The sequence below is a fragment of the Mycobacterium gallinarum genome (assembly GCF_010726765.1).
GTDB classification, from domain to species: Bacteria; Actinomycetota; Actinomycetes; order Mycobacteriales; family Mycobacteriaceae; genus Mycobacterium; species Mycobacterium gallinarum.
This window is the reverse complement of sequence record NZ_AP022601.1, coordinates 3,365,510-3,478,542: the sequence shown is the minus strand read 5'-3', so window position 1 is coordinate 3,478,542 and position 113,033 is coordinate 3,365,510. Positions and strand designations below refer to the sequence as shown.

The 113,033-nt window shown below is 66.6% G+C and carries 114 protein-coding genes, 2 tRNA genes and 2 pseudogenes (2 of these 118 running past the window's edge); 62 read left to right on the top strand and 56 right to left on the bottom strand.

Annotated elements, in window-relative coordinates:
- A protein-coding gene (locus tag G6N42_RS16935) for an acetyl-CoA acetyltransferase (protein WP_163730630.1) crosses the window boundary here: on the top strand, positions 1-646 show its end. It extends 887 nt beyond the left edge of the window; the window shows 646 of its 1,533 coding nt (coding positions 888-1,533); the start codon falls outside the window, past its left edge; it ends in the stop codon at positions 644-646.
- A 2-nt stretch (positions 647-648) separates the two neighbouring features.
- On the opposite strand, the gene G6N42_RS16930 is transcribed toward G6N42_RS16935, so the two are convergent.
- Positions 649-1,497, bottom strand: a complete 849-nt coding sequence (locus G6N42_RS16930; protein ID WP_163730629.1) for an LLM class F420-dependent oxidoreductase — start codon at positions 1,495-1,497, stop codon at positions 649-651.
- A gap of 117 nt (positions 1,498-1,614) precedes the next feature.
- Between G6N42_RS16930 and sfnG the strand changes: the two genes are divergently transcribed.
- Genes sfnG through purH form a run of 5 tightly spaced genes read left to right on the top strand, consistent with a single transcriptional unit; the run spans position 1,615 to position 7,407 of the window.
- Positions 1,615-2,745, top strand: coding sequence for a dimethylsulfone monooxygenase SfnG (gene sfnG / locus G6N42_RS16925; protein ID WP_163730628.1), 1,131 nt, complete (start codon positions 1,615-1,617; stop codon positions 2,743-2,745).
- Between the two features lie 49 nt (positions 2,746-2,794).
- Entirely contained in the window at positions 2,795-3,637 is an 843-nt protein-coding gene (locus G6N42_RS16920) for a DUF5336 domain-containing protein (RefSeq protein ID WP_163730627.1), read from the top strand.
- A gap of 59 nt (positions 3,638-3,696) precedes the next feature.
- A complete protein-coding gene (locus G6N42_RS16915) occupies positions 3,697-5,202 on the top strand; it encodes a cell division protein PerM (RefSeq protein ID WP_163730626.1) in 1,506 nt (501 codons plus the stop codon).
- Between the two features lie 10 nt (positions 5,203-5,212).
- Positions 5,213-5,842 carry a phosphoribosylglycinamide formyltransferase gene (gene purN, locus G6N42_RS16910; protein ID WP_163730625.1) on the top strand — a complete coding sequence of 210 codons (630 nt, stop codon included), beginning with the start codon at positions 5,213-5,215 and terminating at the stop codon, positions 5,840-5,842.
- Complete coding sequence (gene purH / locus G6N42_RS16905) at positions 5,839-7,407, top strand: bifunctional phosphoribosylaminoimidazolecarboxamide formyltransferase/IMP cyclohydrolase (RefSeq protein WP_163730624.1); 1,569 nt, start codon at positions 5,839-5,841, stop codon at positions 7,405-7,407. Before purN ends, purH begins: the two co-directional genes overlap by 4 nt.
- Before the next feature lie 68 nt (positions 7,408-7,475).
- Here purH and G6N42_RS16900 read toward each other — a convergent pair whose 3' ends face one another.
- Positions 7,476-7,733 (bottom strand): DUF7218 family protein, encoded by a 258-nt coding sequence (locus G6N42_RS16900; protein WP_163730623.1) that lies wholly within the window; start codon positions 7,731-7,733, stop codon positions 7,476-7,478.
- Positions 7,734-7,880: 147 nt separating this feature from the next.
- On the opposite strand from G6N42_RS16900, the gene G6N42_RS16895 reads away from it, so the two are divergent.
- Positions 7,881-9,263: a sigma 54-interacting transcriptional regulator gene (locus G6N42_RS16895; protein ID WP_163730622.1), complete on the top strand. Its 1,383-nt coding sequence runs from the start codon at positions 7,881-7,883 to the stop codon at positions 9,261-9,263.
- Positions 9,256-11,247 (top strand): VWA domain-containing protein, encoded by a 1,992-nt coding sequence (locus tag G6N42_RS16890; RefSeq protein WP_163730621.1) that lies wholly within the window; start codon positions 9,256-9,258, stop codon positions 11,245-11,247. Before G6N42_RS16895 ends, G6N42_RS16890 begins: the two co-directional genes overlap by 8 nt.
- 9 nt (positions 11,248-11,256) lie before the next feature.
- On the opposite strand, the gene G6N42_RS16885 is transcribed toward G6N42_RS16890, so the two are convergent.
- Together G6N42_RS16885 and G6N42_RS16880 are read right to left on the bottom strand one after the other, a co-directional pair.
- Complete coding sequence (locus G6N42_RS16885) at positions 11,257-11,838, bottom strand: DUF1707 SHOCT-like domain-containing protein (protein WP_163730620.1); 582 nt, start codon at positions 11,836-11,838, stop codon at positions 11,257-11,259.
- Between the two features lie 158 nt (positions 11,839-11,996).
- Positions 11,997-12,758, bottom strand: coding sequence for an SDR family oxidoreductase (locus G6N42_RS16880; RefSeq protein ID WP_163730619.1), 762 nt, complete (start codon positions 12,756-12,758; stop codon positions 11,997-11,999).
- Positions 12,759-12,781: 23 nt separating this feature from the next.
- On the opposite strand from G6N42_RS16880, the gene G6N42_RS16875 reads away from it, so the two are divergent.
- Together G6N42_RS16875 and G6N42_RS16870 are read left to right on the top strand one after the other, a co-directional pair.
- Positions 12,782-13,366: a hypothetical protein gene (locus G6N42_RS16875; protein ID WP_163730618.1), complete on the top strand. Its 585-nt coding sequence runs from the start codon at positions 12,782-12,784 to the stop codon at positions 13,364-13,366.
- Entirely contained in the window at positions 13,363-14,265 is a 903-nt protein-coding gene (locus tag G6N42_RS16870; protein ID WP_163730617.1) for an HTTM domain-containing protein, read from the top strand. The genes G6N42_RS16875 and G6N42_RS16870 overlap by 4 nt, the downstream gene beginning before the upstream one ends.
- Here the strand turns inward: G6N42_RS16870 and G6N42_RS16865 are convergent.
- From G6N42_RS16865 to G6N42_RS16840, 6 genes are read right to left on the bottom strand one after another with little or no spacing between them, the layout of a single operon-like run.
- Positions 14,262-15,032 (bottom strand): enoyl-CoA hydratase family protein, encoded by a 771-nt coding sequence (locus tag G6N42_RS16865; RefSeq protein WP_163730616.1) that lies wholly within the window; start codon positions 15,030-15,032, stop codon positions 14,262-14,264. The genes G6N42_RS16870 and G6N42_RS16865 overlap by 4 nt on opposite strands.
- Positions 15,032-16,192, bottom strand: a complete 1,161-nt coding sequence (locus G6N42_RS16860) for an acyl-CoA dehydrogenase family protein (RefSeq protein ID WP_163730615.1) — start codon at positions 16,190-16,192, stop codon at positions 15,032-15,034. The genes G6N42_RS16865 and G6N42_RS16860 overlap by 1 nt, the downstream gene beginning before the upstream one ends.
- Positions 16,189-18,135, bottom strand: coding sequence for an acetyl/propionyl/methylcrotonyl-CoA carboxylase subunit alpha (locus G6N42_RS16855; RefSeq protein WP_163730614.1), 1,947 nt, complete (start codon positions 18,133-18,135; stop codon positions 16,189-16,191). The genes G6N42_RS16860 and G6N42_RS16855 overlap by 4 nt, the downstream gene beginning before the upstream one ends.
- Positions 18,136-18,142: 7 nt before the next feature.
- A complete protein-coding gene (locus G6N42_RS16850; protein WP_163730613.1) occupies positions 18,143-19,738 on the bottom strand; it encodes an acyl-CoA carboxylase subunit beta in 1,596 nt (531 codons plus the stop codon).
- Positions 19,735-20,889, bottom strand: coding sequence for an acyl-CoA dehydrogenase family protein (locus G6N42_RS16845; protein WP_163730612.1), 1,155 nt, complete (start codon positions 20,887-20,889; stop codon positions 19,735-19,737). The genes G6N42_RS16850 and G6N42_RS16845 overlap by 4 nt, the downstream gene beginning before the upstream one ends.
- A 49-nt stretch (positions 20,890-20,938) precedes the next feature.
- A complete protein-coding gene (locus G6N42_RS16840) occupies positions 20,939-22,783 on the bottom strand; it encodes an acyclic terpene utilization AtuA family protein (protein WP_163730611.1) in 1,845 nt (614 codons plus the stop codon).
- A 186-nt stretch (positions 22,784-22,969) separates the two neighbouring features.
- Between G6N42_RS16840 and rpmF the strand changes: the two genes are divergently transcribed.
- The 7 genes from rpmF (at position 22,970) to mspA (ending at position 28,742) form a co-directional block, all read left to right on the top strand.
- A complete protein-coding gene (gene rpmF / locus G6N42_RS16835; RefSeq protein ID WP_066978450.1) occupies positions 22,970-23,143 on the top strand; it encodes a 50S ribosomal protein L32 in 174 nt (57 codons plus the stop codon).
- A gap of 92 nt (positions 23,144-23,235) precedes the next feature.
- Positions 23,236-23,922 (top strand): response regulator transcription factor, encoded by a 687-nt coding sequence (locus G6N42_RS16830; RefSeq protein WP_163730610.1) that lies wholly within the window; start codon positions 23,236-23,238, stop codon positions 23,920-23,922.
- Entirely contained in the window at positions 23,922-25,409 is a 1,488-nt protein-coding gene (locus G6N42_RS16825; protein ID WP_163730609.1) for a HAMP domain-containing sensor histidine kinase, read from the top strand. The genes G6N42_RS16830 and G6N42_RS16825 overlap by 1 nt, the downstream gene beginning before the upstream one ends.
- A 144-nt stretch (positions 25,410-25,553) precedes the next feature.
- A complete protein-coding gene (locus tag G6N42_RS16820) occupies positions 25,554-26,924 on the top strand; it encodes a S1C family serine protease (protein WP_163730608.1) in 1,371 nt (456 codons plus the stop codon).
- A 29-nt stretch (positions 26,925-26,953) separates the two neighbouring features.
- Positions 26,954-27,499 (top strand): MogA/MoaB family molybdenum cofactor biosynthesis protein, encoded by a 546-nt coding sequence (locus G6N42_RS16815; RefSeq protein ID WP_163737698.1) that lies wholly within the window; start codon positions 26,954-26,956, stop codon positions 27,497-27,499.
- Between the two features lie 57 nt (positions 27,500-27,556).
- Positions 27,557-27,712, top strand: coding sequence for a hypothetical protein (locus G6N42_RS30965; protein ID WP_174262097.1), 156 nt, complete (start codon positions 27,557-27,559; stop codon positions 27,710-27,712).
- A 382-nt stretch (positions 27,713-28,094) separates the two neighbouring features.
- Positions 28,095-28,742, top strand: a complete 648-nt coding sequence (mspA, locus tag G6N42_RS16810; protein ID WP_163730607.1) for a porin MspA — start codon at positions 28,095-28,097, stop codon at positions 28,740-28,742.
- A gap of 65 nt (positions 28,743-28,807) precedes the next feature.
- On the opposite strand, the gene mscL is transcribed toward mspA, so the two are convergent.
- The gene (gene mscL, locus G6N42_RS16805; RefSeq protein WP_163730606.1) at positions 28,808-29,230 is read right to left on the bottom strand and encodes a large-conductance mechanosensitive channel protein MscL; all 423 of its coding nucleotides are present in this window, start codon (positions 29,228-29,230) and stop codon (positions 28,808-28,810) included.
- 142 nt (positions 29,231-29,372) lie between these two features.
- Here mscL and G6N42_RS16800 point away from each other — a divergent pair, with 142 nt between their 5' ends.
- Positions 29,373-29,582, top strand: coding sequence for a hypothetical protein (locus tag G6N42_RS16800; protein WP_163730605.1), 210 nt, complete (start codon positions 29,373-29,375; stop codon positions 29,580-29,582).
- A 5-nt stretch (positions 29,583-29,587) separates the two neighbouring features.
- On the opposite strand, the gene G6N42_RS16795 is transcribed toward G6N42_RS16800, so the two are convergent.
- From G6N42_RS16795 to G6N42_RS16785, 3 genes are all read right to left on the bottom strand, one after another.
- On the bottom strand, positions 29,588-30,247 hold the full coding sequence (locus tag G6N42_RS16795; RefSeq protein WP_163730604.1) for an SAF domain-containing protein: 660 nt from the start codon (positions 30,245-30,247) through the stop codon (positions 29,588-29,590).
- 61 nt (positions 30,248-30,308) lie between these two features.
- Positions 30,309-30,650 (bottom strand): FmdB family zinc ribbon protein, encoded by a 342-nt coding sequence (locus tag G6N42_RS16790; RefSeq protein ID WP_163730603.1) that lies wholly within the window; start codon positions 30,648-30,650, stop codon positions 30,309-30,311.
- 147 nt (positions 30,651-30,797) lie between these two features.
- Positions 30,798-31,364: a 5-formyltetrahydrofolate cyclo-ligase gene (locus G6N42_RS16785; protein ID WP_163730602.1), complete on the bottom strand. Its 567-nt coding sequence runs from the start codon at positions 31,362-31,364 to the stop codon at positions 30,798-30,800.
- A gap of 65 nt (positions 31,365-31,429) precedes the next feature.
- Between G6N42_RS16785 and G6N42_RS16780 the strand changes: the two genes are divergently transcribed.
- From G6N42_RS16780 to G6N42_RS16760, 5 genes are all read left to right on the top strand, one after another.
- A complete protein-coding gene (locus G6N42_RS16780; RefSeq protein ID WP_163730601.1) occupies positions 31,430-32,341 on the top strand; it encodes a UTP--glucose-1-phosphate uridylyltransferase in 912 nt (303 codons plus the stop codon).
- Positions 32,342-32,378: 37 nt separating this feature from the next.
- Entirely contained in the window at positions 32,379-33,662 is a 1,284-nt protein-coding gene (gene glp / locus G6N42_RS16775) for a molybdotransferase-like divisome protein Glp (RefSeq protein WP_163730600.1), read from the top strand.
- A 20-nt stretch (positions 33,663-33,682) separates the two neighbouring features.
- Complete coding sequence (locus tag G6N42_RS16770) at positions 33,683-34,336, top strand: GNAT family N-acetyltransferase (RefSeq protein ID WP_163730599.1); 654 nt, start codon at positions 33,683-33,685, stop codon at positions 34,334-34,336.
- Positions 34,337-34,507: 171 nt separating this feature from the next.
- Positions 34,508-35,539 carry a divisome protein SepX/GlpR gene (sepX, locus tag G6N42_RS16765; RefSeq protein WP_163730598.1) on the top strand — a complete coding sequence of 344 codons (1,032 nt, stop codon included), beginning with the start codon at positions 34,508-34,510 and terminating at the stop codon, positions 35,537-35,539.
- 54 nt (positions 35,540-35,593) lie between these two features.
- Positions 35,594-35,666, top strand: a tRNA-Ala gene (locus G6N42_RS16760).
- 22 nt (positions 35,667-35,688) lie between these two features.
- On the opposite strand, the gene G6N42_RS16755 is transcribed toward G6N42_RS16760, so the two are convergent.
- Positions 35,689-36,900 carry a thiolase family protein gene (locus G6N42_RS16755; protein ID WP_163730597.1) on the bottom strand — a complete coding sequence of 404 codons (1,212 nt, stop codon included), beginning with the start codon at positions 36,898-36,900 and terminating at the stop codon, positions 35,689-35,691.
- 31 nt (positions 36,901-36,931) lie between these two features.
- A complete protein-coding gene (locus tag G6N42_RS16750; protein WP_163730596.1) occupies positions 36,932-37,330 on the bottom strand; it encodes a Zn-ribbon domain-containing OB-fold protein in 399 nt (132 codons plus the stop codon).
- Positions 37,331-37,425: 95 nt separating this feature from the next.
- Between G6N42_RS16750 and G6N42_RS16745 the strand changes: the two genes are divergently transcribed.
- A complete protein-coding gene (locus tag G6N42_RS16745; RefSeq protein ID WP_163730595.1) occupies positions 37,426-37,809 on the top strand; it encodes a hypothetical protein in 384 nt (127 codons plus the stop codon).
- Positions 37,810-37,875: 66 nt separating this feature from the next.
- The gene (locus G6N42_RS16740) at positions 37,876-38,310 is read left to right on the top strand and encodes a YkvA family protein (RefSeq protein WP_163730594.1); all 435 of its coding nucleotides are present in this window, start codon (positions 37,876-37,878) and stop codon (positions 38,308-38,310) included.
- On the opposite strand, the gene G6N42_RS31595 is transcribed toward G6N42_RS16740, so the two are convergent.
- Complete coding sequence (locus G6N42_RS31595) at positions 38,296-38,751, bottom strand: DUF742 domain-containing protein (RefSeq protein ID WP_232076603.1); 456 nt, start codon at positions 38,749-38,751, stop codon at positions 38,296-38,298. The genes G6N42_RS16740 and G6N42_RS31595 overlap by 15 nt on opposite strands.
- Positions 38,746-39,270, bottom strand: a pseudogene (locus G6N42_RS31590) (peroxiredoxin); the annotation flags it as partial. The gene G6N42_RS31595 and the pseudogene G6N42_RS31590, both read right to left, overlap by 6 nt.
- A gap of 108 nt (positions 39,271-39,378) precedes the next feature.
- Between G6N42_RS31590 and G6N42_RS16730 the strand changes: the two are divergent.
- Positions 39,379-40,185 carry a crotonase/enoyl-CoA hydratase family protein gene (locus G6N42_RS16730; protein ID WP_163730592.1) on the top strand — a complete coding sequence of 269 codons (807 nt, stop codon included), beginning with the start codon at positions 39,379-39,381 and terminating at the stop codon, positions 40,183-40,185.
- Between the two features lie 52 nt (positions 40,186-40,237).
- Here G6N42_RS16730 and trhA read toward each other — a convergent pair whose 3' ends face one another.
- The 4 genes from trhA to G6N42_RS16710 all read right to left on the bottom strand — a co-directional run bounded on the left by trhA (position 40,238) and on the right by G6N42_RS16710 (position 43,940).
- On the bottom strand, positions 40,238-41,014 hold the full coding sequence (trhA, locus tag G6N42_RS16725; RefSeq protein WP_410506640.1) for a PAQR family membrane homeostasis protein TrhA: 777 nt from the start codon (positions 41,012-41,014) through the stop codon (positions 40,238-40,240).
- A gap of 88 nt (positions 41,015-41,102) precedes the next feature.
- Positions 41,103-42,170 carry a phosphotransferase gene (locus G6N42_RS16720; protein WP_163730591.1) on the bottom strand — a complete coding sequence of 356 codons (1,068 nt, stop codon included), beginning with the start codon at positions 42,168-42,170 and terminating at the stop codon, positions 41,103-41,105.
- Complete coding sequence (locus G6N42_RS16715) at positions 42,167-43,138, bottom strand: DNA polymerase domain-containing protein (RefSeq protein WP_163730590.1); 972 nt, start codon at positions 43,136-43,138, stop codon at positions 42,167-42,169. The genes G6N42_RS16720 and G6N42_RS16715 overlap by 4 nt, the downstream gene beginning before the upstream one ends.
- 1 nt (position 43,139) lies before the next feature.
- Positions 43,140-43,940, bottom strand: a complete 801-nt coding sequence (locus tag G6N42_RS16710) for an SDR family oxidoreductase (protein WP_163730589.1) — start codon at positions 43,938-43,940, stop codon at positions 43,140-43,142.
- A gap of 115 nt (positions 43,941-44,055) precedes the next feature.
- Here G6N42_RS16710 and pat point away from each other — a divergent pair, with 115 nt between their 5' ends.
- Together pat and G6N42_RS16700 are read left to right on the top strand one after the other, a co-directional pair.
- Complete coding sequence (pat, locus tag G6N42_RS16705; RefSeq protein WP_163730588.1) at positions 44,056-45,054, top strand: acetyltransferase Pat; 999 nt, start codon at positions 44,056-44,058, stop codon at positions 45,052-45,054.
- A 1-nt stretch (position 45,055) separates the two neighbouring features.
- Positions 45,056-45,873, top strand: a pseudogene (locus G6N42_RS16700) (shikimate 5-dehydrogenase).
- Between the two features lie 3 nt (positions 45,874-45,876).
- Here the strand turns inward: G6N42_RS16700 and G6N42_RS16695 are convergent.
- Together G6N42_RS16695 and lpqN are read right to left on the bottom strand one after the other, a co-directional pair.
- Complete coding sequence (locus G6N42_RS16695) at positions 45,877-46,209, bottom strand: hypothetical protein (protein ID WP_163730587.1); 333 nt, start codon at positions 46,207-46,209, stop codon at positions 45,877-45,879.
- A 10-nt stretch (positions 46,210-46,219) separates the two neighbouring features.
- Positions 46,220-46,924 (bottom strand): envelope biogenesis lipoprotein LpqN, encoded by a 705-nt coding sequence (gene lpqN, locus G6N42_RS16690; protein ID WP_163730586.1) that lies wholly within the window; start codon positions 46,922-46,924, stop codon positions 46,220-46,222.
- 171 nt (positions 46,925-47,095) lie between these two features.
- Between lpqN and G6N42_RS16685 the strand changes: the two genes are divergently transcribed.
- Positions 47,096-48,667, top strand: a complete 1,572-nt coding sequence (locus G6N42_RS16685; protein WP_163730585.1) for a PE-PPE domain-containing protein — start codon at positions 47,096-47,098, stop codon at positions 48,665-48,667.
- 8 nt (positions 48,668-48,675) lie between these two features.
- Here G6N42_RS16685 and G6N42_RS16680 read toward each other — a convergent pair whose 3' ends face one another.
- On the bottom strand, positions 48,676-48,984 hold the full coding sequence (locus G6N42_RS16680) for a hypothetical protein (protein WP_163730584.1): 309 nt from the start codon (positions 48,982-48,984) through the stop codon (positions 48,676-48,678).
- Between the two features lie 119 nt (positions 48,985-49,103).
- Here G6N42_RS16680 and G6N42_RS16675 point away from each other — a divergent pair, with 119 nt between their 5' ends.
- Entirely contained in the window at positions 49,104-49,733 is a 630-nt protein-coding gene (locus G6N42_RS16675) for a DUF5642 family protein (protein WP_232076175.1), read from the top strand.
- A 41-nt stretch (positions 49,734-49,774) separates the two neighbouring features.
- Positions 49,775-50,446 (top strand): DUF5642 family protein, encoded by a 672-nt coding sequence (locus tag G6N42_RS16670; RefSeq protein ID WP_163730583.1) that lies wholly within the window; start codon positions 49,775-49,777, stop codon positions 50,444-50,446.
- On the opposite strand, the gene G6N42_RS16665 is transcribed toward G6N42_RS16670, so the two are convergent.
- Both G6N42_RS16665 and soxR read right to left on the bottom strand, forming a co-directional pair.
- Positions 50,443-51,048 carry an alpha-ketoglutarate-dependent dioxygenase AlkB gene (locus tag G6N42_RS16665; protein ID WP_163730582.1) on the bottom strand — a complete coding sequence of 202 codons (606 nt, stop codon included), beginning with the start codon at positions 51,046-51,048 and terminating at the stop codon, positions 50,443-50,445. The genes G6N42_RS16670 and G6N42_RS16665 overlap by 4 nt on opposite strands.
- Before the next feature lie 33 nt (positions 51,049-51,081).
- Positions 51,082-51,516, bottom strand: coding sequence for a redox-sensitive transcriptional activator SoxR (gene soxR / locus G6N42_RS16660; RefSeq protein WP_163730581.1), 435 nt, complete (start codon positions 51,514-51,516; stop codon positions 51,082-51,084).
- Positions 51,517-51,550: 34 nt separating this feature from the next.
- Here soxR and arcA point away from each other — a divergent pair, with 34 nt between their 5' ends.
- Positions 51,551-52,777 (top strand): arginine deiminase, encoded by a 1,227-nt coding sequence (gene arcA / locus G6N42_RS16655; protein WP_163737689.1) that lies wholly within the window; start codon positions 51,551-51,553, stop codon positions 52,775-52,777.
- A gap of 77 nt (positions 52,778-52,854) precedes the next feature.
- On the opposite strand, the gene G6N42_RS16650 is transcribed toward arcA, so the two are convergent.
- Entirely contained in the window at positions 52,855-54,396 is a 1,542-nt protein-coding gene (locus G6N42_RS16650; RefSeq protein ID WP_163730580.1) for a dolichyl-phosphate-mannose--protein mannosyltransferase, read from the bottom strand.
- A gap of 61 nt (positions 54,397-54,457) precedes the next feature.
- On the opposite strand from G6N42_RS16650, the gene rsmI reads away from it, so the two are divergent.
- The 3 genes from rsmI to G6N42_RS16635 all read left to right on the top strand — a co-directional run bounded on the left by rsmI (position 54,458) and on the right by G6N42_RS16635 (position 56,868).
- Positions 54,458-55,294 (top strand): 16S rRNA (cytidine(1402)-2'-O)-methyltransferase, encoded by an 837-nt coding sequence (gene rsmI, locus G6N42_RS16645; protein ID WP_163730579.1) that lies wholly within the window; start codon positions 54,458-54,460, stop codon positions 55,292-55,294.
- Positions 55,295-55,306: 12 nt separating this feature from the next.
- The gene (locus G6N42_RS16640) at positions 55,307-55,765 is read left to right on the top strand and encodes a hypothetical protein (RefSeq protein ID WP_163730578.1); all 459 of its coding nucleotides are present in this window, start codon (positions 55,307-55,309) and stop codon (positions 55,763-55,765) included.
- 125 nt (positions 55,766-55,890) lie between these two features.
- Positions 55,891-56,868, top strand: a complete 978-nt coding sequence (locus G6N42_RS16635) for an amidohydrolase family protein (protein WP_163730577.1) — start codon at positions 55,891-55,893, stop codon at positions 56,866-56,868.
- On the opposite strand, the gene G6N42_RS16630 is transcribed toward G6N42_RS16635, so the two are convergent.
- From G6N42_RS16630 to metG, 6 genes are all read right to left on the bottom strand, one after another.
- Complete coding sequence (locus G6N42_RS16630; protein ID WP_163730576.1) at positions 56,841-58,100, bottom strand: aminodeoxychorismate synthase component I; 1,260 nt, start codon at positions 58,098-58,100, stop codon at positions 56,841-56,843. The genes G6N42_RS16635 and G6N42_RS16630 overlap by 28 nt on opposite strands.
- Positions 58,101-58,119: 19 nt before the next feature.
- On the bottom strand, positions 58,120-59,016 hold the full coding sequence (locus G6N42_RS16625) for an RNA polymerase sigma-70 factor (protein WP_163730575.1): 897 nt from the start codon (positions 59,014-59,016) through the stop codon (positions 58,120-58,122).
- Positions 59,013-60,194 (bottom strand): NAD(P)/FAD-dependent oxidoreductase, encoded by a 1,182-nt coding sequence (locus G6N42_RS16620; RefSeq protein WP_163730574.1) that lies wholly within the window; start codon positions 60,192-60,194, stop codon positions 59,013-59,015. The genes G6N42_RS16625 and G6N42_RS16620 overlap by 4 nt, the downstream gene beginning before the upstream one ends.
- Positions 60,195-60,324: 130 nt before the next feature.
- The gene (sigJ, locus tag G6N42_RS16615; protein ID WP_163730573.1) at positions 60,325-61,251 is read right to left on the bottom strand and encodes an RNA polymerase sigma factor SigJ; all 927 of its coding nucleotides are present in this window, start codon (positions 61,249-61,251) and stop codon (positions 60,325-60,327) included.
- Positions 61,248-62,468, bottom strand: a complete 1,221-nt coding sequence (locus tag G6N42_RS16610; RefSeq protein ID WP_163730572.1) for an NAD(P)/FAD-dependent oxidoreductase — start codon at positions 62,466-62,468, stop codon at positions 61,248-61,250. The genes sigJ and G6N42_RS16610 overlap by 4 nt, the downstream gene beginning before the upstream one ends.
- Positions 62,469-62,602: 134 nt before the next feature.
- Complete coding sequence (gene metG, locus G6N42_RS16605) at positions 62,603-64,177, bottom strand: methionine--tRNA ligase (protein WP_163730571.1); 1,575 nt, start codon at positions 64,175-64,177, stop codon at positions 62,603-62,605.
- Positions 64,178-64,202: 25 nt separating this feature from the next.
- Here metG and G6N42_RS16600 point away from each other — a divergent pair, with 25 nt between their 5' ends.
- The 3 genes from G6N42_RS16600 to rsmA all read left to right on the top strand — a co-directional run bounded on the left by G6N42_RS16600 (position 64,203) and on the right by rsmA (position 67,200).
- Positions 64,203-65,057, top strand: a complete 855-nt coding sequence (locus G6N42_RS16600; protein ID WP_197905539.1) for a TatD family hydrolase — start codon at positions 64,203-64,205, stop codon at positions 65,055-65,057.
- An 83-nt stretch (positions 65,058-65,140) separates the two neighbouring features.
- Complete coding sequence (locus G6N42_RS16595) at positions 65,141-66,268, top strand: resuscitation-promoting factor (RefSeq protein WP_163730570.1); 1,128 nt, start codon at positions 65,141-65,143, stop codon at positions 66,266-66,268.
- Positions 66,265-67,200, top strand: a complete 936-nt coding sequence (rsmA, locus tag G6N42_RS16590; RefSeq protein WP_163737682.1) for a 16S rRNA (adenine(1518)-N(6)/adenine(1519)-N(6))-dimethyltransferase RsmA — start codon at positions 66,265-66,267, stop codon at positions 67,198-67,200. The genes G6N42_RS16595 and rsmA overlap by 4 nt, the downstream gene beginning before the upstream one ends.
- 9 nt (positions 67,201-67,209) lie before the next feature.
- Here the strand turns inward: rsmA and G6N42_RS16585 are convergent, their stop codons facing one another.
- Positions 67,210-67,992, bottom strand: coding sequence for a serine/threonine-protein kinase (locus G6N42_RS16585; RefSeq protein WP_163730569.1), 783 nt, complete (start codon positions 67,990-67,992; stop codon positions 67,210-67,212).
- 82 nt (positions 67,993-68,074) lie between these two features.
- On the opposite strand from G6N42_RS16585, the gene G6N42_RS16580 reads away from it, so the two are divergent.
- From G6N42_RS16580 to G6N42_RS16565, 4 genes are all read left to right on the top strand, one after another.
- The gene (locus G6N42_RS16580) at positions 68,075-69,034 is read left to right on the top strand and encodes a 4-(cytidine 5'-diphospho)-2-C-methyl-D-erythritol kinase (protein WP_163730568.1); all 960 of its coding nucleotides are present in this window, start codon (positions 68,075-68,077) and stop codon (positions 69,032-69,034) included.
- Between the two features lie 302 nt (positions 69,035-69,336).
- Positions 69,337-70,971, top strand: a complete 1,635-nt coding sequence (locus G6N42_RS16575; protein WP_163730567.1) for a fatty acyl-AMP ligase — start codon at positions 69,337-69,339, stop codon at positions 70,969-70,971.
- A gap of 134 nt (positions 70,972-71,105) precedes the next feature.
- A complete protein-coding gene (locus tag G6N42_RS16570) occupies positions 71,106-72,083 on the top strand; it encodes an ATP-binding cassette domain-containing protein (protein WP_163730566.1) in 978 nt (325 codons plus the stop codon).
- Entirely contained in the window at positions 72,080-72,928 is an 849-nt protein-coding gene (locus tag G6N42_RS16565) for an ABC transporter permease (RefSeq protein WP_163730565.1), read from the top strand. Before G6N42_RS16570 ends, G6N42_RS16565 begins: the two co-directional genes overlap by 4 nt.
- On the opposite strand, the gene G6N42_RS16560 is transcribed toward G6N42_RS16565, so the two are convergent.
- Both G6N42_RS16560 and G6N42_RS16555 read right to left on the bottom strand, forming a co-directional pair.
- On the bottom strand, positions 72,925-73,974 hold the full coding sequence (locus G6N42_RS16560; protein WP_163730564.1) for a phosphotransferase family protein: 1,050 nt from the start codon (positions 73,972-73,974) through the stop codon (positions 72,925-72,927). The genes G6N42_RS16565 and G6N42_RS16560 overlap by 4 nt on opposite strands.
- 109 nt (positions 73,975-74,083) lie before the next feature.
- The gene (locus G6N42_RS16555; protein ID WP_163730563.1) at positions 74,084-74,647 is read right to left on the bottom strand and encodes a TetR/AcrR family transcriptional regulator; all 564 of its coding nucleotides are present in this window, start codon (positions 74,645-74,647) and stop codon (positions 74,084-74,086) included.
- Between the two features lie 181 nt (positions 74,648-74,828).
- Between G6N42_RS16555 and G6N42_RS16550 the strand changes: the two genes are divergently transcribed.
- Complete coding sequence (locus tag G6N42_RS16550) at positions 74,829-75,992, top strand: Rv3169 family protein (protein WP_163730562.1); 1,164 nt, start codon at positions 74,829-74,831, stop codon at positions 75,990-75,992.
- 129 nt (positions 75,993-76,121) lie between these two features.
- Here G6N42_RS16550 and G6N42_RS16545 read toward each other — a convergent pair whose 3' ends face one another.
- Entirely contained in the window at positions 76,122-76,769 is a 648-nt protein-coding gene (locus tag G6N42_RS16545) for a DUF6611 family protein (RefSeq protein WP_232076174.1), read from the bottom strand.
- A gap of 25 nt (positions 76,770-76,794) precedes the next feature.
- On the opposite strand from G6N42_RS16545, the gene G6N42_RS16540 reads away from it, so the two are divergent.
- Both G6N42_RS16540 and G6N42_RS16535 read left to right on the top strand, forming a co-directional pair.
- Positions 76,795-77,826, top strand: a complete 1,032-nt coding sequence (locus G6N42_RS16540; protein WP_163730561.1) for an epoxyqueuosine reductase — start codon at positions 76,795-76,797, stop codon at positions 77,824-77,826.
- Between the two features lie 44 nt (positions 77,827-77,870).
- Positions 77,871-78,602 carry a cutinase family protein gene (locus tag G6N42_RS16535; protein ID WP_163730560.1) on the top strand — a complete coding sequence of 244 codons (732 nt, stop codon included), beginning with the start codon at positions 77,871-77,873 and terminating at the stop codon, positions 78,600-78,602.
- 2 nt (positions 78,603-78,604) lie between these two features.
- Here the strand turns inward: G6N42_RS16535 and G6N42_RS16530 are convergent, their stop codons facing one another.
- From G6N42_RS16530 to G6N42_RS16520, 3 genes are all read right to left on the bottom strand, one after another.
- A complete protein-coding gene (locus G6N42_RS16530; RefSeq protein ID WP_163730559.1) occupies positions 78,605-79,711 on the bottom strand; it encodes an NDMA-dependent alcohol dehydrogenase in 1,107 nt (368 codons plus the stop codon).
- 14 nt (positions 79,712-79,725) lie between these two features.
- Positions 79,726-80,997, bottom strand: a complete 1,272-nt coding sequence (locus G6N42_RS16525) for a cytochrome P450 (protein ID WP_163730558.1) — start codon at positions 80,995-80,997, stop codon at positions 79,726-79,728.
- A 93-nt stretch (positions 80,998-81,090) separates the two neighbouring features.
- Positions 81,091-82,380, bottom strand: coding sequence for a sensor histidine kinase (locus G6N42_RS16520; RefSeq protein WP_232076173.1), 1,290 nt, complete (start codon positions 82,378-82,380; stop codon positions 81,091-81,093).
- 47 nt (positions 82,381-82,427) lie between these two features.
- Between G6N42_RS16520 and G6N42_RS16515 the strand changes: the two genes are divergently transcribed.
- On the top strand, positions 82,428-83,099 hold the full coding sequence (locus G6N42_RS16515) for a response regulator transcription factor (protein WP_174262095.1): 672 nt from the start codon (positions 82,428-82,430) through the stop codon (positions 83,097-83,099).
- Positions 83,100-83,103: 4 nt separating this feature from the next.
- Here the strand turns inward: G6N42_RS16515 and G6N42_RS16510 are convergent, their stop codons facing one another.
- From G6N42_RS16510 to G6N42_RS16495, 4 genes are all read right to left on the bottom strand, one after another.
- Entirely contained in the window at positions 83,104-83,298 is a 195-nt protein-coding gene (locus G6N42_RS16510) for a ferredoxin (protein ID WP_163730556.1), read from the bottom strand.
- Between the two features lie 105 nt (positions 83,299-83,403).
- Positions 83,404-83,982, bottom strand: coding sequence for an aminoacyl-tRNA hydrolase (gene pth, locus G6N42_RS16505; RefSeq protein WP_163730555.1), 579 nt, complete (start codon positions 83,980-83,982; stop codon positions 83,404-83,406).
- A gap of 6 nt (positions 83,983-83,988) precedes the next feature.
- Complete coding sequence (locus G6N42_RS16500; protein ID WP_163730554.1) at positions 83,989-84,672, bottom strand: 50S ribosomal protein L25/general stress protein Ctc; 684 nt, start codon at positions 84,670-84,672, stop codon at positions 83,989-83,991.
- Positions 84,673-84,801: 129 nt separating this feature from the next.
- Positions 84,802-85,671, bottom strand: a complete 870-nt coding sequence (locus tag G6N42_RS16495) for an oxidoreductase (protein WP_163730553.1) — start codon at positions 85,669-85,671, stop codon at positions 84,802-84,804.
- 119 nt (positions 85,672-85,790) lie between these two features.
- Between G6N42_RS16495 and G6N42_RS16490 the strand changes: the two genes are divergently transcribed.
- Complete coding sequence (locus tag G6N42_RS16490; protein WP_163730552.1) at positions 85,791-86,636, top strand: hypothetical protein; 846 nt, start codon at positions 85,791-85,793, stop codon at positions 86,634-86,636.
- A gap of 69 nt (positions 86,637-86,705) precedes the next feature.
- Here the strand turns inward: G6N42_RS16490 and G6N42_RS16485 are convergent, their stop codons facing one another.
- The 5 genes from G6N42_RS16485 to G6N42_RS16465 all read right to left on the bottom strand — a co-directional run bounded on the left by G6N42_RS16485 (position 86,706) and on the right by G6N42_RS16465 (position 90,436).
- A complete protein-coding gene (locus G6N42_RS16485) occupies positions 86,706-87,377 on the bottom strand; it encodes an LpqN/LpqT family lipoprotein (protein ID WP_163730551.1) in 672 nt (223 codons plus the stop codon).
- A complete protein-coding gene (arsC, locus tag G6N42_RS16480; RefSeq protein ID WP_163730550.1) occupies positions 87,374-87,718 on the bottom strand; it encodes an arsenate reductase (glutaredoxin) in 345 nt (114 codons plus the stop codon). Before arsC ends, G6N42_RS16485 begins: the two co-directional genes overlap by 4 nt.
- Entirely contained in the window at positions 87,718-88,698 is a 981-nt protein-coding gene (locus G6N42_RS16475; protein WP_163730549.1) for a ribose-phosphate diphosphokinase, read from the bottom strand. Before G6N42_RS16475 ends, arsC begins: the two co-directional genes overlap by 1 nt.
- 74 nt (positions 88,699-88,772) lie before the next feature.
- Entirely contained in the window at positions 88,773-90,278 is a 1,506-nt protein-coding gene (gene glmU / locus G6N42_RS16470) for a bifunctional UDP-N-acetylglucosamine diphosphorylase/glucosamine-1-phosphate N-acetyltransferase GlmU (protein ID WP_163730548.1), read from the bottom strand.
- 86 nt (positions 90,279-90,364) lie between these two features.
- Positions 90,365-90,436, bottom strand: a tRNA-Gln gene (locus G6N42_RS16465).
- Positions 90,437-90,540: 104 nt separating this feature from the next.
- Between G6N42_RS16465 and G6N42_RS16460 the strand changes: the two genes are divergently transcribed.
- From G6N42_RS16460 to G6N42_RS16420, 9 genes are all read left to right on the top strand, one after another.
- On the top strand, positions 90,541-91,146 hold the full coding sequence (locus G6N42_RS16460) for a TetR/AcrR family transcriptional regulator (RefSeq protein WP_163737674.1): 606 nt from the start codon (positions 90,541-90,543) through the stop codon (positions 91,144-91,146).
- A 75-nt stretch (positions 91,147-91,221) separates the two neighbouring features.
- Positions 91,222-94,857, top strand: a complete 3,636-nt coding sequence (gene mfd / locus G6N42_RS16455; protein ID WP_163730547.1) for a transcription-repair coupling factor — start codon at positions 91,222-91,224, stop codon at positions 94,855-94,857.
- Positions 94,858-95,099: 242 nt separating this feature from the next.
- Positions 95,100-95,552, top strand: a complete 453-nt coding sequence (locus G6N42_RS16450) for a hypothetical protein (protein ID WP_163730546.1) — start codon at positions 95,100-95,102, stop codon at positions 95,550-95,552.
- A 172-nt stretch (positions 95,553-95,724) separates the two neighbouring features.
- Positions 95,725-96,798, top strand: coding sequence for a nucleoside triphosphate pyrophosphohydrolase (locus tag G6N42_RS16445; protein ID WP_163730545.1), 1,074 nt, complete (start codon positions 95,725-95,727; stop codon positions 96,796-96,798).
- Between the two features lie 105 nt (positions 96,799-96,903).
- Entirely contained in the window at positions 96,904-97,647 is a 744-nt protein-coding gene (locus tag G6N42_RS16440; RefSeq protein WP_163730544.1) for a lytic transglycosylase domain-containing protein, read from the top strand.
- Positions 97,648-97,720: 73 nt separating this feature from the next.
- Positions 97,721-99,043, top strand: coding sequence for a phosphopyruvate hydratase (gene eno / locus G6N42_RS16435; protein ID WP_163730543.1), 1,323 nt, complete (start codon positions 97,721-97,723; stop codon positions 99,041-99,043).
- A gap of 3 nt (positions 99,044-99,046) precedes the next feature.
- Positions 99,047-99,730 carry an FtsB family cell division protein gene (locus G6N42_RS16430; protein ID WP_163730542.1) on the top strand — a complete coding sequence of 228 codons (684 nt, stop codon included), beginning with the start codon at positions 99,047-99,049 and terminating at the stop codon, positions 99,728-99,730.
- Positions 99,723-100,217 carry a DUF501 domain-containing protein gene (locus G6N42_RS16425; RefSeq protein ID WP_163687236.1) on the top strand — a complete coding sequence of 165 codons (495 nt, stop codon included), beginning with the start codon at positions 99,723-99,725 and terminating at the stop codon, positions 100,215-100,217. Before G6N42_RS16430 ends, G6N42_RS16425 begins: the two co-directional genes overlap by 8 nt.
- On the top strand, positions 100,214-101,164 hold the full coding sequence (locus G6N42_RS16420) for a Ppx/GppA phosphatase family protein (protein ID WP_163730540.1): 951 nt from the start codon (positions 100,214-100,216) through the stop codon (positions 101,162-101,164). The genes G6N42_RS16425 and G6N42_RS16420 overlap by 4 nt, the downstream gene beginning before the upstream one ends.
- Here the strand turns inward: G6N42_RS16420 and G6N42_RS16415 are convergent.
- The 3 genes from G6N42_RS16415 to G6N42_RS16405 all read right to left on the bottom strand — a co-directional run bounded on the left by G6N42_RS16415 (position 101,159) and on the right by G6N42_RS16405 (position 103,466).
- Positions 101,159-101,443, bottom strand: coding sequence for a hypothetical protein (locus tag G6N42_RS16415; RefSeq protein ID WP_163730539.1), 285 nt, complete (start codon positions 101,441-101,443; stop codon positions 101,159-101,161). The genes G6N42_RS16420 and G6N42_RS16415 overlap by 6 nt on opposite strands.
- 71 nt (positions 101,444-101,514) lie before the next feature.
- Entirely contained in the window at positions 101,515-102,306 is a 792-nt protein-coding gene (locus G6N42_RS16410; protein ID WP_163730538.1) for an enoyl-CoA hydratase-related protein, read from the bottom strand.
- Positions 102,303-103,466 (bottom strand): aromatic ring-hydroxylating oxygenase subunit alpha, encoded by a 1,164-nt coding sequence (locus tag G6N42_RS16405; protein WP_163730537.1) that lies wholly within the window; start codon positions 103,464-103,466, stop codon positions 102,303-102,305. Before G6N42_RS16405 ends, G6N42_RS16410 begins: the two co-directional genes overlap by 4 nt.
- A 109-nt stretch (positions 103,467-103,575) precedes the next feature.
- Here G6N42_RS16405 and gnd point away from each other — a divergent pair, with 109 nt between their 5' ends.
- From gnd to G6N42_RS16390, 3 genes are read left to right on the top strand one after another with little or no spacing between them, the layout of a single operon-like run.
- Complete coding sequence (gene gnd, locus G6N42_RS16400) at positions 103,576-104,589, top strand: phosphogluconate dehydrogenase (NAD(+)-dependent, decarboxylating) (protein WP_197905582.1); 1,014 nt, start codon at positions 103,576-103,578, stop codon at positions 104,587-104,589.
- A 5-nt stretch (positions 104,590-104,594) separates the two neighbouring features.
- Positions 104,595-105,986: a glucose-6-phosphate dehydrogenase gene (gene zwf, locus G6N42_RS16395; RefSeq protein ID WP_163730535.1), complete on the top strand. Its 1,392-nt coding sequence runs from the start codon at positions 104,595-104,597 to the stop codon at positions 105,984-105,986.
- Entirely contained in the window at positions 105,987-106,781 is a 795-nt protein-coding gene (locus G6N42_RS16390) for a PaaX family transcriptional regulator C-terminal domain-containing protein (protein ID WP_163730534.1), read from the top strand.
- Positions 106,782-106,824: 43 nt separating this feature from the next.
- Here G6N42_RS16390 and G6N42_RS16385 read toward each other — a convergent pair whose 3' ends face one another.
- A complete protein-coding gene (locus tag G6N42_RS16385) occupies positions 106,825-108,738 on the bottom strand; it encodes a propionyl-CoA synthetase (RefSeq protein ID WP_163730533.1) in 1,914 nt (637 codons plus the stop codon).
- On the opposite strand from G6N42_RS16385, the gene G6N42_RS16380 reads away from it, so the two are divergent.
- From G6N42_RS16380 to G6N42_RS16370, 3 genes are read left to right on the top strand one after another with little or no spacing between them, the layout of a single operon-like run.
- Positions 108,737-109,603, top strand: a complete 867-nt coding sequence (locus G6N42_RS16380; protein WP_163730532.1) for an alpha/beta fold hydrolase — start codon at positions 108,737-108,739, stop codon at positions 109,601-109,603. The genes G6N42_RS16385 and G6N42_RS16380 overlap by 2 nt on opposite strands.
- Positions 109,604-109,632: 29 nt before the next feature.
- Positions 109,633-110,103 carry an SRPBCC family protein gene (locus tag G6N42_RS16375; protein ID WP_174262094.1) on the top strand — a complete coding sequence of 157 codons (471 nt, stop codon included), beginning with the start codon at positions 109,633-109,635 and terminating at the stop codon, positions 110,101-110,103.
- Between the two features lie 22 nt (positions 110,104-110,125).
- Positions 110,126-110,602 carry a DUF309 domain-containing protein gene (locus G6N42_RS16370; protein ID WP_163737673.1) on the top strand — a complete coding sequence of 159 codons (477 nt, stop codon included), beginning with the start codon at positions 110,126-110,128 and terminating at the stop codon, positions 110,600-110,602.
- Here the strand turns inward: G6N42_RS16370 and G6N42_RS16365 are convergent, their stop codons facing one another.
- Positions 110,603-111,292 (bottom strand): response regulator, encoded by a 690-nt coding sequence (locus G6N42_RS16365; protein WP_163730530.1) that lies wholly within the window; start codon positions 111,290-111,292, stop codon positions 110,603-110,605. It lies immediately after the preceding gene.
- Positions 111,289-113,033: the 3' portion of a DUF4118 domain-containing protein gene (locus G6N42_RS16360; protein ID WP_434059588.1), read on the bottom strand. 778 nt of this gene lie beyond the right edge of the window; 1,745 of the gene's 2,523 nt are visible here — the last part of the coding sequence; the start codon falls outside the window, past its right edge; it ends in the stop codon at positions 111,289-111,291. The genes G6N42_RS16365 and G6N42_RS16360 overlap by 4 nt, the downstream gene beginning before the upstream one ends.

Sequence of the window (113,033 nt, the reverse complement as noted above, 5' to 3'; positions counted from 1 at the left end):
GCTGGACCGCGTCGATGTCAGCATCAGCGTATCGGCCAGACAGTCTGTCGCAGAAGCACTTCGGGTCGCTGGAATCGGCATCGACGACGTGGCGACATTCGACCTCTACAGCTGCTTCCCGTTCCCGGTCTTCACCGTGTGCGACGAGTTCGGGCTGGCGGCCGACGATCCGCGGGGCCTCACGCTCACCGGCGGTCTGCCGTACTTCGGCGGCCCGGGTAACAGCTACTCACTGCACGGCATCGCCGAGACGGTGAGCCAAATGCGAGACCATCCAGGCACATTCGGTCTCGTCGGCGCGAACGGCGGCGTCATGAGCAAGTACTCGGTGGGCGTCTACTCGACGGAGCCCGCCGACTGGGTAGCCGACCGCAGCAAGGCGCTGCAGGCGGATATCGCCGCGCTGCCCAAGGTGGCGGTCACCCGTAACGCCGAGGGTCGGGGCAGGATCGAGACCTATTCGGTGCGCTACGACTGGCCCGTCACCACGGGTGTCATCATCGGTCGACTCGACGCCGACGACAGCCGGTTCATGGCACTCACCGAGGACGAAGACCTCGTGAAGCTGATGACCACGGGTGACCCGCTGGGCGCGGCGATCTCGGTGACCTCGGACGGCAAGAAGAACACCGCCACGCCGGCCTAGTTCTAGACGAGCGCAGCGAGCTTGCCCGCCAGCCGTTCGACATAGGCCGCCACCTCGGCCTCGGACTTGTCGGGCAGGCCGAAAAGGACCTCGGTGACCCCGAGGTCGGCCCACTTCGCGAGCTTGTCGGGGTCGGGCTTGAAGTCCAGGGCGACGATCTGCGGCGCTCCGTCACGACCGGCCGCGGCCCAGGTGTCCTGCAGCAGCTTGACCGGCGCGTCGATGTCGAAATCACGCGGCGTCGTGATCCAGCCGTCGGCCGAACGCGCGATCCACTTGAAGTTCTTCTCGGTGCCCGCCGCGCCGACCAGCACGGGGATGTGCGCCTGAACCGGCTTTGGCCAGGCCCAGCTTGGACCGAAGTTGACGAACTCGCCCTCGTAGGACGCTTCCTCCTCGGTCCACAGGCTGCGCATGGCCTCCAGGTATTCGCGCAGCATCGTGCGGCGCCGCCCGGGCGGCACGTTGTGGTCGGCCAATTCGTCTGTGTTCCAGCCGAATCCGACGCCAAGCGAGACGCGGCCGCCGGAGAGATGATCCAGTGTGGCGATGGACTTCGCCAGGGTGATCGGGTCGTGCTCGACCGGCAGTGCGACGGCCGTGGACAGCCGCACCCGCGAGGTGACCGCGCAGGCGGCGCCGAGCGACACCCAGGGGTCGAGGGTGCGCATGTAGCGGTCGTCGGGCAGTGACTCGTCGCCGGTGGTGGGGTGAGCGGCTTCACGCTTGATCGGGATGTGCGTGTGCTCGGGCACGTAGAAGGTGGTGAAACCGTGATCGTCGGCGAGTTTGGCTGCCGATGCGGGGTCGATGCCCCGGTCGCTGGTGAAAAGTACGAGCCCGTAGTCCATACCAGGATTAGAACGTGTTCTAGTCCGAAGGGCAACGTCGGGGCCCCAAAACGGCGTTTCGTTCACCGCGATCCATACCGATGACCTCGCGGCGCCCCGGCGATGGGATGGGTCAGCATGACGACAGAACGCATCGCCGATCACATCAAGTTCGCCTACTGGGTGCCCAACGTCAGCGGTGGCCTGGTCACCAGCGACATCGAGCAGCGCACCGACTGGAACTACGAGTACAACGCCAAGCTGGCCCGCACCGCCGAGAACAACGGCTTCGAGTATGCGCTGTCCCAGGTCCGCTACGAAGCCAGTTACGGCGCGGAGTTTCAGCACGAATCGACGAGCTTCTCGCTCGCGCTGCTGCTGGCCACGCAGCGTCTCAAGGTCATCGCCGCGGTTCATCCGGGCCTGTGGCAGCCGGGTGTGCTGGCCAAACTCGGCGCGACCGCCGACCAGCTGTCGGGCGGTCGATTCGCCGTCAACGTCGTGTCGGGCTGGTTCAAGGACGAATTCACCCATCTGGGCGAGCCCTGGCTCGAGCACGACGAGCGGTACCGACGCAGTGCGGAGTTCCTGCAAGTGCTGCGCAAGATCTGGACCGAGGGCGACGTGGATTTCCGCGGAGACTTCTACCGCATCCACGACTTCACGCTGAAACCCAAGCCCGTCAACACGTCCGAGCGTCCGAATCCCGAAATCTTCCAGGGCGGCAACTCGATGGCCGCACGGCGTAATGGCGGCCGCTATGCCGACTGGTACTTCTCCAACGGCAAGGACTTCGACGGTTTGACCGAGCAGGTCGTCGACGTACGCAATCACGCTCGTGACGTGGGCCGCGAGGTCCGTGTCGGGCTCAACGGATTCATCATCGCGAGGGACACCGAAAGGGAAGCCAAGGAAGTCCTGCGAGAGATCATCGCAAAGGCGAATCGGCCCGCCGTTGAGGGATTTCACGCCGCCGTGCAGCAGGCAGGCAACTCGACATCCGACCGCCGTGGTATGTGGGCGGACTCCACATTCGAGGATCTGGTTCAGTACAACGACGGCTTCCGCACGCAATTGATCGGCACGCCCGAACAGATCGCGGAACGCATTGCGGCATACCGCAAACGCGGCGTCGATCTGATTCTCGGCGGCTTCCTGCATTTCCAGGAGGAGATCGAATACTTCGGTTCGCGCGTGCTGCCGCTGGTTCGCGAAATCGAGGAATCCGAGCAACATTCCGCAGCGGAACCCTTGCTGGCGTCGCGGTAACCGGGAGTGCGCTAGCGTGGGTTCGAAGCCGTCCAGCACAGGAGAGGTCATGTCGTACCCCCAAGGTCCGCCCGGCAATCCCGGATACCCGCCCGCCCAGCAGCCGACCACGCAGTTCGCCGCGCCGACCCAACAGTTCGGTAGGGCGCCCGAGCCCGGTCCAGCCGCGGGTCCGAGCCAACTGCCGAAGTACCTGACCATCGCCGTCGCGGTCCTCGGCCTGGGCGTGTACCTGTCCAGCTTCGGGCCGCTGTTCACCGCAGGCGCGGACTACTTCACTCCTACGCTGCTGGATCTCGGCGTCGTCGCGGCGCTGGCGGCCGGGCTGATCGCCGGCGTATCGCTGCTGCCGAAGCAGAAGCCATTTCCTGCGGCTGTCGCGGTGCTGTCGGTGCTGGCGTTCCTCCTGGTGATCGCCATCGTGCTGACAGCGCCAGAGGGCGTGTCCATCGACTGGGGCCTCTACCTGATCATCGCGTTCACCATGTTCCAGGCGATCGTCGCCGTGGCGGTGCTGCTGTTCGATGCGGGCGTCATCACCCCGCCCGCGCCGCAGCAGCCCCGGTATGACCAGCAGTACGGCCAGTACGGCGGGCCGAGCGCGCCGTACTACGGTCAGCAGTCTCAGCACGGCGGCCCGCCGCAGCACCAGCAGGGGTTGTCGCAACGTCCCGGTTATCCGTCGCAGTACGGCGGTTACCAGGGTGGCGGCCCATCGACCGGCGGATTTTCCGCCGGCCAACCCAGCGGTCAGCAGAGCGGGCCCCCGACCCCTCCGACCGGTTTCCCGACCTTCGGGCAGCCGCCGTCGAGCTCCACCCCGACGACCCAGGCGCAGATGCCGTCGCAATCGGGAGCGTCATCCACGCAGTCGGGCCCCCCACCGTCGTAGTCTGAGCCGCGCGTGCGTCAACTTCGCGCGCGTGTGAGCTTGTGCGAGGAGCGGCCTTAGTGGAAAACCGGCCAGTCGGCACACGCCAGGCGCGTGAGCTGCTTCGGGTCGCGTTCGGGCCGTCCATCGTGGCGCTGGGCGTCATCGCGGCCGTGGTGTTGCTGCAGCTGTTGATCGCCAACAGCGACATGACCGGCGCGCTGGGCGCGATCACCAGCATGTGGCTCGGCGTACACATGGTGCCGATCTCGATCGGCGGTAGTGAGCTGGGCGTGATGCCGTTGCTGCCCATGCTCGCCATGGTGTGGGGAACCGCACGCGCGACCGCCCGTGCGACATCGCCGCAGGGTTCCTGGTTTGTCACGCGGTGGGTCGTCGCATCGGCCGTCGGCGGCCCGCTGCTGATCGCGGCGATCTCCCTGGCCATCGTCCACGACGCGGCGTCGGTGTTCACCCAGCTTCAGACGCCGGACGCCCTGCGCGCGTTCGGCAGCGTCCTGGCGGTGCACGCGGCCGGCGCGGTGATCGGGGTCGGGTCGCGCATCGGCAGGCGCGTCTTGTCGGAATCGCCGCTTCCCGGGTGGCTGCCCGACGCGATTAGGGCTGCCAGTGCAGGCGTTCTGGCGCTGCTGGGACTGTCCGGCGTCGTGATGACCGGTTCGATGATCGTGCACTGGGCGACGATGCATGATCTCTACGGGATCACCGATTCGGTGTTCGGTCAGTTCAGCCTGACGCTGTTGGCGATTCTGTACATCCCCAACGTGCTCGTCGGGACGGCTGCGGTCGCCGTCGGGTCCAGTGCGCACATCGGGTTGGCGACGTTCAGCTCGTTCACCGTCTTCGGTGGTGACATCCCCGCGCTGCCGGTGCTGGCCGCCGTGCCGACTCCACCGCTGGGCCCGGTCTGGGTGGCGCTGTTGATCGTCGGCGCGGTGTCGGGTGTCGCGTTGGGCCAGCAGGCGGCGCGACGACCGCTGCCCCTGCTGCCCGCGATCGGCAAGCTCATCGTCGCGGCCGCGCTCGCGACGCTGATCATGGCCGTTCTCGGCTACGCCGGCGGCGGGCGGCTGGGCAATTTCGGCGATGTCGGCGTCGACCAGGCCACGTTCGGGCCCGCGCTCTTCCTGTGGTTCGCCGGTATCGGGGCGCTGACCGTGGCGATGACGGGTGGCATCGCGAGGCGCGTCAGGGTTCCCAAGCCCAAAACCGAACCCGAGCCCGAAGCTGAAGCCGCGCTCGAATCCGAGACCGAGCTCGAATCCGAGACTGAGTTTGAGGCCGAGCTCGAGGCCGAGTCGGACTTCGAGCCCGCGTTCGACGACGAGTCAGCGGCCGACTTCGAGCCTGCGTTCGAGCCCGAGGCGGACGCAGCCATCGACGACCTCGAAGCGCAGGCCGTCGACGAACCGTTCGACGAGCCCCCGGCCGCTCCTCCGCGGCCTCGGAACGAACACCGGGACGCGTTCGGAGATCCCGAGGACCACTTCGTCGTCGACGACGTCCCCGACGATCAAGCCACGCCGGGCGCGACCACGGACCGGGCGCCCGATCGCGACGATTAGGCTGCCAGGCGTGCAGCAACCGCTTCGAGTGCCCCCGAAGGTGCCCGCACGCGTTGTGGTGCTCGCATCCGGTACCGGTTCGCTGCTGCGATCGCTCCTCGACGCCACCGGCGGCGATTACCCGGCCGACATCATCGCCGTCGGGGTGGATCGCGACTGCCCGGCCGTCGACATCGCCGCGTCGGCATCGGTACCCAGCTATACCGTGCGGCTGCGCGATCACCCTGACCGCGAGGCCTGGGATGCTGCGATCACCGACGCGACCGCAGCGCAGAAACCTGATTTGATCGTGGCTGCCGGATTCATGAAAATCCTTGGGCCCCATTTTCTTTCCCGCTTCATGGGCCGGATCATCAACACCCACCCGGCGCTGCTGCCCTCGTTTCCCGGGGCACACGCGGTACCCGACGCGCTGGAATACGGAGTCAAGGTGACGGGGTGCAGCGTGCACCTCGTCGATGCCGGCACCGACACCGGACCGTTGCTGGCCCAAGAAGCCGTGCCGGTGCTCGACGACGACGACGAAGCTTCCCTGCACGAGCGGATCAAAGTCGTCGAACGACGACTGCTGGTGGACGTGCTGGCCGCGGTGGCTACCCGCGGCGTGACCTGGACCGGACGAAAGGCGACATTGGGATGACTGACCGCAGGGCTATCCGGCGCGCGTTGATAAGCGTGTACGACAAGACCGGTCTCACCGACCTCGCGCGTGGCCTGCACGAGGCGGGCGTCGAACTCGTCTCCACCGGGTCGACCGCGAAAACCATTGCCGACGCTGGCATTCCGGTCACTTCCGTCGAGCAGGTCACCGGGTTCCCCGAGGTGCTCGACGGCAGGGTCAAAACCCTGCACCCGCATGTCCACGCGGGACTGCTCGCCGATCAGCGCAAGCCCGAACATGTTTCGGCACTCGCCGAACTCGGCGTCGCGCCGTTCGAGCTGGTGGTCGTCAACCTCTACCCGTTCACCCAGACCGTCGACTCCGGCGCGGGCGAAGACGAATGCGTCGAGCAGATCGACATCGGTGGCCCGTCGATGGTGCGCGCCGCCGCCAAGAACCATCCGAGCGTCGCGGTGGTGGTCGATCCGCTGGGCTACGACGGTGTGCTCGCCGCGGTACGCTCCGGTGGCTTCACGCTGGAGGAGCGGAAGAAGCTGGCCTCCTTGGCATTCCGGCACACCGCCGAATACGACGTCGCGGTCGCGGCGTGGATGTCGTCGGTGCTGGCGTCCGAAGGCGATGCCGCACCGCCGTCGCTGCCGCTGTGGACGGGCGCGACGTACCGGCGCGAAGCGGTGCTGCGGTACGGCGAGAACCCGCATCAGCAGGCGGCGCTGTATCGCTACGACTCGGGGTGGCCGGGCCTGGCCCAGGCGCAGCAGTTGCACGGAAAAGAGATGTCCTACAACAACTACACCGATGCCGACGCCGCCTGGCGCGCGGCGTTCGACCACGAAGAGATCTGTGTGGCGATCATCAAGCACGCCAACCCGTGCGGGATCGCGATCTCGTCGGTGTCGGTGGCCGATGCGCATCGCAAGGCACACGAATGCGATCCGCTGTCGGCGTTCGGTGGGGTGATCGCGGCCAACACCGAGGTGACCGTCGAGATGGCGGAAACGGTCGCCGACATCTTCACCGAGGTGATCATCGCGCCCGCCTACGAGGCGGGTGCCGTGGACGTGCTGGCGCGCAAGAAGAACATCCGCGTGCTGTTGGCGTCCGAACCGCAGCAGGGCGGGACCGAGTTTCGTCAAATCAGCGGCGGCCTGCTGATCCAGCAGCGCGACGAGTTCACCGCACCCGGCGACGATTCCGCGAACTGGGAATTGGCGACGGGATCACCCGCCGACCCGGCGACGCTGGCCGACCTGAAGTTCGCGTGGTTGGCGTGCCGCGCGGTGAAGTCGAACGCGATCGTGGTCGCCGCCGACGGCGCGACCGTCGGGGTCGGCATGGGGCAGGTCAATCGGGTCGACGCGGCCAAGCTGGCCGTGCAGCGGGCGGGTGATCGTGTGCAGGGTGCCGTCGCGGCGTCCGACGCGTTCTTCCCGTTCCCCGACGGACTCGAGGTGCTCACGAACGCGGGCGTGAAAGCGATCGTGCACCCCGGTGGTTCCGTGCGCGACGACGAGGTCACCGCGGCGGCCGCCGAGGCGGGCATCACGCTGTACCTCACCGGGGCGCGCCACTTCGCGCACTGACGTCCCGCCGAACGTGGGTTACCCGCACGCTCTCGGTCCGGACAGCGTGCAGGTAACCCACGTTCGCGCTACGAGTTGCGGATCTTGTCGATCAGCTTCGACTTGGTCAGCGACGAGTAGCCGGAGAGACCGATCTCCTTGGCGCGCTTCTTCAGGTCCGAGACCGTCCAATCGTCGTACGACCCGGATTTCCCGCCCTTGCGCCCAACGGCCGACTTGCCGCGCGCCGCGGCGGCGTTGGCGATCCTGGCGGACTTCTGCTTCGAGTTGCCCTGTTCGCGCAGGTCCTCGTACAGCTTCTCGTTCTTGATGGACGGGTTCGGCATGGTTGTCACTCCTTGATCGACTACTGATCGGAGGGTGCCCACTGACGAGGCATTTATTCACCGGCCGAGCGTGCGCAGAATGTGACGGATTGGCGGCGTGTCCACCGGGGACACGCACGTTCGGGACACAAGTCGTAGCGTGGAGTTGTGACATCACCTAACGATTTGCCCCGGACCGTTGCCGAGCTGAGGGCCTCCGGTCACGTCGAGCGCGGCGTCAAGGCCGAAATCCGCGACAACCTGCTGGCCGCGCTTGCCGAGGGTCGCGACGCGTGGCCGGGCATCCTGGGCTTCGAGGACACCGTGATCCCGCAGCTGGAACGGGCCCTGATCGCCGAGCACGACGTCGTGCTGCTGGGCGAACGCGGGCAGGGTAAGACGCGTCTGCTGCGCGCACTGACGGGCCTGCTCGACGAGTGGACCCCCGTCATCGCCGGCTCGGAACTGAACGAGCACCCGTACTCGCCGATCACCCCCGAATCCATCCGTCGGGCCGCCGACTCGGGCGACGACCTGCCCGTCGAATGGCGACATCGCAGCGAGCGCTACACCGAGAAGCTGGCGACTCCGGATACCAGCGTGGCCGACTTGGTCGGCGACATCGATCCGATCAAGGTGGCCGAGGGCCGCAGCCTCGGTGACCCCGAGACCATCGCCTACGGCCTCATCCCGCGGGCGCACCGAGGCATCGTCGCGATCAACGAGTTGCCCGACCTCGCGGAGCGCATCCAGGTGTCGATGCTCAACGTGATGGAGGAACGCGACATCCAGGTGCGCGGCTACACCCTTCGACTGCCGCTCGACGTCCTCGTCGTCGCCAGCGCCAACCCCGAGGACTACACCAACCGCGGCCGCATCATCACGCCACTGAAGGATCGCTTCGGCGCCGAGATCCGCACCCACTACCCGTACGAACTCGAGGCCGAGGTCGGCGTCATCAACCAGGAGGCCAACCTCGCGTCCGAGGTGCCCGAGTACCTGGTGCACGTCCTCGCCCGGTTCGCGCGCTACCTGCGCGAGTCGCGGTCCATCGACCAGCGCTCCGGTGTGTCGGCGCGCTTCGCGATCGCGGCCGCGGAGACGGTCGCCGCCTCGGCCCGACATCGTTCGGCCATCCTCGGCGAACAGGATCCGGTGGCGCGCGTCGTCGACCTCTCGACGGTGATCGATGTGCTGCGCGGCAAGCTGGAGTTCGAATCCGGTGAGGAAGGCCGGGAACAGGCCGTGCTCGAACACCTGCTGCGCCGTGCCACCGCGGACACCGCGCAGCGGCTGCTCGGCGGCATCGATGTCGGGCCGCTGGTGATGGCGATCGAGAACGGTTCCGCGGTGACCACCGGAGAGCGCGTGTCCTCCCGTGACGTGCTGGCAGCGGTCCCCGAGGTTCCGGCGATCGCCGAGATCCAGCAGCGGCTCGAGGCGACGACGGACGGACAGCGCGCGGCGGCCGTCGAAATGGCGCTCGAGGCGCTCTATCTGGCCAAGCGGATCGACAAGGTGTCCTCAGAAGGCGAAACCGTCTATGGCTGATCCCGGGGCCAGGCGCCTCACACGGTATTCGCGATACACCGGCGGGCCTGATCCGCTGGCGCCGCCCATCGACCTGCGCGAGGCGCTCGAGCAGATCGGCCAGGACGTCATGGAGGGCAGCTCACCTCGGCGCGCGCTGTCGGAGCTCATGCGGCGCGGCACGCAGAACATGCGCGGTGCCGACAAGCTCGCCGCCGAGGCCAACCGCCGGCGCCGGGAACTGTTGCAGCGCAACAACCTCGACGGCACCCTGCAGGAGATCAAGAAGCTGCTGGACGAGGCGGTGCTCGCCGAGCGCAAGGAGCTGGCGCGCGCGCTGGACGACGACGCACGGTTCAACGAGATGCGCATCGAGTCGTTGCCGCCCTCGCCGGCAAAGGCCGTGCAGGAGCTCTCCGACTACGATTGGCGCAGTGCAGAGGCGCGCGAAAAGTACGACCAGATCAAGGATCTCCTCGGTCGCGAAATGCTCGACCAGCGCTTCGCGGGCATGAAGCAGGCGATGGAGAACGCCACCGACGAAGACCGCCAACGTGTCAACGAGATGCTCGACGATCTCAACGATCTGCTGGACAAGCATGCGCAGGACAACGACACGCAAGAAGATTTTCAAAACTTCATGGACAAGCACGGCGAGTTCTTCCCAGAGAACCCGCGCAACGTCGAGGAGCTGCTGGACTCTTTGGCCAAGCGTGCCGCGGCCGCACAGCGCTTCCGTAACAGCCTGTCGGCTGATCAACGCGCCGAGCTTGATGCGTTGGCGCAGCAGGCATTTGGATCACCCTCGCTGATGAATGCGCTCAACCGGCTCGACGGCCACCTACAAGCGGCACGGCCGGGCGAGGACTGGGATGGTTCGTCGCGGTTCTCCGGTGAAAACCCGATGGGCATGGGAGAAGGCACCCAGGCGATGGCCGACATCGCCGAACTGGAGGAGCTCGCTGAGGCGCTCTCGCAGAGTTACGCGGGCGCCACGATGGAGGACGTCGATCTCGACATGCTCGCTCGCCAACTGGGCGACGAGGCCGCGGTCGACGCCAAGACGTTGGCCGAACTCGAGCGGGCCCTGATGGACCAGGGGTTCCTGGACCGAGGCTCGGACGGGCAGTGGCGGCTGTCTCCCAAAGCGATGCGACAGCTCGGACAGGCCGCGCTCCGCGATGTGGCACAGCAACTTTCAGGGCGACATGGCGAGCGCGAAACCCGTCGCGCGGGTGCGGCCGGAGAGCTCACCGGCGCGACGCGACCGTGGGCATTCGGTGACACCGAACCCTGGAACGTCACCCGCACGTTGACAAACACGGTGCTGCGCCAGGCCGGTACCAGCGGCGTCGACATGCCGTTGAAGTTCGCCGTCGAGGACGTGGAGATCTCCGAGACCGAGACCCGCACCCAGGCGGCAGTAGCACTGCTGGTCGACACGTCATTCTCGATGGTGATGGAGAACCGGTGGCTGCCGATGAAGCGCACAGCGCTGGCGCTGAGCCACCTCGTCAGCACGCGGTTTCGCTCGGATGCGTTGCAGATCATCGCTTTCGGCCGATATGCGCGCACCGTGTCCACGGCGGAACTGACCGGGCTGGAAGGCGTGTACGAGCAGGGCACCAACCTGCACCATGCGCTCGCACTGGCGGGTAGGCACCTGCGCCGCCATCCCAACGCGCAGCCGGTGCTGCTCGTCGTGACCGACGGTGAACCCACCGCACACCTGGAGAATTACTCGGGTGGCGCGGAGAGCGGGCCTCAAGTGTTCTTCGACTACCCGCCACATCCCCGCACCATTGCCCATACGGTCAAGGGCTTCGACGATATGGCGGGGCTGGGTGCGCAGGTGACGATCTTCCGGTTGGGCAGTGATCCGGGGCTGGCCAAGTTCATCGATCAGGTGGCGCGTCGTGTCGAGGGACGCGTCGTGGTGCCCGATCTCGACGGGCTGGGTGCCGCCGTCGTCGGCGACTACCTGCGGTCGCGGCGTCGGCGTTGAGCCGTGCCGCTAGACCGGCTTGCGCTTCCTGCGCTTGACGCCGACGCTGCCCCACAGCGAGAAGCCGCGGATGCGCACGCAGGGTGCTCCCGGCGAACCTTCCCCGCTCACACTTTGGTCGAAGGACCCCATCACCCCGACCCCACGCAGGTCCACGTTCACCTCGGGCGGCACCAAGATGGTCTGGCCGCCGAAGATCGAGTACGAGTGGATCTCGACTTCCGGCGAGGTGAAGTCGGCGTACCGCAAATCCACCACGCCGCCGCCGAAGAGAGCAAACGTGGTCATCCGCTTCGGCACGTTCCAGCGGCCGCGACGCTCGAACCCGCTCATGATTGCCAGCAGCATCGTCGAGGGTGCGGGCCGCACCGGCCCGCCGCTGGGGCCGCGCGAGACGGAACCGGGCAGGTCCGCGGAGAGCCGATCGAGTTCGTCGTATGTCTGCGCGGCGTAAGCCCTGGTCAGGCGTTCTTCGTATTCGTTCAGCGGCAGTCGGCCCTGGGCGGCGGCATCGGTGAGCAGCTGCGCCATGTGAATACGATCGGTGTCTGCAGCGCGCCTTGAGCCGTTCCGCGACGCGGGAGTACTCATCCCGGCCACCTGTTCATTGCGCAGGCGCTCATTACGACCATCTGTTCTTCGCGGAACCGCTCATCACCGACGAGCCTACGACGAACGCTGGCACATGCAAGGCCGATGTCCAAACTGTGCACTCATCGGTACCGGCGAATCAGATAGACAAGCAAACGTTATTCCGTGCCTGCCAAGTAGTCGGCAAACTCGATGGCGCCGATGGGGTTCTCGGGTGCGAGGTGCGCGCCCGATCGGTACGCGGCTGCGATGCGTCCCGGGATGGGGACGGCCACCACTTTGCGGCGGCCGCCACGCGCGGTCAGGTACATCCGCCCCAACTCGGCATGCGTGTGCACCGTCGGTCCGCCGATGTCGGGCACCCGGCCCGACGGCTCGGAATCGATCAGCTCGACGAGCCGGCGCGCGACGTCGCGGGTGTCAATCGGCTGGAAGCTGACGCCGCGAAGGGCCCACAGCGCGGGGGAGTACCGCTGGATCGCGAAGCTGGTGGCGATCAGGTCGTGGAACTGGGTGGCGCGCAGCACTGTATGGGCGACGCCGGACGTGTCGAGTGCTTGCTCGGCGCGGATCTTGGTCCGGTAGTAGGGCAACGGGATTCGGTCGATACCGACGATCGATACGTGCACGAGGTGGCCGACGCCGGCGCGTCGCACCGCCGACGTCAGGTGCTGCATCGCGTTGACATCCTTGTCGCCGGTCGGCTGCGTGGCGCAGTTGACGATCACGTCCATCCCGTCGACCGCCGCGTCGATCCCGGCGCCATCGAGCAGATCGCCACGATGCCATCGCACCGCCGGGTTGTCGCGACGTTCGCGTCGGCTCAGCGCGTGCACCTGGTGTCCGGCCGCCACCGCGGTGGTCAGCACCTGTCTGCCGAGTGTGCCCGTTGCTCCAATGACAAGAATTTCGCGGGCCATGCCTAGACCCTAAGATGCGGGCTGTGACTGATGGCGACGACGACCTACGAGGCCTGCGCTCGAGGCTCGGCGAGCTGTCCACTGTGCAGCAGCGTTTCGAGGAGTCCCGGGTCGGCAAGATGGTGATCAGTGGCCTGCTGGTGGTCGCGTTCCTTGTGTGTGTCGCGTGGAACCTGCCGGATTCACCGATCAAGCGGGTCGTGCAACCCGCTCTCGCTCCGGTCGCGGTGCCGACGGGATTGGACCAGGGCTGGGCAATGTACGCGCCAGATCCGAGCAAGCGGGCGGACATGATCGAGGTCCAGGTCAAGATGGCGGACGGCGAGACCAAGACGTGGACGACGCAGCCCGGCCAGCCCGGCATCGGCTGGTGGGACAGATGGTTGAAGGTGCGGTATTACGCCGTGCTCGACGCCAACTTGCGACCGCAGTTGGCGCGCTGGGTTGTCAGACAAGTGACGGGGCCCGACGAGCAGGCCGTCGCCGTCGAGATAATCCTTCGCACAGAGACACTGCAGGCACCCGCCGACCGGGAGGGCGAAAGCGGGACACGTCGACCCACCGCAACGAAGATCATCTACCGAGAGCAGTTGGCGGGGACCCGATGAAGGACCGGTGGAACGCCTTCTGGTTCACGTCCGAGCCGGTCTACACTCTCGGCCTCGTCCGGATTGTGTTCGGCGTGGTGACCGTCGGGTGGACGCTGGCGCTCCTGCCCGATCTGTACGGAGTGTTCGGCGAGCAGGGTGTGGCGCCGCAGCCCGCGCGGCTCGACTATCAGTGGAGCGTCCTGGAGATCTGGCCAGGGGACCGGGCCCTGCTGATCTGCTGGGTGCTGCTGCTGGCATCGGGGCTCGCGCTGACCGTCGGTTGGCACAGCAGGATTGCCGCAGTTGCCGTGTTTGTGTTGCTTCAATCGTTCGTGCGACGCGGTATGTACATCGTCAACGGCGGTGATGCGATCCTTAGCATCATCGCGCTCATCATGGCGCTCTGTTCATGCGGCGCGGCGCTGTCCATGGATCAGCGGCGTCGGACCGGTTTGTTCTGGTCGGCACAGAAGCGGTCGGTGTGGCCTGTCCGATTGCTGCAGGTTCAGCTATCGGTGATCTATCTCGTCTCGGTACAGGCGAAGCTCACCGGTAAGACGTGGACCGAGGGCTCCGCGGTCTTCTACGCCTGGCGCAGCGATGGCCGGTGGGCGATGCTGCCCACGCCGGAGTGGTTGGCCGACAGCGCGATTCTGGTCAACGCGCTGTCGTGGGGCACCCTCGCGATCGAGTTGGCGATCGCGGTCCTGGTGTGGAATCGGCACCTGCGGTGGTGGGTGCTCGGCGCAGGGGTCGTGATGCACCTCGCGATAATGGTCAACCTCAACGTCGCGTTCTTCAGCATCGCGATCTTCGTTCTCTACGTCGCGTTCGTTCCTGCGGACACGGTTCGCGACATCCCGTCGCGAATTGCCGGCCGATGGCGTCGGCCTGCCGAAAAAGAACCCGCTACTTAGGAACTCACCCAGTTCGGCGGGCGCTTCTGCAGAAAGGCCATCATGCCTTCTCTGGCCTCTTCGGAGACGAACAATTCGGCGGACTGCCGCGTCAACGCCTCGGCATCCCGGTCGAACGCCGCCAGCAGCGGCGCGGTGGTCAGGGCCTTGGAGGCGGCCAAGCCCTGCGGCGAGGCCTTGCCGATCTCTGCGGCCAGGGCCGCCACCGTTGCCTCGACGTCGTCGGTGGCGACGGTGATCAGGCCGATGTCGGCGGCCTCGGCGGCGCCGAACTTCTCGCCGGTCACGAAGTAGCGCCCCGCGGCGCGGGTCGTCATCTTCGGCAGCAGGGTGAGCGAAATGATCGACGGCGCGACACCAATGCGCGCTTCGGTCAACGCGAATGTGCTCGCCTGGCCCGCCACCGCGATGTCGCATGCGCCCACGAGTCCCAGCCCACCGGCGCGGACGTGTCCGTCGATCGCGCCGATCACCGGGATCGGCAGTTCGAGGATCCGGCGCAGCAGCCGGGTCAGTTCGCGTGCCCGTTCGACGGCGATATCAGCGGGGTCACCACCCGAGGCCTGTGCGAGATCGGCTCCTGCGCAGAAGGTTCCGCCGGTGTGGCCGAGCACCACCGCACGGACTCCGCCGTCCGTGGTGGCGTCGGTCAGGCCCTGATGCAGCTGGTCCACCAGTGCGGTCGACAGCGCATTGCGGTTCTCCGGCGAGTCCAGCGTCAGGCGCGCAACGCTGCCCTCGACGGAATAGCGGACGAGCGCGCTCATCAGTACGACCTGGGCAGACCCAGTGACGTCTGCGCGACGAAGTTGAGGATCATCTCTCGGCTCACGGGTGCGATGCGGGCCAACCGCGACGCCACCAGCACCGAGGCGATGCCATACTCCTTCGTCAGGCCGTTGCCGCCGAGGCACTGCACCGCCTGATCGACCGCGCGCACCGACGCCTCACCCGCCGCATACTTGGCCATGTTGGCGGCCTCGGCCGCGCCGACGTCGTCGCCGAGGTCGTACAGCGATGCGGCCTTCTGCATCATCAGCTTCGCCAGCTCGATCTCGATGTGGTTCTGCGCCAACGGGTGTGACAGTCCTTGGTGCGCGCCGATCGGCGTCTTCCACACCTGGCGCGTCTTGACATACTCGGTGGCCTTGTTGATCGCGAACCGGCCCATCCCGACCGCGCTGGCGGCGCCCATGATGCGCTCCGGGTTGAGTCCGGCGAACAGTTGCGCGATGGCCGCGTCTTCGGACCCGACGAGCGCGTCGGCGGGAAGTCGCACCTCGTCCAAGAACAGCTGGAACTGGTTCTCGGGGCTGACGATCTCCATGTCGATCTTGGTCCACGTCATGCCCGGTGTATCGGTGGGCACCACGAACAGTGCGGGCTTGAGATTGCCCGTCTTGTGGTCCTCAGTGCGTCCGACGACCAGCACCGCCTGCGCCTGGTCGACGCCCGAGATGTACACCTTCTGACCCGACAGAATCCAGTCGCTGCCGTCACGGCGGGCGGTGGTGGTGATCTTGTGACTGTTCGACCCGGCGTCGGGTTCGGTGATCGCGAACGCCATGGTGATCGAACCGTCGGCGATTCCCGGGATCCAGCGCTTCTTCTGCTCCTCGGTGCCGAACTTGGCGATGATGGTGCCGTTGATGGCGGGGGACACCACCATCAGCAGCAGCGCCGAGCCGGCGGCAGCCATCTCCTCCATGACCAGCGACAACTCGTACATGCCTGCCCCGCCGCCGCCGTACTCTTCGGGCAGGTTGACCCCGATGAAGCCGAGTTTGCCTGCCTCGCTCCATAATTCGGTGGTGTGCTCACCTTTGCGGGACTTCTCCAGATAGTACTTCTCGCCATAGTTGGCGGCCATCGCGGCGACTGCCTTGCGCAGGGCCTGCTGTTCTTCGGTCTCGACGAAGCTACTCATGTGATTCCTTCAGGGTTGTCCACTCGGGCGAGTACGGCCCCGACGTCGACCTGCTGGCCGACCTCGACGTTGAGTTCGGCGAGCACTCCGTCGCCGGGCGAGGTCACGGTGTGCTCCATCTTCATCGCCTCCAGCCACACCAGTGGCTGGCCGGCAATCACCGGGTCGCCCACCGCGGCGCCGATGCGCAACACCGATCCGGGCATGGGCGCCAACAGCGACCCCTGGGCAACAGCGGCATCGAGGTCGCCGAAGCGAGGTAGCGCCACGAGATGCACGGGCCCCAGGGATGAGTCGACGTACACGTCGGCGCCGTATCGCGCGACATCGAAGGCACGCTCCACACCGGCAATGGACAGCACGACGCGATCGGCGGCGGAGGACAACGGACCGACGCCGTCGTGGTCGGGAAGGTGCACGCCGTTGCGGGTACAGCGGTAGCGCACGATGTGTTCGCCGCCGGCAGCGTCGCTGTAGGACTTGGTCTGGAATCCGGACGCCAGGCTGCGCCAGCCGCTCGGTGCGGCGGCGAACACCGTTGCGTTGTCCCGGTTCTGCGCGGCATCGGCGAGTGCCGCGGCGACCGCCGAGAGTGCGGCGGCCCGGTCGTCGCCCAGTGGGGCGGATAACCGGTCGAGGCCGTGGGTGTCGAAAAACGCCGTGTCGGTGGCGCCGTCGAGGAACGCCGGGTGCCGCAGCACGTTGACCAACAAATCGCGGTTGGTCCTGATGCCGTGCAGCCGGGTGCGGGTCAGCGCATCGGCAAGGACGGCCGCGGCCTGGCGTCGCGTGGGTGCGTAGGAGATGACCTTGGCGAGCATCGGGTCGTAGAAGGTCGACACCTCCGAGCCGTCCTTGATGCCGGTGTCGACACGCACCGTCTGCGGTACCGCGAACCGGTGCACGGTGCCCGCCTGCGGCTGCCAGTTCTTCGCCGGGTCTTCGGCGTACAGCCGTGCCTCGATTGACGATCCACGCGACGGTGGCGGTTCGGGATCGAGCCGTCCGCCATCGGCGACGTGCAGCTGCAACTCGACGAGGTCCAGCCCGGTGGTGGCCTCGGTGACGGGATGTTCGACCTGCAGTCGGGTGTTCATCTCGAGGAAATAGAAGGACCCCGCCCCTGGACCATCTGGGTCCGCCATGAACTCGACGGTGCCCGCACCGGCGTATCCGATGGCCTCGGCGGCCAACCGCGCGGCGTCGAACAGCTTGGCGCGCATGCCTTCCGTCCGCTCGACGAGTGGCGAGGGCGCCTCTTCGATGATCTTCTGATGGCGGCGCTGGATCGAGCATTCGCGTTCGCCGACCGCCCACACGGTGCCGTGCTGGTCGGCCATCACCTGGACCTCGACGTGATGACCGGAGGCGAGGTAGCGCTCGCAGAACACGGTCGGATCGCCGAAGGCCGACTGCGCTTCGCGGCGTGCGGCCTCCACGTGCCCGGGCAACGACGACAATTCGTCGACCACCCGCATACCACGGCCGCCGCCACCGGCAGAGGCCTTGATCAGCACCGGCAACTGGTCGGCGGAGACGGTATCGGGATCAAGTTCCTCGAGCACCGGGACGCCCGCGGCCGCCATCATTTTCTTCGCCTCGATCTTGGAGCCCATTGCGGCGACCGCGGCCACCGGTGGACCGATCCACGTAAGCCCGGCATCGGTTACCGCGGCGGCGAACTCAGCGTTCTCCGACAAGAATCCGTATCCGGGGTGGATCGCGTCGGCCCCGGCCGCCTGTGCGGCGGCGATCAGCTGCGCCGCGTCGAGGTAGCCCCTGGTGCCTTCGAGCCGCACCCGGGCGTCGGCCTCGGCGACGTGCGGAGACGCCGCGTCGGGATCGGTGTAAACGGCGACCGTGCCGATGCCGAGCTTGCGGCACGTGTCGAAGACGCGGCGAGCGATCTCGCCACGATTGGCAACCAGCACTCGAGTGATCATGCGTGCCTCACATCCGGAAGACGCCGAAGTTCGACGTCCCCGTGATCGGGCCATTGGCAATGGCGGACAGGCACATTCCCAGCACGGTGCGGGTGTCTCGCGGGTCGATCACCCCGTCGTCGTAGAGTCGGCCGGACAGGAACATCGGCAGCGACTCCGCCTCGATCTGCGCCTCCACCGCGGCCCGCAGCGCGGCGTCGGCGTCCTCGTCGACCTGCTGGCCGCGAGCCTCGGCGGCGGCACGGCTGACAATCGACAGCACGCCCGCCAGCTGCGTGCCCCCCATGACCGCGGACTTGGAGCTGGGCCACGCGAAAAGAAACCGGGGATCGTAGGCGCGGCCGCACATCCCGTAGTGGCCCGCACCGTAGGAGGCGCCGATCAGCAGGGAGATGTGCGGCACGGTCGAATTCGAGACGGCGTTGATCATCATCGAGCCGTGCTTGATCATCCCGCCCTCCTCGTATTTGCGGCCGACCATGTAGCCGGTCGTGTTGTGCAGGAACAACAGTGGCGTGTCGGCGCGGTTGGCCAGCTGGATGAACTGGGTGGCCTTCTGCGACTCCTCGGAGAACAACACCCCGCGGTGGTTGGCCAGGACGCCGATCGGATAGCCGTAGAGGGTGGCCCAGCCGGTCACCAGGGAGCCACCGTATAGGGGTTTGAACTCGTCGAAGTCGGAGCCGTCGACGATGCGGGCGATGACGTCACGCGGATCGAACGGGATACGCAGATCGGCGGGGACGATGCCGACCAGCTCCTCCGGGTCGAACAGCGGCTCGGTGACCGGGCCCGGCGGTGGGCCCTGCTTGCGCCAGTTCAACCTGGCCACGATGCGACGGCCGATGCGGATCGCGTCGAGCTCGTCGACCGCGAAGTAGTCACCGAGTCCCGAAGTGCGGGCGTGCATCTCGGCGCCGCCCAGCGATTCGTCGTCGGATTCCTCGCCGGTCGCCATCTTCACCAGCGGCGGCCCGGCCAGGAAGACCTTGGAACGCTCCTTGATCATCACCACGTGGTCGGACATTCCGGGGATGTAGGCACCGCCGGCCGTCGAGTTGCCGAACACCAGCGCGATGGTCGGGATGCCCGCCGCCGAGAGCCGGGTGAGGTCGCGGAACATCTGACCGCCGGGTATGAATATCTCTTTCTGCGTCGGCAGATCGGCGCCGCCGGATTCCACCAGTGACACCACCGGCAGCCGGTTCTGCAGCGCGATCTGATTGGCGCGCAGGATCTTTTTCAGAGTCCACGGATTGCTGGTGCCGCCCTTGACCGTTGGGTCGTTGGACACGATTAGGCACTCCACGCCCTCGATCGCGCCGATGCCCGTCACGACGCTGGCCCCGACGGCGAAGTCGCTACCCCATGCGGCCAGCGGGCTGAGTTCCAGGAACGGCGAGTCGGGGTCGAGCAGCATCTCGATGCGTTCGCGCGCGGTCATCTTTCCGCGGTCGTGATGACGTTGGACGTACTTTTCACCGCCACCGGCCAACGCCTTGGCGTGTTCGGTCTCGAGTTCGGCGAGTTTGGCGGTCATCACGTCCGCGGCCTCGGAGAACGCCGAGGACCTCTTGTCGATCGTCGACTTCAGCGCGGTCATGGTTGGAAACCAAGGGTTTTCGCCGCGAGGCTGGTGAGGATCTCCGTCGTCCCACCGCCGATGCCCAGGATGCGCATGTCGCGGTACTGCCGCTCCACCTCGGATTCGCTCATGTATCCCATTCCGCCGAACAGCTGCACTGCCTGATTGGCCACCCACTCGCCGGCCTCCACGGCGGTGTTCTTGGCGAAGCACACCTCGGTGATCAGGTTGGTCTCACCCGCGAGCTGGCGCTCCACCACGCTGTGGGTGTACACGCGGGCCACATCGATGCGTCGCGCCATCTCGGCGAGGGTGTTCTGCACGGATTGACGTGTGATCAACGGCCTGCCGAACGTCTCGCGGTTGCGGCACCATTCGACGGTCAGGTCGAGGCACCGTTGCGCGCTCGCGTATGCCTGCGCGGCCAGCCCGACCCGTTCGGAGACGAATGCGCCTGCGATCTGGATGAATCCGGTGTTCTCTCCACCGATGAGGTTGGCGGCCGGCACCCGCACATCTGTGTAGGAGAGCTCTGCGGTGTCACTGGACCGCCAGCCCATTTTGTCCAGTTTGCGGCTGACTTCGAATCCGGGTGTGTTCTTGTGGACGACGATCAGCGAAACACCCGCAGCGCCGGCGCCTCCCGTGCGCGCTGCGGTCACCACATAGTCCGCCCGCACACCGGACGTGATGTAGGTCTTCGCGCCGTTGATGACGTAATCGTCGCCATCGCGGACGGCGCGCGTGGTCAGGTGCCCGACGTCCGAGCCGCCCCCCGGTTCGGTGATGGCGAGGCTGCCGATCAGGTCGCCGCGCAGTGTCGGCCGCACATAGGTGTCGATCAACCGCTCGTCCCCGGAGGCGATCATGTGCGGCACCGAGATCCCGCAGGTGAACAGCGAGGCGAACACGCCGCCGGGTGCGCCGGAGTAGTGCATCTCCTCGCAGATGACCACCGCGTCCGCACCGTCGCCGCCGCCCCCTCCGACGGCTTCGGGCATGCCTGCCCCCAGCAAGCCCGCATCGCCAGCCTTGCGGTGCAGCTCGCGGGGCAGGTCGCCGCTGCGCTCCCACTCGTCGACGTTGGGCAAGATCTCGCGTTCTGCGAACGCCCGCACCGTCTTTCGAAGTTGTTCCCGTTCCGGGGTGTGCCAGATGGCTGTGCTCATTCCTCGACTCCCACTCGCTCCGGTCCTCGCTCGTGCCTCGCTGCGATCCTCACTCGCGCTCGCCTTCGGGTGACAAGCACTCCTCAGGGATGTCGACATGGCGGCTGCGTAGCCATTCACCAAGACCCTTGGCCTGTGGATCGAAGCGGGCCTGATAGGCCACCCCTTGACCTAGGATGCCCTCGATCACGAAGTTGACCGCGCGCAGCCGAGGCAGCAGGTGGCGGATGACTTCCAAATCCGCTGTCTCAGGCAGTAACTCGCGAAGCTTGTCGACGGTGATGGTGTGCGCCAGCCATCGCCAGTGGTCGTCGCGCCGTACCCACAACCCGACATTGGCGCTGCCGCCCTTGTCGCCGCTGCGCGCACCGGCAATCCGTCCCAGCGGCACGCGTCGGGTTTCGCCGAACGACTGCGCCGAGGGCAGCTCGGGCGGTGCCACCGGCGCCAGGTCCAGTGTCTCGGCGGCCGGGGCGATGTCGGTGCGGCCGCCGTCGGCGTGGACGGCGACATGGGCGACCTCGGTGGCGGGCACGAACGCGGGGTGGAAAACGCCATAGATCTGACCGTCACCCGGGGGGGCGGTGCTGGTGAAACCAGGATAGCTGGCCAACGCGAGTTCGACAGCCGCCGAAGAGAATTGACGTCCGACGTTGGCCGGATCGGGGTCGCGCACCACGCAACGCAGCAGTGCGCTCGCGGCTTCCTCGGTGTCGGCGTCGGCGTGGTCGGTGCGCGCCAGCGTCCATTGCATCTCGGCGGGCTTGACCGCCAGGGCGCTCTCGAGCTGTCTGCGCACCAGCGCGGCCTTGGCCTCGATGTCCAATCCGGTGAGCACCAAGGTCATCTCGTTGCGGAATCCACCGATGCTGTTGAGCGAGACCTTCAACGTCGGAGGCGGCGCTTCGCCCGTCACCCCGCTGATGCGAACGCGGTCCGGTCCGTCGTCGCTGAGTTCGATGGTGTCGACGCGCAGCGTCGCATCGGGATTGGCGTATCGCGCACCGGTGATCTCGTAGAGCAGTTGTGCGGTGACGGTGTCGATGGTGACCGCTCCGCCCGTACCCGGGTGTTTGGTGATGACCGACGATCCGTCGGAGTGGATTTCGGCGAGTGGAAAGCCCGGATGCGTGAGGTCGGCTATCTCGGTGAAGAACGAGTAGTTGCCGCCGGTGGCCTGTGCGCCGCACTCGATGACGTGGCCTGCGGCGATCGCGCCCGCGAGCCGGTCGTAGTCGGTGCGACCCCATCCGTGGTGCGCGGCAGCCGGCCCGACTATGACCGACGCGTCCGTGACGCGACCGGTGACGACCACGTCCGCGCCGGAGTTCAGGCAGTCGACGATGCCCCACGCCCCGAGGTACGCGTTGGCCGCCAGCGGTGTGCCCGCGGCCGGCGTCTCCGCGGTAGCGGCGCCGAAGCCCGATGTCGCCGCCGTAGCGGCTCCGAAGCCCGATGTCGCCGCCGTAGCGGCTCCGAAGCCCGATGTCGCCGCCGTAGCGGCTCCGAAGCCCAACTCCTCGGCGCGTGGCAGCAGATCGTCGCCCTCGACGTGGGCCACCCGCACGCTCAGCCCGAGGCGGTCCGCCAGATCGCGCACCGCCTGTGCCAACCCGGCGGGGTTGAGGCCGCCGGCGTTCGCGACGATCCGCACGCCGCGATCCAGCGCGGTGCCGAGGCACTCCTCGAGCTGGATCAGAAAGGTCTTCGCGTAGCCGCGGTCGGGCGACTTGACGCGGTCGCGGGCCAGGATCAGCATCGTGAGTTCGGCGAGGTAGTCACCGGTGAGATAGTCCAGCTCACCGCCGGTGAGCATCTCTCGCATGGCCGCGAGACGGTCACCGTAAAAGCCCGAGCAGTTGCCGATGCGGACCGCTGCAGAACTAGTAGCCACGCGCCTCCTTGCGACGTATCAACCAACCGGTAGGTTAGCGGGTACCGGTGGTATCGCGCCAAGCCACTCCGCTGTTTTGGAGGCTACGCAGGTCACCGGCTATCCTGAAGAGCAATTGCCGATGCCTGAGTCGTTGCGCGGCACATACTTCATCAGAGATAGACCCTCGACAGGAGATTTTCGATCATGGCTGTTCCCAAGCGGAGGATGTCGCGCGCGAATACCCGTAGCCGGCGTTCGCAGTGGAAGGCCAAGCGCACCGAGCTCGTCGGCGTGACGGTGGCCGGTCAGCAGCACAAGGTGCCGCGCCGTCTGCTCAAGGCTGCGCGCCTCGGCCTGATCGATCTCGACCGCCGCTGATTTCGTCCCCGCTCGTTGGGTGGGGTGTTCTCTTCGGACAAGATCGGCGCGCCTCTCAGGCCGCTCTCAGATAGCGGGTTGACACTGTGGCTGTGCGAATACTTGTCGTCGACGATGACCGCGCTGTGCGCGAATCGCTGCGTCGATCGCTCTCCTTCAATGGTTACTCCGTCGACCTGGCGCAGGACGGACTCGAAGCTCTCGAGCTGATCGCCAGCGATCGGCCGGATGCCGTCGTGCTGGACGTGATGATGCCGCGGCTCGACGGCCTCGAGGTGTGCCGTCAGCTCCGCAGCACCGGCGACGACCTGCCGATACTTGTGCTGACCGCGCGAGACTCGGTCTCCGAGCGGGTCGCCGGCCTGGACGCAGGTGCCGACGACTATCTCCCGAAGCCGTTCGCGCTCGAGGAACTGCTCGCCCGCATGCGCGCCTTGCTGAGGCGCACCTCGCCTGATGAGGGCACGGATACACCGGCGATGACGTTCTCCGACCTGTCGCTGGATCCGGTCACTCGCGAGGTCACCCGTGGTCAACGTTCGATCAGCCTGACGCGCACCGAGTTCGCGCTGCTCGAGATGCTCATCGCGAACCCGCGGCGGGTGCTCACCCGCAGCCGCATCCTCGAAGAGGTGTGGGGTTTCGACTTCCCGACCTCGGGCAACGCCCTCGAGGTGTACGTCGGCTACCTCCGCCGTAAGACCGAGGCCGAAGGAGAGCCGCGACTGATCCACACCGTGCGCGGGGTGGGTTATGTGCTGCGCGAGACACCTCCCTGATGTCTGGTCGGAAATCCTCGCCTCGGCCCGGGCCATATCCACAGACGGTGCAGTCGACGGCCAGTTCGTTGTCGCTGCGCTGGCGGGTGATGCTGCTCGCGATGTCGATGGTGGCGATGGTGGTGGTCTTGATGGCCGTCGCCGTGTACGCCGTCGTCTCGCGCGCGCTCTACGACGATATGGACAACCAGCTGCACAGCCGTGCCAGCCTGCTGATCGAAAGCGGCTCGCTGACCACCGATCCCGGTAAGGCGATCGAGGGCACCGCGTACTCCGACGTGAACGCGATGCTGGTCAATCCCGGGCGCTCGATCTTCACCGCGAACCAGCAGGGGCAGACGCTGCCACTGGGTGATCCCGAGAAAGCCGTCATCCGTGGCGACCTGTGGATGTCGAAGCGATCGGTCGACCAACAGCGGGTGCTGGCCCTGCATCTGTCCAACGGCAGTTCGCTGCTGATCTCCAAGAGCCTGGTGCCGACCGACAAGCTGCTCAAGCGGTTGGGCACCGTGCTGCTCATCGTCGGTGGGGTCGGCGTGGTGGTGGCCGCGATGGCAGGTGGTGCCGTCGCCCGCGCGGGCCTGCGGCCGGTGGCGCGGCTCACATCGGCGGCGGAGCGCGTTGCGCGCACCGACGATCTGAGGCCGATTCCGGTATACGGCAGCGACGAACTCGCCCGTCTCACCGAGGCTTTCAACATGATGCTGCGTGCCTTGGCCGAATCGCGCGAGCGGCAAGCACGGCTGGTCACCGACGCCGGCCACGAACTGCGCACGCCGCTGACGTCGTTGCGCACCAACGTCGAACTGCTGATGGCATCGATGGCCCCGGGTGCACCGCGGCTGCCTGAGGAGGAGATGGCGGGCCTGCGCGAAGACGTCATCGCTCAGATCGAAGAGCTGTCCACCCTCGTCGGGGATCTAGTCGACCTGACTCGCGACGAAGCCGGCGTCGTCATTCACGAGCCCGTCGACATGACCGAGGTCGTGGACCGCTCATTGGAGCGAGTTCGCCGTCGCCGCAACGACATTGAGTTCGATGTGAACCTGGTGCCATGGCAGGTCTACGGTGATGGCGTCGGCCTGGGCCGCGCGGTACTCAATGTGCTCGACAACGCCGCCAAATGGAGCCCACCCGGCGGACGGGTCGGTGTGAGGTTGTCACAGGTCGACTCGATGCATGCCGAGTTGGTGATCACCGATCACGGCCCCGGTATCCCGCCTCAGGAACGGCGGTTCGTGTTCGAGCGCTTCTTCCGCTCTGCCTCCGCACGTGCGATGCCGGGATCGGGCCTTGGGCTGGCGATCGTGAAACAGGTTGTGCTCAAACACGGCGGCGCGCTGCGCGTAGAGTACGCCGTGCCGGGCGGGCAGCCGCCGGGCACCGCGATACACATCGTTCTGCCGGGCAGACCGATACCCGGTGAATCCGCGCGACACGCGGTCACAGACGTGGACTTGCCCGTGGTCAGCGTCGACAATGATTAGCCTAGGCGCGCTCTGGGGAAGCAACTCTGTGCATGTCCCGAACGTTCTCTAAGTGGATTCTCAGCCCGCTTAGGCAACTTTGAGAGTGCGAACGCCGTTGTTCTGGATGTCTGACCCACAACAGGAAAAGAGCACCGCAGCGACATGACCAACCATCCGAGGTATTCGCCGCCACCGCCACCGGGTCGCCCCGAGCCCGCGGCCGCCGGATACCCCGCTGCGCAGCGGCCCGATCCATATCAGCGACAGCCGTATGACTGGCGTTACCAGACGCAACAGCAACAGCAGGCTTTTCGCGCCCCCTACGATCCGTATAGTGGTGCGCCGCAGCCGGCGACGGCGCGATTTCCCCAAGCGCCCCTTCCGGTGCAGCAGGTCCAGAAGCGTTCTCGCGCAGGCTCTTTGATCGCCGGCGCCATCGCAGTCGCGGTCGTGTCCGCCGGTGTGGGCGGGGGAGTGGCGCTGCTGGTGCAGCCCGAGCGGCCCGCGGCGACGTCGACCATCAACGGCGCCGCTCCCGGCCAGCCCGTCGCCAGCCTGCCCGCCGGCTCGGTCGAACAGGTCGCGGCCAAGGTGGTGCCCAGCGTGGTGAAGCTCGAGGTGGACCTCGGCAGGCAATCCGAGGAGGGCTCCGGAATCATCCTGTCGCAGGACGGCCTCATCTTGACCAACAACCACGTCGTCACCGCGGCGGCCCCAGGCGGGCCCGGCGGCCCGGGCCGTCCGGCCGCACCCACTGGCGACGGCGCCGCGCAGACCAAGGTGACGTTCGCCGACGGCCGCAGCGCGCCGTTCACGGTGGTCGGCACCGACCCCAGCAGCGACATCGCCGTGGTGCGCGCCCAGGGAGTGACGGGTCTGACGCCGATCACCGTCGGCTCGTCCGCCAACCTGCGCGTTGGCCAGGACGTCGTGGCGATCGGTTCGCCGCTCGGGCTCGAGGGCACGGTCACCACCGGCATCATCAGCGCGCTGAACCGACCGGTCGCCGCCGGCGGTGACATCCGCAACCAGAACACGGTGCTGGATGCGGTGCAGACCGACGCCGCTATCAACCCCGGTAACTCCGGGGGTGCGCTGGTCAACATGAACGGCGAGTTGGTCGGCGTCAACTCGGCCATCGCCACATTGGGCGGCGACGCCGATGGTGCGGCGCAGGGCGGATCCATCGGGCTCGGCTTCGCCATCCCGGTCGACCAGGCCAAGCGCATCGCCGACGAGCTGATCGAGAACGGCACCGCCTCGCACGCCTCACTGGGTGTCCAGGTCGGCAACGACGCGACGGTCGACGGTGCCCGCATCGTCGAGGTGACCGGCGGCGGTGCCGCCGCGGCCGCGGGCCTACCCAGTGGCGTCGTGGTGACCAAGGTCGACGATCGGGTGATCAACAGCGCCGATGCGCTGGTCGCGGCGGTGCGATCCAGGGCGCCCGGCGACAAGCTGACGCTCACGTACCTCGATACCGCCGGCAAGCCGCAGACCGTGGAAGTCACACTCGGCAAGGCCCAGCAGTGAGGCCCACTGTGATCTCCGGACCGACGACCCTGAGAGTGGCTGCGCCGCTGTCGCTGCCCGGATATACGGTTGGCGTCATGGAACAGCCAGGGGAATTGGTGGGCCGAGCATTGGTCGTCGTGGTGGACGACCGCACCGCGCACGGTGACGAGGAGGACCACAGCGGTCCGCTGGTCACTGAATTGTTGGGTGAGGCGGGCTTCGTGGTGGACGGCGTGGTCGTGGTGGCCGCCGATGAGGTCGAGATCCGTAACGCGCTGAACACCGCGGTCATCGGAGGAGTGGACCTGGTGGTGTCGGTCGGCGGGACCGGTGTCACGCCGCGTGACGTCACGCCCGAGGCGACGGTCGATCTGCTCGACCGTGAGCTGCTGGGTATCGCGGAGGCACTGCGGGCGTCCGGGTTGTCTGCCGGTGTCGCCGATGCCGGACTGTCGCGCGGCCTGGCAGGAATCTCCGGGAGCACGCTGGTCGTGAATCTGGCCGGATCTCGTGCCGCGGTGCGCGATGGTATGGCGACCCTTACTCCGCTGGCCGTGCAGATCATTGGACAGCTGTCGAGCCTCGAAATTTAAGAGAGATCTGTGAGCGGTCGCGCAAAAGTGTGATCTTTGTCACAGCGGAGGAGGGTCATGGCTGACCGGCCGGAGCGCCCGCGCGACGCGGTCGACGAGATTTTCGGCGAAGCACTGCGTCCGAAGTTTATTGACGATCGCGAAAATTCATTTGCCGACGAAACCGATCATGATAAATGGTTGCGGGAGAACACGCCTCCGCACCATCAGTGACCTGCGGATATTCGTACGCATAGGGATGCCGCGAACGCTGCCTTGATCTTGACCTCCGCGCTTGGCACCAGGGGCGAATTGCTGACCTCGACGATCCGCGCCGCGGTCGCCGGGGCTTAGCTTTCAGCGTTACTGAAGTGAGCAAAGTGGCAGGCCTGGTAACGCTGTCTCGGGTATTTGCGATCTCACGTTGCCGGGCTGGTGCCCGACCGTTATGTTCCTCGTGTCAACGATGAGTAGGACGTAAGAGCAGTATGTGGCGTTTCTCATTTGCGTCACATGAGACTCCTGCGTTGTGTGTGGTGTACGCAGCAGTGCCAGGCACGAACAACAGAAACAGAGTGAGTCCCCTCGGCTCACTGTCGACATAGCTAGGGAGAACATGAAGGTATTCAGTCGGGTGCTGATGGCGCTGGTTTTGGCAATAGCCGGAGCCATCGCGTCGCTGTTTGTGAGCACTGGCACCTCTCACGCCGGGCTGGACAACGAGCTGAGCCTTGTTGACGGCCAAGACCGGACATTGACGATCCAGCAGTGGGACACGTTCCTCAATGGTGTGTTTCCGTTGGACCGCAACCGGCTGACCCGCGAGTGGTTCCACAGCGGTCGCGCCAAGTACATCGTGGCCGGCGCGGGCGCCGAGGAGTTCGAGGGCACCTTGGAGCTGGGCTACCAGATCGGCTTCCCTTGGTCGCTGGGTGTGGGCATCAACTTCAGCTACACCACCCCCAACATCCTGTTCGACCAGTTCGACCCTTACACCTTGGGAGCCAGCAGTGGCTTCGTCACCACGCCGAACCTGTTCCCCGGTGTGTCGATCAGCGCCGACCTCGGTAACGGCCCCGGTATTCAGGAAGTCGCCACCTTCTCGGTGGATGTCGCCGGTGCGTCCGGCGGTGTGGCGGTGTCCAACGCTCACGGCACGGTGACCGGTGCTGCCGGTGGTGTGCTGCTGCGTCCGTTCGCTCGGCTCATCTCGTCGGCTGGTGACAGCGTCACCACCTACGGCGAGCCCTGGAACATGAACTAACACCTCTCCCAGGCAATACGGCAACAGCCTCCCGGATCATCCGGGGGGCTGTTTCCGTATGTCGCTCAAGTCTTGTCGTTGCTCGTGGTCTCCGCGGTGTCGGTGCCGCGCCCGGGGGTGTCGGCCAAGAGGTTGCGGATCTCGGTGAGCAGCGACAGCTCGGTGTCCTGAGCCTGCTCGACCTCGCCCTTCTTTCGCAACCTGTTGTAGGGCAAGACGACCAAGAAGTAGACGACGGCTGCGACGAGGATGAAGTTGATGGCAGCCGACAACAGAACGTTCAGGTCGATCGTCTGGCCGCCGCCGATGCCGATTTGCAGGATGCCGTAGTCGGAGTCTCCGCCCGCGCCGATCCGGTTGATGAGCGGCTGGATGATGCTGTCGGTGAACTTGGTGACCAGCGCCGTGAACGCGGTGCCGATGACCACTGCGACCGATAGGTCGACGATGTTGCCTCGCGCGAGAAACTCCTTGAAGCCCTTGAACATGCGCGCGCTTCCTTTCTATGAGCCGGCTGTCTGACAGACATCGACGTTAGTCCCGATGGTCCTGCGGCACGCGGGGTCCGATGCTAACTTGCGTGGTGATGCCAGTTCGGCTGTTTACCAGACAAATTTGGAAAGGCGTGCCATGCGGTGGCTGTTCGCGGTGGTTGCAGGAATGCTGATCGTGATCTCGGCGATCGCACCGAGTCCCGCCAACGCGCAACCGGTTCCGCCCCCGCCGCCGCCCACCCAACCCGGCTCGTCGAGCACCGATGAGTTGGCCGACATGGTCCTGGATGCGATCGAGCACGATTCCGTCGCGGCCCCGACCACCACGCCGGTCCCGCAACCCTGACGCGGTCAGTGGAAGGTGAGCGTGACGGTCTGCACCAGCGCCGCACCCGCCGCCTTGTTCGCGTCGTGAGCCGGTAGGGCGACAAGCACCACACGATCACCGCCGCCCGCCCCGGTCGATTTCGGGGATACCAGGACGACCACCGCGTCGGTCGCCACGACCGCAGGCTCGGCGTCGCCGCCAACGCCCGCATCGGCTCCGGCGCCGAGTACATCAACGATGTCGCCGGGCCGGATCAGGTCGAGCAGGGCGGTGTCGTCAAGGTGGAGTGGAACGATGCGCGCATTGGGACCTGCCGCCGATTCAGCCAGCCGCGGTCCCAGCAACCGCACATCGGTCAGCGCCTCGCCGCGGCGCGCCGGGCCAGCCAACGTCGCGCCGACGACGACCGTGGGATCTGCCTGCGATCCATCGGGAACCGTTGTTGCCAAACGGGTTTCGAGCCGGACATCGTCCGCCGTGAGTTCGATGCCCGGCGCCAGGTCCCGGGCGGCAACGACGATGTCGGTGCGCTCGTGCGCCGGGTCGGGCCGAAGTGCCGCGACGGCAGCCAGGATCACGAGAGCGCCGGCGGCGACGCGCCGGGCCGCCGCGGTGCGTGACCAATCGGGGCGCAGACGATCGACGAGTCGGCTCAGCGCCGTCGGATTGAGCGATTCCCCCATACCGCCAAACTAGGCAGCCGAGGAGGGTGATGGCGCGGTCTGACGTCGCGCCTGTGGATAACTAGCTCGATGCCGCCGCGGCGGGCGCCGAACTCGACGAGCTGGAGCTCGAGTCGCTGGACGACTTCGAGGTGGACTTGTCCGCTGACGTGGACTCAGAGTCGCCGGACGAACCGTTCGAGGACGCCGATGACGACGAGGATGCCGACGAGGAGCTCTTGGACGCCTCGCGGCTGTCGTTGCGGTAGAAGCCGCTGCCCTTGAACACCACTCCCACATTGCCGAACAGCTTGCGCAGGCGACCGCTGCACTGGGGGCAGGTGGTCAGGGCATCGTCGCTGAAGGCCTGCACCTCATCGAAGCGATGGTCGCATTCGGTGCACGCATAGGAATACGTGGGCACGAAAACCTCCGAGGTAGTCAAACTTCTTAGCACTCTACCGGCTCAAGTGCTAGAACCGCTACGTGGCCGTCGCCATTCCCGTCCGGCTCGATGCGAATTCGGCGCGCTGATCAACCGCCGCGGTGGGTTTGCGCGCCCGATTCGGCATCAGTCGAGCGTCACTGACCCGCGGGCCGGGGTCAGGGCATGGGTCATGCGCACATCGTGCGGTTCGGCGGGCAGGGCATCGACCAGTTCGTCGTCGCGCACGACGGCGATTCGGTGCGCTGCGGGATCTGCCAGCGGCAGGGCGCGGTCGTAGAACCCCGCGCCGCGACCCAGCCGGACGCCGTTGCGATCGACCGCCAGCGCGGGCACCAGGATCACCGATGCCTGAGCGATCGCGTCGGCCCCCTGCCACGGTGCGGCGGGTTCGCGCAGTCCGAACGGTGCCTCGACGAGCTCTCCGGGGCGGTATTCGCCCCACTGCAGCCCCGCGACATCGCGGCGGGCGACCGGCAGAAGCACCCGCACGCCGCGGCCGTGCAGTGTGTCGACCAGGTCCATGGATCCCGGCTCGGAGCCGACCGGTACGTATGCGCACACGGTTGCGACATCGGTGATGAGTGCAGCCAGATGGCGAGCGAGGGACTGCGCCTCGACGGCGTGCTCGCGCGGCGACACTGCGCGGCGAGCCATCAAGATCGCCGTGCGCAGTTCAGCTTTCGTTCGCACGCACCGCCTCCAAAACCTCGGGACTCGGGAGGTTCAACTGCCGTTAGGACACTAGTGTGTGAACGATGACACGGCCCGAGGTACCGATTCCGCGCACCGCGGTCGTCCCGGCTGCAGGCTTGGGGACACGATTCCTGCCGGCGACGAAGACGGTGCCGAAAGAGTTGTTGCCCGTCGTGGACACGCCGGGCATCGAACTGGTCGCCGCGGAAGCCGCCGAGGCCGGTGCCGAACGGCTCGTCATCGTGACCTCCGAAGGCAAGGACGGGGTGGTGGCCCACTTCGTGCAGGACCTCGTGCTCGAGGGCACGCTGGAGGCGCGCGGTAAGCATTCGATGCTGGCGAAGGTGCGGCGTGCGCCCGGACTCCTCAAGGTGGAGTCCGTGGTTCAGTCCGAACCGCTGGGTCTCGGCCACGCCGTCGGCTGCGTGGAGAGTGTCCTGACGGACGACGACGACGCGATCGCGGTGTTGCTGCCCGACGATCTGGTGCTGCCCACCGGCGTGCTCGAAACGATGTCGAAAGTCCGTGCGAAGCGCGGCGGTTCGGTGCTGTGCGCGTTTGAGGTGCCGCGCGACGAGATCAGCGCCTACGGCGTCTTCGACGTCGAACCCGTCGCCGACACCAACAATCCGAACGTGATGCGCGTGAAGGGCATGTTCGAGAAGCCGAAGGCCGAGGATGCGCCGTCGCCGTATGCCGCCGCCGGCCGTTACGTGCTGGACCGTGCGATCTTCGGTGCGCTCAAGCGGGTTCCCCGTGGCGCCGGCGGCGAGATCCAGCTGACCGATGCGATCGCCCTGCTGATCAACGAGGGACATCCGGTGCACGTCGTCGTGCATCGCGGTTCTCGACACGACCTCGGAAATCCCGGCGGCTACCTCAAGGCTGCGGTTGACTTTGCGTTGGAGCGCGACGACTACGGGCCCGAGCTGCGGCGGTGGTTGGTGGAGCGCTTGGGGCTGATCGATTGCTGACCCGCGGCGATCGCCCTGACACCTAGAAAGGCGTGTTGTGCGGTCGGTTGAGGAGCAGCAGGCCCGAGTAGCCGCGGCCGCGGTGGCCCCGAGACCGGTCAGGGTGGCGATCGCCGAGGCACAGGGTCTGATGTGTGCCGAAGAGGTGGTCACCGAGCGTCCGCTGCCGGGCTTCGATCAAGCCGCCATCGACGGCTACGCGGTCCGAAGCGTCGACGTGCTCGGCGTGGGAACCGGTGACAGCGACGACACCGAAGACGGCGATGACGCCCGGACTGGCTCCGACGGCGAGGTGAGCCTGCCGGTCATCGGTTCGATCGAGGCCGGGGCGCGCACCCCCAGCCGCCTGCAGCCGCGCCAGGCCGCCCGGGTCCAAACGGGTGCGCCGATGCCGACACTCGCCGACGCGGTACTCCCGCTGCGGTGGACCGACGGCGGCGACTCCCGGGTGACCGTGTTGCGGGGTGTCCGCTCCGGCGCCTACGTCCGCAGGACCGGAGACGACGTTCAGCCGGGTGACGTGGCGGTGCGCGCCGGAGCGATCATCGGACCGGCGCAGGTGGGGCTGTTGGCCGCGGTCGGGCGGGACCGCGTTCTCGTGCACCCGAAGCCGCGGCTGTCGGTGCTGTGTGTGGGAGGCGAACTCGTTGACATCTCCCGCACGCCGGGCAATGGGCAGGTCTACGACGTCAACTCCTACGCGCTGGCCGCCGCGGGACGCGACGCGGGCGCAGAGGTGAACCGCGTCGGCATCGTCGACACGGACCCCAAGGCGCTGCGCGATGTCATCGAGGGTCAGATCAACCGGGCCGAGGTGGTGGTGATCGCCGGAGCGGTCGGCGGGGCCGCCGCCGAAGGTGTGCGGGCGGTCCTCGCGGAACTCGGCGAGATGGAAGTCGCGCGTATCGCCATGCATCCGGGCTCGGTGCAGGGCTTCGGTCAGCTCGGACGCGACGGCGTGCCGGTGTTCCTGTTGCCCGCCAACCCCGTCAGTGCGCTTGTCGTTTTCGAGGTCATGGTGCGTCCGCTGATCCGGCTGTCGCTGGGTAAGCGCCAGGCGCATCGGCGGATCGTGCAGGCGCGCACCCTGTCGCCGATCGCCTCGGTGGCCGGTCGCAAGGGTTATCTACGGGGACAGTTGATGCGCGATCAGGACACCGGCGAGTACCTGGTGCAGGCGCTCGGCGGCGTGCCCGGCGCACCGTCGCATCTGCTCGCGACGCTCGCCGAGGCAAACTGTCTGGTCGTCGTTCCCAGTGAGGCCGAACAGATCCGCACGGGCGAGATCGTCGACGTCGCGTTCTTGGCCCAGCGCGGCTGATCGACGCCGGGCAACCCGTCATGAATCTGTGGCGTTCCAGTTCCATACATCCGGGGTGGCCGCAGCCGGCCGGCCCGTTGCGGGTGCCCGCCGGCGTGGTGAGGCTGCGTCCGGTACGGCTACGCGATGGTCCGCAGTGGAGCCGTATCCGGTTGGCCGACCGGGCTCATCTCGAGCCGTGGGAGCCGACCACCGGCCAGGATTGGGAAGTGCGGCACGCCATTACGGCTTGGCCTTCGGTGTGCTCGGGGCTGCGGTCAGAGGCGCGCAAGGGCCGGATGTTGGCGTTTGTGATCGAACTGGACGGGGACTTCGCCGGCCAATTGACCATCGGAAACGTGACGCATGGGGCGCTGCGTTCGGCGTGGATCGGGTACTGGGTGGCCAGCTCGTCGACGGGCGGTGGTGTCGCGACGGCCGCGCTGGCGTTGGGGCTGGACCATTGTTTCAGCGCGGTGCGGTTGCACCGTGTGGAGGCGACGGTGCGCCCCGAGAACGCCGCGAGTCGCGCTGTGCTGGCAAAGGTCGGCTTTCGCGAGGAGGGCCTGCTGCGCCGTTACCTCGAGGTGGACGGCGCATGGCGCGATCATCTGTTGGTGGCGATCACCATCGAGGAGCTCAACGGCTCGGCGGCGTCGACTCTGGTGCGCCAGGGCCACGCGAGCTGGACGTGATGCCTGCGTCGATCTTGCGATGCCGAACCCAGGCCAATCTGTTGCAAAAGTGACACATGTGACTGTTGGTGCTTGTCAGCAGCGAATTACAGGTGTGTAATTGTCTCGGCGCGCCATCCACGGATGCGCAGGTCAGAAGACCTAGCCTTAACGGGGAAAGGAGCCGGCGACATGCCAAGCATCCCCCAATCCCTCCTGTGGATCTCTCTCGTCGTCCTCTGGCTGTTCGTGCTCGTCCCGATGCTGATCAGCAAGCGAGACGCAGTGCGCCGCACCAGCGACGTCGCGCTGGCGACGCGGGTTCTCAACGACAGCCGAGCTCGGCTCCTACGGCGCAAGTCGCCCGCGGCCGGCCATGCCAGCGATCCGGACTGGCGGCCGTCCGAGGAAGACCTCGATGACGACCTCGACGAAGATCGCGACGACGAGGCACAAGAGGCCCCGGCCCGCCGGACGGTCGTGCGGGTTGCCGCCGTCGATGAGAAGGACGAGGATCCCGGCTACCTCGATGTCGACGTGATCGACGAGGACGCCACCGCGCTACCGGTCGGTGAGTCCGCGCGGGCTGAAACCGACGAGCTGACACTGGATTTCGATGGCGTCGCCGAAGAGGAACCCGTTGCCGAAGAGGCCGGCGAACCGCAGGCCGAGCGCGAACCCGAAGCCGGACCCGCATTGGAGGGTACCGACGACGAGTATGAGTACGTCGCCGATTCCGCCGGTCTGGAGTCGCCGTCGGACAACGACCTCGAGCTGGCCGACTCGCTGAGTGCCGCCCGCAAGCGCCGCTACGAATCGAAGACCGGTGCTGCGGTGAGCGCGCGCAAGTACAAGTTCCGCAAGCGGATGCTGACCGTCATGGCGGTGCTGGTGATCGCGGCGGTCGTGACGGCGTACACCGTCTCGCCGATCATGTGGTGGGTCAGCGCCGTCGTCAGCGCGGTGACACTGTTCTACCTGGGCTACCTGCGACGCCAGACGCGGATCGAGGAGAAGTTGCGGCGCCGTCGCGCGCAGCGCATGGCCCGGTCGCGGCTCGGGGTGGAGAACACCGACGACAGAGAGTTCGACGTGGTGCCGTCACGACTGCGGCGGCCGGGTTCGGTGGTGCTGGAGATCGACGACGAGGACCCGATCTTCGAGCACCTCGACTACGCCCCGTTCGCACGTCACTACGACCTTCCGCGCGCCGCAGGCCAGTAGCCCTGCGGTTTTCGACCCGCGGGCTGCGACTGGTAGCGTGTGCTACCGGTATCAGGGGCTATGGCGCAGTTGGTAGCGCGTCTCGTTCGCATCGAGAAGGTCAGGGGTTCGAATCCCCTTAGCTCCACAACGATTGATCAGCAGCTGCCTCACGCAGCCGATTTCTCCAAGATGTGGACGCCGCAGGCCGAACCCAGTCCGATCACGTGGGCCAGGCCGACCTTCGCATTCGCGATCTGCCGGTCGCCGGCCTCGCCACGCAGATGGTGGCAGATCTCCCAGACGTTGGCGATGCCCGTCGCGGCAATGGGATGGCCCTTCGACTCCAGCCCGCCCGACACATTCACCGGGGTCGAGCCGTCGCGCCAGGTGGCGCCGGAATTGAAGAAGTCAGCGGCCCCGCCCTCTTCGCACAGCATCAGGTTGTCGTAGTGCACCAGCTCCGCGGTGGCGAAGCAGTCGTGTAGCTCGACCAGATCGAGATCCTTCGGCCCGACGCCGGCCTGCTCGTAGGCGATGGCAGCGGCCTTGCGCGTCAACGTGTTGACGTTGGGCAGCACCTGGCAGCCCTCCTCATAGGGGTCGGTGGTCAGCACCGAGGCCGACACCTTCACCGCTCGGCGCCGCTGTTCGAGCGACAGCGAAGCCAGCGTCTCGCCGTTGCACACGACCGCGGCAGCGGCGCCGTCACAGTTGGCCGAGCACATCGGACGGGTGTTGGGGTACGCGATCATGACGTCGTTCATGATCTGTTCCAGCGTGAACCTCTTCTGGTAGGACGCAAGCGGATTCAGCGTCGAGTGCGCGTGATTCTTCTCGCTGATCTTGGCAAACAACTCGAAGCTGGTGCCGCCGTACTTGTGGCCGTACTCCATGCCGATCTGCGCGAACACGCCAGGCATGGTCTCGGTGCCGATCCGGCCGTCGATCGGCGCGACCGCGCCGTACCGGCCGGCCGGAGTCCAGGTGTCGGCGTCCTTTTTCTTCGAGCCGCCACCGCCGAGCAGTCCTGCGCCGGAGAGCTTTTCGACGCCGACGGCCAGACCGTAATCGACTTCGCCGGCCTTCACCGCCATGATGGCGGTCCGCAACGCCGTCGCACCGGTCGCGCATGCGTTGGCGACGTTGTAGACGGGGATGCCGGTCTGACCGATCTGCTTCTGAAGTTGTTGTCCGATACCGGCACTGGCGTTCATCAGGTTGCCGGCCGCGATCACCCCGATATCCGCCATCGTGACCCCTGCGTCGGCGAGCGCTCCCGTCGCCGCCTCCGCCGCCAGGTCGACGGTGTCCAGGTCGGGGTGCTTGCCGAACTTGGTCATCTGAATGCCGACGATCCACACCTCGTCGCTTGCGCTCATGGTTGAAACTCCTTCGCCAGATGGGGTCGGGTCAGTCGACGGGCTCGAAGCCGAAGCCGATGGCCTCGGTGCCCTGGGAATCGGTGCCGATCGAATGGGTGGCCAGGCGCACCTTCATGCCGTCGCGGACGTGCTCGGCGTCGGGCTCGACGTTGATGAGGTTGGCGCGAACCTGCGTCCCCCCGCAATCGACGACCGCAGCGACGAAGGGCACGGGAATGCCCGGTGCGGCAAAAGCGACGATCGTGAATGCCCGCACCACGCCCTCGGTCGGGATCGGCACCGTCGTGAAGTCGGTGGCGAAACAGCCGGCGCACGCGTTGCGCCGGTCGAAGAACCGGGCCCCGCAGTTCGCGCATTGCTGCGCGACCAGATGCGCTTCGTCGCCGTCCAGCACCAGGTAGTCGACCAAAGGAATTTGTCCGGCCACGCGCACCTCCATCGTCGGTGGCATCGACGTTAGTACTCATGCGCCGGACGCAGATATTGGGATCGGTAGGCAACGTGGCGCGGTTTACTGGCCACATGCACAAAGCCCTTATCGCAGTGTGTGCGACGGCCACGTTTGCCTCCGTCGGCATGAACGTCGCAGCCGTGCTGGCGCCTGCGGCGAACGCAATACCGTTCTGTTCACCGTCGAATGCGAATACTCCGCCGTGTGCGCCGCCCGAGGGGCCGCCGGGCACCTGCGACGCGAACGGCGTCTGCGGTCAGCTGTGGTGTCCGGGCTCGGGTATGGAGCCGATACCGAACTGGGATATGAACGTCTGTCACACCTTCTACTTCGACCCCGCGGCGCCGCTGACCGAGCCGGTGATCATCCAGGGGCAACCGCCCGGCCCGCCGGCGCCACCGCCTCCGCCGTGCATACCGTTCATCAACTGCTTGCCCGGCCTGACATATCCTTAGCGGCTGCCGAGGGCACTCGCACCCGCTAGTAGGTTCGTTCATGGTGAACGATCTGCGGGGGTGTGTGTGACGGGAACCTTCTTGTGGGACCTGATCATCGGCGTTGCCGTCGCACTTGTGCTGTCCTGGCTTGCTCTGGTGATCGCACTGATCGTGGTGCGGCCCCGCGCAGGGCTGCTGCGCGAGGCGATTCGCATCCTGCCCGACGTGCTTCGCCTCATCCGCCGGCTCGCCGCGGACAGGTCGCTACCCCGTGGCGTCAGGATCCGACTCGCATTGCTGTTGGCCTACTTGGCGATGCCGTTCGACTTGATTCCCGACTTCGTCCCCGTGCTCGGCTACGCGGACGACGCCATCATCGTCACAGCGGTCCTGCGCAGTGTCGTGCGTCGAGCCGGAATGGATGCGGTCCGGGCCCACTGGCCTGGCAGCGACGACGGCTTCGCCGCGCTCAGTCGTCTCACCGGTTTGAGCGGATCGACCCGCTCAGAGTGCGCGTAGGCCGCGCAGCGTCCTCGTCAACAGTTCGCGGCGTTCCTCGATCGTCATCGAGTCGGCGGGGGTGGCGTTCACCCGCAGATGGCCCTGTGTCACCAGATCGCCGACCAGGAACCGCGTCGCACCGAGCGGTAACGAGAGCGCAGCGGCGATCTCGGCGATGGAGCGGCTGTGCGCGCAGTACGTCAGGATCTGGCCTCGCACATCGTTTTTCGGCCAGCGCGGCGGCGTGGCCGTGACGGCCGCTTGGACCGGAGCCTCCAGGGGCAGCTCGACATCGGCATCGGTGCGGCCGGCCGTCAGCGCGTACGGCCGGACCAGACTCGGCTCGCGCGCGGCGGCCTCCGGTTCGATGAAGAGATCGCCGAGCGGTCTGGCTTCCGGCGGCGGCTGTTGTGGTGCGGTGTGCGTGCCTCTGGTATGCGGCAGGTGGAGGTTCTGCAAGAACCACAAGGCCTGGTCGGCGTGCACCGATGCGCGCAGCTCGGTGGAGACGACCTTGAGCACGGTGCGGTCGGTGCCGATGACGAACGTCGTCCGCCTGACCGGCAGCAGCCGGGCCATCAGGCCCCGGCGCCGAGTGTGCCTGCCGCGTCGGGGAGACGCCTCGCGTGTCGCCAGGGACTTCTGCAACTTGACGAGCCTGCCCCGGCGCACCCCGAACATTTCGGACACCACGCCGTCCACGTCGGACAGCAGCGGATAGTCGAACGAGCGCTGCTGGGCGAAGTGGGCCTGCTTGTCGACGGTGTCGGTGCTGATACCCACTCGACGGGCACCCACCGCGGCGAACTCGTTGCTCAGGTCGCGAAAATGACACGCCTGGGCCGTACACATCGGCGAGGACGCCAAGGGATAGAAGAACAGCACGACCGGCCCTTCGGAAAGGAGCCCGGACAGCGTCCGTGGTCGGCCAGTGTGATCCAGCAGCGTGAAGTCAGGCGCGCTGTCACCTGCGATCATCGGCAAAGACTAGCGCGGTGACACACCGTGCAATGCACGTCTGAAGCATTTCGGTGGTCGCGGCAGCTGGCAGATTCGCCAACCCCGACCGGTCGGTAGATTGCACGCATGGGCGAAGACAGAGTGCTGGTGCGGACGGCGGCCGAGGGTGTGGCCACGGTGACGATGGTGCGCGCGGACAAGCACAATGCGCTCGACCAAGCCATGTTCAATGCCTTGATCCGGGCGGCCGAGCAGGTGGCGGCCGACCCGTCCATTCGTGCGGTGGTCCTGCACGGCGACGGCAAGAGCTTCTGCTCGGGCCTGGACGTCGCCAGCTTCATGTCGGGGGGCGGCAACGGCACGGGCGGTCTACTGGCGCGCGATGCCGATCGGGTGGCCAACGTCGCCCAGCGCGTCACCTACGACTGGTCGCTGGTCCCGGCGCCGGTCATTGCCGCGATCCACGGCAACTGCTTCGGCGGTGGCCTACAGATCGCGCTCGGCGCCGACATCCGGATCGCCGCGCCGGACGCAAAGCTGTCGATCATGGAGATCAAGTGGGGCCTGGTGCCCGACATGGGGATCACGCAGACGCTGCCGAGGCTGCTGCCCATCGATGTCGCCAAGGAACTGACCTTCACCGGCCGCGTCCTGGTTGGTTCCGATGCCGCCGCACTCGGATTGGTCACCAGGACCGCCGACGATCCGCTGGCCGCCGCGCTGGCGCTCGCCGACGAGATTGCGCAGAAGTCTCCCGATGCGGTGCGCGCGGCGAAGAGGCTTTACAACGAGACGTGGGTCAGCAACGACGCGGCAACGGCACTGGGGCGCGAATCCGAGCTGCAGTCCGACCTCATCGGCAAGCCCAATCAGATCGCCGCGGTGATGGCGGGCATGTCAGGGGAGCGGCCGGTTTTCGCCGACCCCGCCTAGCGCGAGTGACACGAACGCCGTACATGAATGCCCGACCGCGGTCATGGCGCGACTAGAGGACGACGAACCAGACTGCGGCATAATGGCTTACGGCTGCGGCCGCAGTGAACGCGTGAAAGAACTCGTGATAGCCGAACGTGTGGGGCCACGGGTTCGGCCAACGAATGGCGTAGAGGATGGCTCCCACGTTGTAGAGGACTCCACCGAGGACGAGCAGGCCGACGACGATCGGACCACCACCGTCGAGCAGGCTGCCTGCGAACCAGATTGCGACCCAGCCGAGCAGAAGGTAAAGCGGCACTCCCACCCACCGCGGTGCCGATGGCCACCACATCTTGAGTGCCACGCCGCCGGCGGCGCCGGTCCACACGATGGTCAGCACGAGGTTGCCGGTGCTCGGCGGCATCGCCAAGAGCGCGAACGGCGTATAGCTACCGGCGATGAAGATGAAGATCGCCGAATGGTCGAGCCGCTTCATCCATTTGAGAGCTGCCGGGTTGTGCCAGTGATTGCGGTGATAAACGGCGCTGATGCTGAACATCGCGACGACGGTGACGGTGTAGATCAGCGTCGCGAGAATCGCTCTCGGCGATGACTCGATGACCGCTGCGGACACCAGCGCCAAGCCGCCCGCAGTGGCGGTGATCGCGGAGCACAGATGGATCCAGCCGCGGGCGCGTGGCCGTCCGATGAGGTCTGCGACCGTGTCGGCCAGGCCCTGGGGAAGGTCGTCAACGACCGGAGCGCGCGGCCCGCTGATCTCGGCAGATGCCAACGAATCTCTTCGGCCGCGCGTCAGGTGGTGTTCATCGTCGATTAGGGCGTCCAACGCCTCTCCCAGGGTTGCCGAGCCGGATGGCTGGCCATCGCGGAGTGCGACGACGCGGGTCGAGCCTACCCATGACGATTTCCCGCCGTCAGCGCGTCCCACCGAGTGCAGCGCGTAGGAGGTCCAGCGATGCGAAGTCCCGGACCGCTTCCACCGCCCGGCCGAGTCCTGCCCGCGTCGTCGCTTCGCCCTGTAGGCGCCGGCCGAACGCCGCCGTGACGCCAGCCGCGATGTACCCGGTGAAGGCGAACAGTCGATACGAGTCCCATGCGTCCTCGAAACTGAGCCGCATGGTGCCGTCGGCGTTCAGCGTGTCGACGTAGGTGCGCACGAGTTCGGTGTCGATGGCGCGCCGGATGTCGGAGTCGACGGACGTGGCGGCGAAATACGCCAGGTCTTTGATCGCCGGTCCGCACGAGCTGACCTGCCAGTCGAACAGGACGGGCCGGTCGCCGACGAAGCAGATGTTGCCCAGATGGGTGTCACCGTGCAGGAGCGAGTTCGGGTAGGTGCGCATCAGGGCCGCGATTTCCCAACGGCGCTTGATGAGCATCCTCGCCTCGTCGCGGAACTGCGGCGGCACGATGTCGTCGAAGTCCTTGGGGATCGTGTGCAGCAGATGCCACGAGTGCGGACCGAGCCGGGTGTTGCGCGATCGGGTCGGACCGAGAAACGCGAGGTCACCATCGAAACGTGATGACTGCCAGAACTTTTGATGCACGATCGCGAGCGCGCCGGCAACGGCGAGCGCCTGCTGGGCGCTGGCCCCGGTCGCCAGCGGCGTGAAAACCGCGCCGCGCACAGCGAGATCCTCCAGGATCACCACGGCGCGGCCCCGGCCGTTGGATGCCGCGCCGTACAGGGCGGGGATCACCTCGGACAGGTCGGCGTGCAGTCGTCGGTATACCTCGGCTTCGTTGTGCGCCAGCGCCATGAACCGGTTGAAGAGGCGCTCGGCGGGCCGGGTGGGGGCCAGTTTGACGAACGCCGTGCTCGGCAGTTGCGCATCGCCGGTGATATCCAGTCGCGCCCGCGTGGCCGTCCCATGGTCGACATCGTGGACGCGCACGGCGGTCACATCGTCGCGCGCCGTCAGCGCCCGGAACATCGTCACATCGATGTCGGCGGGCCGGCGCGGAATCATGTTCTGCTTCACCGTAAGTCGGTGTCCTCGCCGAGTTCTCGGCGCGCTTTCGCCCGGCGCTTGCCTTCGTGCATCGCCGCCACTCTGGCGACGGGAATGGTGCGGCCCTGCTCGATCAGGTCGGCGGGCAGCCGCTGCGGTGCCGGCATCGACTCCTGCCACGATGGCCGGCCGTCGAGCGCGTCGATCGCGGTATGGACGGTGAAGTCGGCGGGGGAGACCGAGTCGAGTTCGGACCACTGGAGCGGAAACGACACCGGCGTGCCGGGGCGCAGCCGCGGGCTGTACGCCGCCGCGACGGTGGCTCCGCCCGCGCGGGTGGCGTCGACGAACACCTTGCCGCCGCGGTCCTCGACGATGAACGCCGTCGTCGCGATGCCCGGATCGAGAGCTTCCGCACGGGCCGCGAGCGCGCGGGTCGCCGCGGCGACGTCGTCGACCGGTGCCGAGTCGTCGATCGGGACGAAGACGTGCACCCCCTTGGCCCCGCTGGTCTTGACCGCGCCGTCGAGACCGGTGTCGGCCAGCGCCTGATGCACCAAATGCGCGACGGCCACCACCTTCGTGAAGTCGTCGTCGGGCGGGTCGAGGTCGAGCACGAGATGTGTTGGGCGATAGATGTTGTCCGCCAGCCCGAGCGTCGGGTGGTACTCCACTGCCCGCTGGTTGGCCAGCCATAGCAGGGTGCGCCAGTCGTTGCAGAGCGCGTAGCGCACCTCGCGGTGTGAGGCCTCCGCCCACATCGGCACCGTCCGCACCCAGTCGGGGGTGTACTTGGGCACGTTCTTCTGCATGAACGGTTCGCGCCCGCGTAGGACCCGCAAAACGGTCAGCGGTCGATCGACGAGTCCCGGCAGCATCCGACCGGCGACCGCCGCCAGATAGTCGACGAGGTCGCGTTTGGTGGCCCCGGCATCGGGGGTCAGCGGTTCGTCGAGATTGGAAAGGTCGACGCCGTCGCGATGCTCCTTCGCGGCCACGTCACCCGGCGGCGGTCGTCGAGAGTCCGCCGTCGACCGGGATCACCGCTCCGGTGAGGTAGGCCCCGGCACGGCTGGCGAGAAACACCGCGATGCCCGCCATGTCGTCGTCGCGTCCGATCCGGCGCAGCGGCGCCGACGCCGCGATCGAGTCGCCGAACGACTCGAGCGTCGCGGCCATCATCTTGGACGGGAAGGGCCCGGGAGCGACGGCATTGACGGTGATGTGCTGCGGTCCCAGTTCATACGCCAGCATGCGCGTCAGATTGTGTAGCGCCGCCTTGCTGCTGACATACGAATACACCGGGAGCCGGCTCGGGCGAATGCCGTCGATGCTGCCGACGTTGATGATCCGAGCGGGATCTTCTGCCGTCCCGGCTTCGCGAAGCGCTGGGGCCAGCGCCTGCACCATCCAGAACGGCGACTTGACGTTGAGATCGAGAACTTTGTCCCACGCCGAATCGGGGAAGCTCTCCAACGGCTCACCCCACGTCGCGCCCGCGTTGTTGACCAGGATGTCCAGCTGCTCGCCGCCCGCGGTGACCTGTTCGGCCAGCCGCAGGCATTCCTCGTGCCGGGACAGGTCGGCCGGGATCGCCTGGACGTCGCCGAGGCCCGACAGCTGTTCGCGGGCCGCTTCGCAGGCGTCGGCCTTGCGCGAGCTGATCACCACGCGGGCGCCGGCCTGCACGAGGCCGCGGGCCATCATCAGGCCGATGCCTCGCGATCCGCCCGTGACCAGGGCGCGCTTTCCGCTCAGATCGAAGAGCTGGGTATGAGTGCTGAACTGATCATTGCTCATCTTCGAATAGTGCCCTATCGGCTTCGGCATCCGACACAGCGTCACCGCGGCGTTGTCGCGCAAGCGTTGTCGGCGCTCCTTGCTCGTCGAGTCGAGCACCCCGTAGCCTCGTGAGGTGGCCGGCCCGACCGTCGTCCGAGCCGACGAACTCGTCGAACTAGAAGTTTTCGCCGGCTGTTCGACCGCAGCTCTGGCGCCGCTCGCGGCGCAGTTGCAGCCGCTGAATGCGACGCCCGGACAAGTGCTCATGCAACAGGGCGAGCTCGCGGTGTCGTTTTTGCTGATCGGATCCGGCCGCGCCGAGGTCACCCATGCCGGCGAGGACGGGCACGACACCGTGGCCGAACTTCAGCCCGGCCTCATCGTCGGCGAGATCGCGTTGCTGCGCGACACGCCGCGCAGTGCCACCGTGGTGGCGCTCGATCAACTTTCGGGATGGGTCGGTGATCGAGAAGCGTTCGCGACCATGCTCGAGATCCCGGGCATGGTCGAGAAGCTGGTACGTACGGCGCGGCAGCGGCTCGCCGCGTTCATCACCCCGATCCCGGTGAAACTGCGCGACGGGTCCGTCTTCTACCTGCGCCCGGTCCTGCCGGGAGACAGCGAACGCACGACGAACGGTCCGGTCGAGTTCTCGAGCGAGACGCTGTACCGGCGGTTCCAGTCGCCGCGCACCCCTACGAAGTCCTTGATGACATACCTGTTCGAGGTCGACTATGTGCACCACTTCGTCTGGGTGATGACCGAGGGCGCCGAGGGGCCCGTGGTGGCCGACGCGCGATTCGTGCGTGACGAGGACGACCTGGCGGTCGCGGAGGTGGCGTTCATCGTCGGCGACGACTACCAGGGCCGCGGCATCGGTACGTTCCTGATGGACGCGCTCGTCGTCACCGCGGATTACGTTGGTGTCGAACGCTTTACCGCACGGGTGCTCAGCGACAACCACGCCATGCGGGCGATCCTGGACCGCTACGGCGCCAGCTGGCAGCGCGACGACCTCGGGGTCGTCATCACCGTCGTCGACGTCCCGAACCCAGGCTCGCTACGGCTGCCTGCGTCGCTCGTCAAGAAAATCCGGGGCGTGACGTCGCAGGTGATCAAGGCGGTCGGGTGAGGTGAAACCCGCGCTCAATAAGGACACCCGTCTGTGTATCTCGCTGGCGGCGCGCCCGAGCAACATCGGGACCAGATTCCACAACTACCTGTACGACCTGCTCGGCCTCGACTTCATCTACAAGGCGTTCACGACGACGGACATCGCTGCGGCGATTGGCGGTGTTCGCGCGCTGGGGATCCGCGGGTGCTCGGTATCGATGCCGTTCAAACAGGACGTCATCGAACTCGTCGACGCCGTCGAGCAGTCCGCGGCGTCCATCAACGCTGTGAACACGATCGTCAACGATGACGGGTATCTGACCGCGTCGAACACCGACTACTTGGCTGTGGCGCGGCTCATCGCCGAACACGGCCTGCAGCCGTCGCAGTCGGTGCTGTTCCGGGGCAGCGGCGGAATGGCGAGTGCCGTCTCGGCGGCCTTCCGGGACAACGGCTTTCACCGGGGCACGCTCGTGGCCCGCAACCCCGACACCGGGCGGGCACTGGCTGAGCGGCTCGACTACGAGTACGTGGCCGAAGTGGGCGACCGCACCGCCGACGTCCTCGTCAACATCACGCCGGTGGGATGGCGGGCGCCCCCGAGGTGCACGACCTCGCCTTCGACGCGAAGACCATCGACGCCGCGCACACGGTGTTCGATGTGGTGGCGCTGCCATCCGAGACCCCGTTGATCACCGCGGCGCGCGCCGCGGGCATCGCCGTCATCACCGGAGCCGAAGTGATCGCGCTGCAGGCCGCGGAACAGTTCGAGCGGTACACCGGCGTGCGGCCGACCGCCGAACAAATCGCGGCGGCCTCCGCGGTGTCACGTGCCTAGCGGCTACTTTTGCCGCTGCGACTCGGCGTATTCCTCGGGGTGATGCTTTTTCTGGTACGCGCGCAGCGGCCAGAAGAGCACCCACAGCACCGGGTAAACGGTGACGTAGAAGAGCAGATGCATTGCGGCACCGAGTAATACGGCGAACACCCACGCGGGATAGATGATGATCAGGCAGAACTGGATGAACTGCTTGAGCACCACCGGATAGCCGTCGGCCATGGACCACAACGTCCGTGGGCTCATCGCACCGAGATACTTCTTCGCCGCCGACGGTTTGGTCTCCGTCTCGATGGGCGGCGCTTCGCCCGAGGGGAGCGGCTGTGGTGTGGTCATGTGCCCGGTCTCAGGGAGTGATCTTGGTCTGCTCGTCGATGGTGACGGTGGCGGCCCCCAGGACGCCGATCTGATCCTCGCGACCATCGGCGTTGAGTTGCAGGACGTAGAGACCGTCCTGGCCCGGGATGACGACGGTCTTCTGCGCGATGGCGCGGGTGACGCCGTTTTTCTCGTAGGTGCCGCCAACCTGCATGGCGTCGAAACCGCTGAGCTCGCCGGGGGTTCCGGTGTTCGAGCCCTCGAACCCGGGCAGGTTGTTTATCTCGCCGGGCGCGAACTCGAGGATCTTCGCCGGGTCGACGTTTCCGGTCAGCTTGGAGACCAGCGCCATGATGGACGGCGGATCGCTGGTGAAGGCCGGATCAGTGGAAAGGATTGCGCCGTAAGCCCATTCGGGGGTGCGGGGGCCGGCATCCTCCCAGCCCTCCGGCATGGGCAGGTCAATGGTGGGCGCACCGGGATCCCCGCGCTTGACCGGAGTTTCGGTGATGCCGTTCTCACGGATGTAGTCGACGATCGTCTTGTTTGGTCCCGCGGCCTGGCCCTCGCTGGTGGGCGCGGCCGCTGCGCTGGTCGTCGTGGCCGCTTCGCTGGTAGACGCACTTTCCGTCGCGGACTCGTCGGTCTTGGTGTCCGAGCCACAACCGGCCAGGCTCAATCCGAGTGCGACGGTCGCGATGGCGATGACGCCGGCCCTCACTGTCTTGCTCATTCGCTCTCCTTTCAAAGTCTCGCCGTAGCCTACGGTCGGCCTACCACTAGCGCTATGCCCTGGGCTTGCTCTAGACTCTTGAAAAGTTTGCTGGCCCGCTGTGAATTCCTCAGGCCGGATCCAGATGTGTTCTTTGATCGGCAGCTGTGTTCTGCCGAGGAGGGTTTGGGCATGCGGGGGTTGATTCGTTCGCTGGGCGTGGTGGGTCTGGCGTTGCTGAGCGTTGTCGGGCTGGTAGTGGCATGGACCGCGACGACAGTCGTCCAGCTGACGGCGACCGCGCTCATAATGGGCGGTACCGGTCATCCGCTGAGCTCTCCGCCGGACGATCCGGTGGGTTACGTCAACCCGTATATGAACAATGCGATCGACGGGTTCATCAACCCCGCCTTCGAGTCGACCGGCCCGGTGGGGCCCGGTGATGACCGCTACGCCATTGTCACCCCCGAGCAGTTCTTCCCGGTGTCCGGATCGATGACGTTCGATGCATCCGTGACCGCCGGCCTCGCGAACGTGAGCAGGTGTATCCGTGGGTCGACCGACTGCTCCTACAACCCCGCCGTCCCGGGCGCACCGGCCGGCGCACCCGACGCCACGGACGAATTCGCCGTCTTCGGCTACTCGCAGAGCGCGGTGGTCGCCTCACTGCTCAAGAAGGACATCATCGAGAATCCGGACGGCTATCCCGATCTCGAGCCGGGCGACGTGTCCTTCTTTCTGTTGTCCAATCCGATGCGTCCCAACGGCGGTGTTCTGGCGAGGGGACCCGAGGGCCTGACGATCCCGATCATCGGAATCACCTTCCACGGAGCCACCCCGACCGACAGTTGTGATGCGTCTGGTGAGTGCTACGACACCGCCGATGTGGCAGCGCAATACGACATTCTCGGCGGCGACGCACCGGCGAGCCTGACCAACCTATTGGCCATCGCGAACGCCGTGGCCGGGTACTACTACTTTCACGGTGAGATGCAGAACGCGAGCCTCGAGGACGCCGAATACCAAGGCTCCCACGGTGACACGGATTACTACCTCGTTCGCGCGCAGCGCCTGCCCATCCTGATGCCATTCGAGGCCTTCGTGCCGTCGCCGATCCTCACGCTGCTCGAGGCTCCGTTGAAAGCGGCGATCGAGGCCGGCTATGCGCGCGACGTCAATCCGGGCGTGGCCACCAAGGTGGGGCTGCTTCCGTTCCGGGATCCGGTGCAGGCCATCGTGAACATCGTCAACGCGATCCCGGTGGGTATCGACGACGCGATCGCCGAAGCATCCGGAGACGAAAACAATCGGCCCCTCGGAACCGATCCGGTGACGGGCCCGTTCGGGGTGGGCGGTCCCGAGCTGCCCGATCCGTCATCGGCCGACGGCGAGCAGAACTCGATGGTGTCCTCACGACTGGGTGACGACTCCGGACAGGGCACCGGCGAGGGGAACCTCGGGGAGAACGCTGAGGAGCAGGTCGTCGAGGGAGAGGTCATCGAGGAAGGGGCGCCGGAGGGCCAGGCCGCCGACAACCTCGAGGCGACCACGCCCCGCGTCGGCCCCAAGCCGGTGACCCGAGTCGGCGAGCACATTCGCAGCACTCTGGATTCCATCCGCTTGCCGAAGATCAGAGGCCCGATCAGGTTCGACTCGCAGCGCGACGCCACACCTTCGTCACCCACCACGGCCGGCGACAACGACACCGCCCCCGGCGCGCCGGGTTCCACCCCAGCCGACGCGGCAAGCCCGGCAGCCGCCTGACGGCCGAATCAGACGTCGCAGTTGAGCGAAACGGTGATCGACCGACTGACGACGACGGTGATGAACTCGCGGTCCTTACCCTCGCCGACGGAATACGTCCGGGTGACCTCTTGCGGGTTGCGCACGTTGGTGACGAAGCACTCGCCCAACGGCGCGCTACCCACCCGATCGATCACGACGTTGTATCCGACGGACTCCAACTCGCCGATCGTCTGGTACGCGTTGCCGCCCCTGTTGGGCTCCGCCGCCGCCACGCCCGTGGGGGCGAGGACGACTCCTATCGACGCTATCGTTGCTACTAGACCCCATTTGCGCATGAGGGCCTCCGTTCTTTTGCCTGGTACTTATGCATCGGCGAACGGACACATTTCGTTGCATGGATAGCTGTAAGGGTTCTCTGAGGTATTGGCGCCCGGTGTGGGTCGTGGGTGCGGCGGTGGCTCTCCTCGCGGCGGCCTGTGGCTCGGGCGAGGATCAGCCACCGGACGTGACCATGTCACCCGTCGCAACGCCGCGGATCGACCCGGCCAGGGTCGATCGGGTTCGTCATGATCTGCCCGACGGATATGAGGTCGCCAACCTGACGGGCCAGGTGCGACCGCCGGCGTTGTGGGGGTTCGGCACGCAATGGTCGGCGGAACCGCCGCAGTGCGGTGTGCTCGCGGATCCCGCTGTCGATCCCGCCTCGACGAAAGGGTGGTCAGGGTCGGGAACGGGAGGCATCGTCTACGTCGTCGTGGCGGAGTCGACGGCGGGTCTGGACCCAGGGGCTGCAGCGTCATGCGGGCAGTGGACGCTCTCGGCCGGGCAGGCGAACGGCACAGTCACCATGACCGCCGCGCCGCCGATCGAGAACGCCGAGACCGTCGCGATGGCGACCGTGACAACGACCGTCGTCGAGGGCGGCACCGAAACCCACTCGCACGCCGATACCGTCACCGCCTACCTGGACGGTCACGTGGCGTTCGTCTCCGTGGTGACCGATCCCGGATCGCCGCATCCGCAACTCGACGCGGCTTTCACGAATGAACTGATGGTGAAAACGGCGGCGGCATTGCGGGGTTGACGCTTGTGGCGACGCGGTACCGACGGGGTACCCTGTCGGCGATGTTCAAGAGCGCAAGGCTCGGCAGCCAGTTGGCCCTGGTTTGCGCGGGGCTACTGGCTGCATGTGGATCGTCGGAGTCGGCGGATCTGTCCAGCGCCGACATCGCCCGCGTCAAGGACGTGCGCTCGAGTTTCGGTCCGCAGTTCAAGGTGACCGAGGTCGCGCCGACGGGGATCGACCCGCGACTGCTCGGACGGCCGACGCTGCCCGAGGGGATGAAGTTCGATCCGGCCGACTGTGGGTCCTTCGCCACCGCACAGGTGCTGCCCGATGGGGTGAAGGGCAATATGGCCGCCACCACCGCCGAGGGCGACGGTAACCGGTTCATCGTCATCGCGGTGGAAACCTCCGAGCCCGTTCCGGTCAACCGTCCCGCCGACAACTGCGAGCGGGTGGGTTTCGCCGGTGGCGGCATGCGAGGCCTGGTGGAGGTCGTGGAGTCGCCGCAGATCGAGGGCGCCGAGACGATGGGGTCCCATCGCCTGCTGCAGACGATCGTCAACGGCAAGCCGGGCGCCGGGGAGATCTACAACTACATCGCGAGCTTCGGAACATTTCTTGTCATCGTCACCGCGAACCCGTTGGTGCTGCCGGACAAGCCCGTCGCGCCCGTCGACACCCAGCGCGCCCGCGACCTCCTCGTGTCGGCCGTGGGGGCGGTCAAGGGTTAGCGGACGTCGTGCGGGCGGAACTGGATGCTGATCCGTGGGCCGGTCGGTCGGGACGTCTTCGGGATCGCGTGTTCCCAGGTGCGCTGGCACGAGCCACCCATCACCAACAGGTCACCGTGGCAGTGTTTGAGGCGTAGCGACTTGCCGCCCCCACGCGGTCGCAGCGCGAAAACCCTTGTGGCGCCGAGGCCGACGATGGCGACCATGGTGTCCTCGGTGCTGCTGCGGCCGATCGTGTCGCCGTGCCAGGCCACGCTGTCGTCGCCGTCGCGGTAGAGGCACAACCCGGCGGTGGTGAAAGGTTCGCCGAGTTCACCCGCGTACGCATCGTTGAGACGGCGCCGGATTTGTTTCAGCCGCGGGTGCGGAACCGGCGCGGCGTCCTGTTCGGCAAAATCCCAGAAGCTGACCAGCCGGGGCACATCGAGCACGCGGTCGTACATCTGCCGTCGCTCGGCGCGCCACGGGATGACGTCGTGCAGCTCGGTGAACAGCGAGTCGGCGTCCTCCAGCCACCCGGACCGATAGTCGATCCAGGCGCCGTCGCCGAGATGCCGTCGTTCAGCGTGCTCGAACAGCGAGCTCTGTAGAGCCAGCTCCATGCCCGCGAGTTTATCGCACAAGCGTTCGAATTCTCAGAGGCGCACAGCTCCTGGTCCCTCGCCGGCCAGGACATCGCCCGGATTGGAGAGCGCGCAGGTCTTCAGGCTCAGGCATCCGCAGCCGATGCAGCCGGTGAGATTGTCGCGTAGCCGCTGCAGATGCAGGATCCGGTCGTCGAGGTCTTGGCGCCAGCCGGCGGACAGTTTGGCCCAGTCCTTGCTCGTCGGGACGCGGTCGGTGGGCAGGGTGGCCAGTGCGTCCCGGATGCGGGCGAGTGGAATGCCGAGGCGTTGGCTCATTCGGATGAACGCGACACGACGCAGCGTTTCACGGGCATAGCGCCGTTGATTGCCGCCGGTGCGCTTGCTGGTGATGAGCCCTTCGCGTTCGTAGAAGTGCAGCGCCGAGATGGCGACGCCACTTCGAACGGACATGTCCGAGGGCGTGAGTTCGTGTAGCAACTCCATGACCTCAACCCTAGTTGAGGTAGCCGTGCGCGCCATGCGCGATACGGTGCTAGATGTGACGACGCTGGGCTGTGACTCCGAGGTCGGCAGGCTGCGGGCGGTAATCCTGCACCGGCCCGGTGCCGAATTGCAGCGGCTGACTCCGCGCAACAACGACAAGCTGCTTTTCGACGGGCTGCCATGGGTGGCCAAGGCACAGCGCGAACACGATGCGTTCGCCGCCCTGCTTGCTGCGCGTGGTGTCGAGGTGCTGTTGCTTGCCGATCTGCTGACCGAGGCGCTGGCCAAGAGTGGTGCGGCACGGATGCATGGCATCGCGGCTGCTGTCGATCCGCGACGGCTGGGACTGCCGCTGGCGCAGGAGCTTTCGGCCTACCTGCGCACGCTGGATGCTGCGCCGCTGGCGTCGGTGCTGATGGCCGGAATGACGTTCAACGAGTTGCCGTTCAGCGGCGGTGAACTGTCGTTGGTGCGGCGCATGCATCACGGTGGGGATTTCGTCATCGATCCGCTGCCGAATCTGCTGTTCACGAGGGACTCGTCATTCTGGATCGGTCCGCGGGTGGCGATAACGTCGTTGGCCCTGCCCGCGCGTGTTCGCGAGACGTCGCTGACCGATGTGATCTACGCGCACCACCCGCGATTCCTGGGTGTCCGGCGGGCGTACGAGTCGCGGTCCGCGCCGGTCGAGGGCGGCGACGTGCTGCTGCTGGCGCCGAAAGTGGTCGCGGTGGGGGTGGGGGAGCGGACCACGCCCGCGGGGGCAGAGGCGCTGGCGCGCAGCCTGTTCGACGATGACCTGGCGCATACCGTCCTCGCTGTGCCGATAGCCCAGGAGCGGGCGCAGATGCACCTCGACACGGTGTGCACGATGGTCGACGTCGACGCGGTGGTGATGTATCCGAACATCGTGGAGTCGCTGTCGGCGTTCACGATTCATCGCGACGGTGCCGGTGGTGTGCGGATCGACGACGCACGGCCGTTTCTGGTCGCCGCGGCCGAGGCGATGGGCATCGAGAAGCTGCGGGTGATCGCGACGGGGTTGGATCCCGTGACCGCGGAGCGGGAGCAGTGGGACGACGGCAACAACACGCTGGCGGTGGCGCCGGGCGTGGTGATCGCATACGAACGCAACGCCGAAACCAATGCGCGGCTGGCAGATTCGGGCATCGAGGTGTTGCCGATCGAGGCTTCGGAGCTAGGCACCGGGCGCGGCGGCCCGCGCTGTATGTCGTGTCCCGCGGCACGAGACCCGCTCTAGATTCGGCTGCGTCATCGCTATCGACGAAATGCAGAGAAAGTGTGAGTAGCGGCCTGCATTTCGTTGATACCGATGCACTAGCTCCAGGACGGCAGCCAGATCTGCATGTTCCAGGTGGCCTGCGAAATGGGAATGCCCGTCAGGATCGGGTACATCCACGCGAAGTTCGTCAGCACGAGCGCGACGTAACAGCTCACCGCTATCAGCCCGAGCGTTCTTCGCTCGGAGTTCTGATTCGGTTTGTACAGAATGTCGCCGAGAATCAACGCGATCATCAGCACGAGGAACGGCGCCATCGTCGCCGCGTAGAAGAAGTACATCTGCCGATCGATGTCGGCGAACCACGGCAAGAACCCGGCGCTGTAGCCCACCAGGACCGCCGCGAAGCGCCAGTCGCGCTTGACGAAGGTCCGCCACACCGCCCACGCCAGCACCGGCACCGCGATGAACCACATCGCGGGCGTGCCCACCAGCATCACGGCCTTCACGCACGACTGATCCCCGCAGCCCGGCACGTTCTGGTTGTCGATCGCATAGAGCACCGGTCGCAGCGACATCGGCCACGTCCACGGCTTGGATTCCCACGGGTGGTGATTACCGTCGGCGTTGGTCAGACCGGAATGGAACTTGTACGCCCCGTACGTGTAATGCCACAGCGAGCGAACCGCGTCGGGCAGCGGCAGGATGCTGTCCTCGCCGATGTCTCTGCCGACCGCATGCCGGTCCACGCCGGTCTCCGAGGCGAACCACGGCGTGTAGGACGCCAGGTAGACCCCGAACGGAATCAGTACCAGCGCATAGAGCGACGGGCCCAGATCGCGCCGGAACGCACCGAGCCACGGCCGCGGGACGCGATACTGCTTGCGCGCGGCGATGTCGAACGCCAGCGTCATCACCCCGAAGAACGCGACAAAGTACAGCCCGGACCACTTTGTCGCGCAAGCCAACCCGAGCAGCACCCCGGCGCCGAACCGCCACCACCGCACGCCAAGTCGCGGCCCCCACTGCGTTTCGCCGATGCGGCCCTCGAGCAGCGCCACATGCATGCGCTCACGGACCTGGTCGCGGTCGACTATCAAACAACCGAACGCTGCCACCACGAAGAAGACCAGGAACCCGTCGAGCAGCGCGGTGCGCGCGGCGACGAAGCTGACCCCGTCCGCGACGAGCAGCAGCCCCGCGATTCCGCCGACGACGGTGGACCGGCTGATCCGCCGCGCGATCCGCACGACGAGCAGCACAGTGATGACCCCGCAGACGGCTCCGGCGAAGCGCCAGCCCAGGCCGTTGTAACCGAACAACCACTCGCCGAGCGCGATCAGCTGCTTGCCCACCGGCGGGTGCACCACCAAGCCGTAGCCGGGGTTGTCCTCGAGGCCGTTGTTGTTCAGCACCTGCCACGCCTGCGGCGCGTAGTGCTTCTCGTCGAAGATCGGCGTTCCCGCATCGGTGGGCGAGCCGAGGTTCAGGAAGCGCGTCACCGCCACCAGCGCGGTGACGACGGCGGTCATCGCCCAGCCCTGGAGACGGTCCAGCGGGCCGAAGTCGGCGACCGGGACCAGCGGCGCGGGGCTGATGACGGGGACCGCGCGCGAGGCTTCGGTTGCGGGGGCGGTCACGCAAGCGATCGTAGGCTGTGCTGATGAGGATCCCTCGGTCACTCCGCTCCTGCCCGCCGGAATGACCCCCGGAAGACTGCTTATCGGCGCCACGCCGCTGGGTCAGCCCTCGGATGCGTCTGCGCGGCTGGTCAGCGCCCTGGCCAGGGCTGACCTGGTCGCCGCCGAGGACACCCGACGGATCCGGACCCTGGCCCAGGCGCTCGAGGTCAAACCCGCGGGCAAGATTGTCAGCCTGTACGACCAGAACGAGGCGGCGCGGGTTCCGGCGCTGGTCGCCGAGATCGCCGCCGGCGCGACAGTTCTGCTGGTCAGTGACGCCGGCATGCCCCTGATCAGCGATCCGGGATACCGGTTGGTGTCCGCCTGTATCGACAGCGGGTTGCCGATCTCGTGCCTGCCGGGCCCTTCCGCGGTGACGACGGCGCTGGCGGTGGCGGGTCTGCCGTCGGAGCGGTTCTGCTTCGAGGGTTTCGCGCCACGCCGGCACTCGGCGCGGATGACGTGGCTCGCCACACTGGCCGTCGAACCGCGCACGTGTGTCTTCTTCGAGTCGCCCCGGCGGCTGGCCGAGACGCTCGAGGACGCCGTCGAGGCGCTGGGCCCCGACCGCGAGGTCGTGGTCTGCCGCGAGCTGACGAAGACGCATGAGGAGATCGTCCGCGGCTCGCTGGCCGAGCTCTCCGACTGGGCGAGGGAGGGGGTGCTCGGCGAGATCACGGTCGTGCTGGCGGGTGCGACGCCGAAGGCGGATGTGGAGTCGCTGGTGTCGCAGGTGCAGGACCTCGTCGAGCAGGGCATGCGGGTCAAGGATGCATGCGCGCAGGTGATCGCAGCGAATCCGGGCTCACCGTCGCGACGCGAACTCTACGATGCGGTTCTGCGCTCTCGTGAGTGAAGGAGTCGATAGGTGAATACAGCGCTGTTCGTGGTCCTCTTGGTCGTCGGCATTCTGGCCCTGTTGGTGCTGATCTGGATTCCGATCCTGGTGTGGTTGCGACGTCGCAGCAGCGCTACTGCCGAGCAACTGAGCGCAGAGATCGAAGGCGAATCGGTCCTCCGCGCGCCGGAGAAAGGTTCCTACCGCGGGTCGACAGCGCCGGGATTCCCCGCGGTCAAGAACACCGGGCTGATTGCGCTCACCCAGCGGCGGCTGGTCTTTCGAACTCTCACCGGTCATTTGATCGACGTTCCGGTCGAGTCGATCACCGGTGTACGGCAAGCCGCGGTCTTCAAGGGTTCGGTCGTCGGCGGACAGACACATCTGATCGTCCAGACCGCGGCGGGTGAGATCGGTTTCTACGTTTTCTCGGGCATCTCCGAATGGATCGCCGCGCTCGAGACGTTGGTACCCGGCCAGCGGATGTAGCCGTCGGCGGAACGACGCCCCTCACGGTCAGCGAGGCTGCGTTCCAAGTGTTAAACGCGCCACTGCGCGAGCATGGCCATCCGAATCGGCGTATCACGGAGTGAGGCGCGTACCGAGGAGGATCTGTGAAAGTCATTGGCTTGGAGGAACATTACGTCACTGCCGAGGTCGTCGAAGCTTGGGCCAACCTTGATCCGCGCTGGCAAGATCCTGTGGTGGCGGGCTCGGCTGGGCTGAGACAACGCCTTCTCGAGATCGGCGACCAGCGCCTGGACGCGATGGACGAGGCAGGCATCGACGTTCAGGTGGCCTCGCTGACGTCGCCGGGACTCTGGAACCTCGCTCCGGCCGTCGCGAGGGCACTGCAGTCTGACTGCAACGATCAACTGGCCGACGCGGTGCGCGCGCATCCCGATCGACTGCAGGGATTCGCCACCCTAGCCGCTCCTGATCCCGACGCCGCGGCCGACGAACTCAGCAGGGCGGTAATGACTTTGGGGTTCAACGGCGCGCTGGTGATCAGCCGGGTGCGCGGAATGCCCATCGACAATTGGGATTTCTGGCCGGTATTCGAGGCCGCCGAGCACCTGCGCGCGCCGCTCTACCTTCACCCGCAGTCGCCTCCGCCGGCGGTCCGCGACGCGTACTACTCGGGCTTCGACGACATCGTGAGCGCCGCCTTTGCCACCCACGGCGTCGGCTGGCACTACGACACCGGTGTGCAACTCCTGCGACTCATCCTGGCCGGTGTTTTCGACAGGTTCCCCGATCTTCAGGTGATCTTGGGCCACTGGGGCGAAATGGTGCTGTTCTTCCTGGACCGCATCGACAGGATGGCAGAGACCAGCCACCTCGAGCGACCCGTGTCGGAATACCTGCGATCGAACGTATTCATCACCCCCGGAGGGATTTTCAGCACCCGCTACCTGCGCTGGGCACTGGAGGTCGTCGGCGCCGATCGCATCATGTTCGCCGCAGACTATCCGTTCGCACCCACCGACGACGGCGCTGCGCTGCGCTTCCTCGGCGAGCTGGCTGACGCCGATCGGAACAAGATCGCTTCGGGCAACTGGGATCAGCTGTGCGCGGGCATCCGCCGCTGAGCTCCGATGTCGATGAACGGCGCGGCCTTGTGCAGACACTCATCCCACTCCCGGTCGGGATCTGAATCCGCGGTGATACCGCCGCCGACACCGAGTACCGCGTTACCGTGAGCGTCGAACTCGACGGTGCGAATCGCTACGTTCAGCTCGCACCCGGCGATCGGAGAGGCTAAGCCGACTGTGCCGCAGTAGATTCCGCGGCGTTTCTGCTCCCAGCCAGTGAGCAGCTGGCGGGCGCGCAGCTTGGGCGTACCCGTGACCGAAGCGGGCGGGAAGGTGGCGTCGAGCACCGCCTCCATCGGCATGTCGACGTCGACCCGCGCCGTTACCGTCGATACCAGGTGCCACACCCCCGGCGCCGGACGTACGGCCAGCAGCTCGGGAACGGACACACTGCCGGTTACCGCGACCCGGCCCAGATCGTTGCGGACCAGGTCGACGATCATGATGTTCTCCGCGACGTCCTTGACGGACGCGCGCAGTTCCGCCGGATCAGCGTGCCGCGGCAGCGTGCCCTTGATCGGACTCGACGCCACCGCATCGCCGCGCCTGCGCAGAAACAGTTCAGGCGACAGCGAGGCAACCGCGCCCCAGTCGCCCGCCAGAAACGCGGCGCGCGCCGGCGAGGTTCGGGCCACGGCGTCGGCGAAGAAATCGATGGCGGCGGTGCCCGATGTCGCCGGGGCGGCGATTCGGCCTGCGAACTGTGTGCACACACACGCCTGGTAAACCTCGCCCGCCGCGATCGCCTCGAGGCACGACGACACGCCGCGCCGGTGCGCCTCACGATCCGCCGCGCCCCAGGTGATCGTGCTCGAGGCCGGCGCCACGGGTTCGCGCAGCGCTTCGGACACCCAGCCGGGAAGCACTGCACCGGAGAGGCTTTCGTGCCACCACTGCCCATCGTCGTCCTGGCGCAGCACGCAATCAGACCAGCCGCCCGCGGCCTCGGGTATGCGTGGGCCGCGCCCATCGGCGCCGGCGTCGGGGTATGAGAGGTAGCCGAACCATCCACCGCCGACGGCATCACCGGACATACCGGGGGATACCTCGAACACCTCGGATGGCCCGACGGGCGTCACGTCCACCGACGGCGCGATGACCGCGCCAGAACCGAACCACTCGCCGATCAGGGCGGCCGGCGGCGGCAGACCGCGCCGTCGAGTCCCGCCGGCCAGCGCGCGCAGCACCGCAGAGGCGCTGCCCAGCTCGCCGAGTCGATCGATCCGCACACCTCAAGCGTGTCAGAAGCTACCGGCTGATCTCCCGCGGGATATCGACGCCGGTCAGTTTGTCCGGGTTGCGCATCGCATAGAAGTGGCTGATCCGGCCCTCGGTGATCTCGACGGTGATGATGCCTTCGAAGCTGTCACCCAGGTAGAGCTTGAGTGCGGGGGCGTTGTTGTACATCGCGGGCTCCACCCGGCCGGACTCCCCGGCCAGGCGCACGAGACCGATGACCAGCTTGGCCACCCGTTCAGCGCCCGTGACGGGTCGGCGCGCCGCGCTGACCTTGCCGTCGCTGTCGGCGGTCCACACCACGTCGCTCGAGAGCATCTCGATGAGCCCGTCGACGTCACCGGTCGAGGCCGCGGCGAAGAAGCGCGCGGTGATCTCCATGGAGAGTTTGGGGTCGACGGGCTCGAAACGCTTGCGCCGCGACTGAACATGCTCGCGGGCGCGGTGGGCCATTTGGCGAACCGCGGCCGCGGATTTGCCGATCGTGTCGGCGATCTCGTCGTGGCTGAAGCCGAAGACCTCGCGCAGCACGAACACGGCGCGCTCGTCCGGGCTCAGGGTCTCCAAGACGACGAGCATCGCCATCGAAACCGATTCGGCCAGGATCACGTCGGACGACGCGTCTGTGTTGTCGCCGGTCTCCAGCAGCAGCGGCTCCGGTAACCATGGACCGACGTAGTCCTCCCGCCTGCGAGACTGCGCCCGCAGGGCGTTGAGGGACTGCCGGGTGACCAACTGGGCGAGGTAGGCCTTGGTGTCCCGCACCGTCGAGAGGTCTACCTCGGCCCAGCGCAGGTAGCTCTCCTGCAGCACGTCGTCGGATTCAGTTGCCCTGCCGAGAATCTCGTAGGCGATGGTGAACAGCAGCGGCCGCAGTTGCGTGAATCGTTCGGCGTGTTCCTCGGTCACGGTCGTACCGGCTGACCTGCTGACTCCAACTGCTGCTGCCGCTTACCGCCCTTGAGCCAGAAGTAGCTTCCCGGCTTGCGCGCCTCACGCTGAAGGAAGCTGACGGTTCCCTTGCACACGGCCTCCTTGATCGTGGCTGCGGTGCGCCCGCCGATATGCAGCGGCATCACGGTGTCGTCCAAGTGCGCGAGCTGGACCAGACCGCCTTTGCGCCCGAGGCTGATGCACTGGCCGGTGAACGCCTGGTTCAACCGTTTGGGCTCGGTTCCCGCGATGCGGCTGAGCACCGTATTCGCGGCTTGTGCGCCCAACGGGATCGCGGCCTGGCAGCTCATCCGCAACGGTAGGTTCGACGGCGCGGCCGCGTCGCCGGCGGCGATGATGCGGGGATCGTCAACGCTGGTGAGGGTCTCGTCGGTGAGAAGGCGACCGGCCGCATCGGTGCTCAGGCCGCTGCTCGTGGCCAGATCGGGCACGCCGAAACCGGCGGTCCAGATCGTGACCGCGCTGGCGATCGTGCGTCCGTCGGCCAAGATCACCGAGGCGGGCAGCACCTCGGTCGCGGTGGATCCGGGTCCGTCGACAATGGTGACGCCGAGCCGGGTCAGCCTCTTGGCGGCCGCCCGGCGACCACGAGCGTGCAGGTACGGGCCGAGGACTCCGCCGCACACCAGAGTGACGCGACGCCCCTCCTCGGCGAACTCAGCGGCCACTTCCAGCCCGGTGGGACCCGCGCCGATAACCGTGATGGGCGCATCGTCGCCCGCAGCGTGATATGCCGCCTTCAACTGCCTGGCGTGCTCGAGTTCCGAGATGGGATAGGCGTATTCAGCGGCTCCGGGGACAACCGGGACCGCCCCGTGGCTGCCGATGGCGTAGATCAGATAGTCATAGCCCAACGCGCCACCGCCTGAGAGCTCGATCCGCCGCTGCGGTGCGTCGATGCGTGTCACGGAGTCGACGACCAGCTCAATTCCCTTGCCGAGGATCTCCGAATAGTCGACCACCGCATCATCGGTGCCGGTCACCAACTGATGCAGCCGGATCCGCTCGACGAACTTCGGCCGCGGGTTGACCAGCGTGATGTCGACGTTCTCATTGAGCCGCAGGTGGTTGGCCGCGAGCACACCGGCGTATCCGCCGCCGATCACGATGACGCGGGTCTTCTGTTCGGTCATGTCAATCTCCTCGGGTCATCCTCGCTCTCCGCCGGCCCCGAATGTGGCCGTTCAGCTTTGAGCTGGTCTGTCCTCTAGACACCGTGGCAATTCAGAGTGTGACAGTCCGGGCCCGATGTGGCCGACGTCACTATCGACTGATCTCCCGCGGGGTCGTGACCCCGGTCAGCTTGTCGGGATTACGCATTGCGTAGAGATTCGTGATCCTGTCGTCGACGATTTCGAACACGAAGATGCCCTCTAGGTGGTCGCCGTCGTAAATCACCGTCGCCGGCGCGCCGTTGTACACCGCCGACTGGAACCGAAGGTCCGGCATGGTCTTGGCCACGCGGAACAGTTCGGCCATGAGCGCGGCCACCCTTCGCGCGCCCGAAACCGGCCGGCGAATCCCGGTCACCTTGCCGCCGTGGTCTGCGGTCCAGGTCGCCCCCGGCGCCAGCAGCTTCAGCAACCCCTCCATGTCGCCGGTGGCCGCCGCGGTCAGGAACTGCTCGGTGATCTGTGTGGTCCGCTTGGCGTCGACGGGTCCGAACCTCTTGCGTCGGGCATGCACGTGTTCGCGGGCGCGGTGCGCCATTTGGCGCACCGTCCCCGCGGATTTGTCGACGGCCCCTGCGATTTCGTCGTACTCGAAGCCGAACACCTCGCGCAGCACGAACACCGCGCGCTCATCGGGCGTGAGCGTTTCGAGCAGCACCAGCATCGCCATCGAAACCGATTCGGCGAGAACGACATCGGAGGAGGCATCGCCCGTGTCCACCAGCAGCGGTTCGGGAAGCCACGGCCCGACGTAATCCTCCCTGCGGCGCGCGCCGTCCCGTAACGCGTTGAGCGCCTGTCGGGTCACGAGTTGTGCCAGATACGACTTGGTGTCCCGCACCGTCGCAAGGTCCACCTCCGCCCACCGCAAATAGCTGTCCTGCAGCACATCGTCGGCTTCGGTTGCCGAGCCGAGGATTTCGTAGGCGATGGTGAACAGCAGCGGACGCAGGAGGGTGAACCGCTCGGCATGTTCGGCGCCGGCCGAGCCGGCAGTTTGACCTGCGGAGGTGGTCACGCTTCCTTGACCACCTCTGGAGCGAACGCCGGCCGCTCAGGCCGGGCGCCGCCCTTGAACCAGAAGGTGGAACCGGGCTTGCGGCCCTCGCGACGCATGCCCCACAGCGTGCCCTTGCAGATCGTCTCCTTGAGTCGAGCGCCCACGCGCCCGCCGATGAAGAGATTCACCGGGGTATCGTCCTGGCGGCCCAACTGAAGGATTCCGGCGCGCCTACCCAGGCTGGTGCACGACCCCGGGATCCCGTAGGCGAGCGGTGTCGGGGAGATGCCGGCGATGCGGTTCAGCACGGTATTGGCCGCCTGGGGGCCCAACTGCGAGGCAGATGCGCAGCACATCCGCAGCGGCACCCCCGACGGGGAGGCGCAGTCACCGGCGGCCACGATGCGATCGTCGTCGATGCTGGTCAGGGTCTCATCGGTGAGCAGCCGGCCCAGCTCATCGGTGTGGAGGCCGCTCACCGCGGCCAGTTCCGGCACACCGAAGCCCGCCGTCCAGATCGTCAACGCGCTCGGGCGCACGGCCCCGTCGGCGAAGACGACCGCGTCGGACCGGACCTGCGTCACGATGTCGGACTCGAGCACCGTCACACCCAGCTTGCGCAGCACCTTGGCGGCTGACCTCCGCCCCGGCTCCGACAGCGACGGCGCCAGCCGGCCACCGCAGACCAGCGTGACCCTGCGGCCCTGCTCGGCCAGCTCGGCGGCGGTCTCGACGCCGGTCAACCCGGCGCCGACGACGGTGACCGGCGCATCCGGATACACGGTGGCGATGGCGGTGCGCAGACGCTGTGCCTGCTCGAATTCCGCTATCGGATAGGCGAATTCAGTGGCGCCGGGTACCGATGCGGGCACTGCGCCGGTGCTGCCGACCGCGTAGATGAGGTAGTCGTAGCGCAGTGCACGGCCTGAGGCCAGCTCAACGGTGCGGTTGGCGGCGTCGATGCGCGTCGCAGTGTCGACGACGAGACCTATGCCTTGGCCGAGCAGTGTGCCGTAGTCGACTGCCGCGTCGTAGTCGCCCGCCGCGTGCTGGTGCAGCCGGATCCGCTCGACGAACTTGGGGCGGGGGTTGACCAGCGTGATGTCGGGCATCTGCCAGGTGCCGCGCATCCGCAGATGGTTGGCTGCCAGTGTTCCCGAGTAGCCGCCGCCGATGACGACGACCTTGGCCGCGGCGGGCCGCGAATTAGTTGTTGTGGTGGTGTGTCGGGTCATGTCCTCAAGACACCTCCCGCCCGCCGAGCGTGACAAAAAGTGACGTGCGTCACTCCAGTATCAACGCGAACGTGGGTTACCCGCACACCTTCCGGCGATGCAGCGTGCGGGTAACCCACGTTCGTCGAAAGATCTCACTCCGCCTGATGACGCGGGAACACGCCGACTGGGGCGGGCAGTTGAGTCCCGGGTGCGATCCGCGTGCCGACCGATGCGAACGTCCGCTGATCGTCGGCCTGGCCCAGCAGGTCGAGCATTGTGGCCATCGACTCGGGCATCACCGGCTGACTCAGCAGCGCCGCGATCCGCACCGTCTCCAGCGTCGTGTAGAGCACGGTGCGGAATCTCACCTCGTCGGACTTGCGCAGCACCCACGGCTCCTGTGCGGAGAAGTACTTGTTCGCCGCTCCGAGCACCGACCAGATGGCCTCCAGCGCCAGATGCATTGCGGTGGCGTCGAAATGCGCGCGCACCCGCTCGAGCAACCCGTCGGCGGCATCCAGAAGCTGTAGGTCCTCCACGGTGAATTCGCCTGGCTCAGGCACGATTGCGTCCAGGTTCTTGGCCACCATCGACAGCGAACGCTGCGCCAGGTTGCCCAGCTCGTTGGCGAGGTCGGCGTTGATGCGGCCGATGATCGCCTCCTCGCTGTAGCTGCCGTCCTGGCCGAACGGCACCTCCCGCAGGAAGAAGTAACGCACCTGGTCCACACCGAAGGCGTCCACCAACGCGTTCGGATCGACGACGTTACCGACCGACTTGCTCATCTTCTCGCCGCGGTTGAGAACGAAACCGTGCACAAACACCTTGCGCGGCAACTCGATTCCCGCCGACATCAGGAAGGCGGGCCAGTAGACGGTGTGGAACCGGATGATGTCCTTGCCGATCATGTGCAGATCGGCCGGCCAGAACCGCTGGAACATCTCCGACGAGGTGTCGGGGAATCCGACGCCCGTCAGATAGTTCGTCAGCGCGTCGACCCATACGTACATCACATGGTCGGGGTGGTCGGGCACCGGTACGCCCCAGTCGAACGTCGTGCGGGATATCGAAAGATCGCGCAGCCCGCCCGAGACGAAGCTGACCACCTCGTTGCGCCGCACGCCTGGCTCGATGAACTCCGGGTGCGCGTCGTAGTGCGCCAGCAGCTTCTCGGCATAGGCCGACAGGCGGAAGAAGTACGTCTGCTCTTCGGTCCACGTCACCGGGGCGCCGGTCTCGGTGGCGATCCGCACACCGTCGGCGTTGACGCTCGTTTCACCCTCGGTGACAAAGCCTTCGTCACGCACCGAGTACCACCCCGAGTACGTGTCGAGGTAAATGTCGCCGGCCTCGTTCATCCGCTTCCAGATCTCGATCGACGCCGCATAGTGGTCGGCGTCCGACGTCCGGATGAACCGGTCGAACGAGATGTTGAGCTTCTGCTGCATCCGCTCGAAGACATCTGAGTTGCGCCGCGCCAGCTCCGCGGTCGGAATGCCAAGGGCGGCCGCCGTCTCCGCCATCTTCTGGCCGTGGACGTCGGTGCCGGTCAGGTAGCGCACGTCGTAGCCGTCCAGACGCTTGAACCGCGCTATCGAATCCGTCGCGATGTACTCGTAGGCATGCCCGATGTGCGGGTCGCCGTTGGGATAGGCGATGGCCGTAGTGATGTAGTAAGGGTCCCCGGGGGTGCGCGCCCTCGCGCCGGGGGAAGACAGGGTGCTCATTTGTGGGTCAGCTTATTGTGTGGCGGTGAGTGACAAGCGTTCAGCCAGACGGGAGAAGCCCCCGGCCCCGGAACGACTGGCACCCCTGATCGACGCGCACACCCACCTCGATGCCTGCGGTGCGACCGATGCCGAGAGCATCCGCACGATCGTCGACCGGGCCGAAGCCGTCGGCGTGCAGGCCGTCGTGACGATCGCCGACGATCTCGACTCCGCGCGCTGGGTCACCGACGCCGTCGACGCCGACCCGCGCGTCTATGGTGCGGTGGCGCTGCACCCCACCCGCGCCAAAGCGCTCACCGACGAGGCCAAGGCCGTCATCGAGGGGCTGGCCGGGCATCCGCGGGTCGTCGCCGTCGGCGAGACCGGCATGGACACGTACTGGCCGGGCAAGCTCGAGGGGTGCGCCGACCCCGCGACCCAGCGTGACGCGTTCGCCTGGCACATCGACCTCGCCAAGCGCGTCGGCAAGCCGCTGATGATCCACAACCGTGACGCCGACGCCGAGGTCCTGGACGTTCTGGCCGCCGAGGGTGCTCCCGAGACCGTGATCTTCCATTGTTTCTCGTCGGATGCCGCGATGGCCAGGACGTGTGTGGCCAGCGGCTGGCTGCTCAGCCTGTCCGGAACCGTGAGCTTCCGCAATGCCACTGGCCTGCGTGAAGCGGCGTCGCTGATCCCCTCCGAGCAACTCCTGGTCGAGACCGACGCGCCGTTCCTGACTCCGCACCCGTACCGCGGTGCGCCGAATGAGCCCTATTGCCTGCCCTACACTGTTCGTGCGCTCGCCGAACTCCTCAACAGAGCCGCTGAGGACGTTGCGCAAGAAACCACTTCGACGGCTGCCCGTGCCTACGGGCTCGCGAGTTGCTGCGCGTGAGCGTTTTCGTTACCGTCTTGTGATCAAACTCGGTGGGCTTCTGCAGGTAGGCCCATCGACCGATAGTCGGGATAGACGACGTTTTGAACATCTTGAATAAGATCCACCAGGAGCGGTCGCCGTTATTGCGCCTCGTGGTCGGGGTGACGTTGCTTGCGCTGACGTTCGCGGGTGGATTTGCAGTTGCTACGCACAAATCAGTAACCCTGGCCGTCGACGGAACTTCCATCACCGTGGACACCATGAAGTCGCGCGTTATCGACGTCGTCACGGAGAACGGTTTCGACGTTGGCGAACGCGACGACCTTTACCCGGCGGCCGATCAGACGGTGCATCAGTCCGACACGATCGTGCTGCGCCGTAGCCGTCCGCTGCAGATCTCCACGGACGGCCGGGACAGTCGTGAGGTGTGGACGACCGCGTCGACAGTCGATGAGGCGCTGAGTCAGCTGCAGATGACGGACAAGGCGCCCGCTGCGGCGTCGCGCGGCAGCCGAGTGCCGCTAGCAGGCATGTCGCTGCCGGTGGTGAGCCCCAAGACCGTTCAACTGTCCGACGCCGGTGTGGTCCGCACGGTGCACCTGGCCGCGCCGAACGTCGCCGCCCTGCTCGAGGCGGCGGGCGTGCCGCTGCTGCAAAGCGACGAGGTGGTGCCTGCCGCGTCCTCGCCGGTCGTCGACGGAATGCAGATCGAGGTGAAGCGGATTCGGATCGAAAAGGTCACCGAACGCGCGCCGTTGCCACCGGCGAATCACCGCATCGAAGATCCTGAACTCAACATGAGCCGTCAGATCGTGGAGGATCCCGGTACGCCGGGAACGCAGGACGTGACGTTTGCCATCGCAAAGGTTAATGGCGTCGAAACAGGCAGGATGCCAGTAGCCAATGTCGTAGTTGTTCCGGCCCGCGACGGCGTCCTTCGAGTCGGCGCCAAGCCCGGTACCGAGGTCCCGGAAGTCAACAACGGATCTACCTGGGACGCGCTTGCTCGGTGCGAAGCAGGAGGTAATTGGGCCATCAACACCGGCAACGGATATTACGGTGGCGTTCAATTCGACCAGAACACCTGGGAGCGCAACGGTGGTCTGAGGTATGCTGACAGGGCTGATTTGGCAACCAGGGAAGAGCAGATCGCGATTGCTGAGGTCACTCGGGCACGACAAGGGTGGGGTGCGTGGCCGACGTGTAGCGGGAGGATTGGTGCGCGCTGACCATTCGATTACTCGGGCGGACCGAGATACGACACCTGGCGAGAGAGATTGATTTCCGGCCACGCAAATCGTTTGGCCAGAACTTCGTCCATGACGCCAATACCGTTCGTCGAATCGTTTCGGCGTCCAGCGTCAATCGGCACGATCACGTTCTCGAGGTCGGCCCGGGCCTGGGCTCACTGACGCTTGCCCTGCTGGACCGGGGCGCACGCGTGACGGCGGTGGAGATCGATCCGGTGCTGGCCCGACAGCTGCCCATCACTGTCGCCGATCATTCGCACAGCGAGATCAACCGGCTGACGGTGCTCAACCGCGACATCCTGAACCTGCGTCGCGACGAAATCGCCGACGAGCCCACGGCTTTGGTCGCCAACCTTCCGTACAACGTCGCAGTGCCCGCGCTGCTGCACCTGCTGGCCGAGTTCCCCTCGATCCGCACCGTGATGGTGATGGTTCAGGCCGAGGTCGCCGAGCGTCTCGCGGCCGAACCCGGTGGCAAAGACTACGGCGTGCCGAGCGTGAAGGTCCGGTACTTCGGCAACGTCCGGCGCTACGGCATGGTCTCGCCGACGGTGTTCTGGCCGATTCCGCGGGTCTATTCCGGCCTGGTGCGCATCGACCGGTACGAGAAGTCGCCGTGGCCGACCGACGAAGGCTTCCGCGAACGCGTGTTCAACCTCATCGACATCGCGTTCGGGCAGCGACGTAAGACCTCGCGCAACGCCTTCGCCGAATGGGCGGGCTCGGGCAACGAATCGGCCAGCCGGTTGCTGGCGGCGAGCATCGATCCGTCCCGCCGCGGCGAGACGCTCTCGATAGCGGACTTCGTCCGACTGCTGCAACGGTCGGAGGAAAGTCAGGAGTCGATTCCGGCCGAGCCGAAGCCGGTCGTTCACCATCGGCATCCGCGCGACGGTTCCTTGCACGTCTGATCCGGGCGCCTACTGCAGCGCCCGGGTGATCAGCGAGACGAATTCACGGCAGGACGCGTAGCGGTCCTCCGGCGCCTTCGCGAGGGCTTTCGTCACGATTGCGTCGAATACTCTTGGCAGCCAGGTAATTTCACGTGACCAACGTGGTGGCGGCGTGTGCAGGTGTGCGTCGATGAGGCCAAGTCCCGACGAGGCTGTGAACGGTGGCGATCCGGTGATCAGTTCGACGGCGGTGCATGCCAGCGCGTATTCGTCGGTGGCTCCCGTCGGCGCGTGTCCGGTGATCAACTCCGGCGCCGCATAGGGGAGCGACGCTTCGATCTGCGTGGATCGGTGGGTGATATCGTCGGTGACCGCATGGGCGACGCCGAAGTCGATCAGGACAGCACTGGAAAGATCTTGGCGGACAAGGATGTTCGCGGGTTTCACGTCGCAGTGCACGATCGCGCGGTTGTGGGTGTAGTCGAGCGCGTCGGCGATCTGTTCGAGTGCGGCGAGACGCTTGGTCATGGTGCCCACGGCGACGATCCCGCCGCCGGTGACAAGTTCCATCGACAGCCACCCGGTGCCGCGTTCGTACACCGTCACGATGTGGGGATGGGCTAGGCGACGGGCGAATTCGAACTCGCGGCGCAGTCGCGCAATGTGGGTGAGATCGCGGTGGCCCTGGTCGAGGACTTTCAGCGCCACGTCCCGATCCCGGGCGCGCGCCCGGTACACCGTCGCATGGCCGCCGCGGCCCAGCGCCTCGTAGACGATGTGACCTTCAAACTCTTCGCCAACGGAGAGCACGCCCTCAGACTATGGGTTTGATCGGCGAGGTTGACCTGCTCAGACGGCTCCTGGGTGCGGTCTCCTCCGATAGTGTCGTCTGGTGTCCAACGGCAACACCGCATCCGAATGGGTTCCGACCGGATCGGTGACTGTGCGGGTGCCGGGCAAGGTCAATCTGTACCTCGAGGTCGGAGATCGCCGCGACGACGGCTATCACGAGCTGACCACTGTGTTTCACGCGGTTTCGCTGCTCGACGAGATCACCGTGCGCAACGCCGACGTGCTGTCGCTGGAGTTGGCGGGAGAAGGCGCAGACACGCTGCCGGCCGACGAACGCAACCTCGCGTGGCGCGCCGCCGAACTGCTCGCCGAACATGTCGGGCGCGCACCCGACGTGGCGATCACGGTCGAGAAGTCGATCCCCGTCGCCGGTGGCATGGCAGGTGGCAGTGCCAATGCCGCGGCTGTGCTCGTCGCGATGAACACGCTGTGGGAGCTGGGGGTGCCGCGGCGCGACCTCCACGTGCTCGCCGCGCAGCTGGGCAGCGACGTCCCCTTCGCGCTGCACGGCGGCACCGCACTGGGTACGGGTCGCGGCGAGGAACTGGCGACGGTACTGGCCCGCAACACTTTTCACTGGGTGCTGGCCTTCGCCAAGGGCGGGCTGTCGACGCCGTCGGTGTTCGCCGAGATCGACCGCCTGCGTGAGACGGAGCGCGACGCGCCGCCGCGCCTCGACGATCCAGAGCCGCTGCTGGCCGCCCTGGCGTCCGGCGATCCCGCGGAGCTGGCGCCGCTGCTCGGCAACGACCTGCAGGCAGCTGCGCTGTCTTTGGATCCCGAGCTGCGTCGCACCCTGCGCGCGGGCACCGAGGCCGGGGCGCTGGCCGGCATCGTCTCGGGCTCGGGACCGACGTGTGCCTTCCTCTGCTCGTCGGCGTCCTCGGCCGTCGACGTCGCCACCGAGATGGCCGGTGCCGGTGTCTGCCGGACCGTGCGCGTCGCCAGTGGGCCCGTGCAGGGGGCACGGGTGGTGCCCGCGCCGTCGGCCTCCGTGTGACGCGCCACGCGCTTCGCAAATGACGGTGTGACTCAGGCCTCAATGCCCGCCAGATTTTGGCAGGTCCTTAAGAAATGTTTAAGATGATCGACGGTGAAAACTAGCGGTCATCCTTTGGACGCGGCATTCGCGCCCGCCGGCAACATCGGCGGGCGACTTGTCATAGCCGACCGCTCACCAGAGGCATCACCAATTCGAGACGCAACCGCTCCCCAATTGTGTGCGCGCCTCCTGGAAAGCGCCTTTGATCAGGCGGAGCATTACATCCGGGCATGTCCTGTTCGGAAACCGAGGAGGTTGTCGTGAGCCGTTTCACCGAGAAGATGTACCGAAACGCCCGCACCGTGACAACGGGCATGGTCACCGGTGAACCGCACGAGCCAGTTCGACACACCTGGGGTGAGGTTCACGAGCGGGCCCGCGCCGTCGCCGGTGGTCTGGCGGAGGCCGGAATCGGACTCGGCGATTCGGTCGGCGTGCTCGCAGGCTTCCCGGTCGAGATTGCGCCGGTAGCGCAGGGCCTGTGGATGCGCGGCGCCTGCCTGACCATGTTGCACCAGCCCACGCCCCGGACCGACCTCGTGATCTGGGCCGAGGACACCATGAACGTCATCGGCATGATCGAGGCCAAGGCCGTCATCGTCTCCGAACCGTTCCTCGTCGCGATCCCGGTCCTCGAGGAAAAGGGCATCACGGTTCTGACCGTCGCCGACCTGCTGGCGTCGGACCCGATCGACCCCATCGAGGTCGGCGAGGACGACCTGGCGCTGATGCAGCTGACGTCCGGATCCACTGGGTCTCCCAAGGCGGTGCAGATCACCCACCGCAACATCCACTCCAACGCCGAGGCCATGTTCATCGGCGCCGAGTACGACGTCGACAAGGACGTCATGGTCAGCTGGCTGCCCTGCTTCCACGACATGGGCATGGTCGGCTTCCTCACCATCCCGATGTACTTCGGCGCGGAGCTCGTCAAGGTCACGCCGATGGACTTCCTGCGCGACACCCTGCTGTGGGCCAAGCTCATCGACAAGTACAAGGGCACAATGACCGCGGCCCCGAACTTCGCCTACGCGTTGTTCGCCAAGCGGCTGCGGCGCCAGGCCAAGCCGGGCGAGTTCGACCTGTCGACGCTGCGGTTCGCGCTCTCGGGCGCCGAACCCGTCGAGCCCGCCGACGTCGAGGATCTCTTGGACGCGGGTAAGCCGTTCGGTCTGAAGCCCGACGCGATCCTGCCCGCCTACGGCATGGCCGAGACCACCCTGGCGGTGTCGTTCTCACCGTGCGGCGCCGGCCTGGTGGTCGACGAGGTCGACGCCGACCTGCTCGCGGCGCTGCGCCGCGCCGTGCCCGCCACCAAGGGCAACACCCGGCGGCTGGCCTCCCTCGGTCCGTTGCTGACGGACCTCGAGGCCCGCGTCATCGACGAGCACGGCAACGTCATGCCCGCCCGCGGTGTCGGCGTCATCGAACTTCGCGGCGAGTGCCTGACACCCGGCTACATCACCATGGGCGGCTTCATCCCCGCCCAGGACGAGCACGGCTGGTACGACACCGGTGACCTCGGCTACATCACCGAAGAAGGCAACATCATCGTGTGCGGCCGCGTGAAGGACGTCATCATCATGGCGGGCCGCAACATCTACCCGACCGACATCGAGCGTGCCGCCGGCCGCGTCGAGGGCGTCCGGCCGGGCTGCGCCGTCGCGGTGCGACTCGATGCCGGTCATTCGCGGGAAACCTTCGCCGTCGCCGTGGAGTCCAACGCCTGGCAGGACCCGGTCGAGGTGCGTCGCATCGAGCATCAGGTCGCCCATGAGGTGGTGGCCGAGGTCGACGTGCGGCCGCGCAACGTCGTCGTGCTGGGGCCGGGAAGCATCCCGAAGACCCCGTCGGGCAAGCTGCGCCGCTCCAACTCGGTCTCGCTGGTCACCTAGAACCTGCGCGACCTTTTCCCTGCTCGCGACCGACCGTGTCTGTACGTGACACGCCGCGCAGATATGGCATTTTGCGGTCGCTCGCCGAGGAAATCCATTGGCTGCGCGTCGGAGCTCGTCGCTACGGTTGGCCCATGACCTCTCCGGCCATCGAGGCGATCGACCTCGTGAAGAAATTCGGTGACAACGCCTCCGAACGACCAGCTGTCGACGGCGTCAGCTTCGTGGTGCCGCCCGGCACGGTGCTGGGCCTGCTCGGTCCCAACGGTGCGGGTAAGACCACCACGGTCCGGATGATGACGACGCTGACGGTCCCCACCAGCGGAACCGCGCGGGTGGCGGGATACGACATCCGCGAGCAACCGGACATGGTGCGCCGCAACATGGGCCTCACCGGACAGGTCGCCACCGTCGACGAGCTGCTGACCGGCCGCGAGAACATCCGGATGATCGGCGGTCTCTACGGCATCGGTCGTCGCGACCTCGAACGCCTGGGAAATCAACTGTTGGAACAGTTTTCGATCGCCGATGCCGCCGACCGGCCGGTCCGCGGGTACTCCGGCGGCATGCGGCGACGGCTCGACCTCGCGGTCAGCTTGATCGCGTCACCGCCGGTGCTGTTCCTCGACGAGCCGACCACGGGTCTGGATCCGCGTAGTCGCAGCGAGCTGTGGGAGATGCTGCGCGGCCTCGTCGCCGAGGGCACGACACTGCTGCTCACCACGCAGTACCTCGAGGAGGCCGACCAACTCGCCGACGACATCGTCGTCGTCAATCACGGCCGGATCATCGCGCAGGGCACGCCGCTGCAACTCAAAGAGCAGGCCGGCAATGCCAGCCTGGTCGTCACCGTCTCGCACGCCACCGACCTGCCCGCGGCGCGGGAGCTCATCGCGCGTACCGGCGCCGAGGTCCACGTCGACGTTGGTGCACGGCAACTCACCGCGGCGGCCAACGGCATCGCCGACCTGACCCGGGTCGCGGGCTGGCTGCAGGAGCGCGCGATCGAGGTCGACGACATCGGCCTGTCCCGGCCCAGCCTGGACGACGTGTTCCTGTCCCTGACCGGCCATCGCGTCGAGGGCGACGAGACCGAGGAGGTCAGCGCATGACCACCACCGAGAGCGAGAAGCGCGACACCCTGGAACGGCCCCGGATCCGCCAGACGAACATCGTCGAGCAGTCGTGGATCATGGTCAAGCGCAACATGATCCACACCAAGCGGATGCCTGAGATGTTGAGCGACGTCACGGTGCAGCCCATCATGTTCGTGCTGCTGTTCGCGTTCGTGTTCGGCGCGTCGATCGCCACCGCCGGCAGCGCGTCCTACCGCGAGTTCCTGCTTCCCGGCATCCAGGCGCAGACCATCGTGTTCACCGCGTTCGTGGTGTCCACCGGAATCACCGCCGATGTCGAGAAGGGCATCATCGACCGGTTCCGATCGCTGCCGATTCGACGGTCGGCGGTGTTGATCGGACGGAGCATCGCCAGCCTGCTGCACTCGTCGATCGGTGTCGTGGTGATGGCGGTGACGGGGCTGTGCATCGGATGGCGGATCCGCGGCGGCCTCGTCGACGCGGTGCTCGCCTTCGCGCTGATCCTCGTATTCGGCTTCGGGATGATCTGGTTCGGCATCCTGATCGGCTCGCTGATGCGCTCGGTCGAAGCGGTCAACGGCGTGATGTTCACCGTTCTTTTTCCAATCACGTTCCTGGCCAACACCTTCGCGCCGACTGAGCCCATGCCGCGCTGGCTCCGTGTCATCGCCGAGTGGAATCCGGTGTCGTCGCTGACCCAGGCGGTGCGGGAGCTGTGGGGCAACGGTCCGCCCGCCCCGCCGGAGGCACAACTACCGCTGCATCACCCGATACTCGCGACGATCCTGTGGTCGCTGGCGATCACCGCGGTGATCGCCCCGTTCGCGTTGCGGGCGTACGCGCGCCGCACGGGCGACTAGGAGCGGATCGCGTCGACCGTCCACGCGGGCAGGATCGGCGCGCGAGTGAGGAAATGGTCGGCCTGTCCGTTGCGGCGCAGCAGCGACTGCATGCGCACGATGCAGCAGCCCATGCGCACCATCGCGAAGACCTCGTGCCAGCCCAGGTGCTCGAGTTTCCGCCCGATCATCTCCTCGAACCTGCCCACGACCGCGGCGCGGCTGTCGAAGCCCGGCAGTTCCGGGTCGGCATCGATCCCGTTGACCTCCAGCATCTGCTTGCGCGAGGCCAACCACCACCCGAAGTCCGTCTCGACCGGACACAGGCAGGCCTGCTCCCAGTCCAGTGCACCGACGATCTGGCCCATATCGTCGAAGATGCCGTTCGACGGCCGCGCGTCACCCCAGCAGACGCTCAGTGCGCCACCATCCTCGGGCTGTCCGCGGCGCAGCCAGGTGAACGCCTCGGTCATCAGGTCGGGGACCTGATTGTCGGTGCCCCACCGCACATACTCCAGCCACCAACCGATTTCGGCGGAGATGCCGACACCTGCGGGCCGCGACAGCCACGACGCCTCGCTCACCGGCACCGCCGTCAGCCGCACCAACGTCTCGAGAAACGAATCGTGCACGCGGCGCTGGACGTCGGGCCCGGCATCCCGCAGCCACCCCTTGACGGCATAGGTGAAATCCGATGGCGTGTGTCCGACGATGCGGGGCATCACCATGAACTTCGAGCCGATCCAGGTCCGGTCGGGCTCGTAGTAGATCGGCGAAGGCGTCGGGACGCCGTATTCGTGGAGCAGTTCCTGCGTCAGGGTTTGGGCGCCCAGGTCGTATTCGCGGAAGATGCCACCGCCCGCGGGCGGAATCCTGATGATGTAGTCATGTGTCTCGCCGTCGACCGTCGCGGAGAACATCAGGCTCTCGCTGGAGAATCCGCCGGCCCGGTTCGCTGCAACCAGTTCCGACACGACCGCAACATCTCCGAACTTGTGCTCGCACCACTTCTGCAGTTGCGCACGGGCGGCGGCGAGGTCGCGTTGGACGAGCGTGATCCCAGCCATGGGAACAGGGTTACATAGCAGGCTTTGGTTGTAAAGATTGCAAGCTTTACGTTTGGAACTACATGTGTAATACGACGTGACGGTTCCCGATGTCAGTCGCTGAGCGCGGCTAGCCGTTGACCACCCGCGACAGCCGCCGCCGCGACGGGCCGATCCCCGCTGCGTGGCGCAGTTCGGCGAGGAACTGGTCGGGGGTGCCGCCCCCGATCACGTAGTGACAGACCGCTATTCGCACGACGGCGGCCGCGGCGACGTCGCTGTCGTCGCCGGGGATGATGCGAGCGATGCGCTCGTGGATGACCGGCAGCACCCGCTTCATCTGGTGCAGCACATGCTCTGGTTCGATGTCGGCAAGTGACCCCAGCGAGTACGTGCTCTGAAATTCGACGATGAATTGCAATGCGGCGTCGAGACGGTCCGAGCCGTCGAGACCCGCGACCGCGGCGGCGATACCGGCGTCGAAGTTGTCCTGCTCGTACCGGCCGAACGCCTCGAGCAGTCCGTCCTTGGAGCCGAAATGGCGGTAGAGCGTCGGACGCGACACCTTGGCTTCGGCGGCTACGTCCGAGAGCTGCAACTTGCGTCTGCCATCCCTGGCGAGGACGACGAAGGTGGCGGCGAGGATCCGTCGCCGCGTCGACGGATCCGCTTCGACGGTGGGGCGAGCAGCCACGATCGTGTCCTTTACATCTATAGGTCCAAATGTCACACTAGCGCTGTCTCGGGCCGCGGTGTCGACTCCAAGTAAACGAGACACCGTCGGTGCCAATGTTAAGTCCCGGACGGGGCGGAACCGATATGACGCAGTGCATCGGTTTCCCTGTTCGGATGAGAACCTCTGAAAGGCAGTCATCGTGCTGACGACGAACTACGGCGCCTTGGTACCCGAAGACGAACTGCTCACCCATCAGATCGTCGATACCTTCGCCACGGTCAGCCAGTCGGATCCCTCATGGACCGAGAAGATCTGGACGATCGCCCACGCCCGCGACAACTCACTGCAGGTCGTGCTCGGTGTCGGCAAGTACACCAACCGCGGCGTCTTCGACGGGGCGGCCGGCGTGTGCCGCGGCACCGAGCAGTGGACGGTGCGGGCCGGGCGCCGGTTGTCGTCAGATCCGGCGGGCACTCAGGTGGGCCCGATCGCCTACAGGGTGGTGGAGCCGTTGCGCGCCGTCCGGGTGAGTCTGGAGCGAACAGAGCACGCCCCCATCGCATTCGACGTCGAGCTGCGCGGAACTTTCGATACCGCGTTGGAGGATCCGTGGCCTGACCGCAGCCCGGACGGCTACCGCGTCACGCACAACGTGTTGCGCTACCACCAGGTCGGAGTCGCGTCCGGATGGGTGGAGCTGGACGGTGAGCGCACCGAAATCGAAGCGGACAAGTGGATTTCGATCCGCGACCACTCATGGGGACTGCGGCCGGGTGTGGGCAAGCCGATTCCGGGGCTGCCCCGCGGAGGCCGCAAGATCAAGCAGATGTTCATGACGTGGCTGCCGATGACCATGACCCGCCAGGACGGGTCGACGTACTCGCTGTTCGTCATGTATCAGGAGGAGCGCGGCGACGGTTTTCTCGAGATCCGTTGTCAGGCAGAGCAACAGAACGACGACGGCACGTCGCACCGGTTCGTGTCCGTCGAACAGGACATGCACTTTCAGGACGACAACCGCCGCTTCACCCACGGCACCGTCACCCTCATCGATGCCGACGGGTCCAAGCGGCCGCTGACCATCACCGCGGCCGGGCCGGGCGGCTTTCACCTTGGAACCGCGGGCTATTACGGCTGGAACGACTGGGTGTACGGCCAATGGGTGGGCGATCTCAGGGTCGAGGGCAACCACGTCACCGACTGTGACAAACCCGAGAAGGCGCGCGAACTCCATCAGCTGCGCGATCTGCTGGTGCGCGTCGAGGACCCCGTCGGGGGTGGAGTCGGGCTGGGCAACGCCGAGACTTTCGCGCTGGGCGCTTTCCCCGAACGCGGACTCAGCGCGGAGAACTCGTTTCTGTGATCCGCGTCCGACGCTGGCATCGACCAGTTTCTTCCGCGATTCGATTCTGACGGCCGATGATCGTCCTGATCGTGAGGAAATACGCGACGGGGACCAACATCAGGGTGAGCACCTGAAGCAGTTCGATCATCACGCGCTCCGCCCAGGTTCGCGCAGCGTCGAATCAGCCAGTGCCGGCGCCATCTCGTCGTAGACGGCCCACCAGATCGACTCGTGTTCGGCCGCGCTCAACGCCGCGTCGGCGAGGCCCTCGTCGGCTCTGATCAACCGCGCGCCCAAGCGCTGAATCATGTCCCGCTCCGCGGTCGATCCCAGATCCGGTCGGCCGACCAAAACCGCGGCGGTCATGGTGCGGACCTGGGTGCGCAATGGTCCCGCCAGCGCCGAAGCGATGAGACCCAGCCCGAGCGTGACACCGATCGAAAGCGCGAGCGCTATCCACGGATCGAGGGCACCGACCAGATAGATCTCGGCGATGATCCAGGCCGCCACACCCCACAGGGGCCAGCCCCGGGCGACGCGGAGGCGGCGTCGCTCGGTTCGGCTGATGCCCGGCGGATACACGACCAGTCGATAGCGCGTCACGCCGAACCGGTCGGGGCGCACGTCGATTGATCCCCACCGTCGATCACCGTCGAGAAGCTGATGCCAGGCACACCTCAGTACGCCGTTGTGGCTGTTGGACATGCTTCCGGTGTACGCCCGTTCGCGATGCGAAAGCGTCGTCTGAACGGTTTCTTTACGCGTCGGTTCAGCCTTCTTACGGCTACCGAACATCTGAGTATTGTGTACTATACCTAGCATGACCGACAGAGTCTCCGCTCGGCTCGCCGACCACCCGACAGTGCGCAAGGTGCGGGCACGCAAAACCGAGAAGCCAGGCGTCATCGACGCCGACTGGCTACGTCAGGTCTGTCTCGATGCGGGCGTCGACGACGTCGCGTTCGCCAGCGTCGACAACCCCGACCTCGCCTCCGAACGTGAACATGTCGACGAGGCCTTGCCCGGCGTCGCAAGCTACATCTCCCTGGTCGTCAAGATGAACCGCGACAACGTCCGCTCCACCGCGCGCAGCGTCGCCAATCAGGAGTTCCACCGCAGCGGCGAGATCATGAACGAGGCCGCGCACCGCATCACCCGCGCGCTGCAAGATGCCGGCTACCGCGCCATCAATCCGTCGATGTCGTTTCCCATAGAGATGGACCGGTTCCCCGGTCGCATCTGGGTGGTGGCGCACAAACCTGTCGCGGTAGCCTCCGGCCTCGGCGTGATGGGCATCCACCGCAACGTGATTCACCCGAAGTTCGGCAACTTCATCCTTCTCGGCACGGTGCTTGTGGCCGCGCCGGTCAGCAGTTACGGTGAGCCGCTTGACTATTCGCCGTGCCTGGAATGCAAGCTCTGTGTCGCGGCCTGCCCGGTCGGTGCCATCAAGAAGGACGGGGAGTTCGACTTCTTCGCGTGCTCCACCCACAACTACCGCGAGTTCATGGGCGGATTCACCGACTGGGTGCAGACCATCGCCGACAGTGAAGACGCGGCCGATTTCCGTTCGCGAGTCAGCGATTCCGAGAACGCCTCGATGTGGCAGAGCCTGTCCTTCAAGGCCAACTACAAGGCGGCCTATTGCCTGGCGGTGTGTCCGGCCGGAGAGGACGTCATCGAGCCGTACCTCGACGACCGCAAGGGCTTCATGGATCTGGTCCTCAAGCCGCTGCAGGAAAAGATGGAGACGCTCTACGTGCTGCCGAACTCGGTGGCAAAGGAGTACGCCGAGCGACGGTTCCCGCACAAGCAGATCAAAGTGGTCGACAGCGGCATCAGCGGACTCTGATTGCAGACGGAATAGATTCACCGCTCGACGGCGTTTGGCCCGGTATGAAGATCAGCCGAGGGGTCACGCGCGGTTTGCTGTTGGGTGTTGCGGCACTGCTGGTTTCGGGTGTGACGGTCGTCGCACCGGCATTGCTTCCGGCGGGCCCGACGGGTGTCGCCTCGGCGCAGCCCGCCGAGTGCGCCGACGTTCAGGTCGTCTTCGCGCGCGGCACCGGTGAGCCGGCGGGCATAGGGCGGGTCGGCGACGCGTTCGTCGATGCGCTGCGACCGTTGGTGCCGGGGCAGTCGGTGGACGTGTACGCAGTCAACTACCCGGCCTCGTACGACTTCCTCCGCGCTGCCGACGGCGCCAACGACGCCAGCGCATTCGTCCAGAACACCGTCGCGACCTGCCCCGACACCAAGATCGTGCTCGGCGGCTTCTCGCAGGGCGCCGCGGTGATCGATGCGCTTGCGATCGCCAACCAGCCGACGCTCGGCTTCACCAACCTGTTGCCGCCGGCCGCCGCCGATCACGTCGCCGCGGTCGCCGTGTTCGGCAACCCGTCCATCCGGTTGCTCGGCGGCCCGCTGACGTCGCTGAGCCCCCAGTACGGATACAAGACCATCGACCTGTGCAACGGGGCCGATCCGGTGTGCTCCGGTGGCGACGACAGGTCCGCGCACAGCCTGTACGTGCAGGCCGGGTTGACGACGCAGGCAGCACAATTCGTGGCCAACCGACTCACCTCCGAGGCGCCGATCACGACGCTGGCGGGTCAGACGCACGGCTGACGCTAGTAGCGGATCAGACCGCGCAGGTTCACCCCGGCATGCATATCGGCGTACCCCTGGTTGATCTCCTCGAGGGTGTACTCACGGGTGATCAGCTCGTTGAGTTTCAGCTTGCCCGCCTGGTACAGCTCGAGCATCCGCGGAATGTCGTGGCGCGGATTCGACGAGCCGAACAGCGAACCGCGGACCTGCTTTTCATAGAGCGTCAGGTCGAACAGCGACAGATCGACCGAGGTGTCGGTCGGGTGGGGGATCGCCGTCATCACCACGCGTCCCCGCTTGCCGACCAGGCTCAGTGCCTGGGCGACGTACTCGCCTTCGGCTGAATCCGTGCTGACGACGCACACGTCGGCCATCGCCCCGTGCGTCAGATCGGTCACCAGTGCCTGCGCCTCCTCGACCGTGGCCGCGGTGTGCGTGGCGCCGAACTCCAGCGACCGGGTGCGTTTGTACTCGATCGGGTCGAGTGCGACGACGGCCCGCGCACCGGCGATCCGGGCACCCTGCACGGCATTGATGCCGATGCCGCCGACACCCATCACGACGGCGGTGTCACCGTCGCGGACCTCGCCGGTGCGTACAGCGCTGCCGTACCCGGTGGTGACGCCACAGCCGACGAGAGCAGCTGTGTCCAGGGCGGTGCGCGAATCCACCTTGATCACCGACGCGACCGGAACGACCGTGTACTCGGAGAACGTGCCGAGCACGCACATCTGGCCCAGCCCTTGCCCGTTCGCATGAAACCGGAAGGTGCCGTCGAGTTGCGGGCCCGCGATGATCGCCGCACCAAGCACACACAGGTTGCTCATCCCGCGCGAGCAGGGATCGCAGCGACCGCACGCCGGGATGAAGCTCAACACGACGGAATCGCCCGCGGCGACGTCGGTGACCCCCGGTCCGACATCGACGACGACGCCCGCGCCTTCATGTCCGCCGACCACCGGCAACTGCATCGGCATGTCGCCGGTGACCAGGTGGTCGTCAGAATGACACAGCCCACTGGCCGTCAGCTTGACGAGGACTTCGGCTTCCTTCGGGTCGTCGAGATCGACCTCGTCGACCTCCCACTTCTGGTGCAGGCCCCATAGCACCGCGGCTTTGGTTTTCATCTGGGACTCGTCTCTCAGCGCTTCTCGGGTGTCCAGGTGGCGGGCAGGCGGTTGATGCCGTTGATGAAGTTGGCCAGCGCGAAGTCGGGCTCGGGAGCCGAGATGTCGGGGATCCGCGTGTACACCTCGGTGAGCAACGACTTGAGCATGGTGCGCGCGAGCGCAGCGCCGAGGCAGAAGTGTGGGCCGCCACCACCGAAGGCAATGTGCGGGTTGGGATTTCGCAAAATGTTGAAGGTGTGTGGGTCCTCGAAGACGTCCTCGTCGCGGTTGCCCGAGTAGTACCACAGCACCACCTTGTCGCCCGCCTTGATCTCCGATCCTCGGACGGTGATGTCTTGCATGGCGGTGCGTCGCATGTGCAGCAGCGGCGAGGACCAGCGCAGCACCTCCTCGACGGCGGTGCCGGCCCGACCCTCGACATCCTCGACGAGCAACGCACGCTGGTCGGGGAACTTCGACAACGTGTAGATGGCGTGCGCCGAGGCGTGCCGGGTGGTGTCGTTGGCGGCGACGCCCAGCAGGACGAAGAACGCCTTCAGTTCGTCGTCGGTCATCTTCTTGCCGTCGAACTCGGCCTGCACCATCCACGTCAGCAGGTCGTCGCCGGGGTTGGTCCGCCGCTGTGGGATCAACACTGAAGCGACCTCATGGAGGTCCATCACGGCCGCCATGAACAGCTCGAGTTCGCTCTGCTCGCCGCGGATGTTCGGGTCGGTCCAGCCCACCAGGCGCTGCGCCGCGCGGACCGCCTTGTCACGCAGGTCGCCTTCCGGCAACCCGAAGAAGCTGCCGAAGATGCGTCCGGGCAGTTTCACCGACACCAGCTCGACGAAGTCACCCTCGCCGAGGTGGGCCATTTCGGTGACCAGATCGCGGGCGTGCCCGCGGATCCAGTCTTCGAGCCGTCGGACGTTTTTCGGCTTGAAGGCGTCGGTCGTGATGCCCCGCAGCTGGGTGTGCCGGGGTGCATCCATCGCGATGAAGGACTGGGCGATCTCGACCGCCTCAGGTGCGAAGTCCTCCATCGTGATGCCCTGGGCGGAGGAGAAGATCTCCGGATGGCGGCTGGCCATCCGGATGTCCTCCTGTTTGGTCAGGGACCAGAAGCCCCTGGTGTTGAGCTCGGGCGGTAGCAGGTCCGATTCGGCCGGCCGGCTCCACGGCACTGGGTTCTCTCTGCGCAGCACCTCGAACGCCCGATCACGTTCTTCGGGGGGTTTGGCCCAGAACGCGCGGGCGCTCAGGTCGATGTCTTTGTGCGTCGTCGTCGCCGCAGTGGTCATGTGGTCATGCTGAACTCCGAGAGCGCCGAGCAGACTCGGCGGCCGTGCCATTCGCGGCCCCCGCGTGCCCAATGCGTGGACCGTGCGGGCCGTTCAGCTCAGCGGCAGCGTGAAGGTTGCGACCAGTCCGCCCCCCGTTCGGGCCGAGAATCGCAGTGACCCGCCGAGCGCCTCGACGATCTGCTGCACGATCCACAGTCCGAGGCCGGCCGTCCCGCGCTGGCCGCCGAGGCTGACGAATTTTGCGGTCAGGTCGCCCAGGCTCTCCGCAGGCACGCCGGGGCCGCGGTCGGCCACCGAGATGGTGAGATTCGTGTCGGTGCGCGCGCACGTGACGTCGATCGGCAGGCCACGGCCATGTCGCGCGGCGTTCTCCAGCAGGTTGGTCAGCACTCGGCGCAGTCCTTGCGCGTCAATGTCGACCGCCGACACATCCCCGGTGACTGCGACCTCGAGGCGCGCGCTCGTCAGCCCGGCCGCGTCGGCCGCCTCGCCGATCAGAGCCGCGACGTCGACGCGTCGTAGCCGGCCGGGTGAGAACGTCGGACGTCTGCTCAGTGCTACGTCGGCGAGCGCGTCGAGCATGTCGTTGAGGTGGCGGGCATGCCGGCCGGCCAGAGCGATCGCCGCGTCACGGTCGGCTGGCTCCATCGGTGAGGCGCCGTCGGTCAGTGCACCGGCCAGGGCCTCCAACGAGGCCACCGGTGTACGGAACTCGTGCAGTAACACCTGCAGTCCCTCTTGCTGCGATTCATAGGACCGCAGCAGCCGGGCGCGCAGATCGCGTTCCTCCTCGGCCGCGGCGTGCTCGGCCTCGGCTTCCACGACCAGGCGCGTCAGTGACCGCTGCTCACGCTCGACGAGCAAGGACAGACCACCGCCCAGAAGCGCGACGAACACCAGCATCAACGCCCACCACACGCCCAAAACGCGAGGTGCTGCGGGTAGCGACGTGTCGGCGCTGATCCACGCAGTCACACCGATATAGCCGAGACCTACCAGCACGGCCACCAGCACGGTCTGGGGGAACGACAACCGCGCCGCCGATGCGACGACGACCATCACCAGTGCCGCTACCACCGGGCTCGCTACACCGCCCGTCAGCGCGATCACCGCCAAACTGAGGACCGCGTCCGCGGCAGTCACGAGCCACGAATAGCGAGTGCGGCGAACCTCGAACTGTGGCCTGGTCATCATGAGCGCCGCATAGCCCAACGCCACGCCCAGCACGACGGCCACGCCGGCGAGCTGGGCCCGCAGCCAGTGCGGCCCGACCGCCACCAGGACGATGATCGACACCACTACCGCGATGCGCACCGCGACCACCAGATGCGCCAGGCCGTAGCCGTCCTCGCTGGAGCTGATCGAGGGGAACCGGTTCACGCGCCGACCATAGACGCGGATTCGACGCAGCATCTAGCATCCGGCCCATGAGCCAGCGGCCTTACGTGGTGGTGATCGTCGACGACCACGAACTGTTCGCCGAGGGGCTCGAGCTGTTACTGACACGCGACTGGGGCGATCAGTTCGTCATCGGCGGGCGGACGACCTTCGTCGAGGAGGCCGCCGACCTGGTCGCATCGTGCGATGCAGACGTCGCGATCGTCGACCTGACGATGCCACCCCTTGGGGGCGTCGCCGCCATCCGGCACATCAAGAAACGTCATCCGCGGACCCGCGTCCTGGCCTTGTCGGGCACCGACGACCCGCAGCTGGCCGAGGAGGCGCTGCGGTCGGGGGCCGACGGATTCCTCTCCAAGGCGGTTCGGCCAGAAGCGCTGGCCGGACCGCTGTACACGATCGCGGCGGGCATGCGCGTCGTCGACACCAAGGTGCTCGAAGGCCTGCTGAGCAATATCCGCAAGCCGCCAGAGGCTCTGCTCGCCGCGTTGAGCCCGGCCGACCTCAAGTTGTGGGTGCTGTTGTCGACCGGCATGGAGACCGTCGACATCGCCAACCGGATGCTGGTGTCGGAGCGCACCGCCAAGCGCATGGTGGCCTCCTTGCTGCACAAGCTCGGAGTGACCAACCGGATCGCTGCGGCGGGGCTGGCCGGGCGGTGCGGACTGCTCGACGACACGGCCGACGGCCAGCCGCCCTGAGGCGTCAGTCCTCGATGCGAAGCGCCTGGGCGGGGCACATTGCCGCGGCCTGAATGACGGCGGCATATGCGACCGGCGGTGGATCTGGGTCGAGGAGCACCACCTGCTCGCTGTCGTCGGGCAGGTCGAAAACCTCGGGCGCGGCCAGGATGCATTGACCGTGGCCTTCGCACAGCTCGTAATCGACAGTGATGTGCATCGCTCCTCCGCACGTCGGTTGTGCGCCAGTGTCGTCGACGATTCGGAGCCGAGACCCGGGCCGCGCGCGCCAAACCTGGCCTGCCGGTGCCACGTTCGCGCAGTACTAGCCCCAGGCGTGCACGGTGTTCTGCGCCGGCTCCAACCCCTGGGAGATCAGCAGTTCGGTGGCGTCGGCGGCCTGCTCGCAGATCGTCGGCACCTCTTTCCACTCCGCCGAGGTGAACGTGCCGAGCACGAACGCTGCGCCCTCCATCCGGCCGGGCGGGCGACCGATTCCGATGCGGACACGCTGAAAGTCGTTGGAGCCCAGGGACGAGCCCACCGATCGCAGGCCGTTGTGCCCGGCGACCCCGCCACCGAACTTCAGCCGGATGCGGCCGAAGTCGATGTCGAGCTCGTCGTGGATGACGATGATGTCGGCGGGCGCCACCGAATAGAACTTGGCCAGCGGCGCGACCTGACGCCCGGACTCGTTCATGTAGCAGCGCGGCTTGGCGAGCACCACCGGACGGCCGGCGAGCTGACCGGTGACCACCTCGGCCCCCGACTTCTTGTGCACCTTGAAACCCGAGCCGATGCGATCGGCGAGGATGTCGGCGACGAGGAAGCCGAGGTTATGCCGCGTGGTGGCGTACTGCGGACCGGGGTTGCCGAGGCCGACCACAAGTTGGGGTTCGGCCATCGCGTGCTACTCGGATTCCGCGGCGGGTGCCTCGCCGGCTTCGCCCTCGCCCTCGGCCGCTTCGCCCTCGGCGGCTTCGCCTTCGGCCGCTTCACCCTCGGCGGCTTCGCCAGCGCCCTCGGCCTCGAGGTCTTCCTCGGTCGGGGCGGCGACGACGTTGACGACGAGCAATTCGGGATCGGAGACCAGCGAAACACCGTCGGGCAGCGGGATCGCGCTCGCGGCGAACTGGGTGCCGATCTCGGCGCCCTCGACCGAGACGGTGAGGTTTTCCGGGATCGACTGCACGTCGGCCTCGATCTCGATGCTGTTGCTGTCCTGGGTGACCAGCGTGCCCGGCGCCGCTTCGCCCTCGACAATGACGTTGACCTCGACGGTGACCTTCTCGCCGCGGCGCACGACCAGCAGGTCGGCGTGCGTGATGTTGCGGCGGATCGGGTGCAGGGTCAGCGCCTTGGTCAGCGCGAGCTGCTCCTTGCCCTCGATGTCGAGGGTGAGCACCGCGTTGGTGCCGGCGTGGCGCAGCACCGCGGCGAAGTCGTGGGCATTGAGCTCGAGGTGCTGCGGTTCGCTGCCGTGGCCGTAGAGGACGGTGGGTACCTTGCCGTTGCGGCGCGCGCGGCGCGACGCACCCTTGCCGGTTTCCGTGCGGATTGCTGCGGCGATGTTGTTCGGCGCGTTCTTGGCCATTGGGTTCAACTCCTGTGTCGTGTCGAGCACGGCCAGGGAACCTCTAGATGGTTCGCGTCGATAACGGTGGCTGCCCACCCTCGCCGTGATTAGCAGCCAGGGTAGCCGCAGCCGCAGCTCAACCCCAAATCAGAGCCCGAACTTGGTGTCCGTGAGCTGCTCGGACAGCTCCCACAGCCCAGCGGCCTTCTCGGCGTCGCGAGCCAGCGGGCTGCGCAGCGGGGTGGGCCCGGTCGGACCCCACATCGCGAACTGCGGCCCGACGAATGTATTGCCCGGCAGGTCTTCGGCCACCGCGTACAGCGTCTGACGGGCGCCGAAGTCGGCGTCGGTCGCCAGCTTGTTGCCGAACGTCATCAACGCGTCGCCCAGCTTGCGTCCGGTGTTGCCCTGCAGGTTTGTCGCCGAATAACCGGGGTGGGCGGCGTGCGCCTTCAGCGGTGACCCCGCCCCGTCGAGTCGCTTCTGCAACTCGCTGGTGAACAGGAGATTGGCGAGCTTGGACTGGCCGTAGGCCCGCCACGGCGAGTAGGGCCGCGCCTTCCAGTTCAGGTCCTTGAGGTTGATCTGGCCGATCAGATGCATGCCGGAGGACACGGTCACCACGCGGTCGGTGATCTTGGGCAGCAGCAGGTTCGTCAGGGCGAAATGGCCGAGGTGGTTGGTACCGATCTGGCTCTCGAACCCGTCGACGGTCAGCGCGAAGGGGACCGCCATGATGCCCGCGTTGTTCACGAGCACGTCGACGTTGTCGACCCCGTCGGCGAACGCGCGCACCGATGCGAGGTCCTGCAGGTCGAGCTTGCGCACCTCGACATCGCCGGTGATGGATCGCGCGGCCTCGTCGCCCTTGGCCGTGTTGCGCACGGCGAGAATCGTCTTGGCCCCGACGCCGGCCAGTTCACGGGCGGTGATCAGGCCCAGGCCGCTGTTGGCTCCGGTGACGATGACGGTCCGTCCGGCGAAGGACGGCAGGTCGGCGGCGGTCCATTGACTCATGGCGCCCACCCTACGGACTCCGTTCGCCGAAACTGTATTCCAGCAGGCGAAGTTCGAGTGATGGTCTGCTGGAATACAGTTTCGCAGGCGATGTCGGTACGGGTCTGCAGTATCTCGCCATGGGGGAGGTATTCATCGGCACCGAAGCCGTCGCGCGCGGCACGGTGACCCGGCACGAGCTCGCGCGGTGGTATCGGCCGATCTATCCGAACGTGTACGCGCCTAGATGGCACGACCTGTCGCTCGCCGATCGCGCGACAGGGGCGTGGTTGTGGTCGAAGCGAGCAGGCATCATCACCGGTGTCGCGGCGTCAGCGTTGCACGGCGCGGACTGGGTCGATGCCGACCTAGACATTGAGCTGCTATACAACAACACGCGACCGCCGGCCGGCATGGTGGCCCGCAACGAGCGGATCGCAGACGACGAGTTCACCTCGTCGGCCATCCCTATTGCGACGCCCGCCCGTACCGCCTTCGATCTTGGCCGCTTCCTGGAGCGCGGCCAAGCCGTCGCGCGACTGGACGCGCTGATGCGTGCGCGGCCTTTCTCTGCGGAGGATGTGCTGCTGATGGCCAAGCGATATCGCGGCGCGCGCGGCGTCAAACTCCTCAAGGACGCACTCCCACTTGTCGACGGTGGCGCCGCCTCGCCGCGAGAAACATGGCTGCGACTCCTCTATATCGATGCGGGCCTTCCGAGGCCGGCCACCCAGATACCAATCTTCGATCAGAACGGGAAGGTACTTCGCACCGTCGATATGGGTTGGGAAGAGTTCATGGTCGTCGCCGAGTACGACGGCGAGCAGCATCAGACGTCTCGCGCGCAGTATGTGAAGGACCGGCGCGTCATACCGATCATCGAGAGCCTCGGCTGGATTGTCCTTCGCGTCATCAAAGAGGACCACCCCAAAGACATTGTCCGACGGGCCTGGAACGCGATGGTCGCCCGCGGATGGCGGCCGTGAGTTCGCGAAACTGTATTCCAGCAGGCCGGCACTCGTACTTTCGCTGCTGGAATACCGTTTCGCGGAAAATCAGCGCTTCGGGGGTGCCTTCGGCACTGCGACGTTGAAGCCCCGGATGATCGCCTCGATATCGGGCGCCTCTTCGACGGCCTTGTCTGCGTAGCCCGTCACCGTGAACTGGATGAGGTACCGATTGTTGGCCGGCGGTGCACCGGTCGCAATGACGATCCGGTTGTAGGTGTGCATCCGCGCACCGTTGAGGTCGTAGCTGCCCTCGATCATGGCCGACGGGAAACCCTTGAAGTCGTCCATCGACGCGTTGAGGCGCTTGAAGTTCTCCGACATCTCGGCGTCGACGTAGCCGTGCCCGATGGCTTCCTTGACATCGAAGTCGCCGTTGAGCTTGAAGACGATCACCATCGCCATCGGATAGGTCGTGCCCTTGGCGATCACCCGCGTGCCCGGCGACAGATTCGAGTTGAAGAACGGCTTCCAGCCCGGTGGTGTCGGATACGTCACCGTGAGGTCGGTCAGCTTGTCCGCCGGAATGGGCTCACCGACGACGCCCTTCTGTTCCAAGTAGGTCGCGATGGGCACCTGCGCCTCGTCACCCGACGAAGTTGTCGTGGTCGTCGTCGGCGTCGTCGACAAAAGCGACTGGTAGTCAGGCGGTTTCGGTGCGCAACCCGACGCGGCGAGAACCGCCAGCGCGGCGGCTACCACGCGGTGGCGAACCCTCACAGAATCTCGCGCACCGCGTCGATAGGCCGGGCCAGTCGGGTGCCCTTCGTGGTGACGACGAACGGCCGCTCGATCAGGATCGGGTTCTCGGTCATCGCGTCGAGCAGTTCGTCGTCGGTGGCGTCGGCGAGATTCAGTTCTCCGTAAAGAGATTCACGCTTACGCACCGCGGTGCGCACGTCGATGCCGGCATCCTTGATCATCTTCGCGAGCTCGGCGCGCGTCGGTGGGGTCTTGAGGTACTGCACCACCGTCGGCTCGATGCCGTTGTCCCGCAACAACTCCAGCGTCTTACGGGAGGTGGTGCACTTCGGGTTGTGATAGATGATTCCCTCTGGCACTACGCCGACCCGTCGAAAAGGCTGGTGACGGAACCGTTGTCGAACACCGCGCGAATGGTGTTGGCCAGCAGCGGTGCGATCGATAGCACGGTCAGCTGCGGGAAGCGCTTTTCCTCATCGATCGGCAGCGTGTTGGTGACGATGACCTCGCGTGCACCGCAGTCCGCGAGCCGTTGCGCGGCGGGATCGCTCAGCACGCCGTGCGTCGCGGCGATGATGACGTCGCTGGCACCGTCGGCGCGCAGCAGGTTCACCGCGCCGGCGATGGTGCCGCCGGTGTCGATCATGTCGTCGGTGAGGATGCAGGTCTTGCCCTTCACGTCGCCGACGACGCGGTTGGACTTCACCTGGTTGGGCACCAGCGGGTCGCGGGTCTTGTGAATGAAGGCGAGGGGAACGCCGCCCAGTGAGTCGGCCCACTTCTCGGCGACACGCACGCGGCCCGAGTCGGGGGAGACCACGACCATGTCGTGGTCGGAGTAGTTCTCGGCGATGTAGCCGGTCAGCAGCTTCTGCGCCCGCATGTGGTCGACGGGGCCGTCGAAGAAGCCCTGGATCTGATCGGTGTGCAGGTCGACCGTCAGGATCCGGTTCGCACCCGCGGTCTTGAGCAGGTCGGCGACCAACCGCGCGGAGATCGGCTCGCGGCCGCGATGCTTCTTGTCCTGGCGGGCGTAGGGGTAGAACGGCAGGATCGCCGTGATGCGCTTGGCGCTGCCACGCTTGAGCGCGTCGATCATCAGCAGCTGTTCCATCAGCCACTGGTTCAACGGCGCGGGGTGCGACTGCAGTACGAAGGCGTCGCAACCGCGAACCGACTCGTCGAAGCGGACGAAGATCTCGCCGTTCGCGAAATCGCGGGCGGTCTGCGCCGTGACGTGGACGTCGAGCTCTTTGGCGACCTGTTCAGCCAGTTCGGGGTGCGCGCGACCCGAGAACAGCATCAGATTTTTGCGGTTGTCGGTCCACTCGGTGCCCACAGTGCCCTCATTGCTCGGGGACGATATCGGCTCAATCGTACGGGTTGCCGAATCCCGAACACCTGGCAACCGGCTCACGGCTTTGTGGCGTCGTCCTGGCTGGGCTGTTCGCCAGATGGACTGGACGCGCCCTCGGCTGAGCCCAATGCCGCCGCCGCTGCGGCGGCCGAAGCCGATCCGGGTCGCTTACGCGCCACCCAGCCCTCGACGTTTCGCTGTGGCCCCGCCGACACCGCCAGTGCGCCCGGCGGCACGTCCTCGCGCACCACGGTGCCCGCGCCGGTGTAGGCGCCGTCGCCGATGGTGACCGGCGCGACGAACATCGTGTCGGATCCGGTACGTACGTGGGAGCCGATCGTCGTGCGGCTCTTGTTCTCGCCGTCGTAGTTGACGAAGACGCTGGATGCGCCGATGTTGCTGTGCTCGCCGATATCGGCGTCGCCGACGTAGGTCAGGTGCGGCACCTTCGTACCCGCCCCGATGGTCGAGTTCTTCGTCTCGACGAACGCGCCGAGCTTGCCGTCGGCGCCCAACACGGTGCCGGGTCGCAGGTACGCGAACGGGCCGACGGCTGCCCCACCACCGATCGCCGATTGACTGCCGTGGGTGCGCACCACCATTGCCTCGTCGCCGACTGTGACGTCCGTCAGCGTGGTGTCCGGGCCGATCTGGCAGTTCGCGCCGATGTGGGTCGACCCGAGCAGTTGACTGCCGGGGTAGACGACGGTGTCGGGTCCGATGGTCACGTCGACGTCGATCCAGGTGGAGGCCGGATCGGTGATCGTCACCCCGGCGCGCTGGTGCGCGGTCACGATGCGCCGGTTCATTTCGGCGCCCAGCGTGGCCAGCTGCACCCGGTCGTTGACGCCGGCGACCAGCATTGAGTCGTCGACGTGCTTGGCCCGCACCACGTGGCCGTCGGACCGCAGGATCGAGATGACGTCGGTCAGGTACTGCTCATGCTGCGCGTTGTCCGACCGCAGACGGCCGAGTGCCGACCGCAGCGCGGTGGTGTCGAAGGCGTAGACGCCGGCGTTGACCTCGGTGATGGCCAGCTGCGAAGGGGTGGCGTCGGCCTGTTCGACGATGCCGATGACCTCGCCGTCCTGGGTGCGCAGGATGCGGCCGTAACCCTTCGGGTCGGGCAGCGTCGTCGTCACCACCGTCGCGGCGGCGGATTCGGCACTGTGCACGGCGATCAGGTCGGCGAGTGTGCCGGCGTCCAGCAGCGGTACGTCGCTCAAGGTGACGACGACAGTGCCGGTGAAGCCGACGGGCAGCGCGGTCAGGCCGCACGCGACGGCGTGCCCGGTGCCCAGCTGCTCTTCCTGCACCGCGATGTCGATGCCGCGGCCGAGGTCGGCTGCCAGCTTGTCGACTGCGGGCACCACCAGGTCACGGTCCTTGCCGACGACGACGATGAGGTGCTGCGGGGTCGCGTCGGCGACGGCGTGCAGCGCGTGCGACAGCATGCTGCGGCCGGCGATCTCATGCAGCATTTTCGGCGTTGCGGAGCGCATCCGGGTGCCTGCGCCTGCCGCCAAGACGACGACGGCCGAATCAGTGGGCCCCTGGGTCATAGGGTTTCCCTTCCCCGCGAACGTGCGTGTCTGCGGGCGACACGCCGTCTTCCTTGGCCAGTTTGCGCACTTTCGCCGCGCAAGTGCTCCGTCGCCAGGACTCGAACCTGAACTATCTGAACCAAAATCAGAGGTGCTGCCGATTACACCACGACGGATCGATCAACCCGTGATGTTAGTCGAAGGGCATACCCTGAAAGCCGTGGCAGTGCCCGCTAAGCCCGACGGCCCCGATAGCAACATGCGCACGCCCCGCGCCAGGATGACCGGTGCGGAGCGGCGGCATCAGCTCATCGACATCGCGAGGTCATTGTTCGCCGAGCGCGGGTACGAGGGCGCCTCGATCGAAGAGATCGCGCAGCGCGCCAACGTCTCCAAACCGGTCGTCTACGAGCACTTCGGCGGCAAGGAGGGGCTGTACGCGGTGGTGGTCGACCGCGAGATGTCCGCGCTGCTGGACCGCATCACGTCATCTCTGACGAAGATGACCAACAACCGGTCCCGGCTGCGCATCGAGCGGGTGGCGCTGGCACTGCTGACCTACGTGGACGAGCGCACCGACGGGTTCCGCATCCTCATACGCGACTCCCCGGCCTCGATCTCGTCGGGCAGCACCTACTCGACGCTGCTCAACGAGGCCGTCAACCAGGTGTCCTCGATCCTGGCGGGCGACTTCTCCCGCCGCGGGCTGGACGCCGAGATGGCGCCGCTGTACGCGCAGGCCCTGGTCGGCTCCGTCTCGATGACGGCGCAGTGGTGGCTGGATGTGCGCGAGCCCAAGAAAGAGGTCGTGGCCGCGCACCTGGTCAACCTCTGCTGGAACGGGTTGATGCATCTCGAGAACGACCCGCCACTGCTCGACGAATAGGGCGGTTTCGGTGTACTGAGTCGCGGTGAGCGCGACCAGCGACACCGAAATCGCTGTGCCTACGATGGAGGCATCATGACCGCATCGGGGATCAACCATGTCCAGACCCCGATCGCCGGAGTTGTCGACCTGGCGCTACGGGATCCTTCGCTTCAGAAGATCGCCGACCGCGCCGCCGACAAACCCGCCGATCTCGCCATGGTCGGACCCGCCAGCGCGCGGGTGTATGTCGCGAGCGCACTCGCCTCGGCGGGCCCGCTGCTCGTCGTCACCGCGACCGGGCGCGAAGCCGACGACCTGACCGCCGAACTGCGCGGCGTATTCGGCGACGCCGTCGCCCTGTTCCCGTCCTGGGAAACGCTGCCGCACGAGCGGCTGTCTCCGGGCGTCGACACCGTCGGTGCACGCCTGATGCTGCTGCGCCGGCTTTCGCACCCGGACGACGAACGCCTCGGTCCGCCGCTGCGCGTCGTCGTCACGACCACCCGGTCGCTGTTGCAGCCGATGGCCCCCGACGTGGCCGAGATCGAGCCGGTGACACTGACCGTCGGCCAGGAGGCGACATTCGATCAAGTGATCGCCCGGCTGGTTGATCTGGCCTACACCCGCGTCGACATGGTCGGCAAGCGAGGTGAGTTCGCGGTGCGCGGCGGCATCCTCGACGTGTTCCCGCCGACCGCCGAGCACCCGGTGCGCATCGAGTTCTGGGGTGACGAGGTCTCCGAGATGCGGATGTTCTCCGTCGCCGATCAGCGCTCCATCCCCGAGATCGACGTCGACGTGCTCATCGCCGTGCCCTGCCGCGAGGTGCTGCTGACCGACGACGTCCGCATCCGGGCCTTCGAGTTGGCCGCCGAGCACCCGGTGATCGACAACACCGTGACCGGCAGCGTTCCCGACATGCTCGCCAAGCTGTCCGAGGGCATTCCCGTCGACGGGATGGAGGCGCTGCTGCCGCTGCTGCGCCCCACCGACTTGGCGACGCTGACCGCGCATCTGCCGGCGGGCACCCCGGTGCTGATCTGCGACCCGGAGAAGGTCCGCACCCGCGCGGCCGACTTGATCAAGACGGGCCGCGAGTTCCTGGAGGCCTCGTGGTCGACGGCGGCGGTCGGCGGTGATGCACCGATCGACCTCGAGGCGATGGGGGCGTCGGGCTTCATCGAGTTGGATGACGCGCGCTCGGCGGCCCGCGACGGCGGCCACCCGTGGTGGACGCTGAGCCAGCTGTCCGACGAGTCGGCACTCGAGATCGACATCCGTCCGGCGCCGTCGGCGCGAGGACAGCAGAGCAATGTCACAGAGATCTTTGCGATGCTGCGCGCCCACGTCCTCACCGGCGGGCATGCCGCCGTCGTCGCGCCCGGCACCGGCACCGCGCACCGCATTGTCGAACAATTGCGCGAATCCGACACGGCGGCAGTCTGTTTGGAGCCGGGCGAGGATCTGAAGGACGGGATCGTCAATGTGCTCAAGGGGCCGCTGCACGACGGTGTCGTGATCCCGGGCGCCAATCTGGTGGTGATCACCGAGACCGACCTGACGGGCAACCGGGTCGCTGCCACCGAGGGCAAGCGGCTGGCCGCCAAGCGGCGCAACGTCGTCGATCCGCTGGCGCTGACCGCGGGCGATCTGGTGGTGCACGACCAGCACGGCATCGGCCGGTTCGTCGAGATGACCGAGCGGGTGGTCGGCGGCGCACGCCGCGAGTACCTGGTGCTCGAATATGCGTCGTCGAAACGGGGCGGCGGCTCGGACCGGTTGTACGTGCCGATGGACTCGCTGGATCAGCTGTCCCGCTACGTCGGCGGTGAGTCGCCGACCTTGAGCAAGCTCGGCGGCAGCGACTGGACGAACACGAAGACGAAGGCCCGACGCGCGGTGCGCGAGATCGCCGCCGAGCTGGTCTCGCTGTACGCCAAGCGGCAGGCCTCGGCCGGTCACGCGTTCGCCCCCGACACCCCGTGGCAGGCCGAGATGGAGGACGCGTTCGGGTTCACCGAGACCGTCGACCAGCTCACCGCCATCACCGAGGTCAAGGGCGACATGGAGAAGCCGGTCCCGATGGACCGGGTGATCTGTGGTGACGTCGGCTACGGCAAGACCGAGATCGCGGTGCGGGCGGCCTTCAAGGCGGTCCAGGACGGCAAGCAGGTCGCGGTGCTGGTGCCGACGACGCTGCTGGCCGACCAGCATCTTCAGACGTTCACCCAGCGCATGGCCGGCTTCCCGGTCACCGTGAAGGGCCTGTCCCGGTTCACCGATCCCGCCGAGTCGCGCGCGGTGCTCGAGGGCATGAAGGACGGCTCGGTCGACATCGTGATCGGCACCCACCGGCTGTTGCAGATGGGCGTGATGTGGAAAGACCTCGGCCTGGTCGTGGTCGACGAGGAGCAGCGGTTCGGCGTCGAGCACAAGGAGCACATCAAGTCGATGCGCACCCACGTCGACGTGCTGACCATGAGCGCCACCCCAATTCCGCGCACGCTGGAGATGAGCCTTGCCGGCATCAGGGAGATGTCGACGATCCTCACCCCGCCCGAGGAGCGCTATCCGGTGCTGACGTACGTCGGCCCGCAGGACGACAAGCAGATCGCCGCGGCGCTGCGCCGCGAGATGCTGCGCGACGGGCAGGCTTTTTACATCCACAACCGGGTGCGCTCGATCGACCAGGCCGCGGCGAAGGTGCGCGCGTTGGTGCCCGAGGCCCGCGTCGCCGTCGCGCACGGGCAAATGCCCGAGGAGCAGCTGGAGAGGACCGTCGAGGGCTTCTGGAACCGCGAGTTCGACATCCTCGTGTGCACCACGATCGTCGAGACGGGCCTGGACATCTCCAACGCCAACACGCTGATCGTCGAGCGGGCCGACACATTCGGCCTGTCGCAATTGCACCAGCTGCGAGGGCGGGTGGGCCGCAGCCGCGAACGCGGTTACGCGTATTTCCTTTATCCGCCGGAGGTTCCGCTCACCGAGACCGCATACGACCGGCTGGCCACGATCGCGCAGAACAATGAACTCGGCGCCGGAATGGCGGTGGCGCTGAAGGATCTCGAAATCCGCGGCGCCGGAAACGTTCTCGGTGCTGAGCAGTCCGGTCACGTCGCCGGCGTCGGTTTCGACCTGTACGTGCGGCTGGTCGGCGAGGCCGTCGAGGCCTACCGAGCCGCAGCGGATGGGAAAACGGTTCTGGCGCCTGAGGAACCGAAGGATGTGCGGATCGATCTGCCGGTCGACGCACATCTGCCCCCGGACTACATCGGCAGCGACCGATTGCGGTTGGAGGCCTACCGCAGACTGGCGGCGGCGGCCGACGATGCCGCGGTCGACGCGGTGATAGACGAGCTCGTCGACCGGTACGGCCCGCTGCCCGAACCCGCGCGTCGCTTGATCGCGGTGGCCCGGCTGCGACTGCTGAGCCGGCATTACGGGGTCACGGAAATGAGCACGGTGTCGGAAGCCACGCTGAAGCTGTCGCCGTTGCAGTTGGTGGATTCGCAGCAGCTGCGGCTCAAGCGGCTCTACCCGAGTGCGGCGTACCGCGCGACGACGTCGACGGTGCAGGTCCCCATACCCCGTGCGGGTGGCGGTGTCGCCGCGCCGCGGATCCGTGACCTCGAACTGATACAGATGGTCGCCGACCTGCTCCTGGCCCTGGACGGGAAGCCACAGGGCAGCGTCGACGTGATTTCTGGCTCGATTTCGACGGTCTAAACCCCTGGTCGCCGCGGCGTTTCGTTGCTGCACAGCGGCTTTGGATCGGCAGGCACTGTTAACGCGCGTGGGTGCCGATCCGACATACATGTCGGGGGGTCAAGGTGTTGCATTGTCGTCTATACCGAGGGCGGCGAGATCGCTAGACAGAGGCGGTCGCGCAATTTCCTAAACCGACACATCACGCGATTACCACCGAGCTCGTTGGTGCGGTCGCGTGATAGCAAGGCGAAGGAGTCGATATGAACTTCAAGAAGATGGCAATAACCACCACGATGACCGGTGCACTCGGACTCGGCGCGCTCGGCCTGGGCGCGGGGCTCGCGCACGCTGTGCCGCAGCCGCCGCCGATTCCCGTCCCGGGTATTCCGCACATTCCTGATGTGAATGTGCCTGCGGTCAACGTCCCTGATGTGAATGTGCCGGCCGTGAACGTTCCCGATGTGAACCTGCCTGCGGTCAACGTTCCCGATGTGAATCTGCCGAGTGTGCAGTTCCCTGAGGTGGATTACTACTTCAGGCTGCCGGTCGGTCACATTCCGCCGGGACAGCTGAAGAATGCGGCGTTCATCAACGGCGTTCCGAATCCGTTCTTCAACATTCCGCCCGGCCAGCTGAAGAAGATGCCGACGGTGAACGGGATCGTCAACCCGTTCTTCGACAAGGCGCCGGGTCACTGGGTGATCCCGGCCTGATCCACACGGAGTCCTGAGGCACGAAATGTGACACGATGGCCGCTCCGCCTCCGGGCGGGGCGGCCATCGCCGCAGCGGAGCGCTATCGGGTCTCACCAGGCCGGTCGAGTCTGACAATGTTGGTATAACCGAGATCAGCGGTCTCATGAGAACGCGTGAGGGGGTCGAGCCGATGACCGTCGTATTGGTCGATCCGCGCCGTCCCTCATTGGTGCCTGTCGAGGCGATCGATCTGCTTGCCGGAGACGTGCAGTACACCGAGGAGATGCCGATCAAGGTGCCCTGGTCACTGCCCGCGGCCAGGCCATGCTCCTACGACGCGTCCGACGATGAAGCCGCGCCCGTGCTCTTGTCGTCAGACCCCGACCACCCTGCAGTGCGGACACGGCTGGCGGCCGGGGAAAGGCTTATCGAAGCGCCCCGCGCCTCGCCTGGTGAGCGGCTGGTGGACGCCGTGGCAATGATGGACAAACTGCGCACGTCGGGCCCCTGGGAATCGCAGCAGACCCACGATTCGCTGCGTCGCTACCTACTCGAGGAGACCTACGAGGTCTTCGACGCGGTGCGCAGCGGCAACGCCGACGAGTTGCGCGACGAACTCGGAGATGTGTTGTTGCAGGTGCTTTTTCACGCCCGCATCGCCGAGGACGCACCCGAGCGCCCGTTCTCGATCGACGACGTGGCGGACTCCCTTATCCGCAAGCTCGTCAACCGCGTGCCCGCGGTGCTCGCTGGCGAGGAGATCTCGCTGGAGGATCAGCTCGCGCAGTGGGAAGAACGCAAATCCCTGGAGCGGTCGAAAAAGGGCGTCCGCTCCGCGATGGACAACGTGCCGACCGGGCAACCCGCACTGGCCTTGGCGCAGAAGGTGCTCGAGCGGGCGATCGCGGCCGGGGTGCCCGCCGACCTGATCCCGCAATCCGTGACATCAGTCAGCGTGGCCCCACACATCGACACCGAGAGCGCCTTGCGGTCGTCGGTGTTGGAGTTCATGGACACCGTCCGTAGGACCGAACTCGCGGTCGCCGCGGACCGGCGCGGGGCGGACGTGCCCGAGGAACTCGACGTCGCGTCGCTCGGCGACGTCACCGAGCGGGAGTGGCGAGCACACTGGCCCGCCGCAGACCCTGAGCCTGAACCGGCTGAAGTGCCCGTGCCGGTGCCCGCCGGCGCCTCGGACGACGACGGCGGTGGCGAGAATGACGGTGAACTGGAAGATCAAGAGGTGGTCGTCGAATCGCGATGATCCCGGTTAACTGGGATTCGGCGTAAGAGGCGTCGGCCGCGCCTTCCCACCATGCCCTGAGCGCGTGGGACGATGGCATGACCGAGGTTGGTTTGAGGGAGTTTGGTGTCGCGCGTGCGTTGGCTGCGAGCGGTCGCGGTATTAGGAGCGACAGCGCTGATAATGGCTTCGAGCTGTTCATGGCAGGTGGGCACCCCGATTCCGGAGGGGGTGCCACCGCCAGCGGGCGACGCTGTGCCCAAAATCGACACCCACGCCGACGGGCGTCCCGCCGATCAGCTGCGGCAATGGGCGGCCGAACGTGCCCCTGCGCTGGGGATGCCCATTGCGGCGCTGGAGGCCTACGCCTATGCGGCCCGGGTTGCCGAGGTGGAGAACCCCGACTGCCACCTGGAGTGGACGACGCTGGCGGGTATCGGGGAGGTGGAGAGCCACCACGGCACATTCCGCGGCGCGACCATCGCCGAGAACGGTGACGTGACCCCGCCGATCCGTGGTGTCCGCCTGGACGGCACCAACGGCAACCTCGAGATCTTCGACAGCGAGGGCGTCAGCCACGACAAGGAACAGGACGAGGAGTCGGTCCACGCCCGCGCGATGGGCCCGATGCAGTTCATCCCCGACACCTGGAAGCTCTACGGCGTCGACGCCAACAACGACGGGGTCATCAGCCCGGACAACTTCGACGATGCCGCGCTGTCGGCGGCCGGTTACCTGTGCTGGCGGGGCAAGGACCTGGCCACACCCCGGGGCTGGATGGACGCCCTGCGGGCCTACAACCATTCCGACCAGTACGCGCGCACTGTGCGCGACTGGGCGACGGCCTACGCCAACGGACACCCCCTCTAAACACGCCGGTTCTCGGCGCAACCTCTAGGCTCATCCACGTCAGGAACCCATTCTCGAGACCACGGAGGCGCAAGTGCCCATCATCGAGCAGGTCGGAGCCCGCGAGATCCTCGACTCCCGCGGCAACCCGACGGTCGAGGTCGAGGTGGCCCTGCTGGACGGCACCTTCGCGAGGGCGGCGGTGCCGTCGGGTGCCTCCACCGGTGAACACGAGGCGGTCGAGCTGCGCGACGGCGGCTCCCGCTACGGCGGCAAGGGCGTCGAAAAGGCCGTCGAGGCGGTGCTGGACGAGATCGCTCCCGCCGTCATCGGGCTCAGCGCCGACGATCAGCGGCTCGTCGACCAGGCCCTGCTGGATCTTGACGGCACCCCGGACAAGTCCCGCCTCGGCGCCAACGCGATCCTCGGCGTGTCGCTGGCGGTGTCGAAGGCCGCGGCAGACAGTGCCGCTCTACCCCTCTTTCGGTACCTGGGGGGGCCGAACGCCCACATCCTGCCGGTGCCGATGATGAACATCCTCAACGGCGGCGCGCATGCCGACACCGGCGTCGACGTCCAGGAGTTCATGGTGGCCCCGATCGGCGCCGCCAGCTTCAAGGAAGCGCTGCGGTGGGGCACCGAGGTGTACCACTCGCTGAAATCGGTACTCAAGAAGCAGGGTCTGTCCACCGGTCTCGGCGACGAGGGCGGGTTCGCTCCCGACGTCGCGGGGACCAAGGCCGCGCTGGACCTGATCTTGACGGCCATCGAGGGCGCCGGCTACAAGGCCGGATCCGACGTGGCGCTGGCGCTCGACGTCGCCGCGACCGAATTCTTCACCGAGGGAACGGGTTACAAGTTCGAGAAAGAAACCCGGACCGACATGCAGATGATCGAGTTCTATGCCGGGCTGCTCGATTCGTATCCGCTGGTGTCGATCGAGGACCCGCTGTCGGAGGACGACTGGGACGGCTGGGTGGCCTTGACCGCCGCGATCGGTGACCGCATCCAGCTCGTCGGCGACGATCTGTTCGTCACCAACCCCGAGCGTCTGGAGGACGGTATCGAACGGGGTGCGGCCAACGCACTTCTGGTGAAGGTCAACCAGATCGGCACGCTCACCGAGACGCTGGACGCCGTCGCGCTCGCACACAACAGCGGCTACCGCACGATGATGAGCCACCGCAGCGGCGAAACCGAGGACACGACGATCGCCGACCTTGCGGTCGCAGTGGGCAGTGGTCAGATCAAGACCGGCGCACCGGCGCGCAGCGAGCGCGTGGCCAAATACAACCAGCTGTTGCGCATCGAGGAGACCCTCGGCGACGCCGCCCGGTACGCGGGCGATCTGGCCTTCCCGCGCTATTCGGTGGGCGATGAGCCGCTTGCGCGAAGAGCGGATACCGGAGCCAAATAGCCCGTGCCAGAAGCGAAGCGGCCCGACCCCAAGCGGCGATCCCCGACTTCTCGACCTGGGAAGTCGGGTAAGTCCGAGGCATCGCGGGGCCGTCCGCGGAGCACGTCGCCCGTACGTCGCGAGGCACGAATCACCGAGCCGCGGCCGGTGCCCGAGGCGCAAGACGCCGAACCGAAAGACGCCGCCGACTCGATCCGTAAGTCCATTGTGGTGGCCGCGGGGCAGCAGTCCGAGCAACGGTTCGGGTCCGCGGCGCGCCGTGCCGCCATCCTGGCCGCGGTGATCTGCGTGCTGACGCTGACCATTGCGGGGCCGGTGCGCACCTATTTCGGGCAGCGCACCGAGATGAAACAACTCAAGGCCACCGAGGAACAACTGCGCGCGCAGATCGCCGACCTGGAACAGCAGAAGGTCAAGCTGGCTGACCCGGTGTTCATCGCCGCGCAGGCGCGTGAACGCCTCGGATTTGTGATGCCCGGCGAGATTCCGTACCAGGTGCAGCTTCCGCCCGGCAGTGCGGTGCCGACGATGCCCGGTGTGGAGCCGGCCACCGTCAACCCAGACCAGCCTTGGTACACCGCGCTATGGGGCACCATCGCCGAGAAGCCCTACGGTGTCGCGCCGGCGCCGGCGCCCGTGCCTCCTGCGCCCGCAGCCCCGAACAATGCGCCCCCTCCCGGTGGTTGACCCGGCGGATCTGGAGGCGGTCGCGGCGCAGCTGGGTCGAGAACCCCGCGGTGTCCTCGAGATCGTCTACCGGTGCCCCAATGGCGAGCCCGGCGTCGTCAAGACGGCGCCGAAACTGCCCGACGGCACACCCTTTCCGACGCTGTACTACCTGACCCACCCCGCGTTGACCGCCGCGGCCAGCCGGCTCGAATCGTCGGGTCTGATGCGGGAGATGACCGAGCGTCTGCAGGAGGACCCGGAACTCGCCGCCGCGTATCGCAAGGCGCACGAGTCGTACCTTGCCGAGCGGGATGCGATAGAACCTTTGGGCACAACGTTTTCCGGTGGGGGCATGCCTGATCGGGTGAAGTGCCTACACGTGGTGATCGCCCATTCGCTGGCCAAGGGGCCGGGTGTCAACCCGTTCGGCGACGAGGCGTTGGCGGTGCTGGCCGGCGAACCGGCGATGGCGGGAATTCTGGAACGGGAGACGTGGAGCGTATGACCAGGGTTGGCGCCATCGACTGCGGCACGAATTCGATTCGGCTGCTGATCGCCGACACCGACGACGGCAAGCTGGTGGATGTGCATCGAGAGATGCGGATCGTCAGGTTGGGCCAAGGGGTCGACGCCACAGGGCAATTCGCTTCTGAGGCACTGGATCGCACCAGGGCAGCGCTCACGGACTACGCCGAGCTGCTGCGCACGTATGAAGTGCCGACGGTGCGGATGGTCGCCACCTCCGCGACGCGCGATGCGTCGAACCGCGACGTGTTCTTCGTGATGACCGCGGAGGTTCTCGGCGCTGTGGTGCCGGGTGCTGTCGCCGAGGTGATCACCGGGACCGAGGAGGCCGCGCTGTCGTTCCGCGGTGCGGTCAACGAATTGGACACGGCCGACGGACCTTTCGTCGTCGTCGACCTCGGCGGCGGATCCACCGAGGTGGTGCTCGGAGTGCGCGATGTGGAGGCCGGTTTCTCCGCCGACGTCGGCTGTGTGCGGCTGACTGAGCGGTGCCTGCATTCCGACCCCCCGACCCCCGCCGAGGTCGCCGCGGCACGGGAGGTCGTCCGCGACGGGTTGGGGCAGGCGTTCGGGGTGGTGCCCGTCGAACGCGCGCGCGCATGGGTCGGGGTGGCCGGCACCATGACGACCGTGGCGGCGCTGGCGCACAAGATGGCGACCTACGATTCCGAGGCGATTCACTTGTCCCGCGTGGGTTTCGGCGATTTGTTGCCCGTGTGCGACGAGCTGATCGCGATGACGCGGGCGCAGCGCGCCGCGTTGGGTCCGATGCACGAGGGCAGGGTGGACGTCATCGGCGGTGGCGCGATCATCGTCGAGGAGCTGGCGAACGCGCTCGGCGACCGCGCGGGAATCGACGAACTGGTGGTCAGCGAGCACGACATTCTCGACGGCATCGCGCTGTCGATCGCCAGCCTGTCGCTATGACTGGTCAGCCCAGATCGCGGCGAAGCGGTGGTCGAGGGCGGCGATCATGCGGTCCAGATCGCGGAGTTCGGTTTCGTTGGCGCGGATGTCTCGACGCAGCCGGCTGATAGCCAACGCATCCGAGCGGGTGGACATGGCATCCAGTTTCCGGGTCTGCCTGATGAGCTCGGCGGCGGTCAGCGCCCGCTGATCGGCCAGCGCACCGCGGAAGTACCTCGCCTGCAGCGAATCGGACGCCTGCTTCGCGGCGTAGTCGAAAGGCACAGTCGGAGTTGCCACGTCAAAACCGTAACCGAGGTTAGGTTCGCTGACCTACTTCCCGGCCAAATAAGTGACCGAAGTCGCCGCTGTCAGCTGGATGTCGACGGCATGAGGTCGGGATGGTCGCAGTCGTTGAACCGTCGCAACCCCTCGACGGTTTCCACGGCGTAGATGGACCGGCCGAAGCATTCCGCTTCGATGCGCAAGCCGTCGTCCAACGGACGGCCCTGCCCGGTGCGCGCGGCCTCGAGGTCGGTGCGCAGCGCGGGTTGGGGGAGCGCCGCAATCGTCTCGGCGAGTTCGAGAGCGTGCTGCAAGCAGGCGCCGCTCGGCACCACCCGGTTGACGAGGCCGATGCGTTCGGCCTCGACGGCTTCGACGACGCGGCCGGTGATGATGAGGTCGATCGCGCGGCGGTAGCCCAGGATGCGAGTGAGGCGCTGGGTGCCGCCGTCGGCCAGCCCGATGTTCCAGCGGCGGCAGGTGACGCCGAAGGTGGCGTGCTCGTCGGCGATCGCGAGATCCGTCCAGCACGCCCACTCCAGACCGCCGGCATAGGCGACGCCGTTGACCGCCGCGATCGTCGGCTTGTAGATATGGGTCCAGCGTGACGGGCCGAGGACCCCGTCGTCGGGGCTCGCGTCGATCGGTAGTTCACCGGCCTGTGCGGCCTTGAGGTCGCCGCCCGCGCAGAACGCGGTGTCGCCCGCACCGGTGAGGACGCCGACGAGGGCGTCGTCATCGGTGCGGAAGCGCTCCCACGCGTCGACAAGCTCGCGATGAGTCTGGGGGCCAATGGCATTCATGCGCTCGGGCCGATTGATGGTGATGACGGTGACCGGTCCGCGTTGTTCGTAGAGCAGGTGCTCGTAGGTGGTCATCGAATTCTAGCCAACCGGTCGTCGAGCGTGGCGTGGAAGAGGCCGATCGCGCTCTCGTGGGTGCCGAACTCGACGAAGGTGTTGGCCCCGGCGTGCAGGCCCAGTTGTACGCCTTCGGACATGTCGTTGTCCTCGATGCCGCCTTCGTTCAGCAGGTTTCGCGCGTCCTGGGAGGTCTCGGGATCGGCCGTCGCACGCCGTATCACGTCCGGTGTGACCATGGCGTAGATCGTGACCGTGGTGTGGTCGATGTCGATCGGGTCGATCGTGATCACCAGCACCTGGTTCGGGAACGTCGCCACCATGACGTTCGGGAACAGGTGGTATACGTACGTCACGCGGTGCCCGACCTCCCACGTCGACTCGGGGCGGTCGCGCAGGCGTTCGATGTTCTTGTAGGGGAATGTGACTCGGGTGTTCGGCCCGAACGATTCGACGACGTTGAGGTCGTCGTATTGGATGGGGTAGAAGGTGTTCTTGTGGGTGGTGCGAATGTGGTAGCCCTCGAGGAACTGCTCGACGAGGACCTTCCAGTTCATCGCGCGCAACGCCGGCCGCACCGCGACGAGCCGCGTCGAGTGCACCAACTTATCCCGCCACGGGCTGCCGTCGGCCAACGCCGCCATCGCGGCGTCCGCCTGGGGGTGCGGTGTCCCCAGCGGGCCGATCACGATCAACCCGTCGACCTCTCGGCTCTCGACCTCGACCAGTCCGCGGGCGGACATGTCCAGGCCGGGAAAGGCATCGGCGTGGGGCACGTGCGACAGCGCGCCGTCGAGACGGTAGGTCCAGCCGTGATAGCGGCACACCAGTGCCTGCGCACAGCCCGGCCCTTCGACGAGCGCCATGCCTCGGTGCCGGCACGAGTTGCGGAACACTCGCGCGGTGCCGTCGCGGCCGCGCACCGCGAACAGCGGTACGCCGAAGCTGACCCGCTCGACGTGGTCGCCGGGGTTGGGAAGCGCTGCCGACGGCAGATAGACGCTCGGGTAGGAGCGCAGCACCTCGAGTTCTTCGACGAATCGGGTTGGATTCACATAATTTTCGACGGGTTCACGCCAGGCGTCACCTTCGTCGGTCGTGCCCGCGTCGATGTGCGCCAGGATGCGGCGGACGACGGTGACATCGTCGGCGACCGACGCCCGTGTCGGAGTGGCCATACCACGGGAGTATCACATTGATAGTGCTACGTGTCAATCAAATCGTGAGATAGCGTTAACATCGTGGGAGACCACGATTACTAGGAGAGACATGGCAACGGATTCGCCAATGCAACTGGGAATGGTCGGGCTCGGCCGGATGGGTGCCAATTTGGTACGACGGCTCATGCGCGACGGGCACCGGTGCGTGGTCTACGACATGAACGCCGATGCGGTGACCGAGTTGGCCGGCGAGGGCGCCACGGGTGCGGACTCGCTGAGCGATTTCGTACAGAAGCTCGAGACGCCGCGCGCGGTGTGGCTGATGCTGCCCGCCGCGGTGGTGGACTCCACCCTGAAACAGTTGGTGGATCTCCTGGAACCCGGCGACGCGGTGATCGACGGCGGCAACTCCTACTACCGAGACGACATCACCCGCGCCAAGAGCCTGCTGACCAAGAACATCCACTACGTCGACTGCGGAACCAGCGGCGGGGTGTGGGGTCTCGAACGTGGCTACAGCCTGATGATCGGCGGCGAGAAGGAAGTGGTGTCGCGGCTCGATCCGATCTTCAAGACCATCGCGCCGGGGGAGGGCTGTGCCGAGCCGACTCCCAGCCGCACCCGCACCGACGGCACCGCGCAAGACGGCTATCTGCATTGCGGGCCAAGCGGCGCAGGGCATTTCGTGAAGATGGTGCACAACGGGGTGGAGTACGGGATGATGGCCGCCATCGCCGAGGGGCTGAGCATCATCAAGCACGCCGATGCTGGCAAGATCGACCGCACGGTCGACGCGGAAACCACCCCACTGCGCGATCCGTGGGCCTACCAGTACTCGATCGACGTCGGTGAGGTCGCCGAAGTCTGGCGCCGCGGGTCGGTGGTCGGTTCGTGGCTGGTGGATCTCACCGCCGATGCGCTCGCGCGTTCACCCGAACTCGACGACTTCACCGGTCGGGTCTCGGATTCCGGCGAGGGGCGCTGGACGGTGCTGGCCGCGGTCGACGAGGGGGTCCCCGCCCCGGTGATCACCACGTCGCTGTTCGAACGGTTCTCCTCGCGGGACCTCGGCGAGTTCACCGACAAGCTGTTGTCGGCCATGCGCAGCGAATTCGGCGGTCACGCCGAGAAGAAGAACTAGACATCATGACGTCACCGGCGACCACCCCAGCGGACGTACTGGTGATCTTCGGCATCACCGGAGACCTCGCCAGAAAGATGACCTTCCGGTCGCTTTACCGGCTCGAACGGCGCAAGTTGTTGGACTGCCCGATCGTCGGTGTCGCGCTTGACGAATGGTCCGAGGCGACGCTGCGCGACCATGCGCGCAGTTCGATCGAGACCGCGGGCGAGACGATCGACGAGGAGGTGTTCGCCCGTTTCGCGCAACGCCTTTCGATGGTGTCGGGCGACTTCGCCGATGCGAACACCTATGAGAAGGTGGCCCGGGCGATCGAGGGCAAGCACACACCGGTGTTTTATCTCGAGATCCCGCCGTCGTTGTTCGGGATGGTCGTCGAAGGCCTGGCGCACGCCAACCTCACCGATCGAGCGCGCGTGGTGGTGGAGAAACCGTTCGGCCATGACCTGGAATCGGCCCGTGCCCTGAACGCACAACTGCGCAGCGTGCTCGAGGAGTGGCAGATCTTCCGCATCGATCACTTCCTCGGCAAGGAACCGGCGATGGACATCATGTTTCTGCGCTTCGCCAATTCGGTGTTCGAACCGCTGTGGAATCGCGACCGCATCCAATGCGTGCAAATCACCATGGCCGAGAACTTCGGCGTGGAGGATCGGGGCAGCTTCTACGATCCGGTCGGCGCGCTGCGTGACGTGGTGCAGAACCACCTGCTTCAGCTCATCGGACTATTCGCCTCCGAACCGCCGAGTTGTGCGGGTGCCGACGGGCTTCGCGACAAGCGGGCGGAGGTTTTTCGTGCGATCCCGTCGATTGATCCGGCGCACTACATCCGCGGCCAGTACGACGGATATCGGTCCATCAAGGGGGTGCGGCCGGACTCCCAAACGGAAACATTCGCCGCGTTGAAGCTCGAGATCGACAACTGGCGATGGGCCGGGGTGCCGTTCTTCATTCGCGCCGGCAAGGCACTTCCGGTGCGGGCCACCGAGATTCGGGTGTTCTTCAAGCGTCCGCCCAAGCTCGCAGTCATGCCGGAGCGGCCCGACCCCAACCAACTGGTGCTGCGGATCGATCCGAACCCGGGTACCGACCTGATCATCCAGGCCAAAGAACCCGGTGCGAACACCACCCGATGCGTCGATCTGTCGCTGACATTCGCCAAGGAGCTCGGTGAGGCGCCCGAACCCTACGAGCGGCTGCTGTTCGATGCCATGCGCGGCGACTCCGCCCAATTCGCGCGTGAGGACGGTGTCGAGGAGACCTGGCGCATCGTCCAGCCGCTGATCGAGTCGCCCCCTGAACTGCAGACCTACGTGGTCGGATCGTGGGGTCCGCCATCGGTGTCCAAACTCGTTGCCGGATACCCCAGTTGGCGTGAGCCCTGGCTGGAGTCCTAGGTGCCGACAGCCTCTCGCGCTCGAGTCGCCGACCTGATCGGCGACCGCACCCTGAGCGCCCGGTCCGTGCTGGCGACAGCGCTCCTTGGGGCCGACGAACCGCGCCTGACGGTGGGCGAACTCGTCGGGATCGCTTCGCTGTTCGGCATCAGTGACGGCGCTACGCGCACCTGCTTGTGGCGCATGGTGTCCAACGGTGAGCTCACCGGTGACGACGGGATCTATGCGCTGGCCGGGCCGTTGCTCGAGCGTCGGCAACGGGTGGACGAGGCGGCCCGCTACGACGACACCGCGTTACCGTGGGACGGCACCTGGGAGTTGGCGGTGGTCTCGCTGGACCGCCGTTCGGCGGCTGATCGTCTCGCACTGCGCAAATCCGCGACAGGGCTGCACCTCGCCGAGTTGCGCGAAGGAGTCTGGATCCGCCCGGACAACCTGGGCCCAAAGCGGTTGCCGACGCTGCGCGCCGTGCTCGACCGCCAATGTGTGCACTTTCACGGTGCTGCCACCGATATTGCGGCCGAGACCGTGAGATCCCTTTTCAGTCTTGATGATTGGACGGCCGATGCGCGAAGGCTGACGGTGGCGATGCGCGACGAGCTCGACGTCGAAGCGGTCGATGCCGACGACTTCATCTATCAGTTCGCGCTGTCCATCACCGTCGTCCGGCATCTACAACTCGACCCGCTGCTGCCCGCCGAGCTGGAGGCCGAGGACTGGCCCGGCCACGAATTGCGCAGCACGTACCGCCAGTTCGACGAGGTGTTCAAGCGGCGTCTGGCGGGCCGCCGCTAGCGAACGTGTGAATTACGCGTCTTACACGCCTGCGCAATAAGTCCTAGTCCCGCAGAACGGGTTTCAGTGCGTCGAGCACCGTCGGATCCTCGATGGTCGACGGCACCGGTTCATCTTTGCCATGAGCGATACCGCGCATGGTCTTACGCAGGATCTTGCCCGACCGGGTCTTGGGCAGCGCGGAGACGGTATCGACCTGCTTGAAGCACGCCACCGCTCCGATCTCGTCGCGCACCAACTTGACGAGTTCGTCGGCCAGGCCCTCCCCGGACGCACCCGAGGTCAGAACGACAAACCCCCGCGGCACCTGCCCCTTGATCTCGTCGGCGACGCCGATCACGGCGCATTCGGCCACGGCGGGATGCGTCGCCAGCACGGCTTCGATCGAACCCGTCGACAAGCGGTGTCCGGCAACGTTGATCACATCGTCGATGCGCCCCATCACAAACAGATAGCCATCCTCGTCGAGGTAGCCGCCGTCGCCGGTGAGGTAGTAGCCGGGGTGCTCACAGAGATAGGACGCTTCGTAGCGGTCGTCATCGCCCCACAGTGTTGGAAGGGTGCCCGGCGGCAGCGGCAATCTGATGCAGATCGCACCCTCCTCGCCGGGGTCGCAAGGGGAGCCGTCGACGTGAAGGATGCGCACGTCGTAGCCCGGCATCGGCACTGTTGGCGAGCCCGGCTTGATCGGCATGGATTCCAGGCCCATCGGGTTGGCGGCGATCGCCCACCCTGTTTCGGTCTGCCACCAGTGATCGACGACGGGCACACCTAGCTTCTCCGATGCCCACGCATACGTATCAGGATCGAGACGTTCGCCCGCCTGGAACAGATATTTCATGCCGGACAGGTCGTAGTGGTCGATGTGTGCGCCGTCGGGATCCTCTTTGCGGATGGCCCGCAGCGCGGTCGGCGCCGAAAACAGCGCCTTGACACCGTGTTCCGACGCGACCCGCCAGAACGCACCCGGGTCGGGCGTGCCGATCGGCTTGCCCTCGTAGAGCACGGTCGTCGCACCGAGCATGAGCGGTCCGTACACGATGTAGGAGTGACCGACCACCCAGCCGACGTCGGAAGCCGCCCAGAAGACCTCCCCCGGCGCGATGTCGTAGATATTGCGCATGCTCCACAACAGGGCCACCGCGTGTCCGCCGTTGTCACGGACGATGCCCTTGGGCTTGCCGGTCGTACCGGACGTGTACAGCACATACAGCGGATCGGTGGCGGCGACCGGCACCGGATCGACGGGATCTGCGCCGGTAAGGTCCTGCCAGTCGATGTCGCGGTCAAGTGTCAGCTCGCAACGGTGACCGTCGCGCTGCACGATCACGCAGTTGCGCGGTGGGTGCTCAGACATCTCCAGTGCGGCGTCGAGCATGGGTTTGTACTCGACTGTCCGGGTCGGTTCGATGCCGCAGGATGCGGATACGACGACGGTCGGTCGCGCATCGTCGATGCGGGTGGCCAGCTCATGGGGCGCGAACCCGCCGAACACCACCGAGTGCACCGCGCCAAGGCGAGCGCACGCCAGCATCGCGATCACCGCTTCGGGGATCATCGGCATGTAGATCACCACGCGGTCGCCCTTACCCACCCCGAGTGCACGCAGCGCACCGGCGAATCGCGCCGTCTCGTCGAGGAGCTCGCCGTAGGTGTAGGTGCGCTTCGACCCTGTCACCGGGGAGTCGTAGATCAGCGCCGGCTGGTCGGCGCGGCCGCCCTCGACGTGACGGTCCAACGCATTGGCGCATGTATTCATCTCGGCATCGGGAAACCACCGGTAGAACGGCGGATTGGAGTCGTCGAGGATCTGCTGCGGCTCGCGGGTCCAGGTGACGGCTCTGGCAGCGTCCGCCCAGAAGGTCGCAGGATCAGAGATGCTGGCGTCGAAGAGTTCGCGATACCCGGCCATATCCCGCACCGTAGCGCGCGACGGGTTCTCTAGAGTCGGATTCATGACTGCCGAACCGCCGAGGATCGAAGGTGTGCGCCGGTCGTTCGTCGATGCAAACGGGGTGCGCTTTCACGTCACCGAGGCCGGCCCGGCGGACGGCCGTCCCGTCGTCTGTTTGCACGGATGGCCGCAGCACCACTACGAATGGCGCGACCTGCTGGCCGATCCGCCGCCCGGGCTGCGAATCATCGCGCCCGACCTGCCCGGATACGGCTGGTCCGGTCCGCCGCCGCATCGGTGGGCCAAGGAGGACGTCGCCACCGACGTGCTTGCCCTGCTCGACGCGCTGGGTTTGCCCCGCGTCCTGCTGGTCGCCCACGACTGGGGGGCCTATGTCGGTTACCGCATGATTTTGCGGGAACCCGAGCGCTTCGATGGATATCTCGCGATGAATATGGCCCATCCCTGGCAATCGCCGAAGACGGTGCTGCCGCACATCTGGCGATTCGATTACCAGATACCGCTGGCGACCTTCGGCATCTTCGTTCAACAACGCACGAATTACGTGGAGAAGGTGATCCTCGCCATCGGGTCCGAGATGGATCCCGAGACGAAGCAACTGTTCGCCGATCGATTCCGCGACCCGGTGTGCGCGCGGGCGGGCAGAGACACCTACCGCACGTTCCTGACCCGTGAAATACCGCGCAGTGCAAGGAATCCCGAGACCCGGCGGGCGACGGTGCCGATCCGTGTGCTGTTTGGAACGCGCGACCGTGCGGTCACCTCGTCCATGGTGTCGCCGGAGACCGCAAATGCCGACGATTACACGCTGGAGACCGTTGATGCCACCCACTTCGTCGTCGACGAGCGTCCCGACCTGGTCCGCAGGAAGCTGATCGCCCTGGCGGAGGAGACCGCGGGCGTTTGAGGCCGTCGCGACCGGGTAAGCGCGTGGTCATGACCGGACCCGCCGCAGTCGACAGCTCGTTGACTGTCAAACGTGACACCACCGCCACCCGCCAGCAGGTGTGGGACGTGATCGCCGACGGCTGGACCTACTCGCAATGGGTGGTCGGCAACAGCCGGATGCGCGCTGTCGAGCCGAACTGGCCGGCGGTCGGCAGCAAGATCCACCACACCATCGGGGTATGGCCGGTGGCCATCAACGACGAAACCGAGGTCGAATCCTGCACGCCGATGGAGGAACTCGTGCTGCTGGCCCGCACCCGGCCGTTCGGGATGGCGCGGATCACGCTGCGCCTCCACGACACCTCCGACGGATGCCGCATCGAGATGGCCGAGGTGCCGGTCGGTGGCCCCCTCAACCTGATTCCGCGTCGGCTGGCGTTGGCGGCGGCCTTTCCCCGCAACCGCGAATGCACGTGGCGGTTGGCCGCTCTTGCCGAGCGCCGCACGCAACCCGACTGATCCCGAACCTGTCAGGATGGGTGTGGTGGACCGCGACCGCGACGAGTTCGGCAATGCCCGCAACAGCCGACCCCGTGACGCGCTCGGCCGTCCGTTACCGCACGGCAGCCGGGGCGTCGCGCGGATACCCGACGATCTGGATCTTTCCCCGGCCGATTCGTTGACCTACGCCCAAGAACTGCTGGATCAGGGGCTGGCGTTTCACGCCCACGAGGTGCTCGAGGCGGCATGGAAGAACGGACCCGACGACGAGCGCGGGATGTGGCAGGGGCTGGCGCAGCTCGCCGTGGGCATCACGCACATACAGCGTGGCAACACAGCCGGTGCCGCGGGTGTCTTGAGTCGGGCCGCGGACCGCCTCGACGAGGTAGTCCGCCCTGCCCTGTACGGCGTCGACGTCGATGCGCTCGCAATACACGCGCGAACCCTGATCGATGATCTTGCGCGCGGCGCCGACATCGACGTCGAGCGCCTGCGGCCACGCCTGTCAGCTGCGTAGTCATTGCTGGAAGCGGTAGCCCATCCCGGCTTCGGTCAGCAGGTGCACGGGATGCGACGGATCGTCTTCAAGCTTGCGCCGTAGCGCCGCCAGATACACACGCAGATAATGGGTTTCCTTCGCGTAGGCCGGACCCCACACCTCTTTGAGCAGTTCTTCTCGGCCGACGAGTTTGCCGCGATTGCGCACCAGCATCTCGAGCATGCCCCACTCGGTCGGGGTGAGGTGCACCTCGGTGTTGTTCTTGGTCACCTTCTTGGCGGCCAGGTCGACCGTGAACGACGACGTCTCGATCACGGGTTCGTCGACTTCCGAGGATGCCGCGGCTCGCCGCACTGCCGCTCGAAGCCGGGCCAGGAACTCGTCCATGCCAAAGGGTTTGGTGACATAGTCGTCGGCGCCTGCGTCCAGCGCCTCGACCTTGTCCGATGAGTCGGTCCTGGCTGACAGCACGATCACCGGTGCGGTCAGCCATCCGCGCAGCCCGCCGAGCACGTCGATGCCCGACATGTCGGGCAGTCCGAGGTCCAGCACGATGACGTCGGGTTTGTGATCGGCGGCCTGTTTCAGTGCCTCCGTGCCGCTGGCGGCGGTGAACACCTCGTATCCGCGCACCGACAGGTTGATTCGTAGTGCCCGCAGGATCTGCGGTTCATCGTCGATGACCAGCACCCGGGTTTTCGTCGTCATGCCGCCGCCAAGTCGATTTCGACCGTGAGCCCGCCGCCGGGGGTGTCGGTTGCCGAGATCGTGCCACCCATGGCCTCGACGAAGCCGCGGGCGACCGAAAGGCCAAGGCCGACACCGATGCTGGTGTCGTGGTCACCGAGGCGCTGGAACGGGGCGAACAGCTGCTCCTCGGCACCACGTGGGATGCCGGGGCCTTCGTCGACGACGGCGATGAGCACTCGGTTGCCGACCTGCCCTGCGGTCACCCGCACCGGGCTGTCCGGCGCGTATCGCAGCGCGTTGTCGATCAAGTTGGCCAGCACCCGCTCCAGCAGGCCGGCGTCGGCGATCGCCACCGCACCCGCTCCGCTGCTGGCGATGTCGACCTTGACCCGGTCCAGGCCACGACGCCGGAAACCCGTGTTTCCCCTGCGGATTCCAAGAATCGCCCGCTGCACGGTTTCTTCTAGATACACCGGGCCCAGTTCGGGCTTCAGCACACCGGCGGCCAGCCGCGACGAGTCCAGCAGGTTGCCGACCAGCGCGGTCAGCTGATCGATCGACTCCTCGATGGTTGCCAGCAGTTCGGCGGTGTCCTCGGCGGAGAAGTCGACGTCGTCGCTGCGCAGACTCGAAACGGCCGCCTTGGCCGCGGCCAGGGGAGTGCGCAGGTCGTGACTGACGGCGGACAACAGTGAGCGCCGCAGTTCGTCGGCCCTGGCGATGGCTTCGGCCTTGCCCGCTTCCGCACTGAGTTCGCGCTGCCGTACCAGCCCCGCCGCTTGCACCGCCACGGCGGTGAGCACCCGGCGATCGCGGGCGGCCAGCTTGCGTCCGGCCATCAACATCCAGAATTCGTCGTCGCCGACTTCGATTGCGGTGTCTGCCGAATCGACATCGACGCACGGATTGTCGCCGACACACGCGACGATTCCCGCGTTGGCGCGCAGCAAGCTCACGGCTCGTTGCGAATACGTCTCGCGGACTCGCTCCAGCAGCGCCTCGAGATCGGCGCCGCGCAGCACCGACCCCGAGAACAACGCCAGCAGTTCGGCGTCCTGGGACGCTCGGCGAGCCTCACGCGCGCGTTTGGCGGCATTGTCGACCAGTGCAGCAACAGCAACGGCGACGAACAACAGGACCACTATGGTGATCGCGTTGTCGGGTTCAGCGATCGTGAATGTGTGACGGGGTTCGATCAGGAAAAAGTTGAGCAGCACGCCGGACAGCACGGCTGACAGCGCTGCGGGGGCGACGCCGCCGAGGAGGGCTACGACGAGAACGCCGATGAAAAACAGCGCACTCTCGCCGCCCACGCCCAGAAACGGGTCGAGCAGGAAGACCAGGAGCGCGCAGACCGCGGACGGGACCACGGCAGCTGCGAGCCACGACGTGAGGTGACGCTGACGCGGTGAGATCCGTGACCACAACGACTCTTTACGTGCTTCGGGGTGGGTCACCATATGGACATCGATGGGGCCCGACTGCTGCACCACGCTCGCGCCGATGCCCTCGTCGAACATCCGGGCCCAGCGGGACCGCCTCGACGTGCCGAGGACCAGCTGTGTCGCGTTCTCGTCACGGGCGAAATCCAGCAGCGCACTCGGCACGTCGTCACCGACGACGGTATGCAGGGTCGCACCGAGGCTGGCGGCCAGCTCCCGCACGGTGCCCATCTGGGGTGCCGAGACACCGGACAGTCCGTCGCCGCGCGCCACATGCACAATCATCAGCTCGGCGCTGGACTTCGAGGCGATGCGAG

Coding starts and splice junctions, on each gene's coding strand:
- G6N42_RS16930 (WP_163730629.1), bottom strand. CDS start 1,497: ATGGACTACGGGCTCGTACTTTTCACCAGCGACCGGGGCATCGACCCC.
- sfnG (WP_163730628.1), top strand. CDS start 1,615: ATGACGACAGAACGCATCGCCGATCACATCAAGTTCGCCTACTGGGTG.
- G6N42_RS16920 (WP_163730627.1), top strand. CDS start 2,795: ATGTCGTACCCCCAAGGTCCGCCCGGCAATCCCGGATACCCGCCCGCC.
- purH (WP_163730624.1), top strand. CDS start 5,839: ATGACTGACCGCAGGGCTATCCGGCGCGCGTTGATAAGCGTGTACGAC.
- G6N42_RS16900 (WP_163730623.1), bottom strand. CDS start 7,733: ATGCCGAACCCGTCCATCAAGAACGAGAAGCTGTACGAGGACCTGCGC.
- G6N42_RS16890 (WP_163730621.1), top strand. CDS start 9,256: ATGGCTGATCCCGGGGCCAGGCGCCTCACACGGTATTCGCGATACACC.
- G6N42_RS16885 (WP_163730620.1), bottom strand. CDS start 11,838: ATGAGTACTCCCGCGTCGCGGAACGGCTCAAGGCGCGCTGCAGACACC.
- G6N42_RS16880 (WP_163730619.1), bottom strand. CDS start 12,758: ATGGCCCGCGAAATTCTTGTCATTGGAGCAACGGGCACACTCGGCAGA.
- G6N42_RS16870 (WP_163730617.1), top strand. CDS start 13,363: ATGAAGGACCGGTGGAACGCCTTCTGGTTCACGTCCGAGCCGGTCTAC.
- G6N42_RS16865 (WP_163730616.1), bottom strand. CDS start 15,032: ATGAGCGCGCTCGTCCGCTATTCCGTCGAGGGCAGCGTTGCGCGCCTG.
- G6N42_RS16860 (WP_163730615.1), bottom strand. CDS start 16,192: ATGAGTAGCTTCGTCGAGACCGAAGAACAGCAGGCCCTGCGCAAGGCA.
- G6N42_RS16855 (WP_163730614.1), bottom strand. CDS start 18,135: ATGATCACTCGAGTGCTGGTTGCCAATCGTGGCGAGATCGCTCGCCGC.
- G6N42_RS16850 (WP_163730613.1), bottom strand. CDS start 19,738: ATGACCGCGCTGAAGTCGACGATCGACAAGAGGTCCTCGGCGTTCTCC.
- G6N42_RS16845 (WP_163730612.1), bottom strand. CDS start 20,889: ATGAGCACAGCCATCTGGCACACCCCGGAACGGGAACAACTTCGAAAG.
- rpmF (WP_066978450.1), top strand. CDS start 22,970: ATGGCTGTTCCCAAGCGGAGGATGTCGCGCGCGAATACCCGTAGCCGG.
- G6N42_RS16825 (WP_163730609.1), top strand. CDS start 23,922: ATGTCTGGTCGGAAATCCTCGCCTCGGCCCGGGCCATATCCACAGACG.
- G6N42_RS16820 (WP_163730608.1), top strand. CDS start 25,554: ATGACCAACCATCCGAGGTATTCGCCGCCACCGCCACCGGGTCGCCCC.
- G6N42_RS30965 (WP_174262097.1), top strand. CDS start 27,557: ATGGCTGACCGGCCGGAGCGCCCGCGCGACGCGGTCGACGAGATTTTC.
- mspA (WP_163730607.1), top strand. CDS start 28,095: ATGAAGGTATTCAGTCGGGTGCTGATGGCGCTGGTTTTGGCAATAGCC.
- mscL (WP_163730606.1), bottom strand. CDS start 29,230: ATGTTCAAGGGCTTCAAGGAGTTTCTCGCGCGAGGCAACATCGTCGAC.
- G6N42_RS16800 (WP_163730605.1), top strand. CDS start 29,373: ATGCGGTGGCTGTTCGCGGTGGTTGCAGGAATGCTGATCGTGATCTCG.
- G6N42_RS16795 (WP_163730604.1), bottom strand. CDS start 30,247: ATGGGGGAATCGCTCAATCCGACGGCGCTGAGCCGACTCGTCGATCGT.
- G6N42_RS16780 (WP_163730601.1), top strand. CDS start 31,430: ATGACACGGCCCGAGGTACCGATTCCGCGCACCGCGGTCGTCCCGGCT.
- G6N42_RS16770 (WP_163730599.1), top strand. CDS start 33,683: ATGAATCTGTGGCGTTCCAGTTCCATACATCCGGGGTGGCCGCAGCCG.
- sepX (WP_163730598.1), top strand. CDS start 34,508: ATGCCAAGCATCCCCCAATCCCTCCTGTGGATCTCTCTCGTCGTCCTC.
- G6N42_RS16755 (WP_163730597.1), bottom strand. CDS start 36,900: ATGAGCGCAAGCGACGAGGTGTGGATCGTCGGCATTCAGATGACCAAG.
- G6N42_RS16745 (WP_163730595.1), top strand. CDS start 37,426: ATGCACAAAGCCCTTATCGCAGTGTGTGCGACGGCCACGTTTGCCTCC.
- G6N42_RS16730 (WP_163730592.1), top strand. CDS start 39,379: ATGGGCGAAGACAGAGTGCTGGTGCGGACGGCGGCCGAGGGTGTGGCC.
- G6N42_RS16710 (WP_163730589.1), bottom strand. CDS start 43,940: ATGAGCAATGATCAGTTCAGCACTCATACCCAGCTCTTCGATCTGAGC.
- G6N42_RS16695 (WP_163730587.1), bottom strand. CDS start 46,209: ATGACCACACCACAGCCGCTCCCCTCGGGCGAAGCGCCGCCCATCGAG.
- lpqN (WP_163730586.1), bottom strand. CDS start 46,924: ATGAGCAAGACAGTGAGGGCCGGCGTCATCGCCATCGCGACCGTCGCA.
- G6N42_RS16685 (WP_163730585.1), top strand. CDS start 47,096: ATGCGGGGGTTGATTCGTTCGCTGGGCGTGGTGGGTCTGGCGTTGCTG.
- G6N42_RS16680 (WP_163730584.1), bottom strand. CDS start 48,984: ATGCGCAAATGGGGTCTAGTAGCAACGATAGCGTCGATAGGAGTCGTC.
- G6N42_RS16670 (WP_163730583.1), top strand. CDS start 49,775: ATGTTCAAGAGCGCAAGGCTCGGCAGCCAGTTGGCCCTGGTTTGCGCG.
- G6N42_RS16665 (WP_163730582.1), bottom strand. CDS start 51,048: ATGGAGCTGGCTCTACAGAGCTCGCTGTTCGAGCACGCTGAACGACGG.
- soxR (WP_163730581.1), bottom strand. CDS start 51,516: ATGGAGTTGCTACACGAACTCACGCCCTCGGACATGTCCGTTCGAAGT.
- arcA (WP_163737689.1), top strand. CDS start 51,551: ATGCGCGATACGGTGCTAGATGTGACGACGCTGGGCTGTGACTCCGAG.
- rsmI (WP_163730579.1), top strand. CDS start 54,458: ATGACCCCCGGAAGACTGCTTATCGGCGCCACGCCGCTGGGTCAGCCC.
- G6N42_RS16620 (WP_163730574.1), bottom strand. CDS start 60,194: ATGACCGAACAGAAGACCCGCGTCATCGTGATCGGCGGCGGATACGCC.
- G6N42_RS16610 (WP_163730572.1), bottom strand. CDS start 62,468: ATGACCCGACACACCACCACAACAACTAATTCGCGGCCCGCCGCGGCC.
- metG (WP_163730571.1), bottom strand. CDS start 64,177: ATGAGCACCCTGTCTTCCCCCGGCGCGAGGGCGCGCACCCCCGGGGAC.
- G6N42_RS16570 (WP_163730566.1), top strand. CDS start 71,106: ATGACCTCTCCGGCCATCGAGGCGATCGACCTCGTGAAGAAATTCGGT.
- G6N42_RS16565 (WP_163730565.1), top strand. CDS start 72,080: ATGACCACCACCGAGAGCGAGAAGCGCGACACCCTGGAACGGCCCCGG.
- G6N42_RS16560 (WP_163730564.1), bottom strand. CDS start 73,974: ATGGCTGGGATCACGCTCGTCCAACGCGACCTCGCCGCCGCCCGTGCG.
- G6N42_RS16545 (WP_232076174.1), bottom strand. CDS start 76,769: ATGTTCGGTAGCCGTAAGAAGGCTGAACCGACGCGTAAAGAAACCGTT.
- G6N42_RS16540 (WP_163730561.1), top strand. CDS start 76,795: ATGACCGACAGAGTCTCCGCTCGGCTCGCCGACCACCCGACAGTGCGC.
- G6N42_RS16535 (WP_163730560.1), top strand. CDS start 77,871: ATGAAGATCAGCCGAGGGGTCACGCGCGGTTTGCTGTTGGGTGTTGCG.
- G6N42_RS16530 (WP_163730559.1), bottom strand. CDS start 79,711: ATGAAAACCAAAGCCGCGGTGCTATGGGGCCTGCACCAGAAGTGGGAG.
- G6N42_RS16525 (WP_163730558.1), bottom strand. CDS start 80,997: ATGACCACTGCGGCGACGACGACGCACAAAGACATCGACCTGAGCGCC.
- G6N42_RS16515 (WP_174262095.1), top strand. CDS start 82,428: ATGAGCCAGCGGCCTTACGTGGTGGTGATCGTCGACGACCACGAACTG.
- G6N42_RS16510 (WP_163730556.1), bottom strand. CDS start 83,298: ATGCACATCACTGTCGATTACGAGCTGTGCGAAGGCCACGGTCAATGC.
- pth (WP_163730555.1), bottom strand. CDS start 83,982: ATGGCCGAACCCCAACTTGTGGTCGGCCTCGGCAACCCCGGTCCGCAG.
- G6N42_RS16500 (WP_163730554.1), bottom strand. CDS start 84,672: ATGGCCAAGAACGCGCCGAACAACATCGCCGCAGCAATCCGCACGGAA.
- G6N42_RS16495 (WP_163730553.1), bottom strand. CDS start 85,671: ATGAGTCAATGGACCGCCGCCGACCTGCCGTCCTTCGCCGGACGGACC.
- G6N42_RS16490 (WP_163730552.1), top strand. CDS start 85,791: ATGGGGGAGGTATTCATCGGCACCGAAGCCGTCGCGCGCGGCACGGTG.
- glmU (WP_163730548.1), bottom strand. CDS start 90,278: ATGACCCAGGGGCCCACTGATTCGGCCGTCGTCGTCTTGGCGGCAGGC.
- G6N42_RS16460 (WP_163737674.1), top strand. CDS start 90,541: ATGACCGGTGCGGAGCGGCGGCATCAGCTCATCGACATCGCGAGGTCA.
- mfd (WP_163730547.1), top strand. CDS start 91,222: ATGACCGCATCGGGGATCAACCATGTCCAGACCCCGATCGCCGGAGTT.
- G6N42_RS16450 (WP_163730546.1), top strand. CDS start 95,100: ATGAACTTCAAGAAGATGGCAATAACCACCACGATGACCGGTGCACTC.
- G6N42_RS16445 (WP_163730545.1), top strand. CDS start 95,725: ATGACCGTCGTATTGGTCGATCCGCGCCGTCCCTCATTGGTGCCTGTC.
- G6N42_RS16420 (WP_163730540.1), top strand. CDS start 100,214: ATGACCAGGGTTGGCGCCATCGACTGCGGCACGAATTCGATTCGGCTG.
- G6N42_RS16410 (WP_163730538.1), bottom strand. CDS start 102,306: ATGACCACCTACGAGCACCTGCTCTACGAACAACGCGGACCGGTCACC.
- G6N42_RS16405 (WP_163730537.1), bottom strand. CDS start 103,466: ATGGCCACTCCGACACGGGCGTCGGTCGCCGACGATGTCACCGTCGTC.
- gnd (WP_197905582.1), top strand. CDS start 103,576: ATGCAACTGGGAATGGTCGGGCTCGGCCGGATGGGTGCCAATTTGGTA.
- zwf (WP_163730535.1), top strand. CDS start 104,595: ATGACGTCACCGGCGACCACCCCAGCGGACGTACTGGTGATCTTCGGC.
- G6N42_RS16380 (WP_163730532.1), top strand. CDS start 108,737: ATGACTGCCGAACCGCCGAGGATCGAAGGTGTGCGCCGGTCGTTCGTC.
- G6N42_RS16385 (WP_163730533.1), bottom strand. CDS start 108,738: ATGAATCCGACTCTAGAGAACCCGTCGCGCGCTACGGTGCGGGATATG.
- G6N42_RS16375 (WP_174262094.1), top strand. CDS start 109,633: ATGACCGGACCCGCCGCAGTCGACAGCTCGTTGACTGTCAAACGTGAC.
- G6N42_RS16365 (WP_163730530.1), bottom strand. CDS start 111,292: ATGACGACGAAAACCCGGGTGCTGGTCATCGACGATGAACCGCAGATC.